Origin of the sequence: Aestuariivirga sp. (assembly GCF_046294715.1) — a bacterium.
In the GTDB taxonomy this organism is placed as follows: domain Bacteria; phylum Pseudomonadota; class Alphaproteobacteria; order Rhizobiales; family Aestuariivirgaceae; genus Aestuariivirga.
The window spans coordinates 166,697-281,324 of record NZ_JBKBKI010000002.1; the positions used below are offsets into that span (position 1 = coordinate 166,697).

96 protein-coding genes, 1 tRNA gene and 1 pseudogene (2 of these 98 cut by a window edge) are annotated in these 114,628 nt (G+C 63.6%); 55 read left to right on the top strand and 43 right to left on the bottom strand.

What is annotated here, in order from left to right:
- A protein-coding gene (locus tag ACK4HL_RS02545) for a TRAP transporter substrate-binding protein (RefSeq protein ID WP_409756425.1) crosses the window boundary here: on the bottom strand, positions 1–1,066 show its 5' portion. Its footprint begins 32 nt before the window's first position; only the first 1,066 of its 1,098 coding nucleotides appear in the window; the start codon lies at positions 1,064–1,066; its stop codon lies beyond the left edge, outside the window.
- 132 nt (positions 1,067–1,198) lie between these two features.
- Here ACK4HL_RS02545 and ACK4HL_RS02550 point away from each other — a divergent pair, with 132 nt between their 5' ends.
- The gene (locus ACK4HL_RS02550; RefSeq protein ID WP_409756427.1) at positions 1,199–2,596 is read left to right on the top strand and encodes an aspartate ammonia-lyase; all 1,398 of its coding nucleotides are present in this window, start codon (positions 1,199–1,201) and stop codon (positions 2,594–2,596) included.
- A 6-nt stretch (positions 2,597–2,602) separates the two neighbouring features.
- On the opposite strand, the gene dhaK is transcribed toward ACK4HL_RS02550, so the two are convergent.
- From dhaK to ACK4HL_RS02590, 8 genes are all read right to left on the bottom strand, one after another.
- The gene (gene dhaK / locus ACK4HL_RS02555) at positions 2,603–3,586 is read right to left on the bottom strand and encodes a dihydroxyacetone kinase subunit DhaK (protein WP_409756429.1); all 984 of its coding nucleotides are present in this window, start codon (positions 3,584–3,586) and stop codon (positions 2,603–2,605) included.
- Entirely contained in the window at positions 3,583–4,008 is a 426-nt protein-coding gene (locus tag ACK4HL_RS02560) for a hypothetical protein (RefSeq protein WP_409756431.1), read from the bottom strand. The genes dhaK and ACK4HL_RS02560 overlap by 4 nt, the downstream gene beginning before the upstream one ends.
- A 1-nt stretch (position 4,009) precedes the next feature.
- On the bottom strand, positions 4,010–5,593 hold the full coding sequence (gene ptsP, locus ACK4HL_RS02565) for a phosphoenolpyruvate--protein phosphotransferase (protein WP_409756433.1): 1,584 nt from the start codon (positions 5,591–5,593) through the stop codon (positions 4,010–4,012).
- Positions 5,583–5,876, bottom strand: coding sequence for an HPr family phosphocarrier protein (locus ACK4HL_RS02570; RefSeq protein WP_409756435.1), 294 nt, complete (start codon positions 5,874–5,876; stop codon positions 5,583–5,585). Before ACK4HL_RS02570 ends, ptsP begins: the two co-directional genes overlap by 11 nt.
- Entirely contained in the window at positions 5,873–6,259 is a 387-nt protein-coding gene (dhaM, locus tag ACK4HL_RS02575) for a dihydroxyacetone kinase phosphoryl donor subunit DhaM (protein WP_409756437.1), read from the bottom strand. Before dhaM ends, ACK4HL_RS02570 begins: the two co-directional genes overlap by 4 nt.
- Positions 6,256–6,858, bottom strand: coding sequence for a dihydroxyacetone kinase subunit DhaL (gene dhaL, locus ACK4HL_RS02580; protein WP_409756439.1), 603 nt, complete (start codon positions 6,856–6,858; stop codon positions 6,256–6,258). Before dhaL ends, dhaM begins: the two co-directional genes overlap by 4 nt.
- Positions 6,859–6,964: 106 nt before the next feature.
- Positions 6,965–7,756, bottom strand: coding sequence for a DUF3108 domain-containing protein (locus ACK4HL_RS02585; protein WP_409756441.1), 792 nt, complete (start codon positions 7,754–7,756; stop codon positions 6,965–6,967).
- A gap of 86 nt (positions 7,757–7,842) precedes the next feature.
- Entirely contained in the window at positions 7,843–8,742 is a 900-nt protein-coding gene (locus ACK4HL_RS02590) for a sugar-binding transcriptional regulator (RefSeq protein ID WP_409756443.1), read from the bottom strand.
- Positions 8,743–9,250: 508 nt separating this feature from the next.
- On the opposite strand from ACK4HL_RS02590, the gene ACK4HL_RS02595 reads away from it, so the two are divergent.
- The 3 genes from ACK4HL_RS02595 (at position 9,251) to ACK4HL_RS02605 (ending at position 12,638) form a co-directional block, all read left to right on the top strand.
- Positions 9,251–10,825 carry an ABC transporter substrate-binding protein gene (locus ACK4HL_RS02595; protein ID WP_409756445.1) on the top strand — a complete coding sequence of 525 codons (1,575 nt, stop codon included), beginning with the start codon at positions 9,251–9,253 and terminating at the stop codon, positions 10,823–10,825.
- Between the two features lie 74 nt (positions 10,826–10,899).
- Positions 10,900–11,811, top strand: coding sequence for a carbohydrate ABC transporter permease (locus ACK4HL_RS02600; RefSeq protein WP_409756447.1), 912 nt, complete (start codon positions 10,900–10,902; stop codon positions 11,809–11,811).
- Positions 11,811–12,638, top strand: coding sequence for a carbohydrate ABC transporter permease (locus tag ACK4HL_RS02605; RefSeq protein ID WP_409756449.1), 828 nt, complete (start codon positions 11,811–11,813; stop codon positions 12,636–12,638). The genes ACK4HL_RS02600 and ACK4HL_RS02605 overlap by 1 nt, the downstream gene beginning before the upstream one ends.
- A gap of 49 nt (positions 12,639–12,687) precedes the next feature.
- On the opposite strand, the gene ACK4HL_RS02610 is transcribed toward ACK4HL_RS02605, so the two are convergent.
- The 5 genes from ACK4HL_RS02610 to ACK4HL_RS02630 are packed head-to-tail and all read right to left on the bottom strand — an operon-like array spanning position 12,688 to position 18,279.
- Positions 12,688–13,635, bottom strand: coding sequence for a carbohydrate kinase family protein (locus ACK4HL_RS02610; protein WP_409756451.1), 948 nt, complete (start codon positions 13,633–13,635; stop codon positions 12,688–12,690).
- Positions 13,636–13,666: 31 nt separating this feature from the next.
- Positions 13,667–14,917, bottom strand: a complete 1,251-nt coding sequence (locus ACK4HL_RS02615) for a dihydrolipoamide acetyltransferase family protein (RefSeq protein ID WP_409756453.1) — start codon at positions 14,915–14,917, stop codon at positions 13,667–13,669.
- A gap of 1 nt (position 14,918) precedes the next feature.
- Positions 14,919–15,911 (bottom strand): alpha-ketoacid dehydrogenase subunit beta, encoded by a 993-nt coding sequence (locus ACK4HL_RS02620; protein WP_409756455.1) that lies wholly within the window; start codon positions 15,909–15,911, stop codon positions 14,919–14,921.
- Positions 15,908–16,927, bottom strand: a complete 1,020-nt coding sequence (locus tag ACK4HL_RS02625; protein ID WP_409756457.1) for a thiamine pyrophosphate-dependent dehydrogenase E1 component subunit alpha — start codon at positions 16,925–16,927, stop codon at positions 15,908–15,910. The genes ACK4HL_RS02620 and ACK4HL_RS02625 overlap by 4 nt, the downstream gene beginning before the upstream one ends.
- Entirely contained in the window at positions 16,924–18,279 is a 1,356-nt protein-coding gene (locus ACK4HL_RS02630; RefSeq protein WP_409756459.1) for an NAD(P)H-dependent oxidoreductase, read from the bottom strand. Before ACK4HL_RS02630 ends, ACK4HL_RS02625 begins: the two co-directional genes overlap by 4 nt.
- 291 nt (positions 18,280–18,570) lie before the next feature.
- Here ACK4HL_RS02630 and ACK4HL_RS02635 point away from each other — a divergent pair, with 291 nt between their 5' ends.
- A complete protein-coding gene (locus tag ACK4HL_RS02635) occupies positions 18,571–19,620 on the top strand; it encodes an ABC transporter ATP-binding protein (RefSeq protein WP_409756461.1) in 1,050 nt (349 codons plus the stop codon).
- A 239-nt stretch (positions 19,621–19,859) separates the two neighbouring features.
- Here ACK4HL_RS02635 and ACK4HL_RS02640 read toward each other — a convergent pair whose 3' ends face one another.
- The 5 genes from ACK4HL_RS02640 to ACK4HL_RS02660 form a co-directional block, all read right to left on the bottom strand.
- On the bottom strand, positions 19,860–20,189 hold the full coding sequence (locus ACK4HL_RS02640; protein ID WP_409756463.1) for an SHOCT domain-containing protein: 330 nt from the start codon (positions 20,187–20,189) through the stop codon (positions 19,860–19,862).
- On the bottom strand, positions 20,186–20,731 hold the full coding sequence (locus ACK4HL_RS02645) for a GFA family protein (protein WP_409756465.1): 546 nt from the start codon (positions 20,729–20,731) through the stop codon (positions 20,186–20,188). The genes ACK4HL_RS02640 and ACK4HL_RS02645 overlap by 4 nt, the downstream gene beginning before the upstream one ends.
- Entirely contained in the window at positions 20,728–21,189 is a 462-nt protein-coding gene (locus ACK4HL_RS02650; RefSeq protein ID WP_409756467.1) for a hypothetical protein, read from the bottom strand. The genes ACK4HL_RS02645 and ACK4HL_RS02650 overlap by 4 nt, the downstream gene beginning before the upstream one ends.
- Positions 21,190–21,336: 147 nt before the next feature.
- Positions 21,337–22,263 carry an SRPBCC family protein gene (locus ACK4HL_RS02655; protein ID WP_409756469.1) on the bottom strand — a complete coding sequence of 309 codons (927 nt, stop codon included), beginning with the start codon at positions 22,261–22,263 and terminating at the stop codon, positions 21,337–21,339.
- Positions 22,260–22,601 (bottom strand): ArsR/SmtB family transcription factor, encoded by a 342-nt coding sequence (locus tag ACK4HL_RS02660; protein ID WP_409756471.1) that lies wholly within the window; start codon positions 22,599–22,601, stop codon positions 22,260–22,262. Before ACK4HL_RS02660 ends, ACK4HL_RS02655 begins: the two co-directional genes overlap by 4 nt.
- 151 nt (positions 22,602–22,752) lie before the next feature.
- On the opposite strand from ACK4HL_RS02660, the gene ACK4HL_RS02665 reads away from it, so the two are divergent.
- From ACK4HL_RS02665 to ACK4HL_RS02690, 6 genes are all read left to right on the top strand, one after another.
- On the top strand, positions 22,753–23,142 hold the full coding sequence (locus ACK4HL_RS02665) for a hypothetical protein (RefSeq protein ID WP_409756473.1): 390 nt from the start codon (positions 22,753–22,755) through the stop codon (positions 23,140–23,142).
- 9 nt (positions 23,143–23,151) lie between these two features.
- A complete protein-coding gene (locus ACK4HL_RS02670; protein WP_409756475.1) occupies positions 23,152–23,664 on the top strand; it encodes a sigma-70 family RNA polymerase sigma factor in 513 nt (170 codons plus the stop codon).
- Complete coding sequence (locus tag ACK4HL_RS02675) at positions 23,661–24,422, top strand: anti-sigma factor family protein (RefSeq protein WP_409756477.1); 762 nt, start codon at positions 23,661–23,663, stop codon at positions 24,420–24,422. The genes ACK4HL_RS02670 and ACK4HL_RS02675 overlap by 4 nt, the downstream gene beginning before the upstream one ends.
- A gap of 8 nt (positions 24,423–24,430) precedes the next feature.
- Positions 24,431–25,183: a tetratricopeptide repeat protein gene (locus ACK4HL_RS02680; RefSeq protein WP_409756479.1), complete on the top strand. Its 753-nt coding sequence runs from the start codon at positions 24,431–24,433 to the stop codon at positions 25,181–25,183.
- A 648-nt stretch (positions 25,184–25,831) separates the two neighbouring features.
- Positions 25,832–28,366 (top strand): AMP-binding protein, encoded by a 2,535-nt coding sequence (locus tag ACK4HL_RS02685; protein ID WP_409756481.1) that lies wholly within the window; start codon positions 25,832–25,834, stop codon positions 28,364–28,366.
- A 16-nt stretch (positions 28,367–28,382) separates the two neighbouring features.
- A complete protein-coding gene (locus ACK4HL_RS02690) occupies positions 28,383–29,462 on the top strand; it encodes a flavodoxin family protein (protein ID WP_409756482.1) in 1,080 nt (359 codons plus the stop codon).
- Between the two features lie 4 nt (positions 29,463–29,466).
- Here the strand turns inward: ACK4HL_RS02690 and ACK4HL_RS02695 are convergent, their stop codons facing one another.
- Positions 29,467–30,417, bottom strand: a complete 951-nt coding sequence (locus ACK4HL_RS02695; RefSeq protein ID WP_409756483.1) for a LysR substrate-binding domain-containing protein — start codon at positions 30,415–30,417, stop codon at positions 29,467–29,469.
- Between the two features lie 257 nt (positions 30,418–30,674).
- On the opposite strand from ACK4HL_RS02695, the gene ACK4HL_RS02700 reads away from it, so the two are divergent.
- Entirely contained in the window at positions 30,675–31,892 is a 1,218-nt protein-coding gene (locus ACK4HL_RS02700; RefSeq protein WP_409756484.1) for an FAD-dependent oxidoreductase, read from the top strand.
- A 108-nt stretch (positions 31,893–32,000) separates the two neighbouring features.
- Here ACK4HL_RS02700 and ACK4HL_RS02705 read toward each other — a convergent pair whose 3' ends face one another.
- The 3 genes from ACK4HL_RS02705 to ACK4HL_RS02715 are packed head-to-tail and all read right to left on the bottom strand — an operon-like array spanning position 32,001 to position 33,803.
- On the bottom strand, positions 32,001–32,357 hold the full coding sequence (locus ACK4HL_RS02705) for a nuclear transport factor 2 family protein (protein ID WP_409756485.1): 357 nt from the start codon (positions 32,355–32,357) through the stop codon (positions 32,001–32,003).
- Between the two features lie 48 nt (positions 32,358–32,405).
- Positions 32,406–32,705 carry a DUF718 domain-containing protein gene (locus tag ACK4HL_RS02710; RefSeq protein WP_409756486.1) on the bottom strand — a complete coding sequence of 100 codons (300 nt, stop codon included), beginning with the start codon at positions 32,703–32,705 and terminating at the stop codon, positions 32,406–32,408.
- Positions 32,706–32,744: 39 nt separating this feature from the next.
- On the bottom strand, positions 32,745–33,803 hold the full coding sequence (locus tag ACK4HL_RS02715) for a class I SAM-dependent methyltransferase (protein ID WP_409756487.1): 1,059 nt from the start codon (positions 33,801–33,803) through the stop codon (positions 32,745–32,747).
- Between the two features lie 170 nt (positions 33,804–33,973).
- On the opposite strand from ACK4HL_RS02715, the pseudogene ACK4HL_RS02720 reads away from it, so the two are divergent.
- Both ACK4HL_RS02720 and ACK4HL_RS02725 read left to right on the top strand, forming a co-directional pair.
- A pseudogene (locus ACK4HL_RS02720) lies at positions 33,974–34,093 on the top strand (LysR family transcriptional regulator); the annotation flags it as partial.
- 63 nt (positions 34,094–34,156) lie between these two features.
- The gene (locus ACK4HL_RS02725) at positions 34,157–34,846 is read left to right on the top strand and encodes a LysR family transcriptional regulator substrate-binding protein (RefSeq protein WP_409756563.1); all 690 of its coding nucleotides are present in this window, start codon (positions 34,157–34,159) and stop codon (positions 34,844–34,846) included.
- 93 nt (positions 34,847–34,939) lie between these two features.
- Here the strand turns inward: ACK4HL_RS02725 and ACK4HL_RS02730 are convergent, their stop codons facing one another.
- Entirely contained in the window at positions 34,940–35,113 is a 174-nt protein-coding gene (locus ACK4HL_RS02730) for a hypothetical protein (RefSeq protein ID WP_409756488.1), read from the bottom strand.
- 328 nt (positions 35,114–35,441) lie between these two features.
- Between ACK4HL_RS02730 and asnB the strand changes: the two genes are divergently transcribed.
- From asnB to ACK4HL_RS02780, 10 genes are all read left to right on the top strand, one after another.
- Positions 35,442–37,436 carry an asparagine synthase (glutamine-hydrolyzing) gene (asnB, locus tag ACK4HL_RS02735; protein WP_409756489.1) on the top strand — a complete coding sequence of 665 codons (1,995 nt, stop codon included), beginning with the start codon at positions 35,442–35,444 and terminating at the stop codon, positions 37,434–37,436.
- Complete coding sequence (locus ACK4HL_RS02740; RefSeq protein ID WP_409756490.1) at positions 37,436–38,314, top strand: WecB/TagA/CpsF family glycosyltransferase; 879 nt, start codon at positions 37,436–37,438, stop codon at positions 38,312–38,314. Before asnB ends, ACK4HL_RS02740 begins: the two co-directional genes overlap by 1 nt.
- A gap of 10 nt (positions 38,315–38,324) precedes the next feature.
- A complete protein-coding gene (locus tag ACK4HL_RS02745; protein ID WP_409756491.1) occupies positions 38,325–39,329 on the top strand; it encodes a Wzz/FepE/Etk N-terminal domain-containing protein in 1,005 nt (334 codons plus the stop codon).
- Positions 39,326–40,471, top strand: coding sequence for a glycosyltransferase family 4 protein (locus ACK4HL_RS02750; RefSeq protein ID WP_409756492.1), 1,146 nt, complete (start codon positions 39,326–39,328; stop codon positions 40,469–40,471). Before ACK4HL_RS02745 ends, ACK4HL_RS02750 begins: the two co-directional genes overlap by 4 nt.
- On the top strand, positions 40,458–41,180 hold the full coding sequence (locus ACK4HL_RS02755; RefSeq protein WP_409756493.1) for a class I SAM-dependent methyltransferase: 723 nt from the start codon (positions 40,458–40,460) through the stop codon (positions 41,178–41,180). The genes ACK4HL_RS02750 and ACK4HL_RS02755 overlap by 14 nt, the downstream gene beginning before the upstream one ends.
- A gap of 42 nt (positions 41,181–41,222) precedes the next feature.
- Entirely contained in the window at positions 41,223–42,197 is a 975-nt protein-coding gene (locus tag ACK4HL_RS02760) for a glycosyltransferase family 2 protein (RefSeq protein ID WP_409756494.1), read from the top strand.
- Positions 42,190–43,626 carry an oligosaccharide flippase family protein gene (locus ACK4HL_RS02765; protein ID WP_409756495.1) on the top strand — a complete coding sequence of 479 codons (1,437 nt, stop codon included), beginning with the start codon at positions 42,190–42,192 and terminating at the stop codon, positions 43,624–43,626. Before ACK4HL_RS02760 ends, ACK4HL_RS02765 begins: the two co-directional genes overlap by 8 nt.
- A 145-nt stretch (positions 43,627–43,771) precedes the next feature.
- Entirely contained in the window at positions 43,772–44,623 is an 852-nt protein-coding gene (locus ACK4HL_RS02770) for an ATP-grasp fold amidoligase family protein (protein ID WP_409756496.1), read from the top strand.
- Positions 44,616–46,028 (top strand): choice-of-anchor Q domain-containing protein, encoded by a 1,413-nt coding sequence (locus tag ACK4HL_RS02775; protein WP_409756497.1) that lies wholly within the window; start codon positions 44,616–44,618, stop codon positions 46,026–46,028. Before ACK4HL_RS02770 ends, ACK4HL_RS02775 begins: the two co-directional genes overlap by 8 nt.
- An 18-nt stretch (positions 46,029–46,046) precedes the next feature.
- Positions 46,047–47,375, top strand: a complete 1,329-nt coding sequence (locus ACK4HL_RS02780; protein WP_409756498.1) for an O-antigen ligase family protein — start codon at positions 46,047–46,049, stop codon at positions 47,373–47,375.
- Here the strand turns inward: ACK4HL_RS02780 and ACK4HL_RS02785 are convergent.
- From ACK4HL_RS02785 to ACK4HL_RS02795, 3 genes are read right to left on the bottom strand one after another with little or no spacing between them, the layout of a single operon-like run.
- On the bottom strand, positions 47,344–47,994 hold the full coding sequence (locus ACK4HL_RS02785) for a type VI secretion system-associated protein TagO (protein ID WP_409756499.1): 651 nt from the start codon (positions 47,992–47,994) through the stop codon (positions 47,344–47,346). The genes ACK4HL_RS02780 and ACK4HL_RS02785 overlap by 32 nt on opposite strands.
- Positions 47,991–49,229, bottom strand: a complete 1,239-nt coding sequence (locus ACK4HL_RS02790) for an SLBB domain-containing protein (protein WP_409756500.1) — start codon at positions 49,227–49,229, stop codon at positions 47,991–47,993. The genes ACK4HL_RS02785 and ACK4HL_RS02790 overlap by 4 nt, the downstream gene beginning before the upstream one ends.
- The gene (locus tag ACK4HL_RS02795) at positions 49,229–49,900 is read right to left on the bottom strand and encodes an exopolysaccharide biosynthesis polyprenyl glycosylphosphotransferase (RefSeq protein ID WP_409756501.1); all 672 of its coding nucleotides are present in this window, start codon (positions 49,898–49,900) and stop codon (positions 49,229–49,231) included. Before ACK4HL_RS02795 ends, ACK4HL_RS02790 begins: the two co-directional genes overlap by 1 nt.
- A gap of 253 nt (positions 49,901–50,153) precedes the next feature.
- On the opposite strand from ACK4HL_RS02795, the gene gmd reads away from it, so the two are divergent.
- From gmd to ACK4HL_RS02835, 8 genes are all read left to right on the top strand, one after another.
- Complete coding sequence (gmd, locus tag ACK4HL_RS02800) at positions 50,154–51,278, top strand: GDP-mannose 4,6-dehydratase (RefSeq protein ID WP_409756502.1); 1,125 nt, start codon at positions 50,154–50,156, stop codon at positions 51,276–51,278.
- A gap of 4 nt (positions 51,279–51,282) precedes the next feature.
- A complete protein-coding gene (locus tag ACK4HL_RS02805) occupies positions 51,283–52,239 on the top strand; it encodes a GDP-L-fucose synthase family protein (protein ID WP_409756503.1) in 957 nt (318 codons plus the stop codon).
- 72 nt (positions 52,240–52,311) lie between these two features.
- Positions 52,312–53,751: a mannose-1-phosphate guanylyltransferase/mannose-6-phosphate isomerase gene (locus ACK4HL_RS02810; protein ID WP_409756504.1), complete on the top strand. Its 1,440-nt coding sequence runs from the start codon at positions 52,312–52,314 to the stop codon at positions 53,749–53,751.
- Positions 53,752–55,619: 1,868 nt separating this feature from the next.
- On the top strand, positions 55,620–57,062 hold the full coding sequence (locus ACK4HL_RS02815) for a hypothetical protein (RefSeq protein WP_409756505.1): 1,443 nt from the start codon (positions 55,620–55,622) through the stop codon (positions 57,060–57,062).
- Positions 57,063–57,818: 756 nt separating this feature from the next.
- Positions 57,819–59,723 (top strand): bifunctional metallophosphatase/5'-nucleotidase, encoded by a 1,905-nt coding sequence (locus ACK4HL_RS02820; protein WP_409756506.1) that lies wholly within the window; start codon positions 57,819–57,821, stop codon positions 59,721–59,723.
- Positions 59,724–59,969: 246 nt separating this feature from the next.
- Complete coding sequence (locus tag ACK4HL_RS02825) at positions 59,970–60,953, top strand: HWE histidine kinase domain-containing protein (RefSeq protein ID WP_409756507.1); 984 nt, start codon at positions 59,970–59,972, stop codon at positions 60,951–60,953.
- A 345-nt stretch (positions 60,954–61,298) separates the two neighbouring features.
- Positions 61,299–62,702: a DUF1254 domain-containing protein gene (locus tag ACK4HL_RS02830; protein ID WP_409756508.1), complete on the top strand. Its 1,404-nt coding sequence runs from the start codon at positions 61,299–61,301 to the stop codon at positions 62,700–62,702.
- Positions 62,703–62,826: 124 nt separating this feature from the next.
- Positions 62,827–63,804 (top strand): transporter, encoded by a 978-nt coding sequence (locus ACK4HL_RS02835; RefSeq protein ID WP_409756509.1) that lies wholly within the window; start codon positions 62,827–62,829, stop codon positions 63,802–63,804.
- Between the two features lie 272 nt (positions 63,805–64,076).
- Here the strand turns inward: ACK4HL_RS02835 and ACK4HL_RS02840 are convergent, their stop codons facing one another.
- The 5 genes from ACK4HL_RS02840 to ACK4HL_RS02860 form a co-directional block, all read right to left on the bottom strand.
- Positions 64,077–65,303, bottom strand: a complete 1,227-nt coding sequence (locus ACK4HL_RS02840; RefSeq protein WP_409756510.1) for a hypothetical protein — start codon at positions 65,301–65,303, stop codon at positions 64,077–64,079.
- Between the two features lie 1,352 nt (positions 65,304–66,655).
- Entirely contained in the window at positions 66,656–66,940 is a 285-nt protein-coding gene (locus tag ACK4HL_RS02845) for a hypothetical protein (RefSeq protein ID WP_409756511.1), read from the bottom strand.
- Between the two features lie 203 nt (positions 66,941–67,143).
- Positions 67,144–67,410 (bottom strand): hypothetical protein, encoded by a 267-nt coding sequence (locus ACK4HL_RS02850; protein WP_409756512.1) that lies wholly within the window; start codon positions 67,408–67,410, stop codon positions 67,144–67,146.
- Positions 67,410–67,769, bottom strand: a complete 360-nt coding sequence (locus tag ACK4HL_RS02855) for a hypothetical protein (RefSeq protein ID WP_409756513.1) — start codon at positions 67,767–67,769, stop codon at positions 67,410–67,412. Before ACK4HL_RS02855 ends, ACK4HL_RS02850 begins: the two co-directional genes overlap by 1 nt.
- A 166-nt stretch (positions 67,770–67,935) precedes the next feature.
- Positions 67,936–69,099, bottom strand: a complete 1,164-nt coding sequence (locus ACK4HL_RS02860) for an ATP-binding protein (protein WP_409756514.1) — start codon at positions 69,097–69,099, stop codon at positions 67,936–67,938.
- Positions 69,100–69,579: 480 nt separating this feature from the next.
- Between ACK4HL_RS02860 and ACK4HL_RS02865 the strand changes: the two genes are divergently transcribed.
- The 10 genes from ACK4HL_RS02865 (at position 69,580) to ACK4HL_RS02910 (ending at position 82,848) form a co-directional block, all read left to right on the top strand.
- A complete protein-coding gene (locus ACK4HL_RS02865; RefSeq protein ID WP_409756515.1) occupies positions 69,580–69,987 on the top strand; it encodes a CopG family transcriptional regulator in 408 nt (135 codons plus the stop codon).
- 12 nt (positions 69,988–69,999) lie between these two features.
- Positions 70,000–71,112: an alpha/beta hydrolase family esterase gene (locus ACK4HL_RS02870; RefSeq protein WP_409756516.1), complete on the top strand. Its 1,113-nt coding sequence runs from the start codon at positions 70,000–70,002 to the stop codon at positions 71,110–71,112.
- Between the two features lie 1,688 nt (positions 71,113–72,800).
- Positions 72,801–73,691, top strand: coding sequence for a PhnD/SsuA/transferrin family substrate-binding protein (locus ACK4HL_RS02875; RefSeq protein ID WP_409756517.1), 891 nt, complete (start codon positions 72,801–72,803; stop codon positions 73,689–73,691).
- Complete coding sequence (locus ACK4HL_RS02880) at positions 73,688–75,148, top strand: sensor histidine kinase (protein ID WP_409756518.1); 1,461 nt, start codon at positions 73,688–73,690, stop codon at positions 75,146–75,148. The genes ACK4HL_RS02875 and ACK4HL_RS02880 overlap by 4 nt, the downstream gene beginning before the upstream one ends.
- Positions 75,138–76,463, top strand: coding sequence for a sigma-54-dependent transcriptional regulator (locus ACK4HL_RS02885; protein WP_409756519.1), 1,326 nt, complete (start codon positions 75,138–75,140; stop codon positions 76,461–76,463). Before ACK4HL_RS02880 ends, ACK4HL_RS02885 begins: the two co-directional genes overlap by 11 nt.
- A gap of 160 nt (positions 76,464–76,623) precedes the next feature.
- Positions 76,624–77,145, top strand: a complete 522-nt coding sequence (locus ACK4HL_RS02890) for an arsenate reductase (azurin) small subunit (RefSeq protein WP_409756520.1) — start codon at positions 76,624–76,626, stop codon at positions 77,143–77,145.
- A gap of 12 nt (positions 77,146–77,157) precedes the next feature.
- Positions 77,158–79,629, top strand: a complete 2,472-nt coding sequence (locus ACK4HL_RS02895) for an arsenate reductase (azurin) large subunit (protein WP_409756521.1) — start codon at positions 77,158–77,160, stop codon at positions 79,627–79,629.
- 73 nt (positions 79,630–79,702) lie between these two features.
- Positions 79,703–80,740 carry a GTP 3',8-cyclase MoaA gene (gene moaA / locus ACK4HL_RS02900; RefSeq protein ID WP_409756522.1) on the top strand — a complete coding sequence of 346 codons (1,038 nt, stop codon included), beginning with the start codon at positions 79,703–79,705 and terminating at the stop codon, positions 80,738–80,740.
- 37 nt (positions 80,741–80,777) lie between these two features.
- On the top strand, positions 80,778–81,569 hold the full coding sequence (locus ACK4HL_RS02905) for a sulfite exporter TauE/SafE family protein (protein ID WP_409756523.1): 792 nt from the start codon (positions 80,778–80,780) through the stop codon (positions 81,567–81,569).
- Positions 81,556–82,848: a hypothetical protein gene (locus ACK4HL_RS02910; protein WP_409756524.1), complete on the top strand. Its 1,293-nt coding sequence runs from the start codon at positions 81,556–81,558 to the stop codon at positions 82,846–82,848. Before ACK4HL_RS02905 ends, ACK4HL_RS02910 begins: the two co-directional genes overlap by 14 nt.
- 24 nt (positions 82,849–82,872) lie before the next feature.
- Here ACK4HL_RS02910 and arsA read toward each other — a convergent pair whose 3' ends face one another.
- The 4 genes from arsA to ACK4HL_RS02930 all read right to left on the bottom strand — a co-directional run bounded on the left by arsA (position 82,873) and on the right by ACK4HL_RS02930 (position 87,416).
- Positions 82,873–84,648, bottom strand: coding sequence for an arsenical pump-driving ATPase (arsA, locus tag ACK4HL_RS02915; RefSeq protein WP_409756525.1), 1,776 nt, complete (start codon positions 84,646–84,648; stop codon positions 82,873–82,875).
- A gap of 95 nt (positions 84,649–84,743) precedes the next feature.
- The gene (gene arsJ, locus ACK4HL_RS02920) at positions 84,744–85,973 is read right to left on the bottom strand and encodes an organoarsenical effux MFS transporter ArsJ (RefSeq protein WP_409756526.1); all 1,230 of its coding nucleotides are present in this window, start codon (positions 85,971–85,973) and stop codon (positions 84,744–84,746) included.
- Complete coding sequence (locus tag ACK4HL_RS02925) at positions 85,973–87,016, bottom strand: ArsJ-associated glyceraldehyde-3-phosphate dehydrogenase (protein WP_409756527.1); 1,044 nt, start codon at positions 87,014–87,016, stop codon at positions 85,973–85,975. The genes arsJ and ACK4HL_RS02925 overlap by 1 nt, the downstream gene beginning before the upstream one ends.
- A gap of 43 nt (positions 87,017–87,059) precedes the next feature.
- A complete protein-coding gene (locus ACK4HL_RS02930; protein WP_409756528.1) occupies positions 87,060–87,416 on the bottom strand; it encodes an ArsR/SmtB family transcription factor in 357 nt (118 codons plus the stop codon).
- Between the two features lie 326 nt (positions 87,417–87,742).
- Here ACK4HL_RS02930 and ACK4HL_RS02935 point away from each other — a divergent pair, with 326 nt between their 5' ends.
- Positions 87,743–88,102, top strand: coding sequence for a hypothetical protein (locus ACK4HL_RS02935; RefSeq protein WP_409756529.1), 360 nt, complete (start codon positions 87,743–87,745; stop codon positions 88,100–88,102).
- A gap of 16 nt (positions 88,103–88,118) precedes the next feature.
- Here the strand turns inward: ACK4HL_RS02935 and ACK4HL_RS02940 are convergent.
- Positions 88,119–88,195, bottom strand: a tRNA-Arg gene (locus ACK4HL_RS02940).
- An 83-nt stretch (positions 88,196–88,278) separates the two neighbouring features.
- Between ACK4HL_RS02940 and ACK4HL_RS02945 the strand changes: the two genes are divergently transcribed.
- Positions 88,279–89,328: a zinc-dependent alcohol dehydrogenase family protein gene (locus ACK4HL_RS02945; RefSeq protein ID WP_409756530.1), complete on the top strand. Its 1,050-nt coding sequence runs from the start codon at positions 88,279–88,281 to the stop codon at positions 89,326–89,328.
- Positions 89,329–89,396: 68 nt separating this feature from the next.
- Positions 89,397–92,303: a DNA polymerase I gene (gene polA, locus ACK4HL_RS02950; protein WP_409756564.1), complete on the top strand. Its 2,907-nt coding sequence runs from the start codon at positions 89,397–89,399 to the stop codon at positions 92,301–92,303.
- Between the two features lie 135 nt (positions 92,304–92,438).
- Here polA and ACK4HL_RS02955 read toward each other — a convergent pair whose 3' ends face one another.
- Positions 92,439–93,887 (bottom strand): protein adenylyltransferase SelO, encoded by a 1,449-nt coding sequence (locus ACK4HL_RS02955; protein WP_409756531.1) that lies wholly within the window; start codon positions 93,885–93,887, stop codon positions 92,439–92,441.
- Positions 93,888–94,020: 133 nt separating this feature from the next.
- On the opposite strand from ACK4HL_RS02955, the gene ahcY reads away from it, so the two are divergent.
- The 8 genes from ahcY (at position 94,021) to ACK4HL_RS02995 (ending at position 108,722) form a co-directional block, all read left to right on the top strand.
- Entirely contained in the window at positions 94,021–95,430 is a 1,410-nt protein-coding gene (gene ahcY / locus ACK4HL_RS02960) for an adenosylhomocysteinase (protein ID WP_409756532.1), read from the top strand.
- Between the two features lie 102 nt (positions 95,431–95,532).
- The gene (locus ACK4HL_RS02965; protein ID WP_409756533.1) at positions 95,533–97,917 is read left to right on the top strand and encodes an ATP-binding protein; all 2,385 of its coding nucleotides are present in this window, start codon (positions 95,533–95,535) and stop codon (positions 97,915–97,917) included.
- Between the two features lie 3 nt (positions 97,918–97,920).
- On the top strand, positions 97,921–99,435 hold the full coding sequence (gene tsaE, locus ACK4HL_RS02970; protein WP_409756534.1) for a tRNA (adenosine(37)-N6)-threonylcarbamoyltransferase complex ATPase subunit type 1 TsaE: 1,515 nt from the start codon (positions 97,921–97,923) through the stop codon (positions 99,433–99,435).
- Complete coding sequence (locus tag ACK4HL_RS02975) at positions 99,432–100,148, top strand: nucleotidyltransferase family protein (protein WP_409756535.1); 717 nt, start codon at positions 99,432–99,434, stop codon at positions 100,146–100,148. The genes tsaE and ACK4HL_RS02975 overlap by 4 nt, the downstream gene beginning before the upstream one ends.
- A gap of 3 nt (positions 100,149–100,151) precedes the next feature.
- Positions 100,152–103,154 (top strand): double-strand break repair protein AddB, encoded by a 3,003-nt coding sequence (gene addB / locus ACK4HL_RS02980; protein ID WP_409756536.1) that lies wholly within the window; start codon positions 100,152–100,154, stop codon positions 103,152–103,154.
- Positions 103,151–106,501: a double-strand break repair helicase AddA gene (addA, locus tag ACK4HL_RS02985; protein WP_409756537.1), complete on the top strand. Its 3,351-nt coding sequence runs from the start codon at positions 103,151–103,153 to the stop codon at positions 106,499–106,501. The genes addB and addA overlap by 4 nt, the downstream gene beginning before the upstream one ends.
- Positions 106,502–106,578: 77 nt before the next feature.
- On the top strand, positions 106,579–106,899 hold the full coding sequence (gene trxA, locus ACK4HL_RS02990; protein WP_409756538.1) for a thioredoxin: 321 nt from the start codon (positions 106,579–106,581) through the stop codon (positions 106,897–106,899).
- Between the two features lie 131 nt (positions 106,900–107,030).
- Positions 107,031–108,722, top strand: coding sequence for an LTA synthase family protein (locus ACK4HL_RS02995; protein WP_409756539.1), 1,692 nt, complete (start codon positions 107,031–107,033; stop codon positions 108,720–108,722).
- A gap of 3 nt (positions 108,723–108,725) precedes the next feature.
- On the opposite strand, the gene ACK4HL_RS03000 is transcribed toward ACK4HL_RS02995, so the two are convergent.
- From ACK4HL_RS03000 to ACK4HL_RS03020, 5 genes are all read right to left on the bottom strand, one after another.
- Complete coding sequence (locus ACK4HL_RS03000; protein WP_409756540.1) at positions 108,726–109,010, bottom strand: HPr family phosphocarrier protein; 285 nt, start codon at positions 109,008–109,010, stop codon at positions 108,726–108,728.
- Between the two features lie 2 nt (positions 109,011–109,012).
- Positions 109,013–109,411, bottom strand: coding sequence for a PTS sugar transporter subunit IIA (locus ACK4HL_RS03005; protein WP_409756541.1), 399 nt, complete (start codon positions 109,409–109,411; stop codon positions 109,013–109,015).
- A 79-nt stretch (positions 109,412–109,490) separates the two neighbouring features.
- The gene (locus ACK4HL_RS03010) at positions 109,491–109,955 is read right to left on the bottom strand and encodes an HPr kinase/phosphorylase (RefSeq protein ID WP_409756542.1); all 465 of its coding nucleotides are present in this window, start codon (positions 109,953–109,955) and stop codon (positions 109,491–109,493) included.
- Positions 109,948–111,741, bottom strand: a complete 1,794-nt coding sequence (locus ACK4HL_RS03015; RefSeq protein WP_409756543.1) for a stimulus-sensing domain-containing protein — start codon at positions 111,739–111,741, stop codon at positions 109,948–109,950. The genes ACK4HL_RS03010 and ACK4HL_RS03015 overlap by 8 nt, the downstream gene beginning before the upstream one ends.
- Before the next feature lie 31 nt (positions 111,742–111,772).
- The gene (locus tag ACK4HL_RS03020) at positions 111,773–112,471 is read right to left on the bottom strand and encodes a response regulator transcription factor (protein ID WP_409756544.1); all 699 of its coding nucleotides are present in this window, start codon (positions 112,469–112,471) and stop codon (positions 111,773–111,775) included.
- A 109-nt stretch (positions 112,472–112,580) separates the two neighbouring features.
- Here ACK4HL_RS03020 and ACK4HL_RS03025 point away from each other — a divergent pair, with 109 nt between their 5' ends.
- A complete protein-coding gene (locus tag ACK4HL_RS03025; protein WP_409756545.1) occupies positions 112,581–113,291 on the top strand; it encodes a HugZ family protein in 711 nt (236 codons plus the stop codon).
- A 130-nt stretch (positions 113,292–113,421) separates the two neighbouring features.
- Positions 113,422–114,628: the 5' portion of a phosphoenolpyruvate carboxykinase gene (locus ACK4HL_RS03030; RefSeq protein WP_409756546.1), read on the top strand. 401 nt of this gene lie beyond the right edge of the window; 1,207 of the gene's 1,608 nt are visible here — the first part of the coding sequence; the start codon lies at positions 113,422–113,424; the stop codon falls past the right edge of the window.

The window sequence follows — 114,628 nt, forward strand, 5'->3', positions numbered from 1 at the left end:
TGAAGTTGTCGTAGGTCGCCTCCGACACCTGCTGCCAAAGGAAGGCGTCGCCGCGGAAGGCCATCATGGCATCGTGGATCCTCTTGAAGGCCGCGTTCTGCGCGCCGATCTCCGCATAGGACTCCTTCGCCGCGTCGAAGCAGGCCGCCATCACCTCCTGCGGAAATGGCCGCAGCACCGCGCCATTGGCGACGAGCCGCTTGATGGCGCCGGGATTCTTCTGGTCATAGCTCGCCAGCATGTCGCCGTTGGCGGCCTTGCAGCCGGCCTGCACGATAGCCTGGTAGGATTTCGGCAGCTCGTTCCACTTCTCGAGGTTGATCATGGTGTGCAGCATGGCGCCGCCCTCCCACCAGCCGGGATAGTAGTAGAATTTTGCAACCTTGTAGAGGCCGAGCTTCTCGTCATCCGCGGGGCCGACGAACTCGGTGGCGTCTATCGTGCCCTTCTCGAGTGCGGGGTAGACATCGGCCCCTGCCAGCTGCTGCGGCACGACGCCAAGCCTCGAGATCACCTGCCCGCCGAAGCCGGCGATGCGAAACTTCAGACCCTTGAGATCATCGAGAGTATTGATCTCCTTGCGGAACCAGCCCCCCATCTGGGCGCCCGTGTTGCCTGAGGGGAAGGCAACGAGATTGTGCGTCGCGTAGAATTCGTTCATCAGTTCCATGCCGCCGCCGAAATACATCCAGGCATTCTGCTGGCGTGCATTGAGGCCGAAGGGCACCGCCGTTCCGAAGGCGAAGGTCGGGTCCTTGCCCCAGTAATAATAGCTCGCCGTCTGGCACATCTCGATCGAGCCCTTGCTCACCTCGTTTGCCGCCTCGAGCGCCGGGGCGATTTCGCCCGCCGGGAAAACCTGGATCTGGAAACGATTGTCGGTGGCCTCCGCGACGTATCTGCTGAAGTTCTCGGCGGTCGTGAACAACGTCTCGAGCGCCTTCGGGAAGCTCGAGGTCAGCCGCCATTTGATCTCGGGGGCGGATTGGGCGATTGCGGGTGCGGCGAGGGCGGGCGCTGCGGCGGCGGCGATTCCGGCCGATCGGATGAAATTGCGGCGGTCCATCGTTGAGTCCTTGCAGTTGTGTTTTGTCCGAATTCCGTCTTTGTAGAGCAGATACCGGTCTGGGGGTGCACTATAGGCCATGATTCGGCACCGGCAATCTCCCCCGGCCGCCGACGCTGACGGAGAGAGGACATGCGACGCACCCGGACGGAACGCGATTCGATCGGCGAAATGGAAATTCCCGCCGACGCCGACTACGGAATTCACACGGCCCGTGCGGTCGCGAACTTTCCGATCACAGGCATCACCCTGTCGCATTTCCCGGAACTGATCGAGTCGCTGGCCATGGTGAAGAAGGCCGCGGCCCTGGCGAACAGGGATTTCGGCAGCCTCAAGCCCGAGATTGCATCCGCCATCGTCTCCGCCTGCGACCTCATCATTGCCGGCGACGGGCATGAGCATTTTGTGGTGGACATGCTGCAGGGCGGCGCCGGCACCTCCACCAACATGAACGCCAACGAGGTGGTCGCGAACATTGCCCTGAAGCTTATCGGCCGGCCGCGCGGCGATTATGCGGCGGTGAACCCCAACGATCACGTGAACCTGTCGCAGTCGACGAATGACGTCTACCCCACGGCCGTGCGCCTGACCGTGCTCCGCGCCTGTCCGGCACTGATCGAAACCCAGCGTCTCCTCAAGGACGCGCTCATGGCCAAGGCCGCCGAATTCGAGGACGTCATCAAGGTGGGCCGCACGCAGCTGATGGATGCCGTGCCGATGCGCCTCGGCTCCGAGTTTCGCGCCTTCGCTGTCACGGTGGGCGAGGACATCGATCGGCTGAAGGAATTCGCCAGCCTGCTCCGTGAGGTCAATCTCGGCGGCACGGCCATCGGTACCGGTATCAACACGCCCGAAGGATATTCCGAGCGGGTGATCCGCAATCTGGCGGAGGTATCCGGCGTTCCGCTCATCGCCGCCGCCGACCTGATCGAGGCGACTTCCGATCTCGGCGCCTTCGTCACCTTCTCAAGCGTGCTGAAGCGAATTGCCGTGAAGCTCTCGAAGATCTGTAACGATCTCCGCCTGCTGAATTCCGGCCCGCGTGCCGGTCTGGGGGAGATCAGGCTTCCTGCAGTCCAGGCGGGATCTTCCATCATGCCCGGCAAGGTCAATCCCGTCATTCCGGAAGTCGTCAACCAGATCGCCTATCAGGTGATCGGCAACGACCTGACCGTCACCCTCGCGGCGGAGGCCGGCCAGCTTCAGCTCAATGCCATGGAACCGGTGATCGTGCTCAACATCATGCAGTCGATGCGCATGCTGATCCGCGGCATGACGGTGCTGCGCGAGAAGTGCATCGTCGGCATCGAGGCTGACCGCGAGCGTTGCCTCGAACTCCTCGAAGGTTCGCTCGTCACCGTGACGGCACTCAATCCCTATATCGGATATTCAGCCGCGAGCCATGTGGCCAAGGAGGCGCTGAAGTCCCGCCGCAGCATCCGCGACGTGGTGCTCTCCGAGGGATTGATGACGGAGGAACAGCTGCAGCAGGCCTTCTCCATCGCCAACCTCCTCGGTGGAAAGTCCTGAACCGCCTTACATGCCCCAGCGCAGCGCTGGCGTATGGACTGGCGCATCCCAGCCCTTTGCCATCTCCTCGTCGAGGAGCGTGACGGTGATCGAACAGCCCGCCATGTCGAGCGAGGTGACGTAGTTGCCCACGAGCGAGCGCACCGGCGTGATGCCGTGCTTCGCGAGCTGAGCCGCAGCGGCATGGTACATGAGGTAGAGCTCCATGGCCGGCGAGCCGCCGAAGCCGTTGACGAAGAGCAGAGCGTTGCCACCCCTCGCGAGATCGCCCGCGATTGCAGCAACCATTTCTTCGGCGATCTCGTTGGCGGCCCGCAGCGCCACGCGGCGGCGGCCGGGCTCACCGTGAATGCCGACACCCATCTCCATTTCGTCTTCCCCAATTTCAAAGGTGGGTTTTCCCGCCGCGGGCACGGTGCAACTCGTCAGCGCGACACCCATCGAGCGCGTGGCGCCGTTTACCCGATCGCCCAGTTCCTTCAGTGCCCTGAGGTCGGCGCCCTGCTCTGCTGCGGCGCCGACGACCTTCTCGACGACCAGCGTTCCGGCAACGCCGCGCCGGCCGGTCGTATAGAGCGAGTTCTCGACGGCGACATCGTCATCCGTGATCACCGTCTCAATCATTCGCCCGCTCATCTCGCGCGCCATGTCGAAGTTCATGACATCGCCTTCGTAGTTCTTCACGATGAAGAGCAGGCCCGCCCCCGTGTCCACGGCCTCCGCCGCTGCGATCATCTGGTCGGGCGTCGGCGATGTGAAGACCTGGCCGGGGCATGCCGCATCCAGCATTCCATGGCCCACGAACCCTGCATGCAGCGGCTCATGCCCGGAACCGCCCCCGGAAACCAGCGCCACCTTTCCCGGCTTCAGCACTTTGCGCTGCACAAACTTGTGCTCCGCCCCGAGCGTCACGATGCCGGCATGGGCCGCCGCGAAGCCGTCGAGGCTCTCGGTCAGCACGTTCGAGACATCATTGATGAGCTTCTTCATCGCCCTCTTCCTTCTTCCCTCTCCTCGTCGATCAGCCTGGCAATCTCCCGCACGAAACCGCTGACCAGGCCGTGCAGTCTCCTGTTTCGTGCCACGCTGCCGAGATCCGGCAGCTCAACTGAAAACGTGGCGTTCCGCGCCGGCTCCGCCAAGCGCTTCTTGGGATGTGCCGTGGCATAGAGCGTCAGGAAGTCCTTCCGTTCGGCGGCCGAGAAGTGGCAGACCTCGAAAATCTGTTCGAGGTGCGTGGCAGGGATCGGCGTCGGATAGGCGGGATTGGTGATCTGACTCACGAAACTGCGGTTCTTCGCCAACGCACCGGCCAGCCTCTGCCTGGTGCCGGAGGGCCGCATGTCGAGGATTGCTGAAAGCATGCGCTTGTAGGCTGAGACCGCGTCAGGGGCGGATCCTCCCGCGCTCATTTCAGAGCTCCGCGAGGGCCGCCTTGATGCGGCCGATGCGTGAAGGCGCCACAGAGAGCGAGGCGATGCCAGCCTCGAGCAGGGCCGCGAGATGGCGCGGCTCGCTTGCCATGTCGCCGCACAGGCTCACCGGAATTCCGGACTCGCGGCCAAACCGGGCGACCTCCGCGATCAGTCTGAGCACAGCGGGGTGGGACGGGTCGTTGAGCGCCGCGACTCGCGCATCATCCCGCGATGAGGCAGTGACATATTGCGTGAGGTCGTTGGAGCCGATCGAGAAGAAGTCCGCCTTGCCGAACAGTTCAGGTGAAACAGCGACGGCGGGAACTTCCACCATGATGCCGAGGGGCGGCATCCGGTAGTCTATCCCTTCGCGCTCGAGTTCCGCCACGCAGGAGCTTAGGAGCGCAGCGGAGCGTGCGAGCTCCTGCGGCACCGTCACCATCGGGATCATGACCTTGAGGTTTCCGTGAACCGCGGCACGCGCCAGCGCCCGCAACTGGGTGCGGAACACGCCCTCATGCGCAAGTGTCAGGCGTATGCCGCGAAGCCCCAGGAAGGGATTGGACTCGCCCTCCGGAGTGAGGCCCCGAATCGGTTTGTCGCCGCCGATGTCGAGGGTGCGGACCGTCACCGGCTTCTCACCCGCCCAGTCGAGAAGCCGGCGGTAGCTGTGATACTGGGTGTCCTGGCCTGGCAAGGGGGCGCCGTCGCGGAACAGGAATTCCGAGCGCATGAGGCCGATGCCGTCACAGCTTGCCGGGTCGATGTGGTCGAGTTCCTCGACGCTCGCGACATTGATCAAGACATCGATTCGCGTGCCGTTCTTGCGTCGGGCAGGCCGGGCACGGAAACGCTCTTCGGCGGCGCGAAGGCGATTTTCACTTTCCAGTTCCGCCCGGTAAAGCTCGAGTTCCCGGGGATCTGGGTCTGCCACCACGACGCCTCGATGCCCATCGACGATCAGCGTCCCGGCTTTCGCGAAGGCGCCGTCGCCCAAGCCCACGACCATTGGAATGCCGCGCGCGCGGGCCAGCATGGCAACATGGCTCGTGGCACTGCCGCGGGAGAGCGCGATGGCTCCGCCTTCACTCCAGTCCGTTTCGAGAAAGTCCGTAGGTGCTACGTCGTCGCCTGCCAGCACCGCGCCTCTTCTATCCTGAGGCACAGTCCCGCCAGTCAGGTGTCGCAGCACGCGGTCGCGAATGTCCCTCAGGTCGGCGGCGCGGGCGCGGAAGTACTCGTCCTCGGCCAACTCGTAGCCTGCGATTTCACCATCCATCACAGCAGACCACGCCTCCGACGCCGCAGCGCCGGCATCGATGGCCATCAGCGCGGGCGCCGTGAGTGCATCGTCTTCGAGCATGGCGATCTGAAAGCCGACGATATCCTGCGCCTGCTCGTCGATGCGCGCCATCAGCGCCGTAAGGTCCTCTGCAGCGGCGGTGATGGCGAGCTTCAAGGCGGATCGTTCATTCTCGGGACTGCCGGAATGCCTTCGGCCTTCCGAAGCAGCCTCGAGCCTTCGCACTGGGCCCATGAACAGCCCGTCGGAAGCGCTGTTGCCCCGAAAGCTAGTGCCCATCGCCGGCTTCGTCGAAATCGCGGCGGACAAGGCCGATGACGGCAGTGACCGCCGCCTCGGCGTCCGCCCCGGAGGCACGCACGAACAGCGTGGCGTTCTGCTTCGCCTTCATGGCCATCACCTTGACGATGCTCTTGGCATCAATCCAGGGGCCTTCGGGCGAGCCCGCGATCTCGATCGCCGATGCATAGCCCTTGGCAAGCTTGGTGAGCTTCACCGAAGGCCGCGCATGGAGACCCACGTCATGGGTGATCACCACCGATCCTGCCGCTGCCTCGCTCATTGCGGGGAGAGCTCCTCGGCGGTGCGCTTGACATCGCTGAGCGAGCCGCCGCCCCATGCTTCGGTCGCAGCCATCACCGCCCCCTCGACAACCGGTGCATTGCAGATCACGATCTTGGGCTGCCGCTCCGCGGGAAGCATCTCGATTGCCATCTCGCTGTTCGTCTCAGCCCCTCCGAGATCGACAAGGATTGCGACGCCGTCCTCCGACCAGGCTGCGTCTATGGCTGTGAGGATCTTCTCCACGCTGGTGCCGAGCCCGCCATCGGGGTTGCCGCCGCAGAAGGCGAGCGGCACCTCGCTGCCGACCATCTGGCGCACCATGTCCGCTGCTCCCTTGGCGACATCGGGCGAATGCGACACGATCACGATGCCGACGGTCATGAGCGGCCCTCGAGTACATCGCAGACGGCTTCGATCATGATCTGGCTCGAGCGCGCACCAGGATCCATGTGACCGATCGATCGCTCGCCGAGGAAAGAGGCGCGCCCGCGGATGGCTTTCATCGGAATGGTGGCCTTGGCGCTTTGCGCCGCCAGGGCCCTGACGCTGTCGAAGCTCGCCGTGCCGCCGGCGAGATGCGCCGCCACCGGACCCAGCACGTCCAGCATGGTCTTGTTGTTGAGGTCGGCCTTGCCACGCGCCTTGAGCGCCACGACGGCCGCCTCCATGGCCCGTGCCAGGTCTGCCAGTCCCGGCTCTTCCGGAAGCTCCCTGCCGAGGGTCATGAACAGCGTCCCGTAGAGCGGGCCCGATGCGCCGCCCACCTTCATCACCAGCGTCATGCCAGCTGTCTTGAGCGCATCGCCCAAGGGCTTCCCCAGGATCACCGGCTTCTCGGCCAGCACCGCCTCGAAGCCGCGCCGCATGTTCAGGCCATGGTCGGCGTCGCCAATGGCGGAATCGAGCGCCGTCAGTTCATCGGCTGCCAGGATGACCCGCGCCGCGACCTTGTCGAGCAACGTCTCGAGGGAAAAAGCCATGGCGCGCCTGTCACGTGTTTAGCGATCATGTTTACTGATCACAAATTCACTAAACAAGCAAGCCCTTCATCTCGCAACTGCGTAAGTGCGAAGCGCCGTGACAGGTTCAGTCCTGAGCCGGGGCTTGTGCCGCCTTCCCGCTGCCGGTGTCCAGCTTCGTCACCGTGGCCTCGAATGGCAAGCCCTTGATCGATCCCGTGAGCGACACCGGCAGCCACAAGGTTTTTCCGCTGGGCAGCGTACCGGCGGGAGCGAAAGCGACCCTGTAGTCCTCGCCCGGCTCTCCCTTTTCAGCGGATGATCCGGCGATCGGAGACCACCGCACTTCGCAGTTCTGAACCGGTCCGCGGTAACTGCCCGCTTCGGCCTCGCCTTTCCCGAGATCACGGAACGTGAGTTGGAAAACATTTTGCCCATCAAAGGCAAGTTGTACCGAGGGACACGGATTGGCGCCGCTGCTCCCCACCCGCAGGATGGCTGTGATCGGGTCAGCCACGTCGCCGGTCAGCGCCTGCTCCACCTTGGCGCGGACCTCGGCCTTGCGATGGGCTGGGGGATCGACGCTCACCTTGCCGCCATCGTTCCAGGAAACAAGCGTCTCCTTGGTGCGGTCGCGCTTCTCACGGGTCAAGTGAAATTGCGCCGGGCGGATTTCCGCGTCGCGAATTTTGCTCTCGATCATCACCTTGGCACTGTACTGCGAGAACAACTCGCTGATTCCCTTGTTTTTGATCCGCGCCTTGGCCCGCACGGCATCCGGGGAAAAATCAAGATCGAACTTCGCCGTCATCATGGTGACCGAGGTCACGTCCAGACGGTAAGAGATTGAAATCTGTTCCGCCGCGTGGGCCGGAAGGGCCACGGCGAGGAAGGGAAGAAGGAAAAGCGCATGTCGCATCTGCCCGGCCTTTCTCGAACTGCAATGGTTTAGTGTACCCTTAAACACGGGCTTCGCGGCAAGAGTGTGTTGGCGGTGAGGCGGGATCAGCCGCGCCTGACAAGGAGTTCTCGCGCCGTCGCCTCGTTGGTGATGAGCACGTTGCAGTTGATGAGCTTGATCGCTCCGAGCAGGCACTCGACCTTGTCGTTGCCGCCTGAGGCGATGATGCGCGTGGGGACGCTGCGCAATTGCTCGATCGGCAGCGACATGATGCGGCGGTTGACTGGATGGTCCACGAGCTGCCCGTGCCGGTCATAAAAGTTGAAAAGGAGGTCGCCCACGGCGCCCCTCCTGAGCAGCTCCACCCGCTCCTCGTCGCTGATGAGGTTGAAGCGGAAGGCGGTCGAGGCGGGCGCCATGGTCCCGACGCTGAGCAGCGCCAGATCGAGCCGTTCGGCGCGCCGGAAAATGTCGCGCAATCCACAGCGCTCGATCAGCGCCTCGCGCGTCTCGGGCGAGTCGACCACCGCCGGCGCCTGAAAGAGATAGCAGTCCGCGCCCATGAGTCGGGCGAACTGCCAGGCAAATTCAGCCGGATTGAACTTACGGGCCTGAACGATGCCGCCCAGCAGCGAAATGACCTGGACGTTCTCGAGATCGCGCGGCGCCAGCGTCGCGAGCGACTCGTAGAGCGTGGCCCCCCAGCCCACACCCACCGTCATGTCGTCGGACAGCGTGTCGGACACATGCATGCCCGCCGCCACGCCAATTGCCTTGGTTACGTTTTCGGGCAGCACGGGTTCCGGCACGACCACTGCCTCCTTGAAGCCAAAGGCGTTCTTGAGTTCAGCCTCCAGCGCGAAGCATTCGGAAACTTCGCCCTCGATCCAGATCTTCACCTCGCGTTGGCGGATGGCCTCATTGATGTTGCGCACGACTGTCACGCGTCCGATGCCGAGGCGCTCCGCGATCTCGTGCTGCGTAAGGCCCTCTACATAGTACATCCAGGCAATGCGCATCCGGTTGCGCGCGATACGCCCCGCCCCCCGCTCCTGTGAAAGCGATGCATTTCTTCTGGTGGTGGCCTTGTCCAACATGCCCTCTGGCGACATCCGCGGAACCATTGTGTCTGGAGATACTAAACGACGCAAGGCGGCACTTATGTGTCGAAACACTTTCGTTCAGCTCCAACAGAAGCGAAGGCCGACGACCCGACCGCCAAACGTTTTGCAGTGCGAAACTTTGTTGCAGCGCCATAATACGAAACATTTGCCCTCAGCAAAGTAATTTAGTACAGAAATCTGTACATCAACGCCGTGGAGTTCTGCGCCAGAATGGATGCCCGCGGCTGGGAGGAATCGACCGTGCCCCTGTATCCGCAACTCTCGACGCCCCGTGTCGCGGCACCCCGCCGGACACTTTGCGCCGGAGGCGAAGAAAAAGCCCCGTCAGCCTCTGGCCTGAGGCGAGGCGTGGGAACGACGACACAGGCCGCATCAATGGAGGAATGACATGCTCATCAAGAACAAGGGCGGGATCACGCGCCGCTCGCTCCTGAAATCTACTGCGGCTGCGGGCGCTGCTCTGGCTGCCGGTACGGGCGGCATCTCGCTGTTCAACGTCCGCAGCGCCTACTCGCAGAACCTTCCCAACCCCGCTGACGTGCTTGCCAAGATCAATGTCGGCACGATGGTGAAGAAGGAGTACCGCGACCAGTACAAGCTCGGCGACAATGACGAGCTGTGGGATCCGAAGAAGGACTGGATCCGCACGGTGGACTGGGAGGCGATCCGCAAGGAGCATGCCGGCAAGACGGTGCGTTTCGCCATCGGCGCGGCAGACCGCGAATCGGCGCAGGAGCAGATCGAGCCCTTCGCGCAGCTCTCCGGCATCAAGATCGAGCTCGTGGCGATCCCTGACGATTCGATGTACGACAAGGTGGTCGCCGAGTTCCTCTCCGGCAACGCCAGCTTCGATGCGATCCAGTTCTTCTCGCCCTGGCTCGGTGACTTCGCGGCCCAGGGCTTCCTGAAGCCGCTCGACGAGTATGTCTCCAAGTGGGGCCTGCCCTTCGACGATTTCTACGAGACCTACCAGAAGAACTATGGCCACTGGGCGGACAAGGGAATTCTCGGAATTCCCTTCGACTGCGACATCCAGATGGTCCACATCCGTCCGTCCATCTTCAAGAAGATCGGCATCGACGCAGACCGCATCAAGACCATCCCGACCTATGACGAGATGATCCGCATCGCGCCGGAACTCAACAAGGCGGAGCAGGGCGTCAACGCCATCGGCATGATGTGCGGCCGCGGCTTCTGGGCCACTTACACCTGGCAGCATGTTGCCGCGCAGTATGGTCTGCAGCTCTTCAACGAGAACTGGGAACCGATCTTCAACAGCGATGCCGGCGTCAAGGGCCTCGAGACCATCGTGGCGCTCTCGAAGCACGCCATTGAAGGCGTTGCGGCGGCCGACTGGCCGACCAACCGCGCCGCCTGGCTCGGTGGCCAGATCGCCTGCAACATCTCCTGGCAGGACTCGGGCACCCAGGCCACCCGCGCCGATCAATCCAAGATCGGCGACGATGTGTTGACGATCTACGAGCCCCGCGTGGAAGGCGGAACCTTCGCGCCGCCGAACATTGCGGGCTCCACCTCCTGCGTCACCGCCACCTCGCCAGAGCCGGAGGCCGCCTTCCTCATGCTCGCCTATCTCACCACCGCCTCGATCATGGCCATCAACGAAGCCAATGCCAACGGCGTGGCGCCGGGCTACAAGTCGGTGCTGACCAACGAAAAGCTGCGCGCCGTCTCGCAGCCTGCCAAGGTCTGGTCGGAACAGCTCGACTTCGCCTGGTGCGCGCCGCGCCTGCCCTCGGGCTTCCAGATCGATCAGGAGATCGGCTTCCTGATCAACAAGGTCGTGGTGGGCGAGATGCAGCCCAAGGCGGCGCTTGACGAAGCCGCGGTGAAGGTCAAGGACATCATGTCCAAGAACGGCTTCTACCAGGGCAAGGACCCGATGAACTTCGCGGCCACCGAGCCCGGCCTGTGGATGGGCAAGGGCAAGCCGCTGCCGTTCTGATCTCGTCTCGTCATCCTCCGGCCTCCTCTCCCGCCTCTGGGCGGGGGAGGGGGCAACGTCTTCCGAGCAGCACCATGACCGACGCCGTCCTGTCCGCCCCAACCTACCGAACGGCGCGCCGCCGCAGCCCCCTGAGGCGCAAGGCCTTCCCTTATCTGCTGGTGGCACCGGCCGTCCTTTACCTGCTCGCCATCACGCTCTATCCCGGCATCTTCGCGCTCTGGCGCAGCTTCTATGCCGGACGCTTCCAGCTCAACTACGTCGGCTTCGAGCAATATGCGGATCTGCTCGCGGATGATGCCTTCTGGCACAGCCTCTCCAACACGCTGCTCATCGGCGGCATCACGCTCGCGCTCGAATTCGTCGTCGCCCTCGGTCTCGCAGCGCTCGTCTATCGCGATCCCTTCGTGAAGGGTTGGCGCATCCTCTTCCTGCTGCCCATGCTCTTCATGCCTTCGGCCGTGGCCTTCCTGTGGAAGCTCCTGTTCAATGACGGCCGCGTCATCAGCGACCTGTTGATGCGTGTGGGCCTCGCGGAGTCGAACATCGACTTCATGGGATCCACCTGGGCGGCGCGCGGCGTCCTCATCGTCACCGACGTCTGGCAATGGGTACCCTTTCTCTTCATCATCTTCGTGGCCGCTCTCCAGGGTCAGGACAAGGAGATCGAGGAGGCGGCACGGCTCGACGGCGCACGCTGGCGCCAGGTCTTCTTCTCGATCTCGCTCCCGATGATGCGGCCGGTCATCGCCATCGCACTCGTGCTGCGCGGCATCGACATCCTCACCATGTTTGCCTCGCCCCACATCATCACCCAGGGCGCGCCGGCCGGTGATACCGAGACGGTCAGCTATTTCATCTACCGCACCGGCTTCAAGAGCTTCGAGTTCGGCTATGCCTCGGCGGCCTCGGTCCTCGTGCTCATCATGACGATCGTTCTGGCGCAGCTCTTCGTCCGCCGCTTCTTCAGGTCAGGGAGGGACTGATGTCGGACAGAGCGAAGCTCTCCGCGGGTCGCGCCCTCATTCTCACCGCGTGGGGCTTGTTTTGCCTCGCGCCCATCGTTTTCTTCGCCACCATCGCGCTCCGCCCGAGAAACGAGATCATTGCGCCGCAACCGATCTATGTCCCGACGATCTCGATCGAGACCTGGGCCAAGATCTGGGCCGAATGGCCGATCATGACCTATTTCATGAATTCGGTGATCGCGGTCACGGGCAGCGTCGTCATCTGCCTCGTGCTCGGCATCCCTGCCGCCTACTCCCTGGCGCGCTATCACTATCGCGGCCGTGAGGACATCGGTTTCTACATCCTGTCGACCAAGATGATGGCGCCTGCCGCCGTGGCCATTCCCATCTTCTTCCTGTTCCGCGCGCTCGGCCTTCTCGACACGGTCTGGGCCCTAATGCTGGTCTACGCGGCGATGAACCTCTCGATCGTGGTGTGGATCATCCGGTCGTACATGATCGACATCCCGCACGAGATCGAGGACGCGGCGAGGACGGACGGCGCCTCCGACCTCCGGATCCTGTGGTCGATCATCATTCCCATGTGCCTGCCGGGCATCATCACCGCGGCGGTGATCGCCGCCATCTTCGCGATGAACGAGTACCTCTTCACACTCATCATCGCCACCAAGAACGCATACCCGCTCTCTGTTGCGCTTGCCAATTTCTCGGGTGGCTCGGACGGCATCATCTACAATGCCATTGCGCTCGTTGCCTTCCTCGCCTTCTTCCCGGCACTTCTGCTGGTGATCCTCATCCAGAACCACCTGTCACGGGGGCTCACCATGGGCGCTGTAAAGGGGTGAAACTGCTTTCCTCTCTCATCTTCCCGAGGGGGAGGGACTTGCGCAGACTTCACCTCTTCATCTTCGTCGTCTTCATGAAGTGAAGCGTGTGCTCGAAATCCCTCACCCCCGCCTGTGAGCCGAGCCCGGTGGCGTTGAGGGCCGAGGTGGCCTGCGCGAAGCGCACGCAGGTCTCCGCATCAAAACCATGAACCAGCGCCACCGCGAAGCCAGCATCGAAGGCGTCGCCGCAGCCACAGGTGCATTTCACCGCGACGTCGAAGGCCGGAATGCGGAACTTCACGCCCGCAGCATCATGGTAGTATGCGCCCTCCCCGCCCAGCGTCAGCACGCAGGACTTCACGCCCATGTCGAGGAAGAATTTCGCCGTATCGCCATGCTCGGAAAGGCCGCACAGCGCCTGCGCCTCCTCGATCGACGGCATGAAGTAATCCGTATAGGGAAGCACCTGCGCGATGGCCGGGAGGTCCTTCGGTGAACCGGCGAAAACGTCCACGGTCGTCGTCGCGCCGCCCGCCTTGGCGGCCTTCATCACCACCGCACTCTGGCCCTTGTCCATCGCTTCCATCAGCCCCACGCCACCGGCATGGAACACCTTGGTATCGACGGCGCGCGGGATCATCTCCGCGGTGACGAAAAAGTCCGCCGTGGCACCCTTGCGGTGCAATGCCGGGCGTGAGCCGTCGGCGCGCGTCAGCACGATGGAGGAGGATGTCTTCCAACCAGGCGCGCGCTGCACGCCCCATGTGTCCACCCCGAAATGGCGGAGCCGTTCCAGCACCCAGTCGCCCATGAGGTCTTCGCCCACACCCGCGACGGCAAGGGTCTTCAGCCCCATCTTGGCGGCGGCGATGGCGGCCGTTCCGCCCGCCCCCGAAACGGCAAGCGTCAGCTCGTCGATGAACAAAGTGCCCCCGCCGGGCGGCACTTCGGTGAAGGGCCAGCCGAGGCAGTCATAGGTATAGAAACCCATTGAAACATAATCGTAGCGCGGCACGGAGATCCTCCCAGATAGGCCGTGCCGGTCTTCAGGCCAGCATCAGCAGCGGTTCTTCAATAAGGCTCTTGAAGGCCCGCAGCAACTCGGCACCGACCGCGCCGTCCACCGCCCGGTGGTCGCAGGAAAGGGTGCAGATCATCTGCGTGGCGAGCACCGGCTGGCCGTTCACGGGCACGAAGCGCTCGACGGCGGCTCCCACTGCGAGGATCGTCGCCTGCGGCGGGTTGATGATGGCGGTGAACTGCTCGATACCATACATGCCGAGATTGGAGATCGCCGCGCTGCCGCCCTGGTATTCCGGGGGCGCGAGCTTCCGCGCCCGCGCCTTGACGGCAAGCTCCTTCATTTCGGCGGAGACCGCCGCAAGCGTCTTGGTCTCCACGCTGCGGATCACCGGCGTGAACAGCCCGCCGTCAACCGCCACCGCCACGCCTACGTCGCTCGACCTGTGTTGCAGGACCGTTTCCCCGGCCCAGGTGACGTTGGCAGCGGGCACCCTCTGGAGCGCCAGCCCCATGGCCTTGATGATGAAGTCGTTGATCGAGAGCTTCCAGGCAGGCGTTCCGTCCGGCCCCTTGGGGGCCGCTGCGTTGAGCCGTTCGCGCGATTGCTTGAGCCGGTCGATCGTGCAGGTGACGGACAGATAGAAATGCGGCACCGTCTGCTTGGATTCGGTGAGCCGCGCGGCGATGGTGCGGCGCATTCCGTCCACCGGCACCACGTCGAAGCTTCCGGGCGAATAGAGCTTCTGCACGGAATCGCCCGAAGGCGCAGGCGATGCAGCGGCCGGTGCAGGCTTCGCCTCGCCGGCGCTGCGCACGTCCGCCGCCATCACCCGGCCGCGCGGGCCGGTTCCCTCGATATCGGCAAGTGAAAGCCCCGCCTCCCTCGCCAGCCGCCGGGCGAGCGGCGTGGCGCGCGGGATTTCGCCCGCCGTTGCTTCACCGGCGGCCGCGCGCGCCGGGGCTGGTGCCGGTGCCGGAACAGGTGCGCTCGCAGCCGGAGGCGACGGTGCTGCGGCCGGAACCGTCACCGCCTCGCCCTCGGCATAGATATAGGCCACGGCCGAACCCACCGGCGCCGTGCCGCCCTCGGCAACCAGGATGTTGCGCAGGATTCCGTCGGCCGGGGCATCGATCTCCATCGCCGCCTTGTCGGTCTCGATCTCGAACAGGGCAGCACCCTTGCTCACCCTCTCTCCATCCCTGGCGTGCCACTTGCTGATCCTCCCCGTCGCCATGTCCATGTCGACGCGCGGGAGGATGACCTCGACCGCCATCTCAGATCCGCCCTCTGACGAGTTGGCGCAGTCCCTCGGTGATGCCCTGCACCTGCGGCACCGCTGCCTTCTCGAGTGCCGGATTGTAGGGTATGGGCGCCTCGGCCCCGCCGAACCTCAGGATCGGCGCATCGAGATAGTCGAAGGCTTCGCTCTCGGCGATCCGCGCGCTGATCTCCGCCCCGATTCCTAACGTCTTCACGCCCTCGTAGACGCAGGCGAGCCGTGTGGTCTTTTTCACGCTGTCGATGATCGTCTGCGTGTCCATCGGCCGAAGCGTGCGGAGGTCGATCACCTCGACGTCAATCCCCTCGCCGGCCAGTTCCTCCGCCGCTTCGAGCGACTTGTGAACCATGATCGATGTGGCGACCACCGTCGCGTCCCGGCCCTGGCGCGCCACATGTGCCTTGCCGATGGCCACGCGATAGGGCTCCTCCGGCACCTCGCCCTTCATCTTGTAGAGAAGCTTGTGCTCGAACACCATCACAGGATCGGGATCGTCGATGGCGGCGAGCAGCATTCCCTTCGCGTCGGCAGGTGTCGCGGGCTGCACCACCTTGAGGCCGGGCACGTGCGCCAGCCAGGCATCGAGAGACTGCGAATGCTGTGCCGCGGCCCCCGTGCCGGAGCCTGCAGGAAAGCGCATGACGAGCGGCACGTTCACCTTGCCGCCCAGCATGAAGCGCAGCTTCGCCGCCTGGTTTACGATCTGCTCCATGGCGAGGGTCGCGAAATCCGAGAACTGGAATTCCAGCACCGGCCTGCACCCGGCGAGCGCCGCGCCCACTGCCACGCCCGCCTGTCCGAGCTCAGAGATCGGCGCGTCCATCACCCGGTCTTCGCCATAGCGATGCACGAGATCGCCCGTCACCTGGAAGGCGCCGCCATAGACGCCGATGTCCTCGCCCATCAGGAACACGCTGGGGTCCGCATCCATCGCCTGAGCGAGAGCTTCCTGGATCGCCTGAGCATAGGTCAGTTCGCGCGCGCTCATCGGGAGGCCTCTGGGGAGTAGACGTCGCGGGTCACCTCCGCGGGGTCGGGGTCGGTGCCGTTGCGAGCGAACTCGATTCCCGCCGCGATCTCGGCCTCCGCGGCCTCGCGGATTGCGGCGACGTCGGCCTCGCTCACGAGCCCATGTGACAGGAGCTCGCTCTCGAAGCGCGGGATCGGGTCTCGCGCCTTCCACTCCTCGATCTCTTCCTTGGTCCGGTAGCGGTTTCGGTCGGAGCGCGAGTGCCCGCGCGTGCGGTAGGTCTTGCATTCGACGAGGGTGGGACCATCACCGGCGCGCGCACGCCCGACGGCCGTGGCGATCGCCTCCTCGACGTCGGCGATGGAATTGCCGTCCAGGGTCACGCCCGGCATGGCATAGGCGGCGGCGCGGTCAGCCACGTTCTTCACCGCCATCGAGCGTTCGGTTGAAACAGACATGCCATACTTGTTGTTCTCGCAGACGAAAACCACCGGCAGCTTCCACACCGAAGCCATGTTGAGTGCCTCGTGGAATGCGCCCTCATTCGTGGCGCCATCTCCGAAGAAACACATGACGGCGTCGTCGCGCCTCTGCTTCCTGATGGCGAGCGCCGCACCCACTGCGATGGGCAGCCCACCGCCAACGATGCCATTGGCGCCGAGATTGCCGGTTGCGACGTCAGCGATGTGCATGGAGCCGCCGCGTCCCCGGCAATAGCCCTCCTCCTTGCCGAAGAATTCCGCAAACATCAGCTTTGGGTCTGCGCCCTTGCCGATGCAGTGTCCGTGACCGCGGTGGGTGGAGGTGATGTAGTCGCTCCTCCTGAGGCCCATCGTTGCACCCACGGCGGAAGCCTCCTGCCCGATCGACAGGTGCATTGTGCCGTGAATCAGGCCACGCATGTAGGCTTCCTCCGCCCCCTCCTCGAAACGCCGGATCAGATACATCCGGCGCAGCGCCTCCTTGAGCTCGGCCGCACTGTACCTCCGGTAGAAGGGCCGGGCGTTCGGCGTAACGGAGGCCTCGGCTTTCATGCCGCTGTTCCCGTCAACATGTCGTCCTGGCGCTTGCGAAGAGCCACGATTCTGGATGCTCCGTCAACGGAGGAATTTACGTAGGTGAGGAGTTCTCCCTTTCGTATCGGCTTTGTCACCGTCCCGCCTTCAAGAAGCCCACAGGGAACGGCATTGGCGGCAGCGGCATCTTCCCGCGTCATGATCCAGGCGCGGTATGTGTATTCACCGATGGCGTCGAGGTGCTCGCCGGGGGCCAGGTCCTTCTTGGCCACGGCGCAGACTTCCGCGCTTGGCACGTCGAGCGGTTGCATGTCGGCACTTCCATAGAGAACCGCGCGCGCGCAGGAGAGGGGCACTTCGAGGCTCGTCAGGTGATAGGGGCGGTAGAAGGTGTAATAGGGTCCGGTGCCCAGCTTCAGGTCATGCATGCGTTCTCGCACCCGCGGGTGAGACATTTCGGCGATCACGAACACGCCCGGGGCCACGCCCTTGCCGATCGAATAGTCGACGACGCCCTTCCGCGAAAGGACGCCTCCGTCTTGCCTGGGGCACAACACTTTCTCCAGATCGGTGAGTGTTGCGGCCGGCCCGTGCATGCCGGGGCGGTCCGGAATGAGGCCGGTGGCATTGGCGATTGCCGCCATTTCCACCATGGTCTTCGAACCGTCCACGAACTCCACAAGCATCCGCGGGTTCATGTTCCGCCGCTTCGCCTCCTCCATGTAGAGGTCGGGTGTGGCGTCGATGTTGAGCGGGTTGTTCTTGCCCTTTCCGGCGGCGACGATCGGATAACCGAGGCCGGTGACGAAATTGACGAGCTCCATGGTGGAGGAGGGCTCGTCTCCCGCCCCCAGCGTGTAGACGACGCCGAGCCGCTTCGCCTCGCGCGCCAGATAGGCGCCGATGGTCACGTCCGCCTCGACGTTCATCATAACGAGATGCTTGCCATGCTCCATGGCGGTGAGCCCGATCTCCGCACCCACGGCGGGCTTTCCCGTGGCGTCGATCACCACGTCGATGTGATCGCCGGTGCAGACGAGCTCCGCATCCTGCGTGACGACGGTCTTGCCACCCTCCAGCGCCGTCGCAAAGGCAGTGGCGGTGCCGACCATGGCCTGATTTTCCGCCGGGCATCCGGCGATCGCAAGGGCCTTCTTCGCCGCTCCGATGTTGATCTCCGCGATCGCGGCCACCGTGATGCCGGTCATCTGCTGGCACTGGGTGACGATGTCGGTGCCCATTTCGCCCGAACCGATCAGCCCGATGCGGATCGGTCGCGCCTTCGCCTCGAGCCTGCGCGCAAGATCTGCGGCAAGGCCCGTCACCGCGCCGATGCGCCGCCCGTCCCGCGAAACGTCAAATGCCGCCATTTGCGGACTCCCAATCTTGAAGCTCCATTAAGATACTTTTGTCCAAATCCATGTCAATAAGTACTGCATTCCGCAAAACGTGTTATCTCGCATCTGCGAAAGTGCTTAGCAGTTGCAAAACACAACTCGTATGGCGGTTCTCTCCCAAGATTCCGGCGAATTCCCGCGCGCAATGCGACACATATGCATTCGTACCTTGCAATTGTTTCAGTTTTATGGAACTGATCCGGAAAACATGCCGGACGCGACTGAGCGCCAGCGCCAACCGGAGCAGAGGGAGAGGGCAAGCGCATGGCATCGATCAGCCTCAACAAGATCCGCAAGGCCTGGGGTCCCGTGGTCGGGGTGGACTCGATCGATCTCGAAATCCGTGACAAGGAGTTCATGGTCTTTCTCGGGCCCTCCGGCTGCGGCAAGACCACGACCATGCGTATGATTGCCGGCCTCGAAGACCCGACGGGCGGCGAGATCCTCATCGACGGGGAACGCGTGAACGGCGTCGACGCGCGCGACCGCGACGTCGCCATGGTGTTCCAGAGTTACGCGCTCTATCCCAACATGACGATCTACGAGAATATCCGCTTTCCACTCCGCATGCGTGGCGTGCCCAGGGAGAGGCATGATGCGCTGGTGCGGGAGGCCGCTGCGATCGTCGAACTCGGCGACCTCCTGGACCGCAAGCCGCGAGCGCTCTCCGGCGGCCAGCGCCAGCGCGCGGCGCTCGCCCGCGCCGTGGTTCGCCACCCCCGCGTCTTCCTCATGGATGAGCCGCTCTCCAACCTCGACGCCAAGCTCCGGCTCTCCATGCGCGCACAGCTGAAACACATCCAGCGCCGGCTCGAGACGACCACGGTCTATGTCACCCATGACCAGATCGAGGCCATGACGCTTGCCGACCGGATCGCCATCATGAGCAAGGGCCAGATCCAGCAGTTGGGAACGCCGGATGAGGTTTACAACAACCCGGCCAATGTCTTCGTCGCGGGATTCATCGGTTCTCCACCGATGAACCTGATCCGGGGGGATCTGGAGAACGGCGTCTTTCTCGGTGCTGCAACGCGCGTCGAGGGCCTTGGGGATGGAACACGCAGACATGTGATCCTCGGCGTCAGGCCGGAAGACATCACGCTGGCGGTCGGGGCGGGTGTCCATCTCGCCTCCACCCTCTATTCGCTCGAGCCCACGGGAGACCAGACACTCGTCTCCGTGATGGCGGGCGAGCAGATGGTCGTCGCCAAGGGTCCCCGGAGCTTCCGCCAGGAACTCGGCACCCCCATCGGCCTCGCCTTCGACGTTTCCCGTTGTCATCTTTTCGACGCCGCAACCGGTGAGCGCCTCTGACTGAACGGGGGCGATCGTGACTGCTCCGCGATTTTCTCCCGGCCACCGATCAGGCTTCCGCTCGAACACATCAGCCTCCCAGGATCAGGTGCCGCAAGAATCTCTTCAGCGCGCTCCGGGAGCGCACCGCGAATTGCGGCGCGAACTGGAACAGGCACTCCTCTGGTGTGGCCGGCCCGGAGGACACGAAGAGGAAACGGACAGGGTGGTTCCCCACTCGCCTGCCATGCCGCTGCACGTCACTCGCCCAAGGTTTTCCGGCGTTCCTCGAACTCTGCCGTATCGATCTCGCCACGCGCATATCTCTCCTTGAGGATTTCGATCGCGCGGCCGGATTGCCGGGGTAAGAAATGCCCGGAGGAGCCTCCGAGCGCACGCACAAGGAAGACGACCGCTGCCACAACGGCGGCGATCACGAGAATCATGAAGAGCGGCCCGAAGAAGAACATAGACCAACCTCCATCCCCCCACATCATGTGGGGACCATATCCATAGCGATCCTGGGCATGCGCTGTGGCCGGCAGCATCACGGCCAGGGAAACGGCAAACGGGTGTATCCGTCTATTCATCGTGATGTCCTCTCTGGGTGGCGTGCGCCGAATGGAGCGGCTGTCGATCGCGCGTCCTCTGGTGATGAAGAGATTGCGGATCTTCCGCATACGCCGAGGGCAGCGTTGCGTGAAACCATCTGTTCGAGGGGTCGCTGATCCAGGCCGTCCGCTATGGAATACCATGGCACCTTCGACTCGATGCAGACGTGCTTGACCTCGCCCCATGCGGCCTCGGCCGTGAGCGGCCAGTCGAAAGGCCTATCCAACGAGCCCAGCGACACCCAAACGTTCTCGACGTTGTCGTACCTGAAGACCAGAGGCGATCCGCAATTGATGCAGAAACCGCGCTCTGCGATTCTGCTCGAGCGGTAGTAGGTGACGTCGCCGCGGACCGTTGCGAACGCGGTTGAAGCGAACTTCAGCGACGTCATGAACAAGCCGCCGTAGCTCTTCTGGCACATCGTGCAATGACAGAAATAGCCGCCGGACGGCGGCTCTGCTGCCTGATAGCGGATGGCGCCGCAGAGACATCCTCCGGTGATCGGCAATGCGGGGATCATGGCTTCTCTCTGTCGCCGGGGCGGCCCAGTTCAGTGTAGTGAGCGAAACCCCGGTTCCACCACCTGTTCGGATTGTCCTTTCCTGCTTCCGTGGCGGCCCGCGTAGCCATGGCTTCGCTGATGTGGATCACCGGTTCCTCATAGCTGTGGACATCGACGATCGCGTCTATGACCTTTGACAGCAGCTCTTCGTCGCGTGGAATTGAGAAGGTGAGCACGCGGACCGGCAAGCCCACTGTCTCGGCCTGTTCGCCACCCTGTGAACCGCTCAGTGGACGGAAATACTGGATTCCGGCAGCCGTCTCGAAGCAAACCCCGTCATAGTTCCCGTAACAGAGACCCGCCACTTCGACGACGGCATTGCGGACCTTGACGGAGTCACGCTCGGTCAGCTCCACTGCGACGTGCCATACAGGGCACAGCGATGCCTTTCGAGGAGAAACACGTAGCGTCGACATGGGGTTTCTCTCCCGCTGACGAAGCTTGAGCTTACCACACGGACGGCTTCGCGGCCAGTCGACATGATGTGACCCGGCATGGCTGGCATTGCACGTCACAATGAATGGCGCTGAAATTCGGGCGAGTGTCCGGGATCTTTCAACCTTTCAGCGCGAGGAGATGAAGCGCTCCAGCTTGCCGAGAGTTTGCAGTCCGAGTTCCACGGCGCCGAAACCCTTCGCTTCCTGGAACTCGGCGGCGGTGCTGAATACCATGCCGAGGGTAACCATTGTGGCTCCATCCTGCTCCTCGAAGGACGCCCACGCGTCGGCATGTTTCGGACCGTTCTCGCCCCAGTGCAGCGCGTAGCCGATCCTCTCCTCGTGTCTGACCTCCTTGTAGACATGGTGGTTGGGGTAAACGGTGCCGTCGGGCGCGATCATGTCGAAAACCCATTCGCCACCCTCTCGCAGATCGATCCTCTTCGTGCGGCAGGAAAAGCCTTCCGGCCCCCACCATTGCGGCAGCGTCCGGGAGTTCATCCACGCGTTCCACACTCGGGACCGCGCCGCATAGATCACGCGCTGCAGCACCATGGTGCGCTCGGCCACGCCCGCGAGATTGCCCAGGCCGGCGCCGAAGCCTTGCCGGTAGCCTGTCTCCATGTCTCCAGCCGGGGTGGAAAGCTGCACCGTCACCATTAGCCGGCAGCGTTCGCCCGTTCCGGAGATATCTGCCGTCACCAGCGCGGCAGATTTATGCACGCCGTCTGAAGAGATCACTTCGTAGTTCACGCTGCGCAGGGGCGGCTGCAACTCCAGCCAGCCGCACTCGCAGCGTATGTCCGGCTGGCCGGCCACCTTGCAGAGGGAGATCTCGCGTCCACCGATTCTGGTGTCGGCCTCGAGGAACTCCACCGTGACGGAAGGCGAGGGCGAGGCCCAGATGGCCCGCGCGGCCGGGGCTGTCCATGCCTCCCAGAGTGCCAAGGCCGGGGCAGCCACATCCCGCTCGAAGGTGAGCGTCGCGAAGCGGTTCTTCCTGTCGTCAGGCACCCCAGGGGCTGCAGGGCTGGAACTGACATCCTGTCTCATTCTCCACCTTCCTTCATCTTCTGCATGACGAATGCATCCAGGCGGTCGAGCCGGGCTTCCCAGGCCGCCCTCTGTTCATCGAGCCACGACTGCACCGGGGTGAGAGCCTCCGGCTTGATGGCGCAGGTGCGAATCCGCCCGTCCTTGGAAGAGGTGATCAACCCTGCCTCCTCCAGCACGGAGAGATGTCGCATCACCGTCGGCAGTTGCAGCCCTGTAGGCCTCGCGAGCTCCGAGATCGGCGCTGGTGCTTCGGCGAGCCTGGCCAGGATCAGCCGGCGGGTCGGATCAGCGAGCGCGTGGAAGATCAGCGAGAGACCGAGATCATGCTTAGCCATGTGGCTAACTATCTCCCGGCACCGCTTTCTGTGCAAGGGAAAACTTCGTCAACTCGCTAAGTGTTCTGAGTCGCCGGATAATTTCTCAGGGTCAACCGTCATTCTCTCCAGGGGCGGCGCCTTGTTCGGACCCCGTCCGATGGAGAACGTCATGAAAATGATCGATCGGCTTGCAGTGAGCTTCGCAGTCCTTGCCATGAGCGCCTTCGGGGCTCTTGCGGAGGTGCCGGTCAAGACAGCTGAGAGCGCATCCGGCCCGATCCTGACAGACTCGAAGGGGATGACACTCTACGTCTTCGACAAGGATTCAGACGGGCAATCAGCCTGCTATGACAAATGCGCTTTGAACTGGCCGCCGCTCCTTGCGGGCGAAGGCGACAAGCCCGAAGACGACTTCGGGCTGGCAAAGCGCACCGACGGTACGATGCAGTGGACCTATTACGGGAAGCCGCTCTACCTCTGGATCAAGGACACCAAGCCAGGCGATGTGACCGGTGATGGGGTGAATGACGTCTGGCACGTGGCCAAGCCTCGGGACTAGCATGCCCAGATGACGGTCCTGGAGGAGATCGAAGCTGCGATTCCCGCATTGCGGCGCTACTCGCACGCCCTCACGCGTGACCGCGAGGCCGCGGATGATCTCGTCCAGGACTGCCTCGAGCGGGCCCTCGCCCGCCATGTCACGTGGCGCGGCGATGGCCCGGTGCGGGCCTGGCTGTTCCGAATCCTGCTCAACCGTTATCGGGACACCCAGCGCCTTGTCGTCCAGAGACCTCACGTCGTACCGTTGGATACGGTAGCGCTTCCATCCCGCCCCGCCAGCCAGGACGCTCACATGGATTTGCGCGACGTTCACGAGGCGATGGGCCGGCTTCCTGTAGACCAGCGCGCCGCCTTGCTCCTCATCGCCCTCGAAGGCTTTAGCCTTGCGGAAGCTGCCTCCGTGCTCGATCTTCCCGAAGGCACGCTCGCCTCCCGGATCGCTCGGGCCCGTGCCGCCCTGCGCGAGATGACGGGTCATGGAACCCCCCGGAGTGGGCGCAGCAAGGACGTACAACGATGACCACCCGCTTACCCATCGATGAGGAATCGCATCTCGCCCTCAGGCATGGCGAACGACCCGCGCGAGCCGAACTTTTGGCTCTCATGGCCGATGATCCCGCGCTGGCCGAACGGGAGGCGGAGTGGATTCGGCAGGACATGCTGCTTCGCACGCTCTATGGGCCGGTCGCCGAGCAACCTGTTCCCGGAAGGCACGCCGCACTCATCGTCGCGGCCGCCACGCGGCACTCTGGGAAAGTGGAGTGGCGGCAGATCGCCGCCGCTCTCCTGTTCCTTGCCGTCGGAGGTCTGGCCGGATGGGCGGGCGCCCTCCATCTCGGACCTGCCTCCACCGCCGCGACATTGCCGCAGGAAGCACTTCGCGCCCACGCGGCCTATGTTGCCGAGGTCGCACACCCTGTCGAAGTCCCCGCGACTGAGAAGGCCCATCTCGTCACCTGGTTCTCGAAGAGGCTCGGCCATCCCGTCTCGGTGCCCGATCTTGCCGCATTCGGCTTTCGCTTCCTGGGCGGTCGCATCGTGCCGGAGAGGAGCGGTGTCGCCGCCCTCATGATGTACGAGAACAGCGAAGGCATCCGCATTACTGTCTACGTCACGAGGGAGTCGGCGGGGCGCGAGACGGCATTCCGCTTCGTGCAGGAGAACGGCTCCCGTGTGTTCTGGTGGCTGGATGAGGAGTTTGGCTGCGCGGTGGTTGGTGACATCTCGAGGGATTCGCTCCATGCGATTGCCGTCTCGGCTTACGAGCAGCTCATCTGAGCCTTCCGGTGAAGGCTACCGGCCCCGCCAGCGATCACGAAGCGGTGATTGCCTGCCTGAAAGGGGATGAGGCCGCAGGCTTTGCCGTCATCACTATCGAACAGCCGCGGCACGGCAGACGACGCATCGCGCGCGCTGCGCCGCACGGAGGAGGAAACAGCATGTCCAGGACTCATGGCCTCGTCAGTCTTGTCGCCGCGTCTGCATTGGCGATCTCCATTTCCGGTTCTGCTCTGGCGGCCGGTGGTGGCGGAGGTTCGGGGGGCGGCGGAGGAAACTCCGGGGGAGGCTCCGGTGGCAGTGGCGGAGGAGGAAATTCGCCAACTGACTATCACTGCAAGAAGGGAGAAGTCTGGAGCAAGAAGAAGAAAAAATGCGTCCGCGCGCAATCGGGCGTGCTGCCCGACGAGCAGCTGTACGAACAAGGGCGGGAACTCGCAAGGCAAGGCCACTACGACTGGGCACTTGTCGTGCTCGAAGCGGTTCAGGACAAGAACGATCCGCACGTTCTGAACTATATGGGCTATTCGAACCGCAAGGCCGGCCGGCTCGAGATCGGCATCACCTACTATCGGAAAGCCCTCGCCATTGATCCCGACTTCGTGCTCGCACGAGAATATCTGGGCGAAGGCTATGTGGCTGCCGGTCGGGTGGATTTGGCGGAACTGGAACTTCGCGAGATCGCCCGGCGCTGTGGTGTCCAGTGCGAGGAATACAACGACCTGTCACATGCGATCGCCGCCGCAGGCGCAGGCGACTAGCTCCATGCACCCGGCCGGGCGCCACCCTGAGCAGCGCTCGCGTGCCATTCCATGCCTTCAGTCCCGCCTTGCGGTCTGCAGTGATCCGGTAAATCTCCGTCGGCTTGCAATGTCATTCACCACCGATGCTGTGACCGCGTGTAACAGCAAGCCATGATCGCTAAGCGAGCGACCGAAGTGCGTTGAGGTCTGCCACACCTCCTGTGCTGCATCGAGTGTTCGGCACCCCGTGAGGGACATGGCGGCAAGTTGGCCCGTGAAGGTGTCATCGGCTTGGCCGGCCGCGACGGCGGCAATCGCCATGCACTCGTCGTGGCAGAGCCTCACACAGCAGGTAGCCCCTGAGAACAAGCCGTTCTGCAGGCCGATCGATATAGTCCAACGCGGGTCCCTCCAATATCCGACTAATCAACTCAGATTATCACGGTGATCGCCAACTCTCAAATGAAATCAGTAGTTTAGAGTCAGTCTAAAATGGCTTGGTGCGAAGCCTAGGATGCGCTGGGACGATATTGCCATTGACGCTCGCCAAGTCCGGGGATTAGGGCAGGGTGTTTCCTAGCAAATTACTCGGCTATTTTCGTGAGCATCCTTGAACACCTGACCGCAGAGAATTCCGCTCCTTGTCTGATGGATCCCGGGCGGGTGATGAGCTACGCCGACGTCCGCGCTCAGATCGACACGCTGCTCCCCCGCTTCGCGGGTGAGCGCCGCCTCGTGGCTCTCGAGGCATGGGCTTCCGCCCAGTTCATCATTGCCTATCTCGCGGCACTGAAAGCAGGGCAGCCGGTTGCCTTGCTTCCGCCAGGAAAGGCGGATTTGCGCGATGCTTTCCACAAGGACTTTCAGCCCGCGCTCTCATTTTCGATGCAGGCAGGCCGCTGGACGATGGTGGAGCACGGAACGCGCCTCGGGGCAGAAATGCACCGGGATCTGGCGCTGATGCTCGCGACATCCGGATCGGAGGGACGCCCGCGCTGGGTGAGGCTGTCGCGTGCCAATATCGAAGCCAACGCGGCAAGCATCGTCACCTATCTCGGACTGACCTCTTCTGACAGGCTGCCCCACACCCTGCCCCTCCACTACTCGTATGGGCTTTCGACGCTCAACTCGCATCTTGCTGCAGGCGGCAGTCTCGCGTTCTGCGGAGAGAGTGTTGCGGACCCCGATTTCCTGAGAACGGCCGCGAGCCTGGGGTCAACAGGATTGTCCGGCGTACCCTTCACATATGAACTCCTAGAGCGGCTGGCCTTCCGGAGCAGGATGTGGCCCGGCCTGCGCTACATGACGGTCGCAGGGGGGCGGCTCTCGCCCGATCTCGTGAAGCTTTACGACGTCGCCCTGCGCCGTCACGGCGGTTGCTTCTTCGCGATGTATGGGCAGACCGAGGCAACGGCGCGGATGGCCTACCTGCCGCCTGAACTCGTCCGCACGCATGCCGATTGCATCGGCATTGCGATTCCCGGTGGTCATCTGCGCATCCGGGACGAGGCCGGGTGCAGCATCACGGGGGTGGGCGAGAAAGGCGAACTCGTCTATCGCGGGCCAAATGTGATGATGGGCTACGCCACGCGGCGTGAGGACCTTGCACGCGGTGCGGAACTTGCCGAACTCGCGACCGGCGACATCGCTACGCAGACGACTGAGGGTCTGTTCCGGCTGGAAGGCCGGGCAAGCCGCTTCTCCAAGATCGCCGGCATCCGTGTGGGTCATGAAGCCATTGAATGGGCGCTGCGGTCTAAAGGCATCTCCTGTGCGGTCACCGGGTCCGATGAGTCCATAGCTGTTCACGTCGAGGGATCTGCCGGAAATGTCATTCCCGCACTCGCGGCAGATGCTGCTGGCATGCCTCTCCGCTTCGTCAGGCTGCAAACCCATCAGGAGCTGCCGCGGTTGCCGTCCGGCAAGATTGATTACAAGGCACTGGAGAAGGCAGCGCCACCTTCGGCACCCTCCAGCGCGAAAGACCTGATCCAAGACTTTCAAGCCGCATTCTACCCGAAGAAAGTGTCCGCCGGCGACAGCTTCGAGAGCCTCGAAGGTGACTCGCTCGCCTATGTCCAAACGTCTCTCGCGGTTGAAAATCGCCTCGGCTTTCTTCCCGAAAACTGGGAGCAGATCCCGATCGGGCAACTGGAGAAGCAGAGATCGTCATTGCCCGCAGCAGAGAGCCGCCGGACCTCCAAGGTGGAGAGCCATCTTTTTCTCCGCGCGGCGGCGATCTTGTTGATCGTGGTGCATCACGCCACGCTGTGGCCAATTCCCGGCGGGGCCGCGGTCTTGATGATGATGGTCGGGTATGGCTTTGCGCGGTTCCATAGCGAACAGCTGTTTTCCGGGCGTGTGGGAGCCTTCCTGCTCCCCATGTTCCGCAATCTTCTTCCCTACTTCGTGATCGTCGCGGGCTTCACGGTCGTTTGGGAGAAGCTCCCCTGGGCGTCAGCCCTGCTGATCGGTAATCTGGGATTTGCGGATCCGGGCGATCACACCATGCTGCCGTTCCAGTTCTGGTTCGTTGAAGCCTATGTCCAGATCTGTCTCATGACTGCGCTGAGCTTCTCCGTTCCGGCGGTGCAACGCCTTGCCGCGAAGCACCCTTTCGAGGTCGCCCTTGGTGTCCTCCTCTTCGCATTCGCGCTCCGTTATGCGGTGCCGCTGGTTTACGACATCGGAAACCGGAAGATATTCTTCCCCACTTATGTGCTCTGGCTCGTCGCCCTCGGGTGGTGCGCATATTTTGTGGACAGCACAGCCAGGCGAGCAGCACTTCTGCTCACGGCCGCATTGCTATGTCCGTTCGCCGCTTACACGGGCGGCAACTGGCAGGGCTCATGGACCCTCTACATGCTTCAACTGAGTGTGCTGTTCATCCTGGTGCTGGTGCCGTCTCTGCGTCTCCCGCGATTCAGCATACCCGCGGTAACACTGATTTCTGCTGGCAGCTATCACATCTATCTTTTCCACCGCATTGTTCCGGAAAGCTTGGGACTGGACACGAGGGGGCTGTTCGGCATCTTTGCGTCTGTGGTGATTGGACTGGTCACGGGTATTGGGGCGATGAGCTTGCAGAGGCTCATATTCGCCAGGCTGGGCTCCACGGTTGCAATGAACCGCCGATTGGTCGCGAACCGCGCAGCGGGTCCGCTAATCGGCTCCGATGATCGCCCCATTTTGAACGAGTGACTTGGAGGGAGCGGAAGTGGCGAAGATCGATGTTCGTAAAGGCATGCCGGACGTTTCCCTCACGAAGGACGAGTTCGCCGCGAGGTTCCGGGAACAATTCCATGATCCCGGCTTCGAGGGGGCCGCGGCTGAGATCGAGCGTATCGTGGACGTCGCGTGGACCAGCTACGCGGAGTATCACAAGAACCCCCGAATGGCTCCTGCAGGGCCGGACTTCTCGAAGCCTGACGCGCGCCTGCCCGTGGAATGGCTCGCCGCACGCCGGAATATCATGGAGGCCGAAAGGCGCCAGAAGAGCGCCAACTCCCCCAGTCGTATCCTGCTGATCAACGGCTCCATGCGCTCCGATCAGACCTGCCCGGGAGAGATGTCGAAAAGCTGGCGGCTCATGATGCTTGCCAAGGAAATCGTGGATGCTGAAGAAGGCTTCGAAGTCGAGGTGCTCGATCTCAGCCGCCTCGCCTCGGAGTATGGCCGTCTCATTCACCCTTGCAAGTCATGCGTCTCGACCGCCATGCCGCTCTGCCACTGGCCGTGCTCATGCTATCCGAACTTCGCCATGGGCCAGGTGAACGACTGGATGGCGGAGATCTATCCCATGTGGGTTTCCGCCCACGGCGTGATGATCGTGACGCCCGTGAACTGGTACCAGGCGCCTTCAGGCCTGAAGGCGATGATCGATCGCCTGGTCTGCGCTGACGGGGGTAATCCCGACCCGACCTCCACGGATGGGAAGGACCCGTCGAAGGCAAAGGAACTGGAGCTTCGCGGCTGGCCCTACCCGCGGCATCTGGCCGGGCGGGTGTTTTCACTGGTGGTTCACGGAGACGCGGCCGGAACGGAAACCCTCAGGCGTATCCTGTCCGACTGGCTTACCGACATGGGATTGATACCCTCGGGCAAGCATGGGTTGCTCGATGCCTACATCGGTTACATGGGAAGCTATGCCGAGAGCCACCGTGCGCTTGATGCGGACGAAGCCGTCCAGGTGGAAACGAGGAATGCGGTGCGGGCGCTCGTTTCGGCCGTGCGTCTCCTGCGGGCGGGACGCCTGCCGCGGCCCGATGAGGCTATTCGCGAACCGAGGCCCAAGTAGCGGTTCACGGTCTGATCGGGTCCGGCAATGGACCGAAGTCCATCGCGTCCATGATATGCCGGCGAAACCACCGACTGGCGGCATCGGCATCATGTCGCCGGTGCCAGAAGAGGATGGTACGCAACATGGGAGGATCGAACGGTGGAAGATAGAGCGTGAGGTTCAGCCTCTCGGCCACCTGGCGGGCGAAATGGATGGGCAGGCTCCCAAGGTAATCCGTTGCCGCGACTGCCATTGCGACGGAGTGAAAATGCGGCACTGTCGTCGCGACGTGCCGCCGAAGTCCATGCTCTGCAAGTAATCTGTCGATCGTACCGGACCGGCTGCCGTCCATCGACATCAGCACGTGCGAGAGGCTGCAATAGAGCTCAGGAGATATTCGTTCGCCAGGTCTCACTCTCGCGGCTGCAAGTGGCGCATTGTTCTTCCGTGCGACGGTGGCAATGAAAGAAGCGTGCATGCGGCAACTGTTGACCCAGTCCGGCAGTTCGAACTCTGCGTCGATTCCCAGGTCGATGGCGCCTTCCGACAGAAGACGAATGGCTTCGACGCTCGGTGAATCGATCATCTGTACGGTCACGCGCGGGGCTTCGGTTGCAAGTCTCGAGGCGAGGCGCGGCATCAGCAGCGTTGAAAAATAGTCCGAACCACCGATCCGGAAGACACGATCGGAGGAAGAGGCATCGAAAGCCGATACGGATGCAAGTGCCTCCTCAAGCTGGTGCAGCGCCTGCCGGACCGGCTCTGCCAGCAGCCGCGCCCTGGGTGTGGGCACCATTCTGTTTCCTTCGCGCACGAAGAGATCGTCTCCCGTCACCTGCCGCAACCTGCCAAGCGCCGCCGACACTGCGGGTTGGCTCAAGCCGATCCGTTCCCCGGCGCGGGTGGTGTTGAAGTCGAGCATCATTGCGTCGAAGACCCTCAGAAGATTGAGGTCGAGCGCAGCGAAATTCATGCCCCGAATAACCGCGATAGCATCATTGAATTTCCACTGATGTCTGCAGGCCAGTATGACAGCGGCCGCCCGGCAGGAAAAGCCCGTCCTCGAAGAAGGAAGGGTTTGGGCCTGTCGAGTCCGGTTGCGCAATCGCAACCGGTGCTTTCATCACTTGCAAGCCACAACGGGAGATCGGGAATGCACTCACGTTGACAGTCGTCCGCCCGGCGACTGCTGACACTTGAGTCCGCTCTCCCTCCTCAGGGAACAGAACCATGTATGACGTTGCCATCGTCGGCGCGCGCTGCGCCGGCTCCGCCCTCGCCTTGTCGCTCGCCAGGCACGGTCTGAAAGTCATCATTATCGACCGTACGCGATTTCCAAGCGACACCATGTCGGGCCATTACATTCATCCTGCAGGCGTTTCGGCGCTGCGCCGCCTCGGCCTTCGTGAAGACCTCGAGCGGCTCGGCTCTCCTGCGCTCCGGCGCATGAGCATCGACTTCGGCTCCTTCACGATCTCCGGCGCGCCCACTCCCGCCAGGGACGGAACGGTCGATTCTTTTGCACCCCGCCGGTGGGCCTTCGACCCGGTGCTCGCCGAGGCAGCAGTTGCAGTCGGAGCGGAACTCCGCGAGGCAACAAACTTCACCAGGCTTGTTTTCGACGGCAGACAGGTGAAGGGCATTGCCACGGTGAGCACGAGTGGCCGGGTGGAAGACGTCCGCGCTCGTCTGGTGGTCGGAGCAGATGGAAAGCGGTCCCGTGTCGCCGCTCAGGCCGGAGCCAGGGTCTATGACACCGTCCCGGCCCGGACTTGCACCTATTATGCCTATTGGAAAGATCTTCCGATCGACAGAGCGGAGCTCTACGTGCGCGACGGGCGCTTTGCTGTTGCTCTGCCGACCAATGAGGGGCTGACCTTCCTCGCAGTGGCCTGGCCCGTGGATCGGTTCGGGGCGGTGAGGAAGGATGTCGAAACCGCTTATCTCGCCGCGGTCTGCGAACTTCCGTCGCTGGCCGATCGTCTCGTCAGCGCCAAGCGGGTTGGCCGATTCACGGGAACGGCCGACACCGAGGGCTTTTTCCGCGAGGCTGCTGGACCGGGCTGGGCCCTCGTGGGCGACGCTGGGTACCACAAGGATCCGATAACGGCCCAAGGAATGACCGACGCATTCCTGCATGCGGAACTGCTCTCCGAATGCGTGGTGGACGGCCTGGGCGGCGCACGGAACATCGATGCCGCGCTCATGACTTATTCGCAGCGCCGCGATGCACTCGCGAAGCCGCTATATGACATGACCGCGGAACTCGCGCGCCTTTCATCACCCTCGCCGGAAGTGGCCGCTCTGCTGGCGGCGGTGGCAGTCAGTCCCGGGGCGACGAGCGAGTTCCTCGGCATCATGGCAGGCACGGTGCATCCGCAGGAATTCTTTGCGGCACCTAACGTCGAACGCATACTGGAATTGGCAGGCAGGCCTAAAGCTGCTTGACTCGCCATTCGCTCAGCGGTGAACGCCTGAGTTCGGTCGAGGCTGGCCTTCGAGCTTACACCCTCTTGGCATCGAGGTCACTCGAGCGGACGGAGATGCCATGTGGAATCAGCTGTCCCAGGCTTGTACTGTCGTTTGCCGAACGATGCCGTGGGGGCCGAGTTCGGCAGTGCTCGACGCGATGACGCGCGTGCCGTCGCCGTACTGACAGCCCTGGACGAAGGCAAGCCTTCCGCCTTCGATCAGGCCCATCTCCAGATTGTGAGTCATGTCGCGGCCGTAGACGTCGTCGAGAAATGCGCCGATGTTCTTCGCACCGGTGATGGTCCGCGGCTTGCTGGGAGGGTTGTCGCTGTCGATGATGGTCAGCACGGCATCATCAGCATAGAAGGACGTCAGGCTTCGGGCGTCACGTGTCTCGATGGCGCGCCGAAGTCCGTCTATCGTGGGAATTGAACGTGTCATGGCAATGTTCCTCGACGTTTGTCCCTTGTGATTGGACGCGTGAAACCGCTACTCGCCGATCTCGGCGACAACCGGTCCCGAAACAGGATCGGTGACTCCAAGAGTTCCGCCGAGATCTTCCAGAAGGTCCCGCATGCCGTCCAGGATGCCGATCATCGCGGGGCGGGCAGCGGCCAGGTTGTCATATTCGTTCCACTCGCCAACGAAGCAGAAGTCACGCTCTCCGGTCTTCAAGAGGACGCCCTTCCGGAATCCTGGCGCATTGAGTTCGGCGGACAGATGACGGTCGATGAATTCCTTGGCCCTTCCGGGCTTCGTCCGGAAGCGGACGACATTATAGGCTGTCATGGCTCATTCCTCCACTCCACTTGTGCTCTGTTTCCAACCTCAGGGCCTCGCCTCAAGGACCATGTTGAACGGCGTCTCCGCCGCACGCCGGATCCTTGTAAATCCGCCTGCCTTGATGACTTCCCGCAGCCGCGTCTCGCCGGCCTGGGCGCCCAGCCCCAGCCCCACTTCCTGCGACAATGATGCGGGCGTGCAGACGAAGGTCGAGGCCGTGTAGTAGACGCGTCCGACGGGGTTCAGATTGTCGGCCAGCTGATCATGCGCGAAGGGCTCCACGATCATCCAGGTACCGTCCTTCTTGAGTGATCTGCGGACATGGCCCGCTGCGCCGGCTGGATCTCCCATGTCATGCAGGCAATCGAAGAAGGCGACCAGGTCGTAGCGACCTGAATAGCTCTTCGCGGATGCGACTTCGAACGTCGTGTTGGCGGAGACACCGGCCTCGGCCGCTGCCTCCCGGGCTCTCTCGACGGACGGCCCGTGATAGTCGAATCCGGTGAAACGCGACTTCGGAAAGGCCTTGGCCATCAGGATTGTCGAAGCGCCGTGACCGCATCCGACGTCGGCCACCGCAGCTCCCTGCTCGAGCTTCTCGACGACGCCGTCGAGAGCCGGCAACCAGGAACTGACGAGATTGGCATTATACCCCGGTCGGAAGAATCGCTCGGTTCCGCGGAAAAGGCAGTTGCTGTGCTCATGCCAGCCCACGCCCTTGCCGGACTTGAAGGCATGGCGGACCTTTTCTTCGTCGAGCCAAAGCGTGGAGAGGACCTCGAATGCTCCCGCCATGAAGGCCGGACTCTCTTCGTCGGCGAAGACCAGCTCCTGCTCGGGTGTGAGGTAAAACTGGTCAGTATCCTTGTCGTACTCGATGTATCCTGCAGCGGCCTGTCCGCTCAGCCACTCCCTGACGAGCCGCTCCTGAGTTCCCGTGCGGGAGGCGAGAGCCTCCGCCGTGCACCGGCCGTTCTCGCGCATGGCTTTGAAAAGGCCCAGCCGGTCGCCCAGAAGCACGCCGGCTCCGGTAGCGATGGCGCCGAGGTCTCCCACCATCTTGCCCAGAAACGAATCGAGCTTCTCCTGGTTGAATCCAGTCATGGCGTAACTCCCCGTGGGTTGGTCTGCTCAGCAGGAAAGCGTCTGCCATCCATGGAAAGGGGGGCTGAGCTGCAAGTAAGGGCCAGTTTACCTCAGACCGGAAACTGCGGATAATGCCGAGATTTCATCGCCTGATGCCGTTGGCACATCATCGGAGTGCAGTCATGGAAATGCACGAAATCCGGTACTTTCTTGCCGCATGCCAGACTTTGAACTTCCATCGGGCGGCCGAACTCGTTCATGTCGGTCAGCCTGCATTGACGCGCGCCATACAGAAGCTCGAAATCGAGCTGGGCGGTCACCTCTTCCACCGCGAGAAAGCTCACGTGCAGTTGACGGATTTCGGCAGGCTGATGCAGGGACATCTGGACGACGTACTGAAGAGAACCGAAGCTGCGAAAAGGAGCGCCAGAAGCTTTCTTTCGCTCGAGGCCCAGTCTCTGACCCTGGGAGTGATGTGCACGATCGGTCCATTGCGCTTCATCAGCTTCCTGAACGACTTTCATGAGCGGCATCCGGGACTCGCCGTTCATGTCCTGGATGGATCGGCGCACCAGCTTCTCAGCCTCCTCAGGGATGGCACGCTCGATATCGCTCTCGTTGCCAATCCGCAGCCCTTCGGTGATGAGCTCACGTCGGAGGTGATCTATTCGGAGCGCTTCGGCGTTGCTTTCTCGGCTGGACACCCCTTCGAAACCAGGGAAGCACTCCATCTTCTCGACGTTCGGGACGAACCCTATCTCGAGCGGGTCAACTGCGAATACGCCAATCACATCGACGATCTGTGCAGGACAGCCGGCTTCGAGATCCGCAGCGCCTATCGGAGTGAGCGCGAGGACTGGATCCTCGCCATGGTGGCGGCGGGAATGGGCGTATGCTTCATCGCTGAATTCTCCGCAAACCAGCCTGGTGTTTGCCACAGGCCCGTCGTGGATCCGGAAATCGTGCGCCGTGTTTCACTGGTGACCGCGGCAGGGCGCCCCCATACGCCGCCAGTCACCACGTTCATCGAAGCGGCAAGGCGCTACAGCTGGACGAGCTGATTTTCGGAATACCCTCGATTGGTCACGGCGGCTGATAAGGCAGCTTTCCACCAGTGAAGCGTCGTGTATTCCCTGATTGGGGAGCAGGAGGCCTCAGCGAAACAGCAGTTTCAGGATTACGAAATAGATGAGCGCCCACACGGCGAGGCTCATCAGCAGCGCCGCGATGATCCCCTTGCCGAAGGGCGAGAGCCGGATGCGGGGTTTGCTTCCCGCCCGGGTCGTTGAGGTGTGCTTTGCGGTATGCTGTTGCAGTTCATCAGCCACGAAGCTTCTCCCTGGGCGGAGCGGCGTATCTCCGCGATCATGGACGGAGGGCAGGGCTCTCCTTCCGGACAGCACTGGCTCACACCAGAATATCAGCACGGCCGTCCGGTTGTCGGACGTTGCAATGAAGAAATGCAGACTCAGCCCTTCGTTTCATGCCATTTCGTGCATGTGCAGGCAAGCGCGGCCGGGTTGATCTGGGGCAGCTTGGGCAGGGAACTCCACGGGATCGAGCGGATTACCATTCGCGTTGGGCTGCAGGCTTCCTCCGCGGTTCGATTTCTTTCTCTCCAACCGGGGCAAGGGCCCCCTACAACGCGGGCGGGGTATGTGCGGCCTTGCTGGAGTTTTGAGTGCAGAAGTGGACGGTTCCGCCCTGGCCCGCATGACGGAAGCCCTTGGTCATCGGGGGCCGGATGGATCCGGCACGTGGGCCGACGCCGCCGCCGGCATCGCGCTCGGGCACCGGCGCCTGGCCGTAATCGACACCTCCCCTGCCGGCCACCAGCCCATGCTGTCGGAGAGCGGGCGGTTCGTTCTGGCGTATAATGGCGAGATCTATAACCATCTCGATCTTCGGGAGGAACTAGCCGCATGTTCCGCGGCGCCCAATTGGCGCGGCCATTCCGATACCGAAACGCTGCTCGCCGCCATCACCCACTGGGGGCTCAACGATTCGTTGCGCCGGGCAGCGGGAATGTTCGCGCTGGCGCTGTGGGACCGGAAGGAGAGGGTTCTGCACCTGGCGCGCGACCGTCTCGGCGAGAAGCCGCTCTATTACGGCTGGGCGGGAGCATGTTTCGTCTTCGGATCCGAGATCAAGGCGCTGGCGGCGCATCCGCGCTTCGAGCGTCGGATATGCCCGGTCGCCCTCGGTCAGTATCTGCGCTTCGCCTATGTTCCCAGCCCGCGGAGCATCTGGAAGGGTGTTTTCAAGCTGGAGCCGGGCTGCGTCCTGAGCCTCGGCAAAGCCGCACCGGCGCCGCCTGCCGCTCCGCTGCGTCCCGGGCAGCAATGGGATGGTCTCGCCGTCGCGCGCTACTGGTCGCTCGCCGCGGCAATCGAGGCTTCCAGCGGCAGGAGGTTTGCCGACGATCAAGAGGCCCTGCCTGAACTCGAGGCCGCCATGGACCGGGCAGTCAGCCGGCAGATGAATTCCGATGTTCCATTGGGCGCGTTCCTCTCGGGCGGCATCGATTCCTCCCTCGTGGTGGCCTTGATGCAGAAGAACAGCGCCGCACCCGTACGGACATTCACCATTGGCTTCGAGGAGGAGGATTTCGATGAATCCCCCCATGCCGCGGCGGTGGCACGCCACCTGGGAACGCGGCACACCGAAATTCGCGTGACCGCTGCCGAAGCGAGAGCCGTCATCCCCCGTTTGCCCTTCCTCTTCGACGAGCCCTTCGCGGACGCCTCGCAGATCCCCACCTTCCTCGTGTGCCAGGCTGCGCGCCCGCATGTGACCGTAGCCCTGACGGGGGATGGGGGAGACGAGCTCTTCGGCGGATATCCGAGATACCAGCGGGCGCCTAAGGTATGGGAAAGCGTCAGCCGGTTTCCCTTTCCGCTGCGCCAGGCCGTGGGCCTTGCGGCGACAGCCGTGCCCGCAGGTGCCTGGGATACGATGTCCAGGATATTACCGGGGGGAGCGAACCGCTCCGCCGGAACAGGCGACTGGATTCACCGGGTCGGCACGCGTCTCTCGACGGTGCGCGACCTCGATGACCTATATCTCAACCTCGTCTCCTCATGGGCCGAGCCGGAGCGCGTGATGGCGCATGATTCCGGGGATGGCCAGGAAGTGTCCTCGCTCCTCGGGGATCCCGCTCCGTCCTCTGGGACCGAACACCCGGCGGAGCGGATGATGTACCAGGATGCCCTGACCTATCTTCCCGACGACATTCTCTGCAAGGTGGACCGCGCTGCCATGGGTGTGAGTCTCGAGACACGGGCGCCCTTCCTCGACCCTGACGTCGTGGAACTGGCAGCCAGGCTACCGGTCTCGATGAAGATCCGCGGAGGCGCGGGCAAATGGGCGCTGCGCCAGATCCTCTATCGTCATGTGCCGCGGGAACTGATCGAGAGGCCGAAACTTGGTTTCTTCCTGCCGGTCGGCGAGTGGCTGAGAGGTCCGCTGCGGGACTGGGCCGAGACCCTGCTCGACCCTGCGCGTCTCGCGGAGGAAGGCCTTCTCCGCCCTGAACCCATCGGCAAGATGTGGGAAGAGCACCTGTCCGGCCGCCGTGACTGGACCCTTCAGGTGTGGACCATCCTGATGTTGCAGGCCTGGGCCGAAGCCAACCTGAGCCTCCGCCAGTGATGCCGATACATGGCAAGGATCCTGACGCGATGACAACCCGCTTTGTTTCCGCGGAACGGAACTATCGCTGCTCGGCGCTCTTCTGGACGATGCAGAGCCAAGTGGAAATTCTCGGCGTTCCGGTCAGCGTGGTCGGCATGCGGAGCGCGGCTGACGAGATCGGCCGGTGGATCGAAGCCGGAGAGGCCCGTTACGTCTGTGCGGTGGATGTTCACAGCATCATGCAGGCGCAGCGGAATACCGCACACATGCAGGCCCTGCGAAACGCTCACATGGTGCTCCCGGACGGCACGCCGCTGGTCTGGGTCGCGCATGCGCGTGGAGAGAGAACGATGCGACGAGTCTGTGGCCCCGACATCATGCTGCATCTCTGCGGCCTCGGCGTTGGGAAGGGCTGGCGCCACTACTTCTATGGAGGGGGGGAAGGCGTGGCGGAAGAACTCGCCTCCCGTCTCCAGTCCATGTTTCCGGGTCTCGCGGTCGCCGGCACGCAATCTCCCCCTTTCCGGGAACTCTCTCCGGCTGAACGCGATGCTTCCATCCGGGCTATCGATGAAGCGCGCCCCGATGTCGTCTGGATCGGCCTCGGATGCCCGAAGCAGGAGATCTGGATGCGGGAAAACGCAGATCGCCTGCGGGGCGCCGTGGCAATCGGAGTGGGGGCGGCCTTCGATTTCCACAGCAACCGGATCGCCCGCGCCCCGGCCTGGATGCGCGGCAGCGGACTGGAATGGTTGCACCGGCTTGGGAGCGAACCCCGCCGCTTGTGGCGGCGCTATCTCCTGTTGGGGCCCGAGTTCTTGGCCAGAGCCGCTCTCGAGACGGTGCGCATGCGTCGCACGGCCGCCCGGCAGGCGGCCGAGCGAACGGGCGGCTGAAGGCACGATCATGAACAGGCCGCATTATTTCGAGGCAGGCCCCATCCCCGGCGAGCGCAGGAGCGAGCGGCGCGAGTATGTGGCGTTCGGAGATGCCTTCACACTCGTCTGGCGGAACATCTGGCTCATCCTCGTCGCGGTGATCATCGCGCTCGGAGTGGCAGCCGCGTATTATTTCGTCACTCCCCCGACCTATCGTGCCCAGGCGCAGCTGCTCCTCGATCCAAAGCTTCCGCAGATCTTCCGCGAAGCGAGCGATCTCGGGCTCAATGTCGACTCCGCCCAGATCGAAACGCATATGGTGGCGCTCAAGTCCCGCACTGTCGCGGCAGCCGTCGTCGATCGCCTCGCGCTCTGGAACGATCCTGAATTCCAGAGGCGGCCGTCGAGGCTTCGGGCTCTGCTGCCACTGCCGGGAAACGCAAGCGCAAGCGTGGATCCGGATCCCGCGCGGATCGCGGCGGAGGCCTTCGTCGAGAATCTTTCGGTTGAAAGGGAAGGGGTCTCCCAGGTCATCAATGTCGCCTATTATTCGCGCGACCCTGAGAAGGCGGCGGCACTCGCCAACGAGACGACGCGTGTCTACATCCAGCACCTGATCGAGGTCCGCGCCGATGCTGCGCGCACGGCGAGCGAATGGCTCGAGCAGCGCCTGCAGGAGTTGCGCCTTCAGATGAACGCCGCAGCAAAGCGGGCCCAGAACTTCCGGGCAACCAACGAGTCGGCGACTCTCGAGGAGCTGCAGCTGAGCGCGGAGACTTATCGCAAGGTCTATCAGGATTTCTACAGCGCTTTCACCGAGGCCGTTCAACGCGAGTCCTATCCCGTCACCACGGCCCGCGTCATTTCGCAGGCGATGGCGCCGCTTCGCGCCTCCTCGCCGCAGCCAGTGCTGGTGTTCGGCGCGGCGGTGCTGCTTGGGGGAGCTGCCGGACTTCTCCTGGCCATCATCCGCGAGAGCCGCCGGACGCCGCGTCTCCGCACCCGTCGCGGTCTGGAGGAGGGTGCAGCGTGAGGAACGCGAGCGGGAGCGCGCCGGGCGCCCTCAGAGTGCTGCTGGCGACACCATACGGCGAGGATGGCATGGGAGGGATAGACCGGCTCAACGACGCGATCGTCGATGGTTTCGCCCGCCGTCCCGAGCTCGGCGTGGCCTCTAGGCGCCTCGTCACGCGCGGCAAGGGGAGCCTGTGGGCGGCGCAGCCCGTCTTTGCCGGTGCCCTGGCGCAGCTCGCATGGTTGGCGCTGCGCCGCGAGGCCGACCTTCTTCACATTCACCTCTCGGTGAGGGGAAGCAGCTACCGCAAGGCGATCCTCGCGAAACTCGCGCGCGCGCTGGGCCTGCCCTATGTGCTTCACTTGCACGGCACGGATTACCGCGATTTCTGGGCAGGCACGAAGGGTCCGGTGAGGTCCGAACTGGACCGCATGTTTGCCGGCAGCGCGCGCATCCTTGTCCTGGGCGAGTTCTGGGCGAAGGTGGTGAGCGATCTTCAGCCGGAGTCCGCACCCAAGGTGGCCGTTCTTCCCAACGCCACTGCGGCAGCTGAACCTCGCGCGCATCATGGCTCCAGCGGAAGCGGCGTTTGCATCACATTTCTCGGTCAACTTGGCTGGCGCAAGGGAAGCGCCGATCTGCTCAAGGCGCTGGCCTTGCTCCGGCATGTGCCGGACTGGACCGCCACGCTGGCAGGAGATGGCGCGGTCACGGAGACGAGGCAGGCCGTGCGGGAGCTGGGGCTCGATGGAAGAGTGTCCGTCCCGGGCTGGATCGGTACAGGGAAGCGAACCGAATTGCTGGCCGGTACGGATATCGTGGTGCTGCCATCCTACGCCGAAAATCTTCCCATGGTGATCCTGGAGGCCTTCGCCAGTGGGGTTGCCACCGTGACGACGCCGGTGGGCGCCATACCCGAAGTCGTCGAGAATGAACGGAACGGCCTCCTCGTTCCTCCGGGTGACGTCACTGCGCTGGCAGCGGCGATCGAGCGCCTCGTTCGAGATCCTGCGTTCCGCAGGCGGCTCGGAGTGGCGGCGTGGCAGGACCACGCCACCAAGTTCGAGATCGAGGGTTATCTCGAACGGCTGTGCGCACTGTGGCACGAGGCAGTGGCCGAGCGCTCCCATGAGCTGGAGAAACCCCGTGCGGCACTTTGAGAAGTACAGTTCCGAGCTGCGGGAGCTTGTGTCGATCTTCAGGGAGGAGGCGGCGGGAAAGCCCTTTCTCAAGGTTCTTGAGGCGGGCTGCGGGCGCGAGTGGCACCTGCGCCCGTGCGGCGTGAACATCGAGCTGACGGGCGTCGACCTCGACGAACACGCTCTCGGCCATCGGAAGAATGTGCAGAAGGATCTCGATGAGGCGATCATCGGCGATCTCCGGACCGTTCCCCTGCCGGCCGCGACCTTCGACATCGTCTACAGCTCGTTCGTGCTGGAGCACATCGAAGGCGCCGAGCAGGCGCTCGACAACATGCTGCGCTCGCTCAAGCGCGGCGGCCTCCTGATCGTTCGCGTGCCTGATCTCCAGGGCGTTCAGACCTTTTTCGCCCGCCGGCTGCCGCGCTGGGCGGCGATCGCCTATTACCGGCACGCCTGGAAGATCAGCCAGGCGGGCCAGCCGGGATTTGCTCCCTATCCTACCTTCTACGATCCGGTCATCTCGATCGCCGGCTTTCACGAGTATTGCCGTCGCCGGGGACTTGTCGTCGAAGAGCAGTTTGGTGTGGGCAGCTATGCATCGCGCGGCACGGGTCTGGTGAGTCGGCTCGTGCCGGTCGCCGCCCGAATCGTTCATGTCGTCAGCCTCGGCCGAATCCACGGGCGATACGTCGATGTGACCTACATCGCCCGGAAAATGGTGGACTGACGATGCGCGTTCACAGACCCGCAGCGGGATCGGGCGACAGCCATGGCTAGCGGCAGAGCGGAGCCTGTGGTCAGCGTCGTGAGCCCCTTTTATGACAGGGCGGCATACCTGCCGTCGGTCATCCTCACTCTGCAGGCCCAGAGCTTCCGTGATGTCGAACTCGTCATCGCGGACGACGCATCGCGGGATGGCCTCGCGGGGGCCGTGGAGAAGATCGATGCGGGATTTCCCGTCCGCTATGTCAGGCTGGCGAGCAACCGCGGCGCGGCTTCGGCCCGCAATGCCGGTATCGACGCCGCGCGCGGACGCTACATCGCACTTCTCGACAGCGACGATGGCTGGCACCCAGACAAGCTGTTGCTACAGCTCCGGCATCTCGAAGCCGCTGAGACGCCCGGCAGGCTCGTCAGCCTCACGCGTCAGGTGGTGAAAGGGCGGCGGAGCCACGTCGCGCCCTCCTGTCTGATGACGCCGGCGGACGATGTCGGCGATTACTTGTTCCGGCAGGGCGGGATCATCCAGTCGAGCATGATGATGCTGAGCAGGAATCTCGCCGCGGAAGTGCGCTTCGAGGAGGGATCGCGTGGCCACGACGACTGGTCCTTCGCGCTGCGGCTCCAGTCCGCGGGTGCGCGTTTCGAAATGCTGCCGGAGCCGCTCACGATCTATGATGACGGCACTGGACGCATGCGCCGTTCGCCTTCCTACTCCGCCGCACGCCTGCAGTGGCTTCAGCAGCGCAGGGCGGAGATCGGTGAGGCGGCCTACTGGGCGGCGGTCGCCGCCGTCGCCTCGCACCTGCCCAAGACTTCCGCCGCAAACCCGCTCCGTCTCATCGCGACGGCTCATGGGAACGGCGCCGTCGGACTGCCCCGCACTGCCTACTACATGCTGAGCTGGGCCTTTCCGCCCGCGCGGAGCCTGGCGCGAAGCGCCTTCGCCGCCTGGGCGGGAAGACCATCCGCGCGGACTTCACGTCTGCCCGCGGCGCAACGGAGGAATGGCGCCGATGAGTGAGAGGTCCTCGATCTCCGGCATCCTGCGCTCCATGCCGTGGCCGCTTGCCGAGGCGGTGGCAGCCCTGTTCACCGGCGCCATCTCCGTGTTCGTCATCGCCCGCCTGATCGGCGCGGACGAGTTCGGCCGCAGTTCGATCGCGCTCGGCATCGTCGTCATCATGCTGGTCGGCGTCAACAGCCTGGTGCATGACGCGCTGGTCCGCATGCCCGAGATGACGCCGGCCGATCTCGACGTCGGGTTCACCGCGTCTCTCGCCATGGCCATTGTGTTCGTGATCGCGGCCGCAGCCGCCGCGCCCTTCATCGGGGCACTCTACGAAGACCCGCGCCTGGGCCTGCTGATCCTGGGCTTTCTTGCTCTCCTGCCTCTCGCGGCGGTGTCGGAAACCCTCATCGCGGAACGTCGCCGCGCTCTCGATTTCCGCACCGTGGCGCGCAACCAGATCGCCGCACGCGTTCTCGGCGGCTCCGCGGGGGTTGCCGCCGCCATCTTCCATGCCGGAGCCTGGAGCCTCACCATCCAATACCTGACGATCGCCAGCTACACCGCGGCCGCCATGCTGGTTCAGGCAGGGCGCTGGCCGCGGCTCCGGTTCTCCTGGCAGCGCCTCTACCCCATGCTGGCATTCTGCGGCCCCATCATCGCGAGCCAGGTGATGACCCAGGGCACTGGCCGCCTCCTGCTGCTCGCCATCGGGCACTGGCACGGACTGGCCGTCGCGGGCTACTGGAGTGCCGCCACCCGCATTTCAGAAAACCTCTTCGGCGGCCTGATGCAAGCTGCCTATAATGTGGGACTGGCGCATTTTTCCATCGTCCAGGCGGCGCGCGGCGCGCTCCTCTCGAGCTTGCGGGATGCGCAGGCGATCACCGCGATCCTCTCCATTCCTCTGCTGTCGGCCCTTGCCGCCACCGCCGAACCCCTCACGCTGCTGCTTCTCGGCCCCGGCTGGGCGCCCGTCTCGACGCTGATGTACGGCCCGCTTGCTGCCTCTTTCCTGCTGATCCGCAGGATGTTCCCGACGACCACCCTTCGTGCGGTGGGGCGGTCCGGGGTATCGCTGACCGCTTCCAGCGTGGAGTTCATAACGCTCGTCGCCGTGGTGGTGGCTTTTGGCAGGCTTTCGCCGGTCTCTTTCAATGTCATCTATCCACTCGCAATTCTCGCGGGCAGCATTCCGGTCTTCGCGCTGCTCGTTCAGGAACTGCGTACACCCGCAGCCGAGCAACTGCTGCTCTTCCTGAAAGATGCTTCGGCCGGATTGCTTGCTTTCCTCGCAGGGCGACAGGCCGCGATACTGGGCGGAGAGTCGGCATTCTCGCAACTGCTCCTGGGCGGCGGCGTGGCGTTCTCGGTGGCGGCCACGCTCCTGGTCCTCAGTGACTCGGAACTGGTGGTGAGGATTGTCAGAACAGGCACGAAATAGTTCTGCCAGTCGAGCGGATCAGCCCATTTCCGACGGCCGGGCTGATGGCGGGTCTGCGGCCCGCAGGCCTCTGCTGCGGCGCTTCGGCGCGGCCGTCTTCAGCGGCCTCGACAGCACGCTCCCGCACGCGGCCTGGGCCGATAGGATGCTCGGCCTCGTCAAGTACTGGCGCGGGAATGGAAGGCTTCCCCGCCGCTCCAGCGATCCCATGGCGGGGTTCAACGACTTCGTCTTCGAGAGAATGTCCCGGCAATCCTGGACTTCGCTCGAGCGGGCCTGCATCGACAAGCAGCACGCCAAGCTGTTCGCGCGCGCGTTGTGCCCGGAGGTGAAGACAAGCGGCACACTGGCCGTTCTGCCCGTCTCTACCCCGGCGGATGTGGGGAACGCATGCTCATTCCTTCTCTCGCGCTCGGGCCGCGCGGAAGTGGCCAAGCCCACCCATGGCTCGGGAGCGGTGCTGTTCCTTCGGCAGTCGCCCACTCCCCAGGAAATTCGCAGCTTCTGCGGCAGAGCCTCGCAGAGCTACTACAGGCTGTCCCGCGAGAGCCAGTACAAGGGGCTGGAGCGGAAGATCATTCTCGAGGAAGACCTCTCGGTCGGCGGCGCGCCGCCGGTCGACTACAAATTCTTCTGCGTTCATGGAGAAGTGCTGTTCTGCCAGGTGGACGTCGACCGGTTCAGCCGCCACCGGCGTTGCCTCGTTACGCCCGATTTCCGCTGGATCGATGTCCGCTTCTCGCATGACTGGCCTTCGGCGCTGCCGAGAAAACCCGGAACGTTCGATGCCATGGTCAAGATTGCTGAGAAGCTCTCGCGCGGCTTCCGCTTCGTGCGCTTGGACCTCTATTCGACCGGTGGCGAAGTCTATTTCGGCGAGTTTACCTTTGCCCCGGAAGGAGGAACGGGCTCCCTGTCCAGCGAAGCCTTCGGCATCTGGGTCATGGAGCGCATCCGCTCGGCCGGGGCGGGCCCGGAAGGAGGATGGAATGTCTGACGAGTTCACAACGGAGTGGCGTCTGCACGCGCTGCGGCCCGCGGAGCGGATGCGGCTCTCGCGAAGGGCCTTCCTGGGCGGGGTCTCCGCCTTGGCCTGCCTTGCGGGGGCACGGCCGGCCGCCTCGCAGGAGAAGGCCTCCGGCCGGATGTTCTACGTTTCTCCCGGCGGGAATGACGGGAATGACGGCTCGGAAGCGAGGCCCTTTGCCTCCATCGGCGCGGTGTTCGCGAAGATACCCGACCTCGGCGCCGGCGACACGGTCGTCGTCATGCCGGGACGCTACGAGGAGGCGGTCACCGTTTCCCGGGGCGGTGATGAGCAGGCTCCGCTCACGCTGCTGTCGCAGGCGCCGCAGGGCGCGCTGATCAGGTCTCCAGCGGGGTCCTACAGTGCAATCAACGTCGTGAAGAGCCATGTCGTCATCGACGGCTTCGACGTTCAGAGCGGCGGAACCGGACACGGGATCGAAGCGACCTTCCTTGACGGCGACAACCGCAACGACGGCCCGCATCATGTGACCATCCGCAACAATGTCTGCCACGACTGCCCCGGCAGCGGAATCAGTGTCTCCTACGGCGACTTCTACCTGATCGAGAACAACGTCTGCTTCGGCAACTGCGCCACGAACGAGTATCAGGGCAGCGGGATATCCGTTTACGCGGCCCGCGCCGTGCCGGGTGAGGAGGGCGTGCGCATCACTGTTCGGGCGAACACAAGCTACGCGAACATGGCCATCAGGCTGCCGGGCGACGTGCCGCATTCCGATGGCAACGGCATCATCATCGATGATCTCAGGAACACCCAGTCGAAGCACCCCGCCGGCTCCTACCCCCACCGGACGCTGGTGGAGAACAACCTCTGCCACGGCAATGGCGGAAAGGGCGTCCACGTGTTCCTGAGCGAGAACGTGACGGTGCGCAACAACACGTGCTGCTACAACAACAGGGACCTCAAGAATCCGGCAACGTGGAGGGGCGAACTCAGCAATGTCGATTCGAACAACGTTCTCTGGATCAACAACATCGCAGTTGCCGACCTTTCGGTGCACTCCGCCAATGCCGCCATTCTCGATGCCTCCTCCGGCGGCAAGCCCAGCGCGAACGTCGTTTGGATGCGCAACCTCACATTCGCGGGAAAACCCGGCGTGGAGTCGATCACCCAGGCACCGGCCAATCCGACACTCACCGCAAAGGAACCCTATCGCAATCTGCTCGGCACCGAACCCGAGTTCGTAAAGGCGGACCCCGCTCTCCAGGATCCTGATTTTCGCCTGAGGCCGCGCTCGCCCGCCGTGGATGCAGGTACGGTGGAACACGGCATCGCGCAGTCAGACAGGGAGGGCGCGCCGCGCAGCCTTGGCGAAGCGCCGGACCTCGGCGCGTTCGAAACGAGGAGTGCATGAGGATATGAGGAACATACCTTGACCGCAGACGCGCAGTCGCCGCCAGACAGTGCCGCCGGGCTGGGATGGCCGCTCTACGCCTTCTACTGCGCCGGCTTCGTCATGGTGGGCGGCGGGTTCGTGCTCTACACATCAGGCGCCGATCCCCGCCTTGTGCGTGAGGCCGCAGCAGGCTCGCCCATTTCGCAGCTGATCCTTGCGATGTTCTATTCCGTGGGGGCGCTTCTGCTGATCTCCAATGCCGGGTCCCGCCGGATGCTGAAGGCGGTGTGGCCCATCCTGCTGCTTCCGGCACTGGCGCTCGTCTCGACACTCTGGTCGCCCGATCCTGCCTTGAGCCTCCGCCGTGCCGTCGCCTTCATGGGAACGATCCTGTTCGGCCTGTCGCTTGGCTCCGCTTACCGCTTCCGCGACACGCTGGGGCTCGTTGCGTTCAGCATGGCACTCGTAATGGCGCTCAGCATCGGGCTCGCCTATCTCGATCCGGTGAGGGCGATCCATCAGCCCGACGATGCGATCCAGGCCGTTCATGCGGGGTCGTGGCGCGGGATCTTCGCACATCGGAACACGCTGGGTTTCTGGGCGGGTGCCAGCCTCGTGATCCTGGCGCTGGCCGGACGGGAAGCATTTCCGAGCCGCTGGCTCCAGGTCATTGCGATTGTCGCGGCAGCGGCCTGCCTGCTTGCCACCGGCTCGCGCGCCGGCATCGCCGTGGTGGTTCTTGGAATGTTTTACTTCCTGATTGTGGTTTCGACGCTGAACCGGCCTGCCCGGCTGCAGGGGGCGATGATCGTGTTCTGGGCCCTGGCGGGGCTCCTGGCCTATCTCTCCTTCGAGGAGATTGCGCGGGTGGGCCTCTGGCTGCTCGGGCGAGAGAGCGACCTCTCCGGCCGCACACATCTCTGGTCTTACATCGTGACGCTCGTCCGATCCGCGGACCGGCCCCTCGGGCTTGGCTATTTCGTTGGAACATTGCTGCTTGACGAGCGCATCTCGGCTGCAACGCAGTGGCGCAACGTCAATGCCCACAACGGCTTCCTCGAGGCCTATGTCTATTTTGGCTGGATGGGCCTTGTCCTCAGCATGGCCCTCGCGCTGTGGCTTCTCCTCGCCACGGCGCGCCTGGCCAGGCTGGGTGTCGCCCATGTGGGCTACCTGGCCGCAGTTCCCGCCGCCGTCGTGTTCTTCGTCCTCGCCCACAATCTGGTCGAGAGCACGATCGTTTCGCCCAACAACCTCAACAACGTGCTGCTCGCGATCGCGGCGGCAATGGCGGCGAGAGCATCGTTGCCGGAAGGTTCGGCTCGGCGCTCGTTCACCACCCGCACTCTTCGCGAACCGTCCTGACGGCTTCATCGATGCCGCCGATCTCGAAGGTCGCCGTGAGGGGTTCATCGCCGAAGGGAGTCATCGTCACGCTCAGGCTGGGCCTGCCGAGCAGTTCCTTGATGAAGGGGATTGCAAGTTCCCCCGACCACAGTCCGAGCGAGCGGTCATCCGGCCCCGCCGACATGGCGGCGACCCCGCTCTGCCCGGCCTCGATCGAGTAGCTGACATTGCCGTAGTTCCGATAGGTGCTGGACGTCATGTAGCAGCCGGTCTCGAAGGCGATGGACGTCACGTCATTTCTGCACTGGATCCTCATTTCAACGGGGCGCGGCGCCTTCCAGCGGCACTGGACCTGGTTCTGCGAGGCCAGTGACGCCGTGCGGTCGGTGCGGTTGGGAAGGATCGAAGGGGATGAGGTGAGCCGCCAGCTTCCTCCTCCCCCCGCCGTCGGCTCGACCTGTCGCGGAAAGGCGCGGTCGAAGCAGGCGAGCCGCCCCGCATCCTCCTCGATCGCCGCGCAATCCTCGGGCGCGGCGCGCGAAGCCTGTGCGAGGAGCGGCAAGGCAAGCGCCGCCGCGGAGATGGCCTTGAGAACCGTTGCCGACTTCCAGTCCATGATCTGCTCACCCAGGGTCAAGGCTCGCCACCCGAATCTTGCGATGGCTGAGCGGGTGCCGCATTATCAGAGAAGCTGACCTCGATCAGGTCGCCGGGGCGGATGGTGCTCGTCGACTGGACCACGGTTGATCCTTCCGTGCCGGGGCGTACCAGGCTGAACACCAGCGTGCCCGAAACCGCCGTCTCGCCTGCGCCTGCAGCGCCCAGAAGGCTTCGCGCCGCTTCCACGGCGAGCTGGTTTTCCTTGATGGACCGATCCGCATCGAGAAGGGCCTCGGAAATCTCGCTCTGGCGTGCCTCGCGCAATTCCGCGACGCCGTTCCGTGCCGTTTCCACGGCGGTCTTGGCGCGCGTGATGCTGGCGACGAGCGAGGCCTTGGTGGCCTCGAGTGTGGTCGAACGCTGGTCGAGCTCGAAGACGCGCGTCTGCTGGCCCGGTAGCCGGCGTATCCGGTTTGCCTCCTTCGTGATCTGCTCCTGCTGCCCGGACATCGTATTGTACTGCTGCTGGTAGGACGCGATCTCCGCTTCTCCCAGCCGCACCTGTTCAGCCAGGGCCTTCTCCTTCAGCATGGACTGCTCCCGGCGGGCATCCAGAAGGCGGTTCTCTTCCGCGATGATGGCCTGCAGGCGTTCCTCGGGAACGAGTTCGACCGCCGTTTCCAGCGTGATCTGAGGTCTGTCCTCGCGTTCCGCCATCAGCCTTGCCCGCCTTGCGATCGCCTGCGCCAGCCGGTCGGTTGCCTGCTGGAGCCGCTCGCGTTCGCGCAGGACATCGAGCCGGATACGGTCGTCCGAGGAACCGAGCTGCTTCTCGATGCCGCCGCTCACCGCGATGGCCTGAAGCACCGTCATGCCGTTGCGGTAGGGATAGGCGCCGGGCGAATTCACCGCGCCCACGACGTAGAAGGGCGCGCGCTCCGCGAACTCGATGGTGATGCTCATCGGGGTGCCCAAGCGGTTCTCCCATGCCTTGGCCAGTTCCGTCTCGAGCCGGCGGAGCCCCTGGTTCTCGAGGCTGACGGTGCCGATGAGGGGCAGTGACAGGAGCGGACCCGGCTGCACGGCATAGGTGCCGGTGATGTCCTCGCGGTCATATGCGGTGATCTTCAGCACGTCGCCCTCGGCGAAGATCTCCGCCGGCTGCTGGGCCTCGGCGGTCAGAACGGATGCCGAGAACAGAAGGGGAAGTAACAGGGCCAGCTGCCTCGCGGGCCACCGGCGGTTCGTCCGCTCACTTGCTGCTTGCGCCATCAATAGGCACTCCTGTCGAAGAGAACGATGCAGGCCGTCTTGGCGATGATCTTGATGTCGAGCCAGAACGACCAGTTTTCGATGTAGCGGATGTCGGCATTCACGCGGCCCGCAATGGCGAATGTGGTCGTCGTCTCACCTCGCCAGCCTTCGATCTGGGCAAGGCCGGTGAGGCCGGGCTTCACGCGCTGACGAAGCGCATAGTGCCTGACGCGGGCGGCGAACTGCTCGTCATGTGCCAGTGCATGCGGCCGTGGACCGACGAGCGACATGTCGCCACGGAGCACGTTCCACAGTTGCGGAAGCTCATCCATGCTGGTGCGGCGGAGAAGCGCCCCGAGCCTCGTGACCCTGGGATCGCCTTTCTGTACCTGCGACAGCGATGGTCCGTCCTCCAGAACCGTCATCGTCCGGAACTTGTAGATGGCGAAGGGCCTGCCGTTGCGTCCTCCCCGCAGCTGGCGGAAGAACAGCGGGCGGCCGCAATCGAGCCACACCCCCAGCGCGATCAGCGCTAGAAACGGCAGGAACAGCAGAAGCAACGCCAAGCTCACGAGTATATCGAAGCTTCGCTTGACGAATATCTGCGAGCGGGTGAGCGGCGCCGCGGCAAACGCCGCGCCAGCCACTTCAGTAGAGACTGATTGCCTCCGCGAGTCCGAGATGTCCATAGTCTACAACTTTGCGTCCCGCGGTATTAGGGTAAACTCAATTCAATTTTTCAGGGAAACTTACGGACAAAAGGCGTTGCGGCGGCGAAGGTTCCGGCAGCTGCCACGTTTTCCGGACGCAGGGCACCTCCGCTTTCGCCTCTCCCTCAGTGAAAAACCGAACTATTCGGCGCCTCGGGACTTTAGCTCGCTGAGGCTGGGCGGCGCGCCGGTGCAAGCCGTGGGGGAGTCTGCCGCCGGCGGGGAGGAATTCATGGCGCGAAAGAAGGCATTGATCACCGGCATCACCGGGCAGGACGGCTCCTATCTCGCCGAGTTTCTGCTCGAGAAGGGCTATGAGGTGCATGGCATCAAGCGCCGGTCCTCCTCCTTCAACACCTCCCGCATCGATCACATCTATGAAGACCCGCATCGGCCGGATGTGCGCTTCCGCCTGCATTACGGCGATCTCTCCGACAGCCTGGGCCTCACCCGCATAGTGGCCGAGATCGAGCCGGACGAGATCTACAATCTCGGCGCCCAGTCGCACGTCGCGGTGAGCTTCGATGCCCCCGAATACACCGCCGATGTCAACGGTCTGGGTACGCTCAGGCTTCTCGAGGCCATCCGCTTCCTCGGACTGGAGAAGAAGGCGAGGTTCTACCAGGCCTCGACCTCGGAACTCTACGGTCTCGTTCAGGAAGTGCCGCAGCGTGAGACCACGCCGTTCTACCCGAGAAGCCCCTATGCCGTGTCCAAGCTGTTCTCATTCTGGATCACCGTCAACTACCGGGAAGCCTATGGGCTCTATGCCTGCAACGGCATTCTCTTCAACCATGAAGGGCCGCGGCGTGGCGAAACATTCGTGACGCGCAAGATCACGCGCGGCCTCGCAAACATCGCCCAGGGCCTCGAGGACTGTCTCTATCTCGGAAACATGGATGCCCTGCGGGACTGGGGACACGCACGCGATTATGTGGCCATGCAATGGCTGATGCTGCAGCAGCCCGCCCCCGACGACTTCGTGATCGCCACGGGCCGGCAATATTCGGTGCGGCAGTTCCTCACCTGGGCGGCCGCCGAGCTCGGCATCACCCTTCGCTTCGAGAATTCCGGAATCGACGAGGTGGGAAGGGTGGAACGGGCGGATGGCGCATATGCACCCGCGGTGAAGACGGGACAGATCATCGTGAGGGTCGATCCCCGCTACTTCCGCCCGGCCGAAGTCGAGACACTCCTCGGCGATGCCTCGAAAGCCAGGGAGAAGCTCGGCTGGACGCCTGCCACCACCGTGCAGGAGATGTGCGCCGAAATGGTGCTGGAGGATCTCGCCGCGGCACGCCGGCACCGCCTGTTGCAGAGCCACGGGCTGGCCCTCGCCGTGGCGCGTGGAGCTTGAACGCATGACCCGCTATTACGTTGCCGGTCACAAGGGAATGGTCGGTTCGGCGATCGTGAGGCGGCTCGAGGCACGCGGCTCCGACGTGATCACGAGAAGCCGGAGCGAGCTGGACCTTGCAGACCAGCCCTCGGTCCGCACCTTCATGAGAGGCGCCCGTCCCGGGGTCGTGATCCTCGCCGCGGCGAAGGTGGGCGGCATCCATGCCAATTCCTCCTACCCGGCGGACTTCATCTACGAAAACCTGATCATCGAGGCAAACATCGTCGATGCGGCATGGCGGGCGGGGGTGGAGCGGCTTCTGTTCCTCGGATCGTCCTGCATCTACCCGCGGCTTGCGCCGCAGCCCATCCCGGAAGAGGCGCTGCTCGGCGGGCCGCTGGAGCCCACCAACGAGCCATATGCCGTTGCGAAGATCGCGGGGATCAAGCTGTGCGAGAGCTTCAATCGGCAACACGGCACCGACTACCGGAGCGTCATGCCTGCCAATCTCTACGGGCCGCACGACAATTTCCATCCGCAGAACTCGCATGTGCTTCCCGCCCTGTTGCGGCGCTTCCACGAGGCGCGGGAGGCGGACCGCTCCGAAGTGACGGTCTGGGGTTCAGGAAGGCCGCGGCGGGAATTCCTGCATGTCGACGACATGGCGGAGGCTTGCCTGTTCGTGATCGATGCGCAGCGCGCGGCTTACGAGGCCCACGCCAAGCCGATGCTGAGTCATCTCAATGTCGGGGCCGGCGAGGATGTGAGCATCGCCGAACTTGCCAGGATCATCGCCGAGGTGACCGGGTTCGAGGGAAGGATCGTGTTCGACTCTTCGAAACCGGACGGCACCCCGCGCAAGCTTCTCGACGTGTCTCGCCTGACAGCCATGGGATGGAAGGCGCGCCGGGGCCTCCGCGAGGGAATTTCCGGCACTTACGACTGGTTTTGCCGGAATCATGCCGAACTGAGGGTCTAGCGGGCACGGTTTTTCGGTCGTTTGCGAAAACACACTTACCGGAGATGTGCTGTGGTCAGTGAGATAACAGGAATGCAGCCTCAGCCATTGATTCATCCCGTCATTCTGTGCGGCGGATCGGGAACGCGGCTGTGGCCGGTCTCGCGCCAGTGCCATCCCAAGCAGTTTTCGCGCCTTCTGGGGGAGGAGAGCCTGTTCCAGGCCACGGCGCGCCGGCTGTCGGGAAGTGGCTTCGCGCCGCCCGTGATCGTCACCAGTGCCGACTTCCGCTTCACCGTGCGGGACCAGCTTGCCAAGGTGGGCGTCTCGCCGGCGGCGATCCTCCTCGAGCCCGAGTCCCGCAACACCGCACCCGCCGTGCTGGCCGCCACGCTCTGGCTCTCCAGGCATATTCCCGAGGGGCTGATGCTCGTCGCCCCGTCCGATCATCTCATGCCTGAGCCCGACCTGTTCCGCGACGCCGCACGCCGTGCTGTCCCGTGCGCGGAGGAGGGGGGGATCGTCGCATTCGGAATAGCGCCGGACCGCCCGGAAACGGGTTATGGCTACCTCGAGCTTTGCGGGCTGCTGAAGAACCAGACTGGCGATGCGGCGATGCCGCTCGGGCGCTTCGTCGAGAAGCCGGAAGCTGAGCGGGCGGAGGCAATGATCAAGAGCGGCCGGCATCTCTGGAACGCCGGCATCTTTCTCTTCCGGTCCGACGTGATGCTGCGCAGCTTCAGGGAACTCGCACACGAGATGGTGCAACCCGTGGCGGCGGCGGTGGACGGTGCCCGCCCCGATCTCGACTTCATCCGGCTCGAGCCCCGGGCCTGGTCTTCCGCGCCCGGCATTTCGATCGACTATGCCATCATGGAACGCTCGGCGGGCCTCTTCGCCATGCCCTACCACGGGGGCTGGTCCGACCTCGGCGGCTGGGCGGCGATCTGGGGCGAAAGCCCGCAGGACAGCAATGGCGTGGCGAGCAGCGGCGACGTCACGGCACTCGGCTGCCGCAACAGCCTGCTGCGATCGGAGGATGACGGGATTGCGCTCGTCGGCATCGGGCTCGAGGACATCGTGGCGGTGGCAATGCCGGATGCCGTGCTGATCAGCCGAACCTCCGAGGCTCAGCGGGTGAAGGAGGCGGTGGCGCTCCTGAAGGAGCGGCAGGCCGCGCAGGCCACGGCGTTCCGGCGCGACCACCGGCCCTGGGGATGGTTCGAGAGCCTTGCCCTCGGGCCGCGCTTCCAGGTGAAGCGCATCGTCGTCCGCCCCGGTGCCGCCCTCTCGCTGCAGTCCCACCATCATCGTTCCGAGCACTGGATCGTCGTCGAGGGCACCGCGCGCGTCACGATCGGCAAGAAGGTCCAGCTGATCTCCGAGAACCAATCGGTCTACATTCCGCTGGGTGAAAAGCACCGGCTCGAGAACCCGGGCCGGTTTCCGATGGTGCTGATCGAGGTGCAAACCGGAGCCTATCTCGGAGAAGATGACATCATCCGCTATGACGACGTCTATGCGCGTACCTGATTTCTCCGAGTAGCCGCCCCGCGCTGTTGCTGCGACCATGCTCCCGATGCCGTGGTCACCACCGGCGGTGATGCGGACGGGCCCCTCTTCGATGCCGTCGCCAGTGTCCCTTCGGCGTGCCGGCGCCTGCTTCGGCTGCCGCCATAACTTCGCAGCCGGGGTGCCTGAACCTCTCATGATGTACAAAAGTGGCGCACCATGCGGAATAAAGGTGATAACTTCTATGTTGTTGAAACTTCAATGTAATAATACGGGTGGTATCCGTTTCAACCGTTCGAGTCCCGGCTGACCCGGGTGGTCATACGTCATGCAGACACCGATATGCTGCTCCAACTTGCCGCCTCACACCCTGCCGTGGCCGAGGCGCTCGCGCCAAGTCGCAGGATCTGCTTGCCGCGGCCGCTAAGGTCTTTTGAGCCAAAATCACGAAATTCGAGACTGACAGCCGGATCCCATACGATCGAACCTTGCTCGCTTGGGCGAAGCTCCAGTATCCCGGGGAGCAGACGATCTCGATTACGCTCTCGACCATAAAGAGCGGGGGCAGCCGGCAGCGTCTCCGGAGCGTTCTCAAGCGGTCGTCAAGCTGATCGCCTCCATTCCCCAGCCCGTGTCGGCCCGGTCACGTGAATTCGCCAGCCGTCCCGAGACCTCCGACAATATTGGCATCATCAGGACGATGTACGGCGTACTTGAGATTTCGGCCTTCCAGCGTGGTCCGCCAGCTTGCAGGTCAGCTCGGATTGTCAGCGGCGCGCTTGACCGCGCCAAGACCGCGTTCACGCGGTCACCGATCGTGCTCCTCGTGGTTACTACAATGGCATAATGGGTGAAGATATGCCGTCTGTTGTGATCACGACATGAACGTATCGTGCTGATCTCAATTGTTTACTTGCCACCCGCTCAGAAGACCCGCGGGGTCTCCGGATCTGCTCGCCGGCGCGAATGTGAGGGATCTTGCCCCCGGCGATGTGGCGGCGAACTGTCCGCTCGCTGATGCGAAGCGCCTAGGCCGCTTCAACCGCGGTCAGGAAGGTCTAGCAACACCCGAGCCGATCAGGGACTGGTCGCTTCCCAACCTGAGGGAGAAGCTCGCCTGGCCCGAAGGTTATCAGCTACGGCCGCCATTTCGCCTTTCAGATGGCGTAGGTCGCTATCCCGAGACAGCTCTTCACCGGTACCCTGCGGCTCACCGCCGAGCTGCGGCCACCGCATGATCCATCACCGGCGTGAACGGCTCGCTTGTCGTGCGTTCCAGAGAGAACCAAGGGAGAGGTGTGCCCATATGAAAGCGAAAGCGACATTCCCGGTCGGGAGAGGGCGCCTGGTCTGTACATTGGCAGCATGTCGCCTTCATTTGCCAACAGCCGGACCTTGCAACAGGCACAAGACGGCGCAACTACCTGCTCCGACAGACGGTCATTCAGTGGATGTCGGCTTAGCGAAGACGAACGGCCCCTTCCAGTTCAATGAATCGCAGGAGCCGCGGCATGAAGTGTCCCGGATGGATGCGGAATGGCGGTGCCCGCACGGTCCCCAGGGTCACCAAGGTTCGGTTGAATGATCGCCATGGCATGTCTTGATGCAGATCAATGAAGGCTGTCGTCGCGGTGGAAGAATGAATACTCTTCAGGTAGTCTCGACTTGCCCCGGAGAGCATGATGCTCCTTCGTCTTCCTGGCTTCCCGGTGCTTGCATTGTGCTTCGGCATGTCCACGTCCGTGTTCGCGGATGACAGTGCATCGGCTGATTTCAAGCGATGCTGGGCTCAGCCCACCCCTCTATGTGTCCTCGATCTTGCCAGCAAGGACTTGGGCGACGTCGGGCGAGCCGGGGCTCCGCCCGAGAGTTCGATATGGTCGGAGGACATGAAGAATTATCCCGACATGGACATTGCAAGCGAAGCATGGAGGATTGTCTGGGATACCTACGGAAAGGTGGCTTCTCTTTATGCAGTCCTGGGGCAAGGGCCTCAGGCCCAGGCGGCCTTCGACGGGATCGGCAAGGCCACCGAGATCGCCTCGAGGCTTTCTACGAATTTTTCGGCCGTGCGAGAGCACGTCGACAGAGCTTGGCTGGTGCGCACACTCGCCGAAGCGGCGAACGCGTCCTTCCCCTTCGAACGGGCAAACGGCGACTTCGACGACTATGCGTGGAAGGAAGTCGCCGCCATGGCTTCGGAGCTGGGCGGGCAACAGATTCTCGCGCAGCAGCAAGCTCGCTTCGAGCAATATTCCAAGACGAGCGGTTTCACCGGCCTTGCTCCCGATGACCGCGATAAGGCTTACAACTCCGTTCTCGCGCTCATTCTTCTGCAAGGAGACATTGACAGGGCCAGGGCAGTCGTACCTCTCATTAGTGGTGCCGATCAGCAGGAGTATGCCCGAATGCAGATCGGCCAGTGGCTCGCTCAGAACGGGCGGCTCGACGATGCGGAGCGCATGGCGGAGGGCATGGCGCCCTTGAGAAGGAGCGCAATCTCTAGGGATACGGCGATCTATCTCGCATCGCACGAGCAGGCTGGAAAGGCCCGCGCATTGCTGGCCAGCATGCAGGAGGAGGATCAAACTTCCACCCTCGAGGTGATGGTGGCCCAGGAAGGCTGGCGCCAGGCGGAAGAACTGTCCGATCTTCTTGATCTGGGTGACAGGGCGCGATTGCTGGTCGCGATCATGCGCGTACAACTGGGGCAGGGCGACCTCGAAGGCGCGGCGCAAACCGCCCGCAAGGTGGAGGAAGTGGGCGAGCGGGCGGTGGCCTTTGCCGCACTGTCCTTGAGTGCATCTCGCCAGGGGCGGAAGGATCTCGTTTCCGAGGCGCGCAACGAGGTCCTGAAGATGGGCGCGTACAAGGTCGATCTCGTGCAAATCGCGGACGCGGAAACAGCGCTTCTTTTTGCACTCGCGAACCTGTCCGCGGACCTTTCCGCCGCTCAGAAATCTGCCGATGTCAGGGAGTTTCTGGACAGGATCGTGCCGTCTGCCTTCCCGGACGATCCCATGGACTCCATGGGCGCAGGTGAAAACCGCGCCCGCCTTCTCATCCAGCTTGCCGGCGCGCAGTTTGCGCTGGGTCTGTCTCACGAAGCGCACAAGTCCATCGAGGCAGTTCTCGCAATGGGAGGGCAGGCGGGCGCTGCGGATAAGTGCTTCGTGCTGTCGGAATCGGCGGGGCTGGCCTACGGCCTGTCGAGGCCTTCGCTGGGAACGCCAGCCGTGCAACAGGCGCTTGAAGCGACAACCAAGCTGGAACTTCCGATGGACCGCGCGCTGATGCTGACCCATCTCGCGGAAACGATGGTCGCGCAATAGCCAGGCCGTGATTTTCCCGTCAGGGTGGCAGCCCCGCCGGACCTTGCGGTTGTCATTGCTGGTCAGCAGGCCCCCGGCGGAAAGGTTAGTGGTTTTTCGCAGATGGCGCACCATGCGGCACGGAACAGCTTTCAAAAACGGAGACGATCGTATGATGCTTGGTCAATCGAGAGACAATCCAGCGATCACAGCAGGAAATCGCTCTCCATGATGAATCGGCGACCTCGTCGCGATTGACATCGCCTTGAACGGCATAAGCTTGATGACGGCACACTCATGGTCACTGAGTTCATAGCGCATGCTTCCATCTCGGAGCTTGAATCACGTCCAGGCAGATCCCTTCAATGGCAACGCCTCCTCCCTTCCAGATACCCTGCCGCACAAATGCGGCGATCTTTTCCCGAATACGGTCTCCGGCAACTTCGCGCTCGAACTGGGCGGGTCTGCGCTTGCTCATTAGGAGGTCATCTGCATCCAGCCTGCCTTCGGCCGCATGCCGTCGGGCAGCCAGTTGAGGTACTGGGCAAGGGCATCCACCTGGTCGTCGTGCCTCGACTGGGGATACTTCAACTGACGCTCTACTCGATGACAAATGTGCCCTAAACGGAGGGTTCTAGTTATCGAACAGCATCTCTGGGCTACACTTCGCAGGGCCAGTCTTGCACCCGATGCAGATTCGCGTAAGTTTCGATCTCAATCAGCCGGTCATCTGGTGGATGTCGGTTTCGACGGATCACTCAGGCAGAGGGGCTGACCATGACACACAACAAGCTTTCGCGCCGTGATTTCGTTGCTGCCTCTGCGGCGGCCGGCTTCGCGGTGGCCAGTTCCGAAATGCAGGCATCCGCACAGGAAACTCCGGTAAAAAGGACCTTTGCCATCCTGCACACCAACGACATTCATTCGAACCTGGTCGGCGTTGGCCCTGTGGCGGAATACACGCCGGAGACGGTCAATGATGATGCCACCATTGGCGGCATCGCGCGTATTGCCACGCTGATCGCCAGGCGCAGGCGTGCACGCGAGGCCCAAGGCCCGGTTCTGGTGCTGGATATTGGTGACGTCAGCATCGGTACGCCGTTTGGCGGTGCAAGCGCCAAAACCGGCGCCGAATGGCAGTGCCTGTCGATGGCGGGATATGACGCCACAACCTTTGGCAACCACGATTTCGATCTTGGACCAGACGCTCTCGGCAAGGCAGTGAACGCAGCCCGCACGGCGGGCAATGTGCCCGCGATACTTGCGGCCAATACTGACTACTCTGCCGACTCGGCGGACCTTGCAGAGCTGAAAGCCTTGGGTGCAGCGGGAGCCATCCGCAGCCATATGATCATCGAGCGGGGTGGTATCCGCTTTGGCCTATTTGGCATCATGGGTCCTGACTCCATCCAGTACACGCTTAATCCGGGGGCACTGACCTTTGCCGACAACATCAGGACGGCGCAGGACGCCGCCAACGAATTGCGCGCCGAAGGAGCCGATGTGATCATCTGCATGAGCCATGGCGGCGTCAAACCGCCGAAGGTTGGCCCGATCACCGAAGGCGACGATGTCAATCTGGCGCGTGCCGTGCCGGAAATTGACATCATCGTAGGCGGTCACACGCATACTTTCATGCGGACACCCACCATGGTGGACGGCACGCCGGTCGTGCAGGCGGGTTGCTATGGTCAGGTGGTCGGCGAGTTGGTCATCGAAATGGACGGTCCCGACGTAAAGGTGGTGTCTTACGACCTGCACCCCGTTGACGACACCATCCCGGGTGATCCCAGGCTCATCGATGCGCTGGTGGGGTTCAAGGCCGAGACATCGCGCATCGTGTTCGCACCGCGCGGCCTGAGGATGGACGAACCGATTGCGGTAATTGATCGCGACTGGCCGAACACGGTCTTCGACCTGGATGCGTCTCTGCCGATCGGCAATCTGGCTGTGGATGCGATGCGTCAAGCCACCGGGTCGGACATTGGCCTTAGTGCCGCCGGTATGGTGCGGGCAGGTCTGATCAAAGGCGCATCGGGCGTGCAGTCCGCCTATGATGTATTCCTGCTTGCGCCGCTCGGGATCGGCGTCGCGGACCAGAGCGCAGGCGGGTCGTTGCTCGTCGCCCACCTGACGGGGCATGAGATCAAGAATTGTCTGGAGTTCCTGCTGCATGGCAATCCGTACTTGCCGGGACAGTATTTCCCGCGCGTGTCGGGCATGAGGTTTCGCTATGATCTGTCCCGGCCAAAGTTCGATGCGGTGACCCAGATCGAGCTTGGTGACCGTGTCAGTGGATATCGTGACATCGATATTTCGGAACCGGCAGCGCAACTCTATGGTCTTTCCTGCAACATTTTTCTTGGGCTCCTTCTTGCGAGCATGCCCAAGGTGAGCAAGGGCGCGCTGCGGTTTGCGCCGAAAAAGAGGGACGGCACACCTTTGCAGTCACGTGCCGATGCGCTTCCTGAGGTGCAGTCCGGCCCTTACCTGCTGCCGCCGCTCGGCAAGATCGACAGGGACCAAGTGCAGCGCGCTCCCGACAGCAACGATCTGGAGATCAAGGAATGGCAGGCGATCACGAATTATCTCAAGAGCCTGCCCACGAAGAATGCCGATGGTGTGACGATGCTTTCAATGGATGAGCGAATGACAGAAGTTCGTGCGATCAACGCAGGTTAAGAGGTCGCTGGTGCAACCCCTTTCGCGCAGCGCGACCCGTGGCGTCAGCCGAGTCATTTCCCGAAGAAAACAGATGTTACCACAAGGTACCGGAGAATTTCGTCACTCGCCGTTCCGTCATTCAATCTTGGTGTAAGCTTCATCGAAGCCTGCCAGCACGATGGTCACCTCAATGGAGCGGCGGCCGGAAGCGCCAGCACAGCGAGGGCGAGAACGGCACATCGCGGCAGCATCGCCCGCATTTTCATGACGCTTGAGGACCTGTACCGTCTCCTGAGAGACGGACATGTGCAATCTCAGGGGGTTGTTGACACGATCCAGTCCCCTTTGGTCGTGCTGGATCAGCACCTATGCGTCACCAGCGCCAACCCAGCATTCCTGGAAGCATTCCACGTCACCCGCGACGAAACCCTTGGCGAGAACTTCCTCCAACTGGGCAATGGCCAGTGGAACAACCCTGAACTGGAAGTGCTCCTTCGATGCGTGATCCCGAAGTCAGCCGCCGTCGTGGGCTTTCAGATCGACCACAAGTTCCCTGTCTTAGGGCAGCGCACGATGCTGGTGAGTGCGAGGCGGTTGGTCCACCCGGACAACACCAGCCAATCTATGCTCATCGTCTTCGAGGATATCACCGATCAGAGGGCCCAATTTGCCCGCTACGACCTCATGGCTGCCGAGGTCCGCCACCGCTTCAAGAACTTCTTGGCTGTTCTTTCATCTCTCGCGCGTCAGTCACCCGCCGACGGCTTGACTGTTGAGGAGTACCGGGACACGCTTTTGGGCAGGATCGACGCTCTGGCAGAGGCTGAAATCGCGGCCTTCAAGAACGAAGAGGCTGAGCTTCAGGAACTCTTGGTCAGGGTGCTGGCACCCTACGGTGATCGAGTGCAGACAAGCCAGTGTCCCCCAACGAAGATTGAGGCAAGGCGGGCCGCGTCCCTTAGCATGATCCTGCATGAGCTAGCGACCAACGCTGTCAAGTACGGCTCCCTCTCCACCCCGCTAGGACATGTTCAACTGGAATGCACACTGACGCCAGGCAAGCAATCTCAGTTGCAGCTGGTGTGGCGGGAACGCGGAGGCCCTCCCGCAAAGGACGCTCCGCATGATGGTTTCGGCAGTCGATTGATCCGGATGATCGCTTCCCAACAGCTCGGAGGCAGCGCGGACCTGCACTTCGAGTCGGAGGGCCTCACCGCGGAGATCACGATACCCGCTTCTGGTATCTGATCTGATTTTGTGCTGCGACGTAGAGGAAGACTGGTCCCGCCTCCTCTTGTTAGATGCGTAAGAGTAGTTTTGCTCACATGCCCCGGATAGATCCCTCAAGGCTCGACCGAGACTTTGCTGGTGATTCGAGCTGCAGCGATCTTGTCCCAGACTCTCCGGTGACCGAACGCCATTGCAGCGAGTGTTCAGAACTTCACTTCTGGTGCCATCTACGCTCCGTCTCGTCGATGGATGTTGATCTTCCTCAATGCGACAACGGGCAATTTGACACAGATTTGCCATCAGCCGTGAGACCCCCTTCTTTTTGGGGGCCACGGAACAGCTTTCAAAAGCGGAGACGATCGTATGATCCTCACCAGACGGAAATTCACGGGTGGCGCGGCACTGGCCGCCGTGAGCCCCCGGCTCACATTCGCAGCAACTCCTGCAAATGTGAAAGAGATGCGTGCCATCGCCAGGGAGGCATATATCTATGCCTATCCCATGGTCGACAGTTACCGCATCATGTACGCGTACCATGTTGACAAGAACAATCCGGAGTTCAAGGCACCCTGGAACCAGATCAGCAACACGGCGCGTGTATTCACGCCCGAGGACAAGGCTGTCCAGACGCCCAACTCCGACACGCCCTATTCAATGGTCGGTGCGGACCTCAGGGCTGAACCCATCGTGCTCACGATTCCGCCCATCGAGAAGGATCGATACTTCAGCGTTCAGTTGATCGACGCCTATACGTTCAATTTCGATTACCTGGGCAGCCGGACAACCGGCAATGGTGGCGGCAGCTTCCTGATCGCCGGCCCTCGATGGAGCGGCGAGACGCCGAAGGGCATCACCCGGGTTCTGAACGCCGAGACCGAATTCGTGCTGTGCATCTACCGCACGCAGCTGTTCAATCCGGCCGATCTCCAGAACGTGAAGAAGATCCAGGCCGGCTACCGGGTCCAGCCGCTCTCGGTTTTTTTGGGGCTGAGCTCTCAGCCACCTGCTCCTCCGGTGGACTTCATTCCGCCGCTCACGCCTGCGGAGCAGAAGACATCATTGCGCGTGTTCAGCATTCTGAACTTCATGCTGCAGTTCTGTCCGACTGTGCCCTCAGAAGTCGATCTGATGGCCCGCTTCGCCAAGATCGGGATCGGAGCTGGCCTCGACTTCGATGCGGCATCACTGTCGCCGGAGATCAGGCAGGCCATGGAGGGCGGCATTGCGGATGCATGGGCGGAGTTTGACGCGCTCAAGAAGCGCATTGACGCCGGCGAGGTGACCTCCGGTGAGCTGTTTGGCACCCGTGAATTCCTGAAGAACAACTATCTATACCGCATGGCGGCCGCGGTCATCGGCATCTACGGCAATTCGCGGGAGGAGGCGATCTATCCCTTCTACGTGACGGACAGCTCCGGTCAGCCGCTCGACGGCAACAGCAGCTACACCGTCCGCTTCGCGCCCGGCGAGCTGCCGCCCGCCAATGCCTTCTGGTCGCTCACCATGTACCAGATGCCCGAAAGCCTTCTCTACGCCAACCCGATCAACCGCTACCTCATCAACTCTCCCATGCTGCCGCAACTGAAGCGGGATGCGGACGGTGGTCTGACGCTGCTCATCCAGCATGACAGCCCCGGCGCGGGCAGGGAGTCGAATTGGCTACCCGCCCCGAAAGGTCCCTTCTTCATGGCGCTACGGATATACTGGCCCAAACCTGAAGCCCTCGACGGAAGCTGGAAGGCCCCGGCTGCCGAGAGAGTGACGTGAGACCTGCAAGGTCGAGGCACCTCACCGTCGCTCGATTAGCGGCTACGTCATTGCCTTCTTCTTAGGAAAGTAACATCATCAGTGGTGCGAGGGCGGCGCAACATCGAGCTTTTAGGACGCGAACATGTCAAGAAACAGCGTGCTGGTCGCCCAGGCCGCGGCACTAACCATCGTGCTTTCCACCCCGGCTCTCGCCGTTGAAGGCGGCACGAGCTTCTATCTTCTTGGATCGAAGACCACGATGGCGGGCTATCTTCCCCCGCCCGGGTTCTATGGCATTCTGCAAAACTATGCCTATACGGGCGACGCCGACATCGACTTCGAAACGGCAGGCCTCGAGTTGTCGGGCGGTGTCGAAGCGGATGCCTACATCGCCCTTCCGACCGCGATGTGGGTAATGAATCAGGATGTCCTCGGAGGCAACCTCGGCTTTTCGCTGACGACACCTTTCGGCGGCAAGCAGGTAGAGGCCGGCGCGATCACCAACCTTTTCGGCCTCGCTACGAAAGAGCTGAAGGCGGAACGGGACAACTGGGCCTTCGGCGATCCGGTTCTCGGCGCGACGCTGGGCTGGCACCACGAAAAACTGCATTATTCGCTCGGGACGCTCGTCAACGTGCCGGTTGGCCAGTGGGAGCTGGGAAATCCTGTCAACATCGGCTTCAACCGCTGGGTCATCGACACGACGGCTGCAGTCACATACCTCAATCCGGAAACGCGAATCGAACTGTCGGGTGCAGCCGGCCTCACCTTCAATTTCGAGAACCCGGACACGGACTACAAGTCCGGAACGGAGCTGCACCTCGAAGGCGCCGCCATGTTTCACGCTTCGCAGACCGTGAGTTTCGGCGTGAACGGCTATGCCCTGAAGCAGATCACCGGTGATGGCGGGTCTGGAGCGGTGCTGGGCGATTTCAAGGGCCAGGTGTTCGCGCTGGGGCCGGCCTTCGATTTCACATTCCTGCTCGGCAGTCGACCGGTCACCACCAATCTGCGCTTCTTTTACGAATTCGGCGCCGAGAACCGGATGGAGGGGCAGGCCGGATTTCTGAATGTGGCGATCCCGCTGGGCGCACTTCCCGCCGTCCAGGCGACGGAATGAGAGTGCGAAAGCGTCAGAACTCCAACAACGTACAACCGAGAAGAGCTGGCGTCTTCAATCGAGCATGATACGGGCTGCGGCGTGTCTTGTAGCCGTGATGGCCAGGTTGTCGAGGGGTCAACAGTGAATCAATCTGTGCTCGCGGACGGCCCGAGCGCGCCGAGGTCCGCCGCCAGGTGGTGTCCGCCAACGTGCTGTTCCGGCTCGCTGCTGACCCCGCCTTGGCCGAGGCGCTGTACGCATTGTGGACGATTCGGGGGGCTCGCGGCGGATCAGAACAGAATACCGAAGAGTTTCTTCACCAAATCCTCCAGCGGCATCATCGTAAGCGTCAGAGGAATAATAGGTGCGAGGATAGCTCCGGCGAATGTGACGATGGAATCCCTTGTCACGAGAATGACCCGCATGGACTGCACCGTCTGATAGCTGTTGGACAGATCTGCTAGCGATTGTATGTCGGCGGTGCCAAGAAGTGCTTCACCTTTCGACGGATTGCTACGAATCCACTTTCGATCAAATGAGCGTACGTAGTCTTGTGACAATCTCCCATATTCTCGCAGGCCACTTCTCTTCGCACGGTCAAGCTGGACCATAAAGACAAGCAGCGGTGTCTGCACTAGGCAGATCAGGAAGACGACCATAAGAGCAATCTCGAGTTTGAAGTCTACTAGCGTCTCACCGATGTGGAAGATGCGGCTGGCGATGAGCCCCGCCAACATGGCGCCATGAGCCATGAGGAGAGGCACGAAGGCGAAGACGGTGCCGGAGAGAAAACCAAGTCCGCCCGCTCGGTCGGGATGCGTCGGTATCAGCTGCAGGTCCAGGCGCGACACCTGCCATAGGAATCTCGCCCAGATGAAGATCCGGAAGTACCAGCGCAATAGGAGAAACTGAAATACCGGGAGGCTGACATACCCAAACCAATGACCCGCCAGTGTCGCGCGCCATTCCTCGCCTACACGAAGGGAGTACCACGTGTCCGCTGTGAGCATCGTATAATTGCGCCACACGAGGAGGATGCCGACGACGTATACAATTGCGATGAGCGTTACCTCGGCAGTTACTGAGTTCCGGAGCCGAAAGGCGGACGCAATGGCATGCTTGAAGCGCGGTAGGTCGCCCTCCGAAATCAACTTGCGTTCAAGGAACTGGGCCAGGAGCGGGCGCATCCGACCGTGGACCACGAACTCGGATGCGATCAGCAGCGGCACCACGATCAGGAAGCGGACGTGCACCTCCACGTCCTTGGCAAAGGGGACAGTCACACCCGGGTCCAGAAATCCACCATCCAGAATCGAAGCCAGGAGCAGAGGAGCCCAGCAAAACAAAGTGATGAAAATGATGCGACGACTGATCATCCCCAGTGCGTCGTCGGTAAGATGCGTCCTCTGCAGCAGCTGATAGAGGGGTCCCCCGAGCACGAGTGAGAAGTCGGGCGGATGCTCAAGGTAAACATCATCGCTTCTGACTTTCTTCTGAGGTGCTGCGGATTGCGCCATTGCTTCGCGTCCCGAAATGAGTTCGTCTTGGAGTGTAAGCTGCGGCAAGCTCTGTCGCCAGTGGACTTGAGGAGGGATGCGTGCGCCTCGGTATCTGAGTCCGCAGGGATCGGGAGTTGAGGGCCTATCCAGTTTGGTATTCGCCGACACTACTGCGAGAAGATCTGCGTGAACGCACTGCATCGTAGGCGCGCACTCTGCTGCCGGATGTAACGGATCCCCCGGACGATGCTTCCCGCGCGGAGGCGAGGTTCCCCGTTTTCATCACACCTACTGACGGAGAACTCCTCACACTACACCGAATCTCCAAGTCATGCGAAATTGGTCGGGCTTCAATCGAGAAGGCGAGTATTGTTACATGGGTCCACCAGGCACTACAAACAAGGATACTTATCTCGTTATAGGAAGTGGTGGGGAGAACAGGATCTGATAGGCGGCCATCTCAATATCATAGAGCTTCGGCTTGGAGAGGTCCGGCCTTCCTGATTTCGAGGCTCAGAGCGTGAACTTCGTACCGCACGCCATGGTGTTTATAAGGAACCCAAGGATCATTCTGGCTTCCGTCGCGGATTCGACGCCGCCGCTCGCTCAAGGCAGCCAAAATGCGTGTAGGAAGATCATAAACCTGTAATTCATCCATGACAGCTTCTCCAAAAGCGAATTGTTGGCCAAGTAAATACCACTGCTTCCGCGTCGCGAAAAACCCTACGGCGCTTACGTGGCCATTTCTTTTGAACCTCCCTCAGCCGCATCAGGTCCGGAAGCAGCTGGGTCATGTCTTCAGCCTCGTGCAGCGGGTGCGACCCGAGACGTACAACTGGACCCTGATGAATGCGTCGTTGGCGTCGTGCAAGTGTCGCGTCCCCCGGTTGCAGCATCCATAGCTGAAACTGGCCCTCTGTGCGTCTCGATTATAGGGATCCAGTTCAGTCCCTGAGCCAGTACACTTCGGAAGTGGTGGCCCGGTAAGTGAGCAACGGACTGAGCAATGCGCCTGCTCACATGGTTATCGTCAGGATCAGCATCGCCAATACGAGCGCGTATCGTACCCCATGGATGTACTGGAGACGAACATCGGGACGCGAGTGGTGGATCGACGTCGTCATCTGGATCGCCGTCGTATCGACAAGCTTTTCGTGCAGGCAAAGGTGGAAGTCTGAGACCAGCAGAGAGGATCCTGGATCATGAAGAGCGGCACTACAGCGGAAGCCAGGGGCTTTCGAGATGCCAGAGGTCACATGAGCACCCAGAGAGCGATGAATGGCAGGGCCGTTACGGCGGATCTCGAAGATTGCCCCAGGCCGACAGGGCTCCTGTACATAGTAAGGTCGGAAGGCGAGTTTGTTGCGCCGTCAGTCACCCGGATGAAGATCTACTTCTGAAGAGTCACGATGGAGCCGGACAGGGGATACGCCCCAGGCATGTTCCGTCGGGGCTGTCAGAAGAAGGCCGGGCTCTCTGCCCGGCTGCCATCGTTGCCTGAGCTGCTTGATGAGGAGCCGGCTTGTGACCATGTTGAGCGCATAGCCTTCTTGGCCGAGCAGCCTACCGAGGTGCTCCATCATCGGGGCCTCGCCCGAAGCCGCAATTTCGTCTGCCCGTTCGATGGTCGATTTGAAGTTCTGTTGCTGGCTCATGGATGTGATTTCCTGGCGCAATGATCGATGCCGGCGCTTCCTCGATGGCTGGTCACTAGGCCTCGGATCCCGCGGTTCCAACGCCGACCTCTTCGGCCAGCCGGGCGCGCACCTTGTGGGCGGTGGCTCGGTCGGGGTCCCTGAGCTGCCAGAACAGGAAGGTCACGCCGGCGGCACAGAGGACGTGAAGAGGAAGATCAGCATCACGGCAACAGCTTTGCGGTATCACGCTTGCGTGCCTCGGAAATGTCCTTGGGATCGATGGTGACCACCTGCTCCTGCCCGGTTTCGAGACCGATGGCCGGCAGATAAATCTGCGTGGCAACCCTTCCTCGCCAGGCTATAAAGGAGAGGCTTGGTATCTCCTCTTCCTCGGTCAGCACCATGTATGTACCGGCAGGCAGCTCGGCGCCGAACCCCGGAAGGGTGATTGGGTAGTGAAATGTGATGTTGTCCCGCAAGGAGCGCATCAGCTTTTTCCTCCCGCCGACGTCACATCCGGGCCGCCGTGCCATGGGAGGTCCTCGAAGTAGGGCCGGCACTCCCGCCGGCGGTATTCGGCCTCGGCGATGAAGAATGAGCAGCCATTGCTGAGAACCCGGACGTGGTTCGGGCATTCGGCATCGCCCCTTGTCCGGTAAAGTCCGACAGCAAGCGCGTCAGCCAGTAACGCTGCCTCCAGAGATCCACCCTGCGGGCGCCTGGGCCATGCTCGCCGCTTGATCGCCGTCGTTCCGGCGCCAAATCCATGGTCCATGGGGTCGGTGTGTTCGGGCAGGGCGGAAAACCGGACGTCGTTATGGGCAATTTGGTGAGTTTTCCGAGACATGGCTCCTCCTCGCTTCATGAGCGGGAGCGCTAGGATTGTCTCTCAGCTACCGGGGCTCAGGCGGAAGGACCGGCAATAAATGAAACATGGGGGTATTTCCCAGAATTGAAAGGTTTAATTGCGCGCGTCCGCCGCTGCTCCCATGCACAAAGCTTGTTTTCTGATCTCACTTCCGGGGCAGAAGCGCGGTAAACGTTGTGCCTTCTTCTGAACTGGACCTTACGGCCAGTTCTCCCCCATGTGCCTCAACGATCTTCTGCGCGATGAACAGCCCGAGGCCGAGACTGGGGGAGGCGCCGGCATGGGATCGCTCGCTGATGCCCCGCGTCATGGACTGGAAGATCGTTTTGGCTTTGCCTTGAGGGATCGGATCACCAAGATTGTGAACCGAAACCATGACCTTCTGATCTTGCCCCACGATCCTCACCGATATTTCGGAAGCCGGTGTGCTGTACTGGATGGCATTCCCGATGAGGTTGGAGAGCAGCTGTCCAATGCGTCCTGCGTCAAACTGCCCGGTGGTGTCCCCGACGACCGATATCGCGATGCGTCGTCCCCGGGAAATGGACCTCATTTCCTCGACGAGCTTTGCCCCGAGCTGGCCGACATCGAGGCTCTCCCTGACGATCCGGAACTCCTCACCAAAGGCCGATCGGGTGACGTCCAGAAGCTTATCGAGGATCTCGATGCCACGTTCAGTCGCGTCCACTATATGTCCTGCAAGAACGGTCTGCTGCTCTCCGGGAGGCCCTCGACTGGCCATCGATCTTGCCGCCATTGCGGCGGCGCTGATCGGGTTCCGCAAATCATGCCCTAGGATGCCAAGAAACAGGTTGCGGGACCGCGTGATCATCTTTGTATACTGCGCCACGGACTCGGCTACAGATTGGTCGATTGCCTCGTTGAAGCGCGTCAGGTCTTCGAGATCCGTGGGCGCGAGCGCCAGCTTGTGCTTCACCCACTGCTTCACGACGCTGGCCCGGAGGGCGCGGTACTCGGAAACCATTTGATCGATGTCGAAGCCGTCCGCGAGCCGGAGGGAGGCGTGGATCTGTGCAGCACTGTGCGTCAAAGGCGATTCCGGCGGGCCCCGTCCCTTGGACTTTTCCGATTGTTCGCGGGAGGTTTGGGAGGTGTCGAGATCATCCGCTATGAAGGTCAGGATCTCGACGACATGGTCCTGCAGCGCGAGATGGGTCATGCTGTCGCTCGCCGGGGTTCGTGTCCGGGCAAAAGCCACCCATTCCGCCACTATCGCGTCAACATTTGACCGGATGAACGCGGCGAGCCTGAAATCCTCTCGTGCACGCTGGCCTGGGTCATCCGTCATCCTGCCCAACCCTCCGACTCCATCGCTCTCAAATGGCGGAAGTCTCATCGTGCCCTCTATTAAGCTTAGCACGGGCAGGAGCGAACATGCAAAGGATACGATCTGATCTCCACCATGCTTGACCGGTTGCCAATCCGGGCATGTCAGTCCATCTCGTGGAATCCGATGGTGCGACACTAGGGAGGATCTCATCAAGCGGGCTATCTCGGATTTTGCACCCGCCGCTCTGCTTTTGTCACCGAGTCGCATCTGCTGGCCTACTGGGTTGGGAACTCTCACTCCTCCGAGCCGGCCTGGGGTGAAGGGGCGAGGGGCTTCTCGCCAGGCTGGCTAACGGAAGACATCGGCTCGGGCACAGTGCCTTCTAGGCCAACCCTAGGACGCAACTACGCCGCCGACGAGATCCGGTCGCTGAAGAGCAGGGAACCGGCACGGGGATTCACCGTTGCCATCCCAGTGGATGGCGCAAGGATGGTTTCAATGGAGATCACGCGGCAGAACGACTCTGAAAAGCTCACACTCAACCTCGGCTATGTCGATCTCGGGAAGATTGATCTCCTCGTGCGAGAGGGCTTCTATGCTAATCGTTCGGACTTTATCCGCACGGCCATTCGCAACCAGTTGCGGCTGCAGGCGGCGGACGTCGATAGGTCGGTCACGCGAAACACCTTCGATCTGGGCTTGCGAGAATTCACCCGGAGGGAACTGGAACAGCACCACGCCCGGCAAGAGACAATCTCAATTCGGGTGGTTGGCCTCGCCCGGATTGCGGCCGACGTGTCGCCGGAGCTGGCAGCGGCAACGATAGGCTCCATCACCGTCCTCGGAGCTCTTCAGGCCAATGACGACATCAAGGCGGCGCTCGCAGGAAAACTGAAGTCCCCATAAGGAAATCAATTCATGTTTGATCAACTGAGCCCCGCGATGCGCCGGGCGTTGGCGGCCGCGCGACGATCCAATCCTATGGAGGCCACGCGCGTGTTGCAGGAAGCTTTGGGTGTGGTACCCGTCAGACCACCGTATCGGCATTCAACAGTGGTCAACGGCGGGCAAGAGTCGCCAGAAGGAGGGATACCCAAGCTCCGGTGCCTTGCCGACACATTAACCGATCTGCGGAGCACACGAGATGTTTCGCAACTTCGGCGCTCACGTCGGCTGGTTCTGCCGGAGGGATCCGCATTTCTTCAGCGAACAATACAAACTTCATCTGGAGGCCGCGACTTCCGGCTCTTTGTACCGTCAACGCACCGGCCACGTGGACTGGTGGTGATGCTTCACGGATGCAAGCAGAACGCCGAGGACTTTGCCCTCGGCACATGCATGAACTTTGCTGCAGATGCCGAGGGATTGCTGGTAGCTTATCCGACCCAGGCGCGTTCCGCGAATGCCATGGGATGCTGGAACTGGTTCCGCCCAGAAGACCAGAGGCGCGATGAAGGAGAACCGTTGATCCTTGCGGAGCTGACGCGTTCACTTGTTCTCGAATACGCCTTGGGCTCCAAGGTGTTCATCGCGGGCCTGTCGGCAGGAGGGGCTATGGCAGCAGTAATGGGCGCAAACTATCCTGACCTCTACGATGCCATTGGCGTTCACTCAGGCCTGCCCTGCTACTCGGCGCACGACGTAAACAGCGCCTTTGCCGCAATGAGAGGGGATCACCAGAGCGGCCAATCCAATGCTTCGTTGCCCGCAACCGCAACGAGGCTGATCGTATTCCATGGCAGCCATGACCGTACCGTGGCCCCATCTAATGGGGAGAGGTTGGTGAACTCCCTGCGTTGGTCCAACCCCTCCGCCCGAGTGAACGAACGGCACTTCACATCTCGACAACGGGCGGTGAAATTCACGGAAATTGTTGAGCCCGACGGAAAGCTCAGCGGTGAGGCGTGGTTCGTCGAAGGTGCGAGCCATCACTGGATCGGAGGAGATCCCGCGGGGAGCTTCGCCAAGGCAGAAGGGCCTAGCGCCTCAACGGAAATGGTGCGGTTTTTTCTCGGGCGCCGGCGTTCCTGAAGTAACGGTCCAATCTGACCTGAGATATCATCGAAGACTCAGTCAGTCGGCTTCCGATGTACCCCTCTAGATCCATAGCTGATGGAATGAATTATTCTTTCCATTCAGAAACAATAACTGCACTCGTGCCGAAGTTACGACACTGTGGAGACCTAGACGCGCCGTCTGAATCGAAAAACAATTTAAAAGCTCTGTCTCCGGCCAAAATCCATTTCGATACACCAGCGTTCATCAGTCATGAATGAAGTTCAGTCCCGATGAACTCTCAGGCTCTGCCTTTCCGGAAATCCGGCCCTGAAACGATGATTTGGTTAACCTGGAGATCACCCTAACTCGTCTTCGGCGCGCTTCAACTGATCCATAGCCTATCAAATACATCATAGTTGCCCGTCATTCGCACGGTCGCTAGCTGAGCTGCCGAGGTCGGCTGGCGGCATTGTGCCTGATGATCCTCCGTGCTTGGGCGCCTCCGAATCCGCGACTTGAGCATAGCGTGTCAGATGCTGCATGCACGGCGGCACAAATCCCGGCGCCCCCAAGGGTAATCATAACGCTTGGAAGCATGGGTATCGGTCACAGGAAACGCAGTTACTCCAGCGGCTGCTTCGAGTGCTGTCACTCGCTGAATAGCCGTCTACGCCCGACTGACACGTGACGTTGATGAGTGCGGGGCAGACAAGATATTGTTGGAAATAGAAAACGAGGGGCAGTCTGCGCCACGGCGCAACATTTGCCTAGCGCAGGGGGAGTGATCATGATTGGATCACGATTGATTCAGTATGGTGCAGCTCTGCTGCTCGCCCCCTAGGAGTTCCCGTACTTTCAGTACTGGCGTCCAATTGGGCTATTTCTCACCCGCTCAGGTCAGACCTCATGATTGCCCTTTTTGGCCTCCTGCCTCTGGCAGCCGGGTCAACCGGTATGTTGCTGCTCCCGCTATGTGGCACTGTCAGAGTGATCAGTTTGCTACTCTAAATCCTCGTCGTTGGTTTTGTGTTGGCGACCCATGCACCTATCCTTTGGTTAATTGCGTGCTGGCAAGGTGACTGCATCTGACCTTTGATACGATGCACGGCGGCAAGAATCTCGGCGCGCCTAAGGGAAACCGCAGCGCATGGAAGCACGGTGCGCGATCCCGCGACATTCTGGCGCAAGGCCGATTGTTATCGGGATTTAGCGGCGTACAACTCTCAGAAAGGAAAGCTCAAGCCCCGGCTTGGACATAAACCCATGGAGACGTGTTGCGAGCCTTGCAGCGTGGATTGCTTCCGTGCACCATCGTCTTCCTACTGCTCGGGCTTGGTGTCGGTTGGGTTTGGAATGGGTTCCGTCGCGAAGAATGATTGTGCTTCCTGCTCGGCAGCTAGTTTTCGGAGGGAACGATTCACCCCCAGTTTTCCATACTGATTCCATACGGAGTGCACCAGTAAGAGCCAAGTATTTGATTTACTGGCGCCCTGGACAAGATAAAGATGAGAACTGGGTAATCCGTCTAAGTATGTGATGCTAGCAGTATTGTCTAAGATCAAGGTCGCCCGCCTGCGTCCTTCGGAGATCGTCATGGCGGCGCTGTGCGCTTGAGGCACTGCATTCGATGGAGGTTAAGGAGGTATTGGAACTCGACAATTGACAAAATCTGAGGTGTGAATTTCGGAGTGCTCTTCTGAAGTGTCGACGGGGGAGGGTAGATGGTACGGGAGACGTCTGTGAAAGTGCGACCGGACTCGGCTCGCAGGGTCTTGCTCTCCGCATTGGCCACACTTCCATTGGCAGCCCGGACGGGGCGTGCCGCCAGCGCTGCCGTACTGAGGTTCGGGCTTACCCCGGTTTTCCTGAGCAACGACTTGGAACTTCTTTCCAAGCTCAAGAACTACCTCTCCCGCCAGACGGGTCGGGAAGTTCAATTGGTCCAGAGGCGGACGTATGAGGAAATCACGGCTCTCCTTCTTTCCGACCAGCTGACGGCTGCCTGGATCTGTGGCTACCCACTGGTTCAGTACCGGGACAAGCTGGGGCTCGTCGCAGTGCCCTTGTGGCGCAAGCAGCCTCTTTACAGTTCCTACCTGATCGTCTCTTCGGACCGGGGCGTTGCAGGCATTGATGATCTGCGTGGCGATCTCCATGCCTTCTCGGATCCCAACAGCAATTCCGGGTATCTCGTTACAGCCGCCCTCATGGCCGAGAAGGGTGTCAAGCCGGAGGGATTCTTCCGCGACACGATCTTCACCTACGGGCATCGCAACGTTGTACGCGCCGTTGCGTCTGGCCTTGCCCAGAGCGGAAGCGTCGATGGCTATGTCTGGGAAGTCATGGCTTCACTCGAGCCGGAATTGACGTCTCGCACGAAGGTGATCCGGAAATCCGAACTTCTCGGCTTTCCCCCAGTAGCCTGCCTTGCGGCCCAGGCGAACTCAACGGATGTGGATCTCATCCGGAAGGCGTTGTTGTCTATGGCAGGCGATCCGGAAGGTCGCGCCATCCTCTCCCTGCTCAAGCTCGATGGTTTTGCGGAGGAGCCGCAGAGCCTCTACGATCCCATTGCAGCCAAGATGCAACTCCTTCGGAGTCTTTCCCCGTGAGTGGGAAAGTGCCGGGTTTGGCACGACCTTCGTGGTCCTTCGCGTTGCGTGTGCCGATCGTCGTGGCGCTCTTGATGATTGCAATCAGCTCCGCCGTCACGGTACGTGCGCTGTCGCGTCTTGAGGCCAGTCAGCAGAGAAACCTCGAAGTCTTGTCATCGGCCTACCTCGATGGACTTTCGGCATCTGTTGGCCCGGCTGTGGTCCGCGAGGACGTGTGGGAGGTGTTTGATGCGCTGGACCGCTCCCGGGAGCGCTACGAGGGCCTCAATGTGCAGTGGGTTACCGTTACGAATGCGGACAACCGGACAATTGCCTCAAGCACACCGACAATATTTCCTCCGCTGGAGCCAATGGCAGCTAAAGAGCTCGCCTTGTTCTCGCAGGGCAGGGACGTTGAGGTGAACGACGACAATGCCGAGGCCCGGATGACGAGGCCTCTGCTCTATCAGGATCAGGTCATTGGCCATATCTATGCGTTGGCAGACATCTCCGGACTGGTGGCCGAGCGCAGTGCCGTGCTGCGAGAACTCCTCATCGCCAACTCTCTTCTGACGCTGCTGCTGGTGATTTTCGGTGCGTTCTTCGTGCGGCGAATGCTCGAGCCTGTCGGCATCCTGTCGCGCTACTTCACGCAGGGGCGCGAAGGTGCGATGACGCCCATTCCCGCCGAGCTTGTCGGCCGCCAAAGCCGCGAGTTCCATGATCTCTTCGACCGTTACAATATCATGGCGAAAGCTGTGAACGAACGCGAGCACCTGGCTGCTGAACTGGCCGAGGAAGAGAAACTTGCCAGCGTCGGCCGGCTTGCTTCTGGCATGGCGCATGAGATCAACAATCCGCTGGGTGGCATGTTCAATGCCCTGGATTCTCTCCGCCGCTATGGGGCGCGGGAAGATGTCCGGACAACGTCGATCCGCCTTCTGGAGCAGGGCCTGTCTGGCATCCGCGATCTGGTACGCTCGACATTGACGAGCTACCGCGCCGACCAGCGCCCACGTGACTTAACGCCAACGGACCTCGACGATCTGCGCCTTCTCGTCAAGCCCGAGGCGCGCCAGAGGAAGTTGCGCCTCCGGTGGCAGATCGAGTTTGCCGAACCCGTTCACGTCCCGGCCGTTCCTGTCCGCGACGCGATTCTTAACCTCCTGCTCAATGCCTGTCACGCCTGCAGGGAAGAGGGTCAGGTGACCTTTCTCGCGCGGACGGAAGACGGGCTTTTCGTTGCGGAGGTCTCGGACACGGGTGAAGGGTTGCCCCAGCACATCACGGAGTATCTGGAGCGTGACGGTGCCGGTGCCGCCCCCATGGACCGCCGATCCGGATTGGGCCTCTGGATTGTGAAGCGCCACTGTGATGAACTGGGTGCCAGATTGCGGGTGGTCAGTGCCGCTTCGACCGGCACGACGCTCCGCATCCTCATTCCGTTGCGGAGCGATCTCGAAGATGCTGCTTGAGGGGCATTCCATTGCTGTTGTCGAGGACGATCCCGTGATGGGGGAGTCGCTCGTGCAGTCGCTGAGTCTCGAAGGGTGCACGGTCGAATGGTGGAAGACGGGGGAGGAGGCGGCGAGGGGGCTGCGGTCGCTGAAGCCCGATGCCGTGATCTGCGACATCCGGCTCCCCGATACGACAGGAGAGGCCTTCTTCCGGGAACACGCAGCCGTCATGCCGCTGCCACCCTTCCTGTTCGTGACGGCTTTCGCTGATGTCGACCAGGCGGTGGCGCTGATGCGGGAAGGTGCGGCCGATTACGTCACGAAGCCGTTCGACGTGGCCAAGGTCATCACCCGTGTGCACTCCCTGATCCAGCGCAGTTCCAATCTCAAGGCTGGTTCCGTCCTTGGCGTATCACCGGAAATGAGGGAGGTCGAAGGCAAGATCAGGCGGATAACCGATCTCACCACGCCTGTCCTGATTTCTGGAGAGACTGGAGTCGGCAAGGAGGTTTGCGCTCGCTTCCTGCATGCGGTCTCGACGCGCTCCCAGGAGCCGTTCATTGCGGTGAACTGCGCGTCCATTCCGGCCGACGTGATGGAAAGGGAAATCTTCGGTTATCGGGGAGCATCGGCCCAAGCCTTCCACCGGGGCTTTGCCGAAAGGGCGCGCGGCGGTGTTCTGTTTCTCGATGAGATTGCCGAACTTCCTCTTGCGCTCCAAGCCAAGCTTTTGCGCTTGGTTGAGACGCGCGAGTATCATCGCCTGGGTGGCGAGCAGAACATGGTGTTCCATGGTCGCATCGTGTGTTCGACCAACAGGGATCTTCAGGCTCTGGTCCGGGATGGCAAGTTCCGCGAGGACTTCTATTATCGCATTGCCGGGATGACGATCGATGTTCCGGCCCTCCGCGAGCGAGCTGCCGACATTCCGTGGCTGGTCGGGCTGTTCCTGGAGAAATTCAGGTCGGGCGGCGATATCCCGAAGGCCGTCAGTCCGCCGGCCATTGAGGCGGCGCTGTCCTATGCATGGCCCGGCAACATCCGCGAACTGCGCAACAGGATCGAGCGCGCGGTTGCCATGACGCGGACGCCCTTCATTACGCCGGGCGACCTGTTCCCAGAGCAAGGTGTGGCGAGGGATGCCGCGCCTGCAGCGGCCAAGGCCATCGTCACCCTGTCAGAAGCGCGGGACGACGCGGAACGCCGCCAGATCGAGTTAGCGCTCAAGGAAACCGGGGGACACATGATAGAAGCCGCGCGCATGCTGGGAGTGTCCCGCACCACCCTGTGGGAGAAGATGCGCCGCCTGGGCATGACGACCGAGACGCGCTAGCCTGTCAGGGAATCCGGACGTTCGCTCCTGCAGCATGTTCGGATATCCGAACATCACTCCATCCAAGTGGTTGAAATCCCGTCGGTGGATAGGTTGCAGCGCAAATAAGCGGCAGGACTGACTCCGCCTAGCCTGCTCCCGGCTCAATGGGAGAAATGCCATGAAAAGATGTGACAAGATGGTTGAGGTCGGCCGCCGGCAATTCCTCCGGGGTGGCATCGTCGCGGCAGCGACATTGCCGGTCGTCGGACTTTCGGCGCAACAGGCGAAGGCAGCGACCAATGGTGCGCTGCTCGACTATCCTTCCACGCGACTCGCGAACCTCAAGGATCTGAAAGTCAACGAACCAGTCGAAGTGGCCTATCCGGATGCCGAAGCGCCGGGAGTTCTGCTGAAACTGGGCAAGGCCGTTGAGGGTGGCGTTGGACCCGAGGGTGATATCGTCGCCTTCTCCACCGTTTGCCCGCACAAGGGCTTCCCGCTCGCCTACAATGCCGAGCGCAAGACGTTGAACTGCCCGGGCCATTATTCGGTATTCGACTGCGAGGCCGGCGGCCAGCAGACCTGGGGCCAGGCCACCCAGAACCTTCCGCAATACATGCTCCGTATTGACGACAAGGGCGACATCTATGCCGAGGGCGTGGATGAACTGCTCTACGGCCGCCTGTCCAACGTGCTCTGAGGAGGAACGATCATGGCTTTCAAGAGAAACATCGACCGTCTGCCGATCATTCCCGCCGATGCCAAGACCCACAACGTCACATGCCACTATTGCATCGTCGGCTGCGGTTACAAGGCCTACACCTGGCCGGTTAACAAGCAGGGCGGCACCGCGCCCGACCAGAATGCGATGGGTGCCGACCTCTCGAAGCAGCAGCCGGCCGAGTCCGAGGCCTGGTATTCACCGTCCATGTACAACGTTGTGAAGCAGGACGGCCGCGACGTTCATCTCGTCATCAAGCCTGACAAGGAATGCAGCGTGAACTCCGGTCTCGGCTCCGTTCGGGGCGCCCGCATGGCCGAGAACCGCCGCTCCGACAAGACCGGCACACAGCAGCAGCGGCTCGAGGAGCCGATGATCTGGCGCTACGGCACCTGGCAGCCGACGAGCTGGGACGATGCGCTCGATCTCGTCGCCCGCGTCACGGCGCGCGTCATCGACAAGGACAATGAGGACGACCTCTTCGTCTCGATGTTCGACCATGGCGGCTCGGCCGGCGGCTACGAGAATACCTGGGGCACCGGCAAGCTCTACTTCCAGTCCATGAAGGTGAAACACTGCCGCATCCACAACCGACCGGCCTACAACTCGGAAGTCCATTCGACGCGCGACATGGGCGTGGACGAGCTGAACTATGCCTACGAGGACTACGGGCTCACTGACACGATCTTCCTCATCGGCGCCAATCCGCTCGAGACGCAGACGAACCTGTTCCTCAACCACATGATCCCTGGCATCCGCAACGGTGCGAAGGTGATCATAGTCGACCCGCGCCACACGGTGACGGTCAATGCCTGCAACGTCGAGGCCGGCAAGGAGAACGTGCTGCACCTGCAGATCAACTCCGGCACCGACCTGGCGCTCTTCAACACGCTGTTCACCCACATTGCGGACCAGGGCTGGATCGACAAGGAGTTCATCGCGAACTCCACCTTCCAGGGCGATGTGGCGACCGCGCTGGACGAGGCGCACCCGGCAGCACTGGGCTCATTCGAGCTGGCGCGCGCCGAATGCAAGATGTCGCTTGCCGAGGGTGCCAAGATCACCGGCATCTCCGAGGCGGAACTCGTCAAGGCGGCGGAGTGGATTGCCAAGCCGAAGGATGACGGCTCGCGGCGGAAATGCGTCACCGCCTATGAGAAAGGCATCATCTGGGGCAACGACAACTACCGCACCATCGGTGCGCTGGTGAACATCGCGCTGGCGACGGGCAATATCGGCCGCGAAGGCGGTGGCGTTTGCCGTCTCGGCGGCCACCAGGAAGGCTACATGCGCCCCTCGGATGCGCATGTTGGCCGTCCCGCGCCCTATATCGATCAGCTCCTGATCGCGGGCAAGGGCAAGGTGCACCACATCTGGGCCAATGACCACTACAAGACGACGCTGAACGCCAGCGTCTTCAAGCGCGAGTATAACCGCCGCACCAACATGGTGAAGGAGGCGATGGACGCGCGCGCCGGGGCGACCCGGGAAGAGCTGGTGGATGCCATCGTTGCGGCGATCGAAGCGGGAGGCCTGTTCTCGGTCAATGTGGACATCATCCACAGCCAGATCGGACAGGCGGCGCATGTCATCCTGCCCGCAGTCGAGTCGGGCGAGATGAACCTCACCTCCATGAACGGCGAGCGCCGCATGCGTCTCGTCGAGAAGTACATGGACGGACCGGGTGCCGCGAAGCCCGACTGCCTCATCGCGGCGGGTCTTGCCCAGCATCTCGAGCGTGTCCTGCGCGAGCAGGGTCGCAACGAGTATGCCGACCAGTTCAAGGGCTATGACTGGAAGACCGAAGAAGACGCCTTCATGGATGGCTATCACAACAACACCGGCAAGATCGTCACCTATGATCGACTTCGCGCCATGGGGAACAATGGCGTGCAGGAGCCTGTCGTCGACTTCAAGGATGGCAAGCTCATCGGAACGAAGCGTCTCTACGAGGACGGCAAGTTCACCCGCCATGGCCGGGAGGACAAGAAGGCGCTGTTCTGCGCGGGTCCGTGGCGCGGGCTGCAGGCGGCGGGCAAGGCGTCCCAGCGGGATAACTACCGGTTCCTCATCAACAACGGCCGCTCAAACATCAACTGGCAGAACTGGTTCCTCGACAAGGACAACGACTTCGTCGCCGACCGCTTCCCCTATCCTTATCTCCAGATCAACCCGGAGGACATGGCGGAACTGGGGCTCAAGGCCGGTGACCTGGTCGAGGTCTTCAACGACGTCGGCGCCACGCAGGCGATGGTCTATCCGGAGCCGACGGCGAAGAAGAACGAGACCTTCATGCTGTTCGGTGCGCCGAGCGGCACGCAGGGCAACGTCATCAACGCGGGCGTCAATGAGTTGATCCTGCCAAACTACAAGCAGACGTGGGCCAACATCCGGAAGATTTCGGATGCACCGGCGTCTGTCCAGCGGCTTTCCTTCAAGTCCTGGGACTACGTCGCATCCTGATCTCGCGACTGAGAGCAGCCCGGGTTCATCCCGGGCTGCCTTCATACTTTGCCTGGGCAAAGGAAGTGACGGAATGAACCAGCCGGTTAGACTGGAAACACTACAAGGCGGCGAGAGCCGCCTGGTCGATCCCTTTGGCCGCAGCATCACCTATCTCCGTGTCTCGGTGACGGACCGCTGCGATTTCCGCTGCGTTTACTGCATGGCGGAGAATATGACCTTCCTGCCGAAGAAGGACCTGCTCTCCATCGAAGAACTTCAGCGCCTGTGTGATGCGTTCATTAGCAAGGGCGTGAGGAAGCTGCGACTGACGGGCGGTGAGCCGCTCGTGCGCAAGGGGATCATGGGGCTGGTGGAGGGCCTTGGTGGCCATCTGAGGTCCGGTGCACTCGATGAGTTGACGCTGACCACCAACGGATCGCAACTGGCGAAATACGCTGCTGAACTCGCCGCCCATGGCGTCCGCCGTATCAACGTCTCGGTTGACACGCTGGACGAGGCGAAGTTCCGCCAGATCACCCGCTGGGGCGACCTGCCCAAGGTGAAGGACGGGCTGAAGGCCGCACAGAAGGCTGGTCTCCAGATCAAGATCAACGCCGTGGCGCTGAAGGGCGTCAATGACAGCGAGCTCCCCGAGATGCTGCGCTGGGCGCATGGGGAGGGCATGGACCTCACCCTGATCGAGACCATGCCGCTTGGCGACATCGATGGCGACCGGACGGATCAGTACCTGCCGCTCTCGGTCGTCCGCGCCAATCTCATGGACCAGTTCACGCTGGAGGACATCCCCTACAAGACCGGCGGCCCGGCGCGCTATGTGGGGGTCAAGGAGACGAGCGGCCGCCTCGGCTTCATCACGCCGATGACCCATAATTTCTGCGAGAGCTGCAACCGCGTCCGCCTCACCTGCACCGGCACGCTCTATATGTGCTTAGGCCAGGAGGGCGCTGCCGACCTGCGCGCACCCTTGCGCGCCTCGGAAGGCAACGAACTCCTCAATGCCGCCATCGATGAGGCCATCGGGCGCAAGCCCAAGGGCCACGACTTCGTCATCGACCGCCGCCACAGCAAGCCGGCTGTCGCGCGCCACATGAGCGTGACTGGCGGCTGATTTCGGGTTAACTCCTCATTCCATGGGTGAGGACTCCATGACCTCCTGGCGACGCTTCGCCGCCTTCGTGGCCGGCGCGGCTGTGGGCGCGCTGGGTGGCCTGATAGGGCTGGGTGGCGCAGAGTTTCGACTTCCGCTTCTGATCGGGTTTTTTGGATTTGAGGCGCTTCCCGCCGTCATCCTCAACAAGGCAATGAGCCTGGTCGTTGTCGCCTTTTCAATTCCCTTCCGCATTCCGGCCGTTCCGTTGACAGAAACCCTGGCTCACTGGCCGGTGGTCGTAAACCTGTTGTCCGGAAGCATCGTGGGGGCATGGGTGGGAGCGTCATGGGCCATAGGTCTCAGGACATCGCATTTCTATAGAATCATTGCGGCGCTGCTTCTGCTTATGGCTGCAGCACTGCTCTTTGGTCATGCAGTCAGTTCCAATGAGCCGCTCCTCACAGGCACCTCTCTTGCTGCGGCAGGCACCGTCGCCGGCTTCTTCATTGGAGTGGTGGCGTCCCTTCTTGGTGTGGCCGGAGGAGAACTGCTGATTCCGACGATTGTCCTTCTCTATGGCATCGACGTGAAAGTCGCCGGGAGTCTCTCGCTTCTCGTAAGCCTGCCGACGATGATCTTAGCCTTTGCCCGCTACAGCCGGGACGGCAGTTTTGCAGTCGTCAAGGATGAAGCTGAGTTCGCTGCACTCATGGCTGCCGGTTCCATCTGTGGTGCTTTTGCTGGAGGGCAGCTGCTCAAGATGTTCAGCGGTGCGGCGATCGTGCCCCTTTTGTCTGCCATCCTTGTCCTGTCCGCCTGGAGAATGTGGCGTCATGCACAGAAGTGATCCTGCCTCGAACACCACGTGTTCGGATGCATCATCGGCAGACCTGCTCAACAGCAGCTGTTTCTGCCTGACCCTTGACCGCAATGCGCTTTGCGCGGCGCTGGAAAGGGAAGCGGATGATCCGGAGTTCTGCCGCAGCTTCGTGTCGCCGCGCAGCCACCTGTTTTCGAATGTGCCGATGTTCATCCCGAAGGCCGATCTTGCTGCCATGCAGGACGTTGTTTCGGCGATTCATTCCGTCAGTCAATTGCCGGCCTACCGTGACAGGGTGATGTCCTGGGCGCCGGAGATCGCCCGGTTCGACCCTGGCCCGGTTGGCGCATTCATGGGCTTCGATTTCCACCTCACTCAGGACGGTCCGAAGCTCATCGAGGTCAACACCAATGCAGGCGGCGCCTTTCTCAACAATCTTCTGGCGAGAGCGCAAAGAGCCTGCTGTGCCCCAATGGATGTGCACGCGGGCGGGTTTTCGTTGCGTGACTTTCCAACCGAAGTGGTGGCGATGTTTGAGGCAGAGTGGCGTCTTCAGGGGCCGGGCCGTCCGCTTCGGCGGATCGCCATCGTCGATGATCATCCTGAAGAGCAGTATCTCTATCCCGAGTTCGTGCTGGCCCGCCAGTTGCTGGCACGGGCAGGTTATGATGCTGTTGTTGCGTCGCCGGATGCGTTCTCGTTCACCGGCACGGAGTTGCTGCTGGACGGCCTGGCCGTCGATCTTGTTTACAATCGTCTCGTCGACTTCTCGCTGGAACAGCCCGAGCACGAGGCGCTTCGCCATGCTTATGTCACCCGGGCCGCGGCGGTGACACCCAATCCGCACAATCACGCACTCTACGCCGACAAGCGGAACCTGGTGGTGCTCTCCAATCCTGAGGAACTGCTCAGGATGGGCGTGGAGGAGGGAGTGGTGCATATCCTGCAGGCGGTGCCGCAAACCATCGTCTTGACGCGCGAGAATGCCCCGCAACTGTGGGCCGCGCGCAAGGCAATGTTCTTCAAGCCGATGCGTGGCTACGGCAGCAAGGCCGTTTACCGGGGCGACAAGATCACGCGTGGCGTTTTCGAGGGGATCGCGAATGGCGAGTATGTGGCGCAGGCATTCGCTCCGCCCAGCGGGCGGATGATGCGGGTCGACGGGGAGGCCGCGTCCCGCAAGGTCGACGTTCGGATCTATGCCTATGCCGGGAAGGCCCTGCTCGTCGCCGCCCGCCTTTATCAGGGGCAGACCACGAATTTCCGGACGCCAGGGGGAGGCTTCGCACCGGTCTTTGCCGTGTGACGGCCCGCGCGGTCCTCGCGCCTGCTATTTTCCTGCGATAGCCGAGAGCGCTGAAACACCAACCGGCGGCTTCTCCTGCCATGGCAGGAGGAAGAGTCGCTTCGCGAGGCCAGCGCTGATCCGGGCGATCTGCGCCTCTTCGCCGGCCATGCGGGCCCGCAGCACCGGGTCCGTGGTCCTGGTCCCCAGAAGGCTGCGGTTGACGACCCAGGCATAGGGCTCGATCCTGGCGCGCCTGAGGTCCTGTTGCAGCTCGGCGGCCTCCGAAACGGGGGTGGTTTCCGGCAAGGTCACAAGGATGACGCGGGCATAGTCCGGGTCCTGCAGCCGCATCAGCGGCGTGATCATCCGGCCATGGGAGTCCGGGGGCAGGTTCCTGGTCATCTGGCGGTGGTAGGCCCCCGTGGCGTCCATCAGCAGCAGCGTGTGGCCGGTCGGGGCGGTGTCGAGCACCACGAAGCGGCTGCGGGCCTCTGCCACGATCCGAGAAAATGCGTGGAATACGGCAACCTCTTCAGTGCAGGGGGATTCGAGGTCTTCCCGCAACAGGGCAAGGCCCTCCGCGTCGAGCTCCCTTGAGCGGCTGGCCATGATCTTCTCGATGTATCGTTCTGTTTCGGCCTTGGGGTCGATGCGGTCGACCTGCAGACCCTCGAGCTGACCATCGACGGCCGCGGCTATGTGGGCGGCCGGGTCCGTGGTGCTGAGGTGAACGCTGTGGCCACGCCCGGCCAACCCGACGGCAATGGCGGCGGCGATTGTGGTCTTTCCCACGCCCCCCTTGCCCATCACCATGACGAGGCCCGTATCCGATGCCGCCAGCGCGTCAACAAGGGCCTTCAGGCCGGGCACATCCGGCTCTGCGGGCGGGGGCAGGATGGTGGCCTCCGGCACATTATTGGGGCTGAGTACCTGACGCAGCGCTGTCAGCCCCACCATGTCGAAGCTCCTGAGCGGGACCTGAACCCGCGGCAGGGCCGCAAGTGCGGGCGGGAGGTTGCCAAGGGCCTCCGTGCATAGCCTCTCCATGGCCCGCGCGACGGGATCGGCCGGGTCACTGGCCTTGAACACGCCGTTCACTGCGAGGAGCTGATTGGAGAGGCCGAGTTCTGCGAGCTCCCCGCTGGTTCTGGTCGCCTCGCGTATGGCGGCCTTGTCCGGGCGGGTTACCAGAACGATGGAAGTCTGCCTGGCATTGCCGAGGGCCGCGAGAGCGGCGCGGAAGCGCTCCTCCTGCATTTTCAGTCCCGAGTGCGGTCCCAGGCAGGAGGCACCCCGGTCATTGCCCGCGAGAAAGCCGGTCCATGCCTTGGGCAGGCTCAGGAGGCGCAACGTGTGTCCCATGGGCGCGGTGTCGAAGACGATCCGGTCAAAATCATGCGAGTCCTCCGTCAGCAGATCCACGAACTCGTCGAAGGCGGCGATCTCGGTGGTGCAGGCTCCCGAAAGCTGCTCGCGCACCGTCGACACTTCCTCCGCGGTGGCAGTCAGTGCCATCTGGCCCAGAACCCGCGATCTGTAGGCCTCCGCCGCATTCCCCGGGTCGATGTTCATCGCCCACAGCCCAGGCACCCCCTTCACCGCATGAGGACTGTCGGAAAGCGGTGTGTCCAGCATCTCATCGAGATTGGAGGCGGGGTCGGTGCTGACCAGAAGGATACGCTGTCCGGCATCTGCAAGATGGATCGCGGTTGCACAGGCAAGTGTCGTCTTTCCCACCCCGCCCTTGCCTGTAAAGAAAAGGAAGGGTGCGGCGTTGGCGAGAAGAAGCATAGCCGGGGTGCTGGTCTCGGAGGTCATGTCGTCCTCAAGAAGGCTGCGAATAGCCTAGCAGGAATGACGGGCATGGACTTGATCTCCGTCATCCCGGCCAACTTCCGACGACTGGATGAGGCCTAGTCCTCCCGGGATAGCGGCAGCATCAGCGTCGTCGCAGAGCAGGCGGCGAGCATGAGGGCGGAGCCGGCGAGGCAGGCCGTGAGCCCGCCCCATTGGTAGAGAAGGCCCGAGAGCAGTGTCCCGCTGAAGCGGCCCGCCGCATTGGCGGCGTAGTAGAAACCAACGTCCTCGGCCGCCTTCTCAGAGCCGGCATAAGCGAGGATCAGATAGGAGTGGACGGAGGAGTTGATGGCGAAGGCGGCCCCGAACACGGCGAGCCCGACAACCAGAATGATATCGGGCCGCACCGGGGTATTGGCCACCAGGGCCAGGATGATGAGGAAGGGGACCAGTGCGAGGAGTGCGGACCACAGGCGGGCCGCGGGCACCTCGGCCGTCAGGCCGTCGGCGCTCCGCCGGATCACCGACGGGGCAGAGGCCTGGGTGAGGCCGTAGAAGATCGTCCACAGCGCCATGAAGGCGCCGACCATGGTGAAGGTCCAGCCATAGGCATAGAGAAACACGGGAACGCCCACGACGAACCAGACGTCACGCGCCCCGAACAGGAAGATGCGGGCCGCGGCGAGGAGGTTGACGCCCTTCGATTTTCCGAACAGCTCCCGTGCCGATGAACTGGCCTTGTTCTTTCCCATCATGGGCGGCAGCGAACGGACGACGCCGACGAGCACCAGCGCCAGCAGCAGCGCCATGAGCCAGAGCGACAGGCGGAAGCCCAGCACTTGGAGCAGAACGCCGCCGAGGAAGAAGCCCAGGCCTTTCATGGCATTCTTCGAACCGGTGAACCACGCGACCCAGCGGAACAGGCGGCCTTCGGAGTTCTCTGCGAGGGCTTCCTTCTCGGCCATCTTGATGGCGGACTTGGATGCCGTCTTGGTCAGGTCCTTGGCAACGCCGCAGATGCCCTGCGCCATGACGACCCAGGCCACGGAGGCGGCGGCGGTCCATTCGGGTGACAGGGCGGAGAGGATGAGGAAACCCAGGATCTGGGTCGATAGCCCGACCGTCAGCATGCGGGTGATGCCGAAACGGGTGGCGAGCCAGCCGCCGATGAAGTTGGCCGCGATCCCCGCCGCTTCATAGAGCAGGAAGAGGAAGGACAGCACGAAGGGCGAGTAGCCCAGATGGAAGAAGTGTAGCAGCACCAGCATGCGCAAGGCGCCGTCGGTGAGGGTGAACCCCCAGTAGGCGGCGGTGACGATGGCGTAGTTGCTCTCGCCCGGTGTCATCAGATCCCCACCTCGCGCATATGGCAGGCGAGATCGACCATGCGGCAGGAATATCCCATCTCGTTGTCGTACCAGGCATAGACCTTGAGGAGCGTGCCGTCGGTGACCAGTGTGGAAAGCCCGTCGACGATGGAGGAGCGCGTATCACCGGCATAGTCGATCGACACCAGCGGGCGCGGCTCGTAGCCGAGGATGCCGGCGAGCAGTCCCCTGGCCGCTTCAGCAAACAGGGCGTTGACCTCTTCCTTCGATGTCGTGCGTGCCAGTTCGAACACGCAGTCGGTGAGCGAGGCGTTGAGCACGGGTGCGCGCACTGCATGGCCGTCGAGCTTGCCCTTCAGCTCGGGATAGATGAGGGCGATGGCCGTGGCGCTGCCGGTGGTCGTCGGCTGCAATGACAGCATGGCGGAGCGGGCGCGGCGCAGGTCCTTGTGCGGGGCGTCGGTTACCACATTGGTGTTGGTCGGGTCATGGATCGTGGTGATCTGCCCATGGCGGATGCCGAGCGCCTGGTGCACGACCTTGACGACCGGGGCGAGGCAGTTGGTGGTGCAGGAGGCGGCCGTGACGATTGGGTGCTTCGACGGATCATAGAGGTGATGGTTCACGCCCACTACGATGTTGAGGACATCGGGCTCCTTGACCGGCGCGGCGACGACCACCCGTTTGGCGCCGCGTTTCAGGTGCCCGTCGAGGGTGGCGTGGTTCAGAAACTTGCCGCTGCATTCGAGCACCAAATCGACGCCGAGGTCTCCCCATGGAATGTCGATCGCTGCTGAATGGCCGGAAAAGCCCAGTTTCCGCTCGCCAATGCGAATGGCATCTTCTCCTTCCGCGCCGATGCCGGTGCGCCAGCGGCCCTGGACGGAATCGAACTCGAGCAGATGGGCAGTGGCGGCAGCGCCCCCCTTGATCTCGTTGAGGTGGACGACTTCGAGGCGGTTTTCGCGGCGCGGGTCATCATCGCCGCGCGCGGCTGCTCCGAGTGCTGCCCGCAAGGCGAGCCGGCCGATGCGGCCCATTCCGTTGATACCGACACGCATGGTCGAGTCCCCCTGGTTCCTCTTTCTGTCCGATAGAAATTCGTCAGCTCCAGCAGGTCCCCGTTGGTGAACAGGACCTCGATATCTCCTCAATGAGAGGTGCGCAGAGCTCCGGCTGGCCGTTGCAGCAGTCCTTCAACAGGAACATCACCAGCTTGCGGACAGCAGCGAGTTCGACCCTGTAGATCATGCTCCGGCTGTGGCGCTCGACGGAGATGAGACCCGCGCGTGCCAGAATGGCCAGATGCGTCGACATCGTGTTGTGTGGCACATCGAGCCGCCGGGCGATCTCGCCCGCCGGCAGGCCATCCGGCTCCTGCTTCACGAGCAGCCGGAAGGCCTCAAGCCGGGTGGGCTGGGAGAGCGCGGAGAAGGCTTCGATGGTGAGATCTGTTTTCATACGTCGGGACTTATCGACGCGGTATATGACGATCAAGTGAAGGTGTTGGGTGACCCAGGGCCGGGGTTTTTTGCTTTTGTCGAGCCCACTCGCGAAGCTCACAACATATCCTTAGTTCTTAAACCTCGCTTGTCGAGAGGATTACGCATGTCCAAGTCAGATAAGTCTCTCACAGCAGCCGAATTCGAAGCGCGTCGCCGCTGGTTCGGACCCGACGGAATGTGCGTCTACGTCGCCAAGCAGCACAAGGGCGGGGAAAGAATGAGTGCAGAAATCGAGGCCAAAGGGGTAACGTTAAATCAAAGCACCGCAAGACTGCAGTGGCGATGGCCGATCCCACTCAACGGATAACCAAAGAAACTTTTGTCGAAAGGGCAGGATATGCGTTTTGTGCTGCTGCAGATAACCCTGTCGCACCATTGAACGACTCACAGGGACACTCAAACAACTGGAACTCGAATTTACGAAACGGGATCTCTCTTGCTCCTAGCGGCGAACTCCTTCCAAACAGCACATCACTCTCGGATGAGCTGAGCAAGTCAGGCAAGCAAGTCCCAGGTTCTTTCGGGATTCTTGCGCTGATCTCTGAAATCCCGGTCGACGACGACAAAGTCCAGATTATCGGGGACAAGGCCAGCCTGGCGGCTTGTCATTGCTGGCTAGCAGGCGCCGGACTGGAGGGTTAGTGGTTTCGTTCGCAAATGGCGCACCCGACAGGATTCGAACCTGTGACCTCTGCCTTCGGAGGGCAGCACTCTATCCAGCTGAGCTACGGGTGCAGCGAAGCGTGAAGGCTGTATAGCCGATTGCCGTGGCGTTCCGCAATGGCTGGCGCTAACAGGCAGGTCCTGGAGGTGACCTTATGAAAGCCGCCGTCTTCGAAGCCTATCGCGGTCCGCTGGACATCCGCGCCGTGCCCGATCCCGCCTGTCCGCCGGATGGAGTGGTGCTGAAGGTCGAGGCCTGCGGGGTCTGCCGGTCTGACCATCACGGCTGGAGCGGGGCGGACCCGGACGTGTCGCTCCCGCATGTGCCGGGCCATGAGTTCGCCGGCACCGTGATCGAGGCGGGTCCCGCCTGCCGGAGCTTCCGCAAGGGAGACAGGGTGACCGCGCCCTTCATCCTCGCCTGCGGCGATTGCCCTGATTGCCGGGCGGGCGAGCCCACCATCTGCAACCATCAATATGTGGTCGGTTTCTCCGGCTGGGGCGCCTTCGCCGAACGCCTCGCCGTGCCGCGCGCCGATTTCAACCTGGTGAAGCTCCCCGACGCGCTGGGTTTCGCCGAGGCCGCCGCCATGGGCTGCCGCCTCACCACTGCCTTCCGGGGCCTCGTCGATCGCGCGGCACTCCAGCCAGGGGAATGGCTGGCGGTCCACGGCTGCGGCGGCGTCGGCCTTTCCGCCGTGATGATCGGCGCTGCACTGGGCGCGCAGATCCTCGCCGTGGACATCAACGAGGAGGCGCTCGCCATGGCGAAGGCGCTGGGCGCCAACGCCATCCTCAACCCCGCCCGGGTGGATGACACCGCCGAGGTGGTGCGCGGCATCACCGGCGGCGGCGCCCATGTCTCGGTGGACGGCCTCGGAATCACCGTCACGATCGAGAACTCCCTCCGGGGCCTCAGGAAACTCGGCCGCCACGTGCAGATCGGCCAGCCCTTGGGCCCCCACGCCAAGCCGCCCATCCCCCTGCTCGAAACCGTCTATGCCCGCCAGATCCAGATCCTCGGCACGCGCGGCATCGGCGCCAGCCGCTTTTCTGCCCTCATCGGCATGATTGCCGCGGGCAGGCTCGATCCCGCGCGCATGATCACCCGCCGCATTCCCCTCTCGGAGGCGGGCGCAGCCCTCAGGGCCATGGACGGCTATGGCTCCGCCGGCGTCACCGTGATCGACAGGATGGACGCCTGAGGAGGTCCGAGGCGCTGGCATCGCGCGTGGCCCGGTGGCATACTGCCCGCATGCCATCCCCCTCGCAGCTGAAGCCCGGCGACCATCTCTACCTCATCGATGGGTCTGGGTATATTTTCCGCGCCTATCACGCGCTCCCGCCCCTGACGCGCAAGTCCGACGGGCTTCCCGTAGGAGCTGTCCAGGGCTTCTGCAACATGCTCTGGAAGCTGCTGAAGGAGACGAACGCCGGCCAGAAGCCCACCCATCTCGCCGTCATCTTCGATCATTCCTCGCGCTCGTTCCGCAACGACATCTACCCCGCCTACAAGGCCCAGCGTCCGGAGCCGCCCGCCGATCTCCGTCCGCAGTTCGGCCTGATCCGCCAGGCCACGCGCGCCTTCAACGTCGCCTGCGTGGAACAGGAGAACTACGAGGCGGATGACCTCATCGCGACCTATGCCAGGCAGGCGGTGGAGTCCGGCGCCACCTGCCGCATCGTCTCCTCCGACAAGGACCTGATGCAGCTGATCCGCCCCGGCGTCGCCCTCTATGACACCATGAAGGACCGCGAGGTGGGCGAGGCCGAGGTCCTCGAGAAGTTCGGCGTCGCCCCGGAAAAGGTGATCGACATCCAGGCGCTCGCCGGCGATTCGGTGGACAATGTGCCGGGCGTGCCGGGGATTGGCGTCAAGACGGCGGCCCAGCTCCTCACCGAATATGGCGACCTTGAAACGCTCCTGGCGCGCGCCCCCGAGATCAAGCAGCAGAAGCGCCGCGAGAACCTGATCCAGTTCGCCGAGCAGGCCCGCATCTCGAAGAAGCTGGTGACGCTCGACGAGCATGTTCCGGTGGAACACGATGTGGCGAGCTTCGCGGTGGACAGCCCGAAGCCCTCCCAGCTCATCGGTTTTCTCAAGGCGCTGGAATTCTCGACCTTCACCCGCAAGGTGGCGGGCGAGCTCGATTGCGATGCGGCGGCAATCGAGCCCACTCCCGTCGAGGTGAAGTTCTGGCCGCCAGAAGGGGCACAGGCGCCTGAGGCGGAGGCGGCGCCCCGGCCCGCGCCCAAAGCAGCGCCAGCAGACCAGCCGCCAGCCGCCGCGCCTGCCGCCTCGGCCGGCGATGCCGCCCTGCTTGCCATTCCTTTCGCCCATGCGGACTACGAGACGGTCACATCCCTCCGTGTGCTGACGGAATGGCTCGAAGCCGCACGTGAGACGGGACACCTCGCGCTCGACACGGAGACGGACTCGCTTGACGCGATGCGCGCCAATCTCGTCGGCGTCTCGCTCGCCCTTCGGCCGGGCAAGGCCTGCTACGTTCCGCTCGGCCACAAGGCGGGCGGCGGCGGTCTGTTCGGCGGCGAGCTCGTCGAAGGCCAGATCCCGCTCGACCAGGCGATCGGGGCGCTGAAGCCCGTCCTCGAAGACCCGGCCGTCCTCAAGATCGGCCAGAACCTCAAGTATGACATCGAGGTCCTGAAGCGGAACGGCATCGCCGTCGCCCCCATCGACGATACGATGCTGATCTCCTACGTCCTCGAATCGGGCGATGTCGGCCACGGCATGGACGAGCTGGCCGAGCGCCATCTCCGCCACAAGTGCATCTCCTTCAGGGATGTGGCGGGCTCGGGCAAGTCGATGATCACCTTCGACCGCGTGCCCGTCGCCGATGCCACCCGCTATGCGGCGGAGGACGCGGACGTCACCTTGCGGCTGTGGCTGCTGCTGAAGCCGCGGCTCGCCGCCATGGGCAAGCGCGCCGTCTACGAGACGCTGGAACGGCCGCTCGTCCAGGTCCTAGCGGCGATGGAGATGGAGGGCATCCTCATCGATCCCGAGCTCCTGAGGCGGCTCTCCAACGATCTCGCCACCTCCGCCGCCGAGATCGAGAAGCATGTCTATGCGCTGGCGGGCGAGCGCTTCAACATCGGCTCGCCCAAGCAGCTGGGCGACATCCTCTTCGGTCGCATGGGGCTGCCGGGCGGGCGGAAGACGGCGACCGGCGCCTGGAGCACGGATTCCGATGCGCTGGAGGATCTCGCGGCGCAAGGCGTCGAGCTCGCCCGCCGCGTGCTGGACTGGCGCCAGCTGGCCAAGCTCCGCTCCACCTACACGGATGCGCTGCCCAACTTCATCAACCCCGAAACCAGGCGCGTCCACACCTGCTATTCGCTCGCCGCAACGTCGACGGGCCGCCTCGCCTCGACCGAGCCCAACCTGCAGAACATCCCCGTGCGCACCGAGGAGGGCCGCAAGATCCGCTCCGCCTTCATCGCGCCCGAAGGATCGAAGCTGGTGAGCGCCGACTACAGCCAGATCGAGCTCCGCGTGGTGGCCCACGTGGCCGACATTCCGCAGCTCAAGAAGGCCTTCGCCGAGGGCCTGGACATTCACGCCATGACGGCCTCCGAGATGTTCGGCGTGCCGGTGGTGGGCATGGACCCGATGGTGCGCCGCCGCGCCAAGGCCATCAACTTCGGCATCATCTACGGCATCTCGGCCTTCGGCCTCGCCAACCAGCTCGGCATCGGGCGCGAGGAGGCGGGCGAATACATCCGCACCTATTTCAGGCGTTTCCCCGGCATCAAGGACTACATGGAGTCGACGAAGCAGCAGGCGCGCGAGCAGGGCTATGTCGAGACGGTGTTCGGCCGCCGCATGCATTTCCCGCGGATCAAGTCGCCCAACCCCTCGGAGCGCGCCTTCCTCGAGCGCGCCGCCATCAATGCGCCCATCCAGGGTGCCGCCGCCGACATCATCCGCCGCGCCATGATCCGCATGCCGGCGGCGCTCGAGGGGGCCGGCCTCTCCGCCCGCATGCTGCTGCAGGTCCACGACGAGCTGATCTTCGAATGCCCCGACGCCGAGGCGGAGAAGACCATGGACGTCGCCCGGAAGGTGATGGTCGGAGCGCCCGAGCCCGCGGTGAGGCTCAGCGTCCCCCTTCAGGTCGACGCCCGCGCCGCGCAGAACTGGGAGGCGGCGCATTAGGATTAACGATGTCAATCAGCAGAAGGCACGTCCAAGGAAGAGATGCCTACAGCTGATTAGGAATAAAGTCAATACCCTCTCTCACCTTCTCGCGTCGGCGCATCTCATGGGAGATGGGAGAAGGAATCGGGAGCCTCACGTTCCGCAGAACGTCCGGTACACCTTTTCCGTCTCGCCCGGCGGCTCGGCATAGGCCTCCGCTCCCGCCTGTTCCTCATAGGGACTCGACAGCACACGGAGCATTTCCTCGAAGGGCGCATAGTCCTGGCGATCGACCGCCGCCCTGATCATCGCCTCCACCCGGTGGTTGCGGGGGATGTAGGCGGGGTTCACGGAGCCCATCAGGCTGCGGCGCTCCGCTTCCGTCTGGGGGTCCCGCGCCAGGCGCTCGCGCCATGTCGGCAGCCATCCGGCAAGGGCTTCGGGTTCTCCGCCATGGCTCAGCGCCCGGAACGTGATGGTGAAGTCGGCCCTGGCCAGCTGCATGGCGTCGAGCAGCGCCTGGATCAGCTCGAGGTCGCCCTCCTCTTCGGAGACGAGCCCGATCTTGCGCCGGAAGCCCGCCAGCCAATGCCGGGTATAGATCTGCGGGAAGCCCTCGACGCGGGCGGTGGCGATGCGGATCGCCTCGTCCCTGTCCTCGTCGAGGAGGCTGAGCAGCGCCTCGGCCAGCCGTGCCAGGTTCCACATGGCGATCGGTGCCTGGTTGTCATAGGCATAGCGGCCGTATTCGTCGATCGAGCTGAACACCGTGGCGGGGTCGTAGGCGTCCATGAAGGCGCAGGGGCCGTAGTCGATGGTCTCGCCCGAAACCGCCATGTTGTCGGTGTTCATCACGCCGTGAACGAATCCCACCTGCACCCAGCGCGAGACGAGGCGCGCCTGCGCCTCCATCACCGCATCGAGGAAGGCGAGCGCCGGGTTCTCCGCCTGCGCGAGTTCCGGGTAGTGCCGCGCGACCGCGTGGTCGAGCAGCGCCTTCAGGGACTCCACATCGCGGCGCGCCGCGAAGAACTGGAAGGTGCCGACCCGGATATGGCTCGCCGCCACCCGCGTCAGCACGGCACCCGGCAACGCAGTCTCGCGGTAGACCTTCTCGCCGGTCGTTGCCGCCATCAGCGCCCGGGTGGTGGGAATCCCCAGCGCATGCATGGCCTCGCTCACCAGGTATTCGCGCAGCACCGGGCCCAGCGCTGCCCGCCCGTCGCCACGGCGGGAGAAGGGCGTCTGCCCGGCCCCCTTGAGCTGGATGTCGCGCCGCCTGCCGTTCTGGTCCACCACCTCGCCGAGCAGGATCGCCCGCCCGTCGCCGAGCTGCGGCACGAATTGCCCGAACTGGTGCCCGGCATAGGCCTGGGCGAGGGGCGAGGCCCCCGGAGGCACCACGTTCCCCACAGCCATTTCGGCTGTGAGGGCCTCAGGGTCGATGCCCAGTTCCGCCGCCAGGCCTTGGTTCACCTTGATGAGCCGCGGCGCCTCGACGGGCGTGGGAAGGACTCCGGCATGCATGCTCCCCGGCAGCCGGGCATAGCTGTTGTCGAAGGCGATGGCGGATCGGGCGCTGGTTTGGGGCAAGGCTGTCATGCTCTTCAATATAGGGCGTGCCGTCCTGGAGTTCCCGGGAAAGGAAACATAAAGATTCCTTTATGTCGACATGGACAGGCCCCCGCGCCGCTGCTATAGGACCCGCCGACCAAAGGACAATCGAGGACGAGCCATGACCCGCGCCCACCACGACTATCACGTTGCCGACATCAAGCTGGCGGACTGGGGCCGCAAGGAAATCGACATGGCGGAGGTCGAAATGCCGGGCCTCATGGCCACGCGGGCGGAATATGCCTCGCTCCAGCCGCTGCGTGGCGCCCGCATCTCGGGCTCCCTCCACATGACGATCCAGACGGCGGTGCTGATCGAGACGCTGGCGGCGTTGGGCGCAGACGTCCGCTGGGCCTCATGCAACATCTTCTCCACCCAGGACCACGCCGCCGCGGCGATCGCCGCCGCCGGCATCCCGGTCTTCGCCTTCAAGGGCGAGAGCCTGAAGGACTACTGGGAGTTCACCGCCAGGATCTTCGACTGGCCGGACGGCCAGCCCTCCAACATGATCCTCGACGACGGCGGCGATGCCACACTCTATATCCTGCTCGGCTCCAAGGCCGAGAAGGACCCCTCCCTCATCGCGCACCCGAAGAGCGAGGAGGAGGAATATCTCTTCGCCGCCATCAGGAAGCGCATCAAGGAGCAGCCGGGCTGGTTCGACAAGGTCAAGGCGGCGATCAAGGGCGTCTCGGAGGAGACCACCACCGGCGTCCACCGCCTTTACGAGCTCCAGAAGCGGGGCGAGCTGCCCTTCCCGGCGATCAACGTCAACGACAGCGTGACCAAGTCGAAGTTCGACAACAAGTATGGCTGCCGCGAGTCGCTGGTGGACGCGATCCGCCGCGGCACCGACGTGATGATGGCCGGCAAGGTTGCCGTGGTGGCGGGCTATGGCGACGTGGGCAAGGGCTCGGCGGCGTCCCTCAAGGGCTCGGGTGCCCGCGTCATCGTCACCGAGGTCGATCCGATCTGCGCCCTTCAGGCGGCGATGGACGGCTTCCAGGTCCAGACCATCGAGGACGTGGTGGCGACCGCGGACATCTTCGTCACCGCCACCGGCAACAAGGACGTGATCACGGTCGATCACATGAAGCAGATGAAGGACATGGCCATCGTCTGCAACATCGGCCACTTCGACAACGAGATCCAGGTCTCGGAGCTCCGGAACTTCAAGTGGACCAACATCAAGCCGCAGGTGGACATGATCCACATGCCCTCCGGCGCCCGGGTGATCCTGCTCTCGCAGGGACGGCTCGTGAACCTCGGCAACGCCACCGGCCACCCGAGCTTCGTGATGTCCGCCTCCTTCACCAACCAGACCCTGGCGCAGATCGAGCTCTTCACCGCGGCCGGCACCGGCAAGTACCGCAACGAGGTCTATGTGCTGCCGAAGCACCTGGACGAGAAGGTGGCCCGACTCCACCTCGACAAGCTCGGCGTGAAGCTCACCAAGCTCAGGGACGACCAGGCCACCTATATCGGCGTCACCCCCCAGGGCCCGTTCAAGCCGGAATATTACCGCTACTGAACACTGGCGCATTCCGGCGCCGGCTTTCTTTGGCTATACCTTCCGGCGGGGCGGATGGCGTGCTGATTCGTGCGGCATCCCGGGACTTTGACCGGAGAGATCATGGGCGCCGGTTTCGGCTACAGCTTGGCGGGCGATCCGATTGCCCTCATCGCGGTCTTGGCCGTGGTCGGGGTCTTCGGCTGGGCGCTGTTCAGCGTCCGCCGCATGGTGCGCGATGAGATCGCCGCCCGCCGCCGCATCGCCGAGCTCGAGATCCGCCTGAACGAGGCCGAAGCGGCGATTGCCGCCGAGGCGCATGTGCTGGTGATCTGGCGCGGCCGCGCCGAGACACCGGACCGGGTGGTGGGCTCCATGCACGGTGCGGCGAACGTGCCCGCGGAGGCCCGCGATCTCGTCGACTTCCGCAACTGGCTGGAGCGCGATTCGGCCGCGGCACTCGGCACATGCCTCGATGAGCTGCGCCATCAGGGCACTCCCTTCAACATCGGCATCCGCACGGCGGGGGGCGAGCTTCTCGAAGCCGACGGTCGAACGGCGGGAGGCTTCGCCACGCTGCGCTTCCGGCCGCTCTCGGGGGAGCGGCGCAACATCGCGGCCCTGGCGCATGATGCCCACAAGCTCGGCAAGCAGGTGGAGCGGCTGAGCGCTCTCCTCGATGCCGCGCCCTTTCCGGTCTGGCTGAGGAGTGCTGACGGCAAGCTCGCCTGGGTGAACCAGGCCTATGTCGCTTCGGTCGACGCGCCGGACGGCGACAGCGTGATCGAGGGCGGCATCGAGATCATGGGCCGCGCCAGCCTCGACAGGGCGAGCGCCGATCCCGCCTCGGGCTGCGCCGGCCGCATCCATGCCGTGGTCGGAGGCGCGATGCGCGCCCTCGACATCTACGAGGTCGCCGTCTCGGACGGCAGGGCCGGCTTCGCCGTGGACATGACGGCGCTCGAGAATGCCGAGAAGGAACTCGACCGCCACATCAAGGCCCATACCTCGACCCTCAACAAGCTGGACACCGCCATCGCCATCTTCGGCCCCGACCAGCGGCTCCGCTTTCACAACGCCGCCTATGCGGCGCTCTGGCCGCTCGATTCCAAGTGGCTCGACACGCATCCCACCGACAGCGAGATCCTCGACCGGCTCCGGGCGCTGCGCTGCATTCCGGAACAGGCCAATTACCGCGAGTGGAAGACCAAGCAGCTCCAGGCCTACACCACCCTCGAAACGCGCGAGAACTGGTGGTACCTGCCCGACGGCCGCTCGCTCCACGTCGTCTGCGAGCAGCACCCCTTCGGCGGCGTCACCTATCTCTATGAGAACGTCACGAAGGAAATCCAGCTCGAGAGCCGCTACAACGAGCTGATCGGGGTCCAGCGCGAAACGCTCGATAATCTCGAGGAGGGCATCGTTCTCCTCGGCTCGGACGGGCGGCTCAAGCTGTTCAACCCCGCCTTCGCCCGGTTCTGGAAGCTCGATCTCGCCTTCCTCGAGACCGAGCCGCACATCGAGGACATCGCCCGTCACGGCCGCCGCATGGTGGCCGAATCCACCGCCTGGGACGAGGTCCGCTACAGCGTGACGAAGCTCGACGCCGAACGAAAGCCCGTCACCGGCAAGATCACCGCCGCCGACCGCATCCTGCAATATGTCGCCGTGCCGCTGCCTGACGGCAACACGCTGCTCACCTTCGCCGACATCTCGGATTCGACCCGCATGGAGCGCGCGCTGCGCGACCGGGCGGACGCGCTCGAGGCCGCCGACCGCCTCAAGAACATGTTCCTGTCGAACGTCTCCTACGAGATCAGGACGCCGCTCACCAGCATCCTTGGCTTTGCCGAGGGCCTGCAGATGGGTCTCGCCGGCCCGCTGACGCCGAAGCAGCAGGACTATGTGCGCGACATCCGCCGCTCCTCGACGGACCTGAAGACCATCATCGACGCCATCATCGACCTCACCGCCATCGACGCCGGCGCCATGGAGCTGAAGCTCGAGAAGGTCGACGTCACGGGACTTCTCGAAACCGTGGCCGACAAGCTGGCGCAGGCCATCGACGATCGCGACCTGACGCTCAACATCGAGGTCGGCGCCGACGTCACGAGCTTCATCGCCGATCCCAAGCGTGTGGAGCAGGTGCTCTCCAACCTCCTCTCCAACGCCATCGGCTTCTCGGAGCCGGGCGGCACCATACGTGTGGGCGCCCGGCGTTCGCGCAACGCGCTGCAGATCTGGGTGTCGGATTCGGGCCGCGGCATCGAGCCTGAGTTCCAGCAGCAGGCCTTCGAGCGCTTCCAGTCGCGCCCCGTGCCGGGCGGCCACCGCGGACCCGGCCTCGGGCTCGCCATCGTCAAGAGCTTCGTCGAGCTGCACGAGGGCCAGGTCTCGCTCCTCTCCAAGATCAACCAGGGCACCACCGTGCTCTGCACCTTCCCCCTCGATGGCCCCGGCAGTGTGCAGCGCGGTCTCGGCGCGCAAGAGGCGCGGAAGACGGCCTGAACCATGCAGATCACCCGCCGCTTCGAAACGGTCTCGGCCCTCGAGGGCTTCGCTGCCGAGCTCTCGCTCTTCGCAAGGCCCGGCATGGCTTTGCTGCTCAAGGGCGATCTCGGCGCGGGGAAGTCGACCTTCGCCCGGGCCTTCATCCGCGCCCTGGCGCCTGAGAAGGATTTTGACGTCCCGAGCCCCACCTTCACGCTCGTCCAGGCGTATGACGAGACGCGCATTCCCGTGGCCCATGCCGACCTCTATCGCATCACCTCCATCCAGGAGCTCGACGAGCTGGGACTGGAGGAGCTTCTGAACACCCATGTCCTGGCCGTCGAGTGGCCGGAGAAGATCCTTGGCTGGGCGCTCGATCACCGGCTGCTGGTGGAGCTTTCGGGGTCAGGCAGCCGGCGCGACGCGGCGATCACCGCCACGGGCGCTTGGCAACAGGCACTCGCCCGCAACGATGCGATCATGTCCTTCCTGGGAGCGACGCGCTGGGCCGGTGCCGAACGCCGCTTCCTCGAGGGCGACGCTTCCTTCCGCCGTTACGAGACGCTCCACACGGGGAGCGCCGCCGCCGTGCTGATGGACATGCCGGCGAGGCCCGATGGCCCGCCGGTGAAGGACGGAAAGCCCTACAGCGCCATCGCCCATCTCGCGGAAAACATCCGCGCCGTCGTGGCGGTGAACAATACCCTCTCCGGGCGCGGCTACAGCGCGCCCAGGATCGAGGCGCATGACCTCGCCCAGGGCTTGGCGGTGATGGAAGATCTTGGCCGCAAGGTCTATGGCCGCATGATGCTGTCCGGCGAAGACATGCGCGAACCGATGGAGGCTGCCGTCGCCGTTCTGGCGGACATGGCCTCCCGGTCCTGGCCCTCCGAGGTGCCGCTTCCGGATGGCGGCGTCCATCGCCTCCCGCCCTATGACATCGGCGCGCAGCTGATCGAGGCGGACCTGTTGCCGGCATGGTTCTGGCCACATCTCATGGGCTCCGGCATTCCCGCGGCGGCGCGCGAGGACTTCGAGGCGATCTGGCGCGAGCTCCTTCCGCTGACGCAAGCCCCGAAGCCGGTCTGGGTGCTGCGCGACTATCATTCGCCCAACCTCCTCTGGCTGCCGGAGCGCCAGGGCTTGGCACGCGTCGGCATCATCGACACGCAGGACAGCGTGCTGGGTCATCCCGCCTATGATCTGGCCTCGCTCCTCCAGGATGCCCGCGTCGACATCGCGTCGGAGGTGGCGGACGGGCTCTACGCCCACTACGCGGGCCTCCGCGCCGGCGATGCGGCCTTCGACCCTGAGGAATTCCGCCTCGCCTTCGCCGTGCTCGGCGCGCAACGCGCCACCAAGATCCTCGGCATCTTCGCCAGGCTCTCGAAGCGCGATGGCAAGCACGGCTATCTCCGCCACATCCCGCGCGTCTCGCGCTATCTCGAGCGCAACCTCGCCCACCCACGCCTCTCGAGGCTCAGGAGCTGGTTCGACCGCCACCTGCCGCCCGATCTGCGCGAGCAAGCCCGATGACGGGTATCGGCGACATCGCCATGGTCCTCGCCGCGGGCTTCGGCAAGCGCATGCAGCCCCTCACGCTGACGCGCCCCAAGCCGCTCGTCGAAGTCGCCGGAAAGCCGCTCATCGCCCACGGCTTCGACCGCCTGCGCGCGGCCGGGGTGAAGCGCGCCGTCGTCAACGTGCATTACCTGGCGGACCAGATCGAAGCCTGGGCGAGCCGCCAGGCCGCGCCCGGCATCATCATCTCGGACGAGCGGGCGGAAATCCTTGATACCGGTGGAGGTGTCACGAGGGCGCTGCCACTTCTGGGCGAGGCGCCGTTCTTCGTCATCAACAGCGACAGCTTCTGGGTGGATGAAGGCGAGCCGGCGCTTGATCGGCTGCGCGCAGCGTGGGACGATGCCGCAATGGATTGCCTCCTCCTGCTCTCGCCTCTCTCGCGCACTGTCGGTTATGATGGCGGGGGCGATTTCGTGCGCAAGCCCGATGGCCGCCTGTTGCGCCGCAGGCACGCGCAGGGGGAGGAACCCCTGGCCTTCATCGGCGGCTATCTCGCCTCGCCCCGCCTGTTCGAGAGCGCGCCGGCGGGCGCCTTCTCGATGAATGTTCTGTGGGACCGGGCCATCGACCGTGGCCGTCTTTATGGCCTCGTGCATCGCGGGCGCTGGATTCACGTCGGGACGCCCAGCGCCATTGCCGGGGCCGAAGCGGCGCTCGAAGGATGAGCGATGCCCGCCGAAGCCCCGCGGTTGTTCACCGTATCGCCCGACAAGCCGTTCCTGGAAGTCCTCGCCCGCGCCGTGCTCGGGGGATTTCCCTGCGCTGACGGGCAGCCACCCGGCACCCTCGACCTCGCGCGCTGGACGATCCTGCTTCCCACCCGGCGCGCCGTGCGGGAGCTCGAGGACATGTTCTTCCGGCTCGCCGGCGGGTCCGGTGTCGTGCTGCCGCGTATCAGGCCGCTCGGCGACATCGACGAGGACCTGCTGGCGCCGGAGCATGAAGGCGACGAGCTCGGCACGGCGGTGAGCGCGCCGGGCCAGCTCCTCCTCCTCACCGACCTGATCGACGACTGGGCCGGGGCCAATCCCGAAACGCGGCTCGCCCGCGAGATCGCCGAGGCGCCCCACCAGGCGGGTGGTCTTGCGGCCTCGCTCGCCGAACTTCTCGATGCGCTGGAGACCGAGGACGTCGACGGCGCCCAGCTGCCGAAGCTCTATGACATCGAGACCGCCCGTCACCGCGAAGCCATTCTCGACTTCCTCGCGATCGCACGGGAGAAATATCCCGCGCGCCTGGCGTCCGAGAAGGCCATCGGCCCGCAGGCCCGCCGCTCGGCCATCCTGCGGCGCGAGGCACGGCGGCTCGAATTCACCCGCACCGCGCGGCCCTTCATCGCCGCGGGCTCGACCGGTTCGATCCCCGCTACCTGCACGCTCCTGAAAGCGATCGCCGGACTCCCCAACGGTGCCGTCGTTCTTCCCGGCCTCGACCAGACGATGGACGAGGCGAGCTGGAACGCGGTGGGCCCCACCCATCCGCAGCACGCGCTGAAGCAGCTGCTGGCCCGGCTCGGCGCCACCCGCCAGATGGTGAACGAGCTCGGCGAAGGCGCGCCGGGGCCGCGCTGCTGGCTGGTGAGCGAACTCATGCGCCCGGCCGAGACGGCCCATCTCTGGCACCGGTCCCTGAAAGGGAGCGAGGCGACGGTCGAAGCGGCGATGAAAGGCGTCGAACTCGTCGAGACGCGCAGCATCCAGGAACAGGCGCTGGCCGCCGCATTGATCCTGCGCGAGTGCCTCGAAACCCCCGGCCGCACCGGTTGCCTCGTGACGCCGGACCGCCAGCTCGCCCGCCGCGTCAAGGTGGAGCTCAGGCGCTGGAACATCGACATAGACGATTCCGCCGGCGAGCCGCTGGTCCGCCATGGCGGCGCATCCCTCCTCAACCTGCTGCTCGAGTGCCTGCTGCAGAACTTCGCGGCCGAGCCGCTGGCGGCCCTTCTCCGCCACGATCTCGCGGTCTTCGGCCTTCCCGCCGAGGAAGCGCGCCATCATGCGAGCCTGATCGAGCTGGCGCTGCTGCGCACCGGAACCGGAGCGCCGGAAATCTCGAGGCTCCCGCATGCGCTCCGCCTCGCCAGCGAGCCGGCGAACCGCAAGGCCCTCCATCTCCTGCTGCGCGGTGTGGGCGATGCGCAGTGGGAGAAGACCATCGCCCATTGCGCGCGCATATCCGGGCTTCTGGGGCCGCTGGCGGCCAGTCCGGCGGAAGGCCTCCGCGGCCATCTCGACCGCTTGGCCGCCGTTTGCGAGGCGATCGCCGGCGAGGCCTTCTGGCTGGGCGAGGGCGGGGATGTCCTGGCCGACGCCTTCGACCTCCTGCGCCAGGAGTCGCGCTTCCTCAGGAGCTGCGACCTGGCGCGTGCCGCCGCCATCATCCGGCACTGGCTGCACGCCATTCCCGTTCGCCGCCGGGAGCACAACGCCACGCCGCTCAGCATCCTCGGCCTGCTCGAGGCGCGCCTGATCCGCGCCGACGTCATGGTGCTGGCGGGGCTCAACGAAGGCACCTGGCCCGGCGCGACGGATTGCGGGCCCTGGATCAACCGCCCGATGCGCGACGTGCTCGGCATGAAGCAGCCGGAAGCCCAGATCGGGCAGACGGCGCATGATTTCGTGCAGGCGTTCGGCAACCGCGAAGTCAAGCTGCTGTGGTCGCGCCGCATCGGCGATTCGCCCGGAACCCCCTCGCGCTGGATCCACCGCCTGCTGATGATCCTGGAAACGGCGAAGCTGAAGGATCGCGCTGGCAAATCGACGTGGCCCCAGCTTGCCCGCAGCCTGTCGGAGCCCCTCGCCGTGACGCCGGTTGCCAAGCCGAAGCCGCGCCCGCCGGTGGCGCTCCGTCCGAAATCGCTCAGCGTCACGCGGATCGAGAAGCTGGTCCGCGACCCCTATGCCATCTATGCGCGCTACGTGCTGGGGCTCGAGCCGGTGAAGCCCATCTCCGCCACCCCCGACCCGGCGCGCCGTGGGATGATTTTCCATGCCGCCATCGGCGATTTCCTCACGGCCTATCCCGCGCATCTTCCGCATGACGTCGCCAGTGAGCTGGAGCAGCTTGGCAGCCGCCATTTCCAGGAGATCGCCGACTACCCAGGCCTCGTCAGCTTCTGGTGGCCACGCTTCCGCCGGATCGCGCGGTGGATGGCGGATGAGGAGCCCCGTCTGCGCCGAGGCGTCGAGCGCGTGCTTGCGGAATGGGGCGGCGCGCTCGAAATACCGGTCGGCGGCGCCAGCTTCCTCCTCACCTGCCGCGCCGACCGCATTGACCTGATGGCGGACGGCACGGCGCGCATCATCGATTACAAGACGGGCACGGTGCCGAGTGCGAAGAAGGTCGAGGCCGGCCTCTCGCCCCAGCTCACGCTGGAGGCTGCGATTCTGGCGCGCGGCGGCTTTCGCGATCTGCCGGCCCGCGCGACGGCCGAGATCACCTATGTGAAGCTCTCGGGCGGCGATCCCCCGGGCGAGATCGAATCGCTGGCCCTGCCGGTGATGGATTTGGCGCAGAAGCACCTCGCTGAGCTCGAAAAGCTGCTGGCCGCCTATGCCTCGGAAGCGCAGGCCTATCACCCGCGCGCCATGATGGAGAAGGAAGAGGACGAGGGCGACTACGATCACCTCTCGCGCTTTCGCGAATGGGCGCTTTCGGGAGGCCTGCCTTGAAGCAGAATCCCGCCGCGAGCCAGGCGCAGCTGAAGGCCTCGGACCCCGGAGCCACCGCCTGGGTCAACGCCAATGCCGGCTCCGGCAAGACCCATGTGCTGGTCGACCGCGTGGTGCGCCTCATGCTGGGCGGCACCGAGCCCTCGCGCATCATGTGCCTCACCTTCACCAAGGCGGCGGCCGCCGAAATGGCCAACCGGCTCTTCGAGCGGCTGAGCAAGTGGATCGCGCTCGATGATGCCGCGCTGGCGATGAAGCTCGCGGAGCTGGGCTCGCCCGGAGCGGATGCGGCGCTTCTCGAGCGGGCCCGGCAGCTCTTCACCCGCGCTCTCGAGACGCCGGGCGGCCTCAAGATCCAGACGATCCACGCCTTCTGCGAGCGCGTGCTGCAGCTCTTCCCTGTCGAGGCCGGGATCGTCCCCCACTTCACCATGCTGGACGACCGCGAGGCCGCCGGCCTGCTGCAGCGCGCACGCAATGCGGTGCTCACGACGGCGAAGGCGGACGGGTCATCGCCGCTGGGCTCGTCTCTGCTGGACATCGCCAGCCGCGTCAGCGCCGAGGACTTCGACCGGCTGCTGACGCAACTGCTCGCCAAGCGCGCCAGCCTCCGCCAACTCTTCGACGAGGAGGCCGGGCTGGCGCGGGCGGAAAGCCTCCTCCGCCAGCACCTGTCCCTCGAACAGGGCCTCACGCGCGAGAACCTGCAGGCGCGGCTCGCCTGCGACGTGAAGCGCTATCTCGCATTGGCGGAGCTTCTCGATGGCGGCAGCAAGAGCGAGAAGGAAACAGCGGCCCTGATCAGGCGCGCCTGCGCCGCTGAGGGCGTCAGCCTGCTGGACCTCAAATCGGTGCTCCTTACCGACAAGGAGGAAATCCGCAAGTCGGTCGCCAACAAGACGACCCATGACAAGCATGCCTGGATCGACGCGCTCGTGAAGCCCGACCAACACCGCCTCCACGAGGCGCTGGGACTCATGGGCGATCTCGAATGCCTCTCCGCCACGCTTTCGGCGCTGCGCCTCGGCGGCGCCATCGTGAAGGCCTTCGAGGAGGAAAAGCGCGCCCGCGGCGCCTATGATTTCGACGATCTCATCATCAAGACCGGCGAACTGCTGCGCGAGCGGCCGGATGCCGCCTGGGTGCTCTACAAGCTCGACGGCGGCATCGAGCACCTGCTCGTCGACGAGGCGCAGGACACGAGCCCGATGCAGTGGGAGATCGTCCGATCACTGACGGACGAGTTCTTCGCCGGCGAGGGCCGTCATGGGCGGAAGTCCCGCACCCTCTTCGTGGTGGGCGACAGGAAGCAGTCGATCTATTCCTTTCAGGGTGCCGATCCCGGCGTGTTCGAGCGCGTGCGCGAGCAGGTGAAGGCGGAGGTCGAGGCGGCGGGCCAGGAATTCCGCTCGGTGGATTTCAGCGTCTCCTTCCGCTCGGCGCCCCGGATCCTCGAGGCGGTCGATCTCGTCTTCGCCCGCCAGTCGGAGGCCCGGAAGGGGCTCGACGGCGCTCGCGAACAGGATTGGCATCACGAGGCGAACCGCCGCGAGGCGGAAGGGACGGTCGAGATCTGGCCGCTCCACGAGCCCGAGGAGAAGGAGGAGCCGAACCCCTGGCAGGCTCCTGTTGATCGCGAGCCCGCCCGCTCGCCCCGCCGCAGGCTTGCGAAGGAACTGGCGACAACGATCAAGGGTTGGCTCGGCCGGCGCGTCCTCGCGGCGCGCAACCGAGCGGTCGAGCCGGGCGACATCCTGATCCTGGTGAGGAGCCGCAACAGCTTCTTCGACGCGATGATCCGCGCCCTGTGGAACGAGCATGTGCCCGTCGCCGGGGCAGACCGGCTGAAGCTCGGCGAGAACATCGCGGTACTCGACCTGCTTGCGCTGTCGCAGTTCGCGCTGATGCCCGAAGACGATCACGCGCTGGCCTGCATCCTCAAGAGCCCGATCCTTGCCGCACCCCTGAGCGAGGAGGAGCTGATGGCGGTGGCGGCAGGCCGCGGCGGACTCTCGCTCTGGCAGAGCCTCGGGCAGCGCGCGGAGAAACCCTATGCCGACGCCGTTCGCCTGCTTTCCCCGCTGATCGCCGAGGCGCCGCGGGCACGGCCGTTCGAGTTCCTGTCGGGCGTCCTGGCCAAGTCGCGACTCCGCTTCCTCTCCCGACTCGGCTCGGAGGCCAATGACGCGCTCGACGCGCTGCTCGACCGCGCCCTCGATTACGAGGAGGCGCATGGCACCTCGCTCGCCGGCTTCGTCAACTGGTTCCAGGCCGGAGAGATCGAGATCAAGCGCAACATGGAGCAGGGTTCTGGCGAAGTGCGTGTGATGACCGTGCATGGCGCCAAGGGCCTCGAAGCGCCGATCGTCATCCTGCCCGACACGGCGGGAGGCCACGAATCGAAGCGCAGCGACCTTCTCCTGATGCTGGAGGGCGGCGACGGCCACGCCAAGGTGCCGCTCTGGCCGGTGCCGCGGCTCAAGTCGGCGAAGGTGGCGAAGCAGCTGAAGGCGGCGCAGAAGGATGTCGAGATCGCCGAGTACCGCCGCCTGCTCTATGTCGCGATGACGCGCGCCTGCGACGAGCTCTATGTCTGTGGCTACCGCGGGGAGCGGGAGGCGATGGAGCATTGCTGGTACAACACCGTGCTCGCCGCGCTGAAGGCGGGAATGACGCCTATCGAGGGCGGGCGCGGCTGGCGGAGCGGAGCAGCACCAAGCTGGGCAGACGATGCCGCCGCCTCCTCCGGTCCCGGCCCCTCTCCCGACTGGCCGGCCTGGATCGGCCGCGGGCTCGAGGAGGCCGCAATCGCCGCGGCGGAACAGAACCAGCCCCGGCGGCGCAGCGGGGCTGGCGTGGAGCGCGGCATCCTCATTCACCGCATCCTTCAGCACCTTCCAGACCTCGCGGAGGCCGAACGTGCCGCCCATGTCGAGGCGGCGGTGAAGCGGGCGGGGGCCGATCCCGCTCTCGCCTCCCAGCTCCTGGGGCTCATCGCCGATCCGGTGCTGGCCGAGATCCTCTCCTCCGACGGGCATTCCGAGGCCTCGCTCATCGCGCAGGGGCCGGAGGGAAAGCCCGAACGCCGCCGCATCGACCGGCTGGTGATCACCCCCTCCGGAATCCTGGTGGCGGATTACAAGACCGACCGCGAGGTGCCGGATACGCCAGAGCAGTGCAACCCCGAATACCTGATGCAGATGGCGGCCTACCGGGACGCGCTCCGCCTCGCCGAACCCGGCAGGCCGCTGCGCTTCTGCCTCGTCTGGACGGAGGCGCCGAAGCTGATGTCCCTTCCCGATGGCCTCCTCGACCGCATGGCCGCCCTGCGCCGGACCCGGCCTTGACCCGGCGGGGGCCGCCTCCTACTTTCCGTCAAATGACAACGGCGCAGCGCGCCACAACCCCCGAGAGAGGTTCCCCCATGGCCACCCACAAGGCCTCCGACGCATCCTTCGAGAAGGACGTTCTCCAGTCCGACACGCCCGTCGTGGTCGATTTCTGGGCGGAATGGTGCGGCCCCTGCAAGATGATCGGCCCGGCGCTCGAGGAGATCGCCCAGAGCCTCGGCCCCAAGGCCAAGATCGTGAAGATCAACATCGATGAGAACCCCTCCACACCCTCGCGCTACGGCGTGCGCGGCATTCCGACCCTGATGGTGTTCAAGGGTGGCCAGGTCGCGGCGACGAAGGTCGGCGCTGCCCCGAAGAACCAGCTCCAGGCCTGGATCGAGCAGTCGATCTGAGCTCTATCTCTCAACCCCACTCCTCGCGGCGGCCGCCCTTCGGGCGGCCGTTTCGCCTTGATCCTGCCACGAGCTCCGCTGCATAGGAGGGGCCGTTTGGGGCCCCGAAGAGCTCCAGGGAGGATCGAATCTTGAGCATAGCGGATGTAAAGCCGGTGGCGGTGCCGGGGCAGGCCCGGACCATGCCGCGGTGGCTGCGGATGGGGGGATCGGCAGCACTGCAGATGCTCTTCGTCTATCTGCTGCTTCTCGCCGTCCACGCGTGGCTTGGCCGCTGGACGCCCGACTATCTCGACGGCCGCGACCTCTGGCATTTCTGGTTCACGCGCATGATCGTGCCCATGGCGATGCTGGGCGTTCTTGCCTCGGCGGCACGGCTTCTCCCCGCGGGCATCATGCTCGCCGCGGCCCTGCTGTTCATCGGCACGCTCTCCGCCATCAAGCGCGAATCGACCGGCGAGCCCTTCCAGGTGAGCGACCTCTTCCTCGCCGGACAGTCGGTTCACCTCTTCAGCTATGTTCAGTGGCACCACTGGCTGCTCGGCGCCGCGGTCATTCCCGCCTCGGTCTTCTATGTCTCCCGCCTGCGGCTTCGCTGGTGGAGTCTGCCGGTGGCGCTCGTCTTCCTGGGCCTGCTCTCCACCTACCGCATCGAGTGGGTCTCCAAATGGATCCACGACAATTCCTGGTGGATCGGGGTCGAGAACCTCACCTTCAGCCAGGCCGAGAGCGAGCGCATGAACGGACTTGCGACGCATCTCTATTTCTCCACCGCCGGTCTCCGCCTCAAGACCTTTGGCGAAGCCGAGGTGGCCCAGGCGCTCGACGCGCTGAAGGCGCCAGCCCCCGCCGCCGCGGTTGCTTCGGGCCCGGCACCCGATGTCTATCTCGTCCTCGGCGAGGCGTGGTGGCGCGACCCGCACGACAGCGCCTCACCGCTCGACCAGCTGAAGCAGGAGGGCTTCGCGGAGAGTTCCGTCGTCTCCCCCGTCTACGGCGGAACGACGCCCAATGCCGAGTTCGAAGCCCTGACCGCCATACCGGTGAAGAGCTTCCAGGCCGGCATCATCCCCTACCAGCACTATGTCCAGTACATAACGGACCAATCACGCGCCCTGCCGCGCCTCCTCGTCGAGCAGGGCTACAGCGCGGCCGCCTACCACAATTTCACGCGGCGCTTCTGGCTGCGCGACCAGATCTATCCCAAGCTCGGCTTCGGCCGCTTCCTCAGCATGGAAGAGATGATGCTCACTATCCAGCCCAATGACTGGCCGACCGACGAGGGGCTCTATCGCGCCGTGCTGGACAACGCCCGAAGCGGCGGCCGCAATCCCCAGTTCCACTTCATCGTCACCGTCGAAACCCACGGGCCTTACAAGAAGGCCGATTCCGACGCGGAAGGCCACAACGGCCTGGCCGATTACCGCGCCAGGCTGTCGAGCGCCGTGCGCTCGCTCGCCGCCTTCAAGAAGGAACTCGACGGCAGGGGAAAGCCCTATGTGCTCGTCCTTTTCGGCGATCACCTGCCGGGACTGCGCCGTCATCAGTGGACCAACGGCATGAAGTCCGAAACCGACCCGCGGCTGCGCCAGGTGCCGGTCCTGGTCGCCGGCAATGCGAAGGATCCGGCAGATTTCGCGGCGATGATCGCGAAACGGCCTCTCTATTGCCTGCCGCCGCTGCTGCTCGCCTGGACGGGGCAGCCCGTCACCGACCGCTACATGAACCATGCGGCCGAAAGGTGCCGCGACACCGATGCGCCGCGGCTCACGCCCGCCGAGGCGGTGATCCAGAACCAGCTGTTTTCGCGGCAGCCCCTGTAGCCGCTATTCCTCGTCGAACTTGCTGGCCACCAGCTGGGCCAGCGCCTCGAGGGCCGCCTCCGCCTCGGGACCTTTGGCCTCGAGCGAAATCGAGGTTCCCATCGCGGCGCCGAGCATCATGAGTCCCATGATGGAGGTGGCGGGCACTGACATGCCCTCCCGGCTCACCGTGATCTCGGCATTGAACCCCTCGGCGCACTTGACGAACTTGGCGGAGGCCCGCGCATGAAGGCCGCGCTGGTTCACGATCGCCAGTTCACGTGCCGCCACGGATGCCGCCCCCGTCACCGTCAGTCTCCCAGGATCTGGCTCGCCACGTTGATGTATTTGCGGCCGGCATCCTGCGCGGCGGTGGCGGCCTTGTCGAGCGGGTAGTCCTTTCGGATGCGGGCGAGCTTCACCAGCATGGGGAGGTTCAGTCCCGCCACGACCTCGACCTTGCCGATCTCCAGCAGCGAGATGGCGAGATTGGAAGGCGTGCCGCCGAACATGTCGGTGAGGATGATGACGCCCGCCCCGCCGTTGACGCGCGACACGGCGCCCGCGATGTCGGCCCGCCGGTTCTCCATGCGGTCGTCGGGGCCGATGGCGATGGTCTCGATCGCGCCTTGCGGCCCCACCACGTGCTCCAGTGCGGAGAGGAACTCCTCGGCCAGTCTGCCGTGGGTGACCAGGACGAGTCCGATCATGGTGTCGATGAAACTCCGCGCTCGCGCCGTTTGAAGGAGGCGCACAATGCCCCCATCCCGTTTGCGATGCAATATGACATTAGAAGCGCCCGAAATGATCGAGCGCGGCACGGATTCGGGCCGGCGCCGAGGCCTGGGAGGGGTCGATCAGCACCAGTGGAATGGCTGCGCCGAGGATCTCCATGCGCGCCCGCGCGACGTCGGGCATGCGCTCGATCTCGGCTGCCGGCGTGAGCCGCACTGCGAGCCTGAGAACGGCCTCCTTCCGGGCCGGCAGCTCGGCAATGCCGAGTCCGCGGATCTCGAGCTTGCCGGAAAGCGCTGCGGGTGCGGAGGCGATGAGCGCCGTGCCGGCCCTTCGCACCGCCACCTGGTCGTCCGCCACAAGCATGGCTCGGCGCGAGACGGCAGAAAGCCCGAATCCTTCGCCATCGATCAGGCGCAGGGCGAGGTCGGACTTGCCGGAACCCGGATTGCCGAGGAGCAGCACCCCGTCCTCGCCGAGCGCCAGGCATGTGCCATGGATCAGCGCTTCCTCATGCATGTTGCGCTGCCGGGATTCGAACGGTGAAGCGTGCGCCGAGCACCGGCTTGTCGCCGTTCTGGTCTGCCTTGCCGTAACGGTTCTCGGCCCAGATGCGGCCGCGGTGGGCGTCCACGATCTGCTTCGAGATCGAAAGCCCCAGGCCGGAATTGGAGCCGAAGCTTCCCTCCGGCCGGTCGGTGTAGAAGCGTTCGAAGATGCGCTCGAGATTGTCCGGCCTGATGCCCGGGCCGCAATCCTCGACCCGGAACTCGACGTCAGGCCCAACCCGCCGCACCCGCACGGTGATCTTGCTGCCCGGCTTCGTGAAGGAGCGCGCGTTGTCCACCAGGTTGCGCACCACCTGGCCGAGCCGCGAATCATGCCCCACGACCTGGTAGGCCCGGGCGCGGTCCATGCCGGGCGGCGGCATGGCGAGCATCAGCTCCACCTCTGCCTGCTCGGGCTTGCGCGTGTCGTTGGCGTAGGACACGATCGATTGGAGGAGCTGCGAGAGGTCGAAGGCCTGAGCCTCGCCGCGGGCGAGCTCGGCATCGAGCCGCGAGGCGTCGGAGATGTCGGTGATGAGCCGGTCCAGCCGCTTCACGTCGTGCTTGACGATGTCGACCAGTCGCTCGCGCTGTTCCGCGGTCTTGGCATAGGCCAGCGTCTCGACGGCACTCCTGAGCGAGGTCAGCGGGTTCTTCAGCTCGTGGCTCACGTCGGCCGCGAAGGCCTCGATCGCCGCGATGCGGTTGTAGAGCGCGTTGGTCATGTCGCGCACCGCGCCCGAGAGATCGCCGATCTCGTCGCCGCGGCTCGAGAAGTCAGGGATCTCCACGCGCTTGTTGATGCCGCGCCGCACCCGCTCGGCAGCCGCGGCGAGCTTGCGCAGCGGCAGCGCGATGGTGGAGGCGAGGAGCAGCGAGAGCAGGATCGTCACCAATGCAACGAATGCGAAGGTCATCAGCACCACTTGGCGCTCGGCCCTCAGCACGTCGTCGATCTCGCCGCCCGTCGTCGACAGGACCAGCGCGCCAAGCACGGCGCGGAAGCGCTGCACCGGCACCGCGACGAGCACGATGATCTGGCCGCGGTCGTTGAGGCGCACCAGGCTCACCTTGGCGCCGTTCAGCGCTGCCGCCACTTCCGGGAAGTCCTTGCCGTTGTCGAGGCTGTATTCGATCTGCTTCGGATAGTCGTAGCTGAAGGTCCATGTCACCAGCCGGTTCCACAGCGACCGGAGGCTGAAGGACTCGCGCTCGGCGTCGAGTGGCGGCAGGTCGGACTGCACGATGTCGCCGCGCGAATAGAGAAAGCGGCTGTCGACGATCAGGTTGCCGTCCTTGTCGATGATCCGTGCACGCACCGTGGTGTTGGCGAGCAGGCGCTTCAGCACCGGGCCTGCGGTCTCGGGATCGATGGGGAAATCGAGTTCCGAGAACTGGTCGCCATAGGGCAGCAATTCTTCGCTGGAGTCGGCAAGCGAGTCAGGGTCGATCACGATCGAGCCGGTGTCGACAGTGGCGGAGCCGGCGACGGCCGCCGCGATGATCTGCGCCTGGGTGGTGAGGCTCTGCACCCGCGCGTCAATCAGGCCCTGGCGGAACTGGTTGAAATAGAGAATGCCGGTGACGAGCACGACGAGGCCGACGAGGTTGAGGAGCACGATGCGGCTGGTCAGCCGCCGCGGTCCCAGCCGGAACCAGCCCGGCTTCTGGGTCTGCACCTCCCTCGCCGCCGCCTCGCCGCTCTCTTCGGCTTCGGCACGGTCGGCGGGCTCGGGCGTCGTCACCTTGTCAAGCATGCCGGCTCAGGGCCCCCGTAAGGGGCCCCTCCTATTGCTCCTTGAAGCGGTAGCCCACCCCGTAGAGCGTTTCAATGGCGTCGAACTCGGCGTCGACGGCGTTGAACTTCTTGCGCAGCCGCTTGATGTGGCTGTCGATGGTGCGGTCGTCGACATAGACCTGGTCGTCATAGGCAGCGTCCATCAGCGCGTCGCGGCTCTTGACGATGCCGGGGCGCTGGGCAAGCGACTGCAGGATCAGGAACTCGGTGACGGTCAGCGTCACGGGCTTGCCGTCCCAGGCGCAGGAATGCCGGTCGGGGTCCATCGACAGCTTGCCGCGTTCGATCACCTTGGCGGCCTCCTGGGGGGTCGCCGCGGCGTCGCGGTTCACCGCCCGGCGCATCACCGCCTTCACGCGCTCGACGAGGAGGCGCTGCGAGAATGGCTTCTTGATGAAGTCGTCCGCACCCATCTTGAGGCCGAAGAGCTCGTCGATCTCGTCGTCCTTCGAGGTGAGGAAGATGACGGGCAGGTCGGATTTCTGGCGGATGCGGCGCAAGAGCTCCATCCCGTCCATGCGCGGCATCTTGATGTCGAAGATGGCCATGTCGGGCGGATTGTCCTGAAGGCCCTGCAGGGCCGCCGCGCCATCATTGTACTTCTGGACGCTGTAACCCTCGTTCTCGAGTGCCATGCCCACCGAAGTCAGAATGTTGCGGTCGTCGTCGACCAGGGCGATCGTCGGCATTTTCCTGTTCATCCTTCAACTATGTCCTTCGTTTGGCACTAGGGGCGGAACTGGAACAAAATGTGGCATAGATGATAGGTGCTTCCGGCTGCAATTGCGAGGTGTGATCATGAGTGAACGCAGAAGTTTTACCGCTGGGGAGGCGCGGAACCTGCTCCGCCGCGCCCGGACGGGCACGCTCGGCACCCTCAGCGGCGATGACGGCACGCCCTACGCCTCGCTGGTGAACGTCGCCACCGACGTCCGGGGTTATCCCGTCATCCTCGTTTCGACGCTCGCCTGGCACACGCGGAACCTCCTCGCCGATCCGCGCGCCAGCCTGATGGTGGCCGAGATTCCGGAGCAGGGCGATGCCCTGACCGGCCCGCGCGTTACCCTGATGGGCCGTTTCGCGCGGGTGGCGGACGAGCAGGTGAGGCGCCGCTACCTCGCGCGCCACCCCGCCGCCGCACTCTATGCGGAATTCGGCGATTTCTCGTTCTGGCGGCTGGAGCCGGACCGGGCTCACGCCGTCGCCGGTTTCGGGCGGATCGAGACGATCGGGGCGGATGAGATGTTCCCCTCAGCGGATGATATGGCCGCTCTCGAGGAAAGCGCCATTGCCCACATGAACGAGGATCACGACGAGGCGATCCAGCTCTATGCCGGGCGGTTCCTCGGGGCGACGCCGGGCGGCTGGAAAATCGCCGCCCTCGACCCCGACGGCGCCGATCTCCGTCGGGGAGAGGAGGTTCTCCGACTGAGTTTCCCTTTGCCCGTTTATGGGGCGGGAGATCTGAGAAGTCTGCTCGCCGGCCTCGCCGCCGACGCCAGAAAATAGTGTTTTATTTCATTCTATGATGTACGATACCGCAGAAAAATGAGGTAAACACAGCTTCAAATCATTTTCTCTCTTGCGGGACCTGACGCTGGGTCTCTAGTGTTGTGCTTTCCAGCTTCAGGAGCACTCCATGGACACAGCGACCGACGCCATCATCCGCGCCGAACTTGCCGATCTCGGCCTTGCCTGGGTGGACAGGATTTCCTGGAATGCCCCGGCAGCCGCCCTCTACCAGGAGGCGGTGGCGCGCGGTGAGGGGCTCGTGGCGGAAGGGGGCGGTCTCGTCGTGACAACCGGACAACACACCGGACGGAGCCCCAACGACAAGTTCGTCGTGCGCGATGCCACCACCGAAAAGACCATCTGGTGGGACAACAACAAGGCGATGAGCCGCGAGCATTTCGAGGCGTTGCGCAAGGACTTCATGGCGCATGCCCGGTTGAAGAACCTCTATGTGCAGGACCTGGCCGGCGGCGCCGATCGCGCCTACCAGCTCCCCACCCGCGTCGTCACCGAATTCGCCTGGCACGCGCTCTTCATCCAGCACCTTCTGATCGTGCCGGAGGACCGCACAGGCTTCTCGCCCCGCCTCACCATCCTCGACCTTCCCTCCTTCAAGGCCGATCCGGCGCGCCACGGCACCCGCAGCGAGACGGTGATCGCACTCGACCTCGCCAACGGCCTCGTCCTCATCGGCGGCACGCAGTATGCGGGCGAGATGAAGAAGTCGGTCTTCACCGTGCTGAACTACCTGCTGCCCGAAAAGGGCGTGATGCCCATGCACTGCTCGGCCAACATGGGACCGAAGGGCGACAGCGCGGTGTTCTTCGGCCTCTCCGGCACCGGCAAGACGACGCTGTCGGCAGACCCCTCGCGCACTCTCATCGGCGATGACGAGCATGGCTGGTCGGAGCACGGCCTCTTCAACTTCGAGGGCGGCTGCTACGCCAAGGTCATCAAGCTCTCGAGGGAGGCCGAGCCGCAGATCCATGCCACGACGGAGATGTGGGGCACCGTGCTCGAGAACGTGAAGATCGATCCCGAGACACGCCGGCTCGACCTGCATGACGGCTCGCTCACGGAGAACACCCGCTCGGCCTATCCGCTCGCAGCGATCCCCAATGCCAGCCGCACCGGCACGGCTCCCATCCCAAGAACCATCGTGATGCTCACGGCCGATGCCTTCGGCGTGCTGCCGCCCATTGCGAAGCTCACCCCCGCCCAGGCCATGTATCACTTCCTCTCGGGATACACCGCCAAGGTGGCCGGAACCGAGCGCGGCGTGACCGAGCCGCAGGCCACCTTCTCCACCTGCTTCGGCGCCCCGTTCATCCCGC

Bases quoted from the DNA above. Each gene is read 5' to 3' on its own strand.
- ACK4HL_RS02550 (WP_409756427.1), top strand. From the start codon at position 1,199: ATGCGACGCACCCGGACGGAACGCGATTCGATCGGCGAAATGGAAATT.
- dhaK (WP_409756429.1), bottom strand. From the start codon at position 3,586: ATGAAGAAGCTCATCAATGATGTCTCGAACGTGCTGACCGAGAGCCTC.
- ACK4HL_RS02560 (WP_409756431.1), bottom strand. From the start codon at position 4,008: ATGAGCGCGGGAGGATCCGCCCCTGACGCGGTCTCAGCCTACAAGCGC.
- ptsP (WP_409756433.1), bottom strand. From the start codon at position 5,593: ATGGGCACTAGCTTTCGGGGCAACAGCGCTTCCGACGGGCTGTTCATG.
- ACK4HL_RS02570 (WP_409756435.1), bottom strand. From the start codon at position 5,876: ATGAGCGAGGCAGCGGCAGGATCGGTGGTGATCACCCATGACGTGGGT.
- dhaM (WP_409756437.1), bottom strand. From the start codon at position 6,259: ATGACCGTCGGCATCGTGATCGTGTCGCATTCGCCCGATGTCGCCAAG.
- dhaL (WP_409756439.1), bottom strand. From the start codon at position 6,858: ATGGCTTTTTCCCTCGAGACGTTGCTCGACAAGGTCGCGGCGCGGGTC.
- ACK4HL_RS02585 (WP_409756441.1), bottom strand. From the start codon at position 7,756: ATGCGACATGCGCTTTTCCTTCTTCCCTTCCTCGCCGTGGCCCTTCCG.
- ACK4HL_RS02590 (WP_409756443.1), bottom strand. From the start codon at position 8,742: ATGTACTATGTAGAGGGCCTTACGCAGCACGAGATCGCGGAGCGCCTC.
- ACK4HL_RS02595 (WP_409756445.1), top strand. From the start codon at position 9,251: ATGCTCATCAAGAACAAGGGCGGGATCACGCGCCGCTCGCTCCTGAAA.
- ACK4HL_RS02600 (WP_409756447.1), top strand. From the start codon at position 10,900: ATGACCGACGCCGTCCTGTCCGCCCCAACCTACCGAACGGCGCGCCGC.
- ACK4HL_RS02605 (WP_409756449.1), top strand. From the start codon at position 11,811: ATGTCGGACAGAGCGAAGCTCTCCGCGGGTCGCGCCCTCATTCTCACC.
- ACK4HL_RS02615 (WP_409756453.1), bottom strand. From the start codon at position 14,917: ATGGCGGTCGAGGTCATCCTCCCGCGCGTCGACATGGACATGGCGACG.
- ACK4HL_RS02620 (WP_409756455.1), bottom strand. From the start codon at position 15,911: ATGAGCGCGCGCGAACTGACCTATGCTCAGGCGATCCAGGAAGCTCTC.
- ACK4HL_RS02625 (WP_409756457.1), bottom strand. From the start codon at position 16,927: ATGAAAGCCGAGGCCTCCGTTACGCCGAACGCCCGGCCCTTCTACCGG.
- ACK4HL_RS02630 (WP_409756459.1), bottom strand. From the start codon at position 18,279: ATGGCGGCATTTGACGTTTCGCGGGACGGGCGGCGCATCGGCGCGGTG.
- ACK4HL_RS02635 (WP_409756461.1), top strand. From the start codon at position 18,571: ATGGCATCGATCAGCCTCAACAAGATCCGCAAGGCCTGGGGTCCCGTG.
- ACK4HL_RS02640 (WP_409756463.1), bottom strand. From the start codon at position 20,189: ATGAATAGACGGATACACCCGTTTGCCGTTTCCCTGGCCGTGATGCTG.
- ACK4HL_RS02645 (WP_409756465.1), bottom strand. From the start codon at position 20,731: ATGATCCCCGCATTGCCGATCACCGGAGGATGTCTCTGCGGCGCCATC.
- ACK4HL_RS02650 (WP_409756467.1), bottom strand. From the start codon at position 21,189: ATGTCGACGCTACGTGTTTCTCCTCGAAAGGCATCGCTGTGCCCTGTA.
- ACK4HL_RS02655 (WP_409756469.1), bottom strand. From the start codon at position 22,263: ATGAGACAGGATGTCAGTTCCAGCCCTGCAGCCCCTGGGGTGCCTGAC.
- ACK4HL_RS02660 (WP_409756471.1), bottom strand. From the start codon at position 22,601: ATGGCTAAGCATGATCTCGGTCTCTCGCTGATCTTCCACGCGCTCGCT.
- ACK4HL_RS02665 (WP_409756473.1), top strand. From the start codon at position 22,753: ATGAAAATGATCGATCGGCTTGCAGTGAGCTTCGCAGTCCTTGCCATG.
- ACK4HL_RS02670 (WP_409756475.1), top strand. From the start codon at position 23,152: ATGACGGTCCTGGAGGAGATCGAAGCTGCGATTCCCGCATTGCGGCGC.
- ACK4HL_RS02675 (WP_409756477.1), top strand. From the start codon at position 23,661: ATGACCACCCGCTTACCCATCGATGAGGAATCGCATCTCGCCCTCAGG.
- ACK4HL_RS02685 (WP_409756481.1), top strand. From the start codon at position 25,832: ATGAGCTACGCCGACGTCCGCGCTCAGATCGACACGCTGCTCCCCCGC.
- ACK4HL_RS02695 (WP_409756483.1), bottom strand. From the start codon at position 30,417: ATGAATTTCGCTGCGCTCGACCTCAATCTTCTGAGGGTCTTCGACGCA.
- ACK4HL_RS02700 (WP_409756484.1), top strand. From the start codon at position 30,675: ATGTATGACGTTGCCATCGTCGGCGCGCGCTGCGCCGGCTCCGCCCTC.
- ACK4HL_RS02705 (WP_409756485.1), bottom strand. From the start codon at position 32,357: ATGACACGTTCAATTCCCACGATAGACGGACTTCGGCGCGCCATCGAG.
- ACK4HL_RS02710 (WP_409756486.1), bottom strand. From the start codon at position 32,705: ATGACAGCCTATAATGTCGTCCGCTTCCGGACGAAGCCCGGAAGGGCC.
- ACK4HL_RS02715 (WP_409756487.1), bottom strand. From the start codon at position 33,803: ATGACTGGATTCAACCAGGAGAAGCTCGATTCGTTTCTGGGCAAGATG.
- ACK4HL_RS02725 (WP_409756563.1), top strand. From the start codon at position 34,157: ATGCAGGGACATCTGGACGACGTACTGAAGAGAACCGAAGCTGCGAAA.
- asnB (WP_409756489.1), top strand. From the start codon at position 35,442: ATGTGCGGCCTTGCTGGAGTTTTGAGTGCAGAAGTGGACGGTTCCGCC.
- ACK4HL_RS02740 (WP_409756490.1), top strand. From the start codon at position 37,436: ATGCCGATACATGGCAAGGATCCTGACGCGATGACAACCCGCTTTGTT.
- ACK4HL_RS02745 (WP_409756491.1), top strand. From the start codon at position 38,325: ATGAACAGGCCGCATTATTTCGAGGCAGGCCCCATCCCCGGCGAGCGC.
- ACK4HL_RS02760 (WP_409756494.1), top strand. From the start codon at position 41,223: ATGGCTAGCGGCAGAGCGGAGCCTGTGGTCAGCGTCGTGAGCCCCTTT.
- ACK4HL_RS02765 (WP_409756495.1), top strand. From the start codon at position 42,190: ATGAGTGAGAGGTCCTCGATCTCCGGCATCCTGCGCTCCATGCCGTGG.
- ACK4HL_RS02770 (WP_409756496.1), top strand. From the start codon at position 43,772: ATGCTCGGCCTCGTCAAGTACTGGCGCGGGAATGGAAGGCTTCCCCGC.
- ACK4HL_RS02775 (WP_409756497.1), top strand. From the start codon at position 44,616: ATGTCTGACGAGTTCACAACGGAGTGGCGTCTGCACGCGCTGCGGCCC.
- ACK4HL_RS02790 (WP_409756500.1), bottom strand. From the start codon at position 49,229: ATGGCGCAAGCAGCAAGTGAGCGGACGAACCGCCGGTGGCCCGCGAGG.
- ACK4HL_RS02795 (WP_409756501.1), bottom strand. From the start codon at position 49,900: ATGGACATCTCGGACTCGCGGAGGCAATCAGTCTCTACTGAAGTGGCT.
- gmd (WP_409756502.1), top strand. From the start codon at position 50,154: ATGGCGCGAAAGAAGGCATTGATCACCGGCATCACCGGGCAGGACGGC.
- ACK4HL_RS02805 (WP_409756503.1), top strand. From the start codon at position 51,283: ATGACCCGCTATTACGTTGCCGGTCACAAGGGAATGGTCGGTTCGGCG.
- ACK4HL_RS02810 (WP_409756504.1), top strand. From the start codon at position 52,312: ATGCAGCCTCAGCCATTGATTCATCCCGTCATTCTGTGCGGCGGATCG.
- ACK4HL_RS02815 (WP_409756505.1), top strand. From the start codon at position 55,620: ATGAAGAATTATCCCGACATGGACATTGCAAGCGAAGCATGGAGGATT.
- ACK4HL_RS02820 (WP_409756506.1), top strand. From the start codon at position 57,819: ATGACACACAACAAGCTTTCGCGCCGTGATTTCGTTGCTGCCTCTGCG.
- ACK4HL_RS02825 (WP_409756507.1), top strand. From the start codon at position 59,970: ATGACGCTTGAGGACCTGTACCGTCTCCTGAGAGACGGACATGTGCAA.
- ACK4HL_RS02830 (WP_409756508.1), top strand. From the start codon at position 61,299: ATGATCCTCACCAGACGGAAATTCACGGGTGGCGCGGCACTGGCCGCC.
- ACK4HL_RS02835 (WP_409756509.1), top strand. From the start codon at position 62,827: ATGTCAAGAAACAGCGTGCTGGTCGCCCAGGCCGCGGCACTAACCATC.
- ACK4HL_RS02840 (WP_409756510.1), bottom strand. From the start codon at position 65,303: ATGGCGCAATCCGCAGCACCTCAGAAGAAAGTCAGAAGCGATGATGTT.
- ACK4HL_RS02845 (WP_409756511.1), bottom strand. From the start codon at position 66,940: ATGAGCCAGCAACAGAACTTCAAATCGACCATCGAACGGGCAGACGAA.
- ACK4HL_RS02850 (WP_409756512.1), bottom strand. From the start codon at position 67,410: ATGCGCTCCTTGCGGGACAACATCACATTTCACTACCCAATCACCCTT.
- ACK4HL_RS02855 (WP_409756513.1), bottom strand. From the start codon at position 67,769: ATGTCTCGGAAAACTCACCAAATTGCCCATAACGACGTCCGGTTTTCC.
- ACK4HL_RS02860 (WP_409756514.1), bottom strand. From the start codon at position 69,099: ATGACGGATGACCCAGGCCAGCGTGCACGAGAGGATTTCAGGCTCGCC.
- ACK4HL_RS02865 (WP_409756515.1), top strand. From the start codon at position 69,580: ATGGAGATCACGCGGCAGAACGACTCTGAAAAGCTCACACTCAACCTC.
- ACK4HL_RS02870 (WP_409756516.1), top strand. From the start codon at position 70,000: ATGTTTGATCAACTGAGCCCCGCGATGCGCCGGGCGTTGGCGGCCGCG.
- ACK4HL_RS02875 (WP_409756517.1), top strand. From the start codon at position 72,801: ATGGTACGGGAGACGTCTGTGAAAGTGCGACCGGACTCGGCTCGCAGG.
- ACK4HL_RS02885 (WP_409756519.1), top strand. From the start codon at position 75,138: ATGCTGCTTGAGGGGCATTCCATTGCTGTTGTCGAGGACGATCCCGTG.
- ACK4HL_RS02890 (WP_409756520.1), top strand. From the start codon at position 76,624: ATGAAAAGATGTGACAAGATGGTTGAGGTCGGCCGCCGGCAATTCCTC.
- ACK4HL_RS02895 (WP_409756521.1), top strand. From the start codon at position 77,158: ATGGCTTTCAAGAGAAACATCGACCGTCTGCCGATCATTCCCGCCGAT.
- moaA (WP_409756522.1), top strand. From the start codon at position 79,703: ATGAACCAGCCGGTTAGACTGGAAACACTACAAGGCGGCGAGAGCCGC.
- ACK4HL_RS02905 (WP_409756523.1), top strand. From the start codon at position 80,778: ATGACCTCCTGGCGACGCTTCGCCGCCTTCGTGGCCGGCGCGGCTGTG.
- ACK4HL_RS02910 (WP_409756524.1), top strand. From the start codon at position 81,556: ATGCACAGAAGTGATCCTGCCTCGAACACCACGTGTTCGGATGCATCA.
- arsA (WP_409756525.1), bottom strand. From the start codon at position 84,648: ATGACCTCCGAGACCAGCACCCCGGCTATGCTTCTTCTCGCCAACGCC.
- arsJ (WP_409756526.1), bottom strand. From the start codon at position 85,973: ATGACACCGGGCGAGAGCAACTACGCCATCGTCACCGCCGCCTACTGG.
- ACK4HL_RS02925 (WP_409756527.1), bottom strand. From the start codon at position 87,016: ATGCGTGTCGGTATCAACGGAATGGGCCGCATCGGCCGGCTCGCCTTG.
- ACK4HL_RS02930 (WP_409756528.1), bottom strand. From the start codon at position 87,416: ATGAAAACAGATCTCACCATCGAAGCCTTCTCCGCGCTCTCCCAGCCC.
- ACK4HL_RS02935 (WP_409756529.1), top strand. From the start codon at position 87,743: ATGGCCGATCCCACTCAACGGATAACCAAAGAAACTTTTGTCGAAAGG.
- ACK4HL_RS02945 (WP_409756530.1), top strand. From the start codon at position 88,279: ATGAAAGCCGCCGTCTTCGAAGCCTATCGCGGTCCGCTGGACATCCGC.
- ACK4HL_RS02955 (WP_409756531.1), bottom strand. From the start codon at position 93,887: ATGACAGCCTTGCCCCAAACCAGCGCCCGATCCGCCATCGCCTTCGAC.
- ahcY (WP_409756532.1), top strand. From the start codon at position 94,021: ATGACCCGCGCCCACCACGACTATCACGTTGCCGACATCAAGCTGGCG.
- ACK4HL_RS02965 (WP_409756533.1), top strand. From the start codon at position 95,533: ATGGGCGCCGGTTTCGGCTACAGCTTGGCGGGCGATCCGATTGCCCTC.
- tsaE (WP_409756534.1), top strand. From the start codon at position 97,921: ATGCAGATCACCCGCCGCTTCGAAACGGTCTCGGCCCTCGAGGGCTTC.
- ACK4HL_RS02975 (WP_409756535.1), top strand. From the start codon at position 99,432: ATGACGGGTATCGGCGACATCGCCATGGTCCTCGCCGCGGGCTTCGGC.
- addB (WP_409756536.1), top strand. From the start codon at position 100,152: ATGCCCGCCGAAGCCCCGCGGTTGTTCACCGTATCGCCCGACAAGCCG.
- trxA (WP_409756538.1), top strand. From the start codon at position 106,579: ATGGCCACCCACAAGGCCTCCGACGCATCCTTCGAGAAGGACGTTCTC.
- ACK4HL_RS03005 (WP_409756541.1), bottom strand. From the start codon at position 109,411: ATGATCGGACTCGTCCTGGTCACCCACGGCAGACTGGCCGAGGAGTTC.
- ACK4HL_RS03010 (WP_409756542.1), bottom strand. From the start codon at position 109,955: ATGCATGAGGAAGCGCTGATCCATGGCACATGCCTGGCGCTCGGCGAG.
- ACK4HL_RS03015 (WP_409756543.1), bottom strand. From the start codon at position 111,741: ATGCTTGACAAGGTGACGACGCCCGAGCCCGCCGACCGTGCCGAAGCC.
- ACK4HL_RS03020 (WP_409756544.1), bottom strand. From the start codon at position 112,471: ATGCCGACGATCGCCCTGGTCGACGACGACCGCAACATTCTGACTTCG.
- ACK4HL_RS03025 (WP_409756545.1), top strand. From the start codon at position 112,581: ATGAGTGAACGCAGAAGTTTTACCGCTGGGGAGGCGCGGAACCTGCTC.